90 protein-coding genes, 2 tRNA genes and 8 pseudogenes (2 of these 100 running past the window's edge) are annotated in these 115,343 nt (G+C 64.4%); 39 read left to right on the top strand and 61 right to left on the bottom strand.

From position 1 onward, the window contains the following. The 7 genes from BBSC_RS01765 to BBSC_RS01735 all read right to left on the bottom strand — a co-directional run. Positions 1-646: the 5' portion of a pyridoxal phosphate-dependent aminotransferase gene (locus BBSC_RS01765; RefSeq protein WP_171818110.1), read on the bottom strand. It extends 560 nt beyond the left edge of the window; 646 of the gene's 1,206 nt are visible here — the first part of the coding sequence; its start codon is at positions 644-646; the stop codon falls past the left edge of the window. A 130-nt stretch (positions 647-776) separates the two neighbouring features. Then, complete coding sequence (proB, locus tag BBSC_RS01760) at positions 777-1,907, bottom strand: glutamate 5-kinase (protein ID WP_033519481.1); 1,131 nt, start codon at positions 1,905-1,907, stop codon at positions 777-779. 143 nt (positions 1,908-2,050) lie between these two features. Then, the gene (gene obgE / locus BBSC_RS01755) at positions 2,051-3,721 is read right to left on the bottom strand and encodes a GTPase ObgE (protein WP_033519480.1); all 1,671 of its coding nucleotides are present in this window, start codon (positions 3,719-3,721) and stop codon (positions 2,051-2,053) included. A gap of 119 nt (positions 3,722-3,840) precedes the next feature. Beyond that, entirely contained in the window at positions 3,841-4,089 is a 249-nt protein-coding gene (gene rpmA, locus BBSC_RS01750) for a 50S ribosomal protein L27 (RefSeq protein ID WP_033519479.1), read from the bottom strand. Positions 4,090-4,119: 30 nt separating this feature from the next. Then, positions 4,120-4,428, bottom strand: coding sequence for a 50S ribosomal protein L21 (gene rplU, locus BBSC_RS01745; protein ID WP_033519478.1), 309 nt, complete (start codon positions 4,426-4,428; stop codon positions 4,120-4,122). A gap of 230 nt (positions 4,429-4,658) precedes the next feature. Continuing rightward, complete coding sequence (locus BBSC_RS01740; protein ID WP_046726111.1) at positions 4,659-7,496, bottom strand: Rne/Rng family ribonuclease; 2,838 nt, start codon at positions 7,494-7,496, stop codon at positions 4,659-4,661. 310 nt (positions 7,497-7,806) lie between these two features. Further along, positions 7,807-8,511, bottom strand: coding sequence for a FadR/GntR family transcriptional regulator (locus BBSC_RS01735; protein WP_033518023.1), 705 nt, complete (start codon positions 8,509-8,511; stop codon positions 7,807-7,809). 193 nt (positions 8,512-8,704) lie between these two features. Between BBSC_RS01735 and BBSC_RS01730 the strand changes: the two genes are divergently transcribed. The 4 genes from BBSC_RS01730 to BBSC_RS01715 all read left to right on the top strand — a co-directional run bounded on the left by BBSC_RS01730 (position 8,705) and on the right by BBSC_RS01715 (position 13,257). Next, positions 8,705-9,925 (top strand): aminotransferase class V-fold PLP-dependent enzyme, encoded by a 1,221-nt coding sequence (locus BBSC_RS01730; RefSeq protein WP_033518021.1) that lies wholly within the window; start codon positions 8,705-8,707, stop codon positions 9,923-9,925. Between the two features lie 58 nt (positions 9,926-9,983). After that, positions 9,984-11,288, top strand: a complete 1,305-nt coding sequence (locus BBSC_RS01725) for an ABC transporter substrate-binding protein (RefSeq protein WP_033518019.1) — start codon at positions 9,984-9,986, stop codon at positions 11,286-11,288. A gap of 116 nt (positions 11,289-11,404) precedes the next feature. Next, positions 11,405-12,421, top strand: coding sequence for a carbohydrate ABC transporter permease (locus BBSC_RS01720; protein WP_144414392.1), 1,017 nt, complete (start codon positions 11,405-11,407; stop codon positions 12,419-12,421). Positions 12,422-12,423: 2 nt separating this feature from the next. Continuing rightward, positions 12,424-13,257, top strand: a complete 834-nt coding sequence (locus BBSC_RS01715; RefSeq protein ID WP_033518052.1) for a carbohydrate ABC transporter permease — start codon at positions 12,424-12,426, stop codon at positions 13,255-13,257. 331 nt (positions 13,258-13,588) lie between these two features. On the opposite strand, the gene dapE is transcribed toward BBSC_RS01715, so the two are convergent. Further along, the gene (dapE, locus tag BBSC_RS01710; RefSeq protein ID WP_081893000.1) at positions 13,589-14,869 is read right to left on the bottom strand and encodes a succinyl-diaminopimelate desuccinylase; all 1,281 of its coding nucleotides are present in this window, start codon (positions 14,867-14,869) and stop codon (positions 13,589-13,591) included. 186 nt (positions 14,870-15,055) lie between these two features. Between dapE and BBSC_RS01705 the strand changes: the two genes are divergently transcribed. The 5 genes and pseudogenes from BBSC_RS01705 (at position 15,056) to BBSC_RS01685 (ending at position 20,613) form a co-directional block, all read left to right on the top strand. After that, positions 15,056-15,997, top strand: coding sequence for an AEC family transporter (locus BBSC_RS01705; RefSeq protein ID WP_033518017.1), 942 nt, complete (start codon positions 15,056-15,058; stop codon positions 15,995-15,997). 242 nt (positions 15,998-16,239) lie between these two features. After that, positions 16,240-16,926, top strand: a pseudogene (locus BBSC_RS01700) (ABC transporter permease); the annotation flags it as partial. A gap of 25 nt (positions 16,927-16,951) precedes the next feature. Further along, positions 16,952-17,950, top strand: a pseudogene (locus BBSC_RS01695) (ABC transporter permease). 161 nt (positions 17,951-18,111) lie between these two features. Next, a pseudogene (locus BBSC_RS01690) lies at positions 18,112-19,053 on the top strand (ABC transporter ATP-binding protein); the annotation flags it as partial. A 54-nt stretch (positions 19,054-19,107) separates the two neighbouring features. After that, complete coding sequence (locus BBSC_RS01685; RefSeq protein ID WP_033518014.1) at positions 19,108-20,613, top strand: ABC transporter family substrate-binding protein; 1,506 nt, start codon at positions 19,108-19,110, stop codon at positions 20,611-20,613. Between the two features lie 624 nt (positions 20,614-21,237). On the opposite strand, the gene BBSC_RS01680 is transcribed toward BBSC_RS01685, so the two are convergent. The 8 genes and pseudogenes from BBSC_RS01680 to BBSC_RS01655 form a co-directional block, all read right to left on the bottom strand. Further along, entirely contained in the window at positions 21,238-22,692 is a 1,455-nt protein-coding gene (locus tag BBSC_RS01680) for an FtsX-like permease family protein (RefSeq protein ID WP_033518012.1), read from the bottom strand. After that, positions 22,689-23,555 (bottom strand): ABC transporter ATP-binding protein, encoded by an 867-nt coding sequence (locus BBSC_RS01675; RefSeq protein ID WP_033518010.1) that lies wholly within the window; start codon positions 23,553-23,555, stop codon positions 22,689-22,691. The genes BBSC_RS01680 and BBSC_RS01675 overlap by 4 nt, the downstream gene beginning before the upstream one ends. A gap of 197 nt (positions 23,556-23,752) precedes the next feature. Next, complete coding sequence (locus BBSC_RS01670) at positions 23,753-24,550, bottom strand: SDR family NAD(P)-dependent oxidoreductase (RefSeq protein ID WP_033518008.1); 798 nt, start codon at positions 24,548-24,550, stop codon at positions 23,753-23,755. 340 nt (positions 24,551-24,890) lie between these two features. Further along, positions 24,891-25,997 (bottom strand): annotated as a pseudogene (locus BBSC_RS01665) (Maf family protein); the annotation flags it as partial. A gap of 59 nt (positions 25,998-26,056) precedes the next feature. Further along, positions 26,057-26,348, bottom strand: a pseudogene (locus tag BBSC_RS14450) (Maf family protein); the annotation flags it as partial. A 59-nt stretch (positions 26,349-26,407) separates the two neighbouring features. Further along, positions 26,408-26,560, bottom strand: a complete 153-nt coding sequence (locus tag BBSC_RS13855; protein ID WP_156102378.1) for a hypothetical protein — start codon at positions 26,558-26,560, stop codon at positions 26,408-26,410. A 209-nt stretch (positions 26,561-26,769) separates the two neighbouring features. Then, entirely contained in the window at positions 26,770-27,768 is a 999-nt protein-coding gene (gene thrB, locus BBSC_RS01660; protein ID WP_033518005.1) for a homoserine kinase, read from the bottom strand. Between the two features lie 37 nt (positions 27,769-27,805). Further along, entirely contained in the window at positions 27,806-29,125 is a 1,320-nt protein-coding gene (locus BBSC_RS01655; protein ID WP_306558653.1) for a homoserine dehydrogenase, read from the bottom strand. Positions 29,126-29,492: 367 nt separating this feature from the next. On the opposite strand from BBSC_RS01655, the gene nagE reads away from it, so the two are divergent. Both nagE and BBSC_RS01645 read left to right on the top strand, forming a co-directional pair. Then, positions 29,493-31,034, top strand: a complete 1,542-nt coding sequence (gene nagE / locus BBSC_RS01650) for an N-acetylglucosamine-specific PTS transporter subunit IIBC (protein WP_033518001.1) — start codon at positions 29,493-29,495, stop codon at positions 31,032-31,034. Beyond that, complete coding sequence (locus BBSC_RS01645) at positions 31,031-31,540, top strand: PTS sugar transporter subunit IIA (RefSeq protein WP_033517999.1); 510 nt, start codon at positions 31,031-31,033, stop codon at positions 31,538-31,540. The genes nagE and BBSC_RS01645 overlap by 4 nt, the downstream gene beginning before the upstream one ends. Before the next feature lie 624 nt (positions 31,541-32,164). On the opposite strand, the gene BBSC_RS01640 is transcribed toward BBSC_RS01645, so the two are convergent. The 5 genes from BBSC_RS01640 to BBSC_RS01620 all read right to left on the bottom strand — a co-directional run bounded on the left by BBSC_RS01640 (position 32,165) and on the right by BBSC_RS01620 (position 39,623). Continuing rightward, positions 32,165-33,835, bottom strand: coding sequence for a diaminopimelate decarboxylase family protein (locus BBSC_RS01640; protein ID WP_033517997.1), 1,671 nt, complete (start codon positions 33,833-33,835; stop codon positions 32,165-32,167). Between the two features lie 308 nt (positions 33,836-34,143). Beyond that, the gene (gene argS, locus BBSC_RS01635) at positions 34,144-35,940 is read right to left on the bottom strand and encodes an arginine--tRNA ligase (RefSeq protein ID WP_033517996.1); all 1,797 of its coding nucleotides are present in this window, start codon (positions 35,938-35,940) and stop codon (positions 34,144-34,146) included. An 83-nt stretch (positions 35,941-36,023) separates the two neighbouring features. Beyond that, a complete protein-coding gene (locus BBSC_RS01630; protein ID WP_051923226.1) occupies positions 36,024-37,052 on the bottom strand; it encodes a glycerophosphodiester phosphodiesterase family protein in 1,029 nt (342 codons plus the stop codon). 504 nt (positions 37,053-37,556) lie between these two features. Beyond that, positions 37,557-37,946: a Rid family detoxifying hydrolase gene (locus BBSC_RS01625; RefSeq protein ID WP_033517994.1), complete on the bottom strand. Its 390-nt coding sequence runs from the start codon at positions 37,944-37,946 to the stop codon at positions 37,557-37,559. Between the two features lie 171 nt (positions 37,947-38,117). Continuing rightward, a complete protein-coding gene (locus tag BBSC_RS01620) occupies positions 38,118-39,623 on the bottom strand; it encodes a Sapep family Mn(2+)-dependent dipeptidase (RefSeq protein ID WP_033517993.1) in 1,506 nt (501 codons plus the stop codon). Between the two features lie 183 nt (positions 39,624-39,806). On the opposite strand from BBSC_RS01620, the gene BBSC_RS01615 reads away from it, so the two are divergent. Continuing rightward, positions 39,807-41,441, top strand: coding sequence for a peptide ABC transporter substrate-binding protein (locus BBSC_RS01615; RefSeq protein WP_033517991.1), 1,635 nt, complete (start codon positions 39,807-39,809; stop codon positions 41,439-41,441). A gap of 336 nt (positions 41,442-41,777) precedes the next feature. Continuing rightward, the gene (locus tag BBSC_RS01610; protein WP_033517989.1) at positions 41,778-42,986 is read left to right on the top strand and encodes an aminotransferase class V-fold PLP-dependent enzyme; all 1,209 of its coding nucleotides are present in this window, start codon (positions 41,778-41,780) and stop codon (positions 42,984-42,986) included. Here the strand turns inward: BBSC_RS01610 and BBSC_RS01605 are convergent. The 3 genes from BBSC_RS01605 to BBSC_RS01595 all read right to left on the bottom strand — a co-directional run bounded on the left by BBSC_RS01605 (position 42,920) and on the right by BBSC_RS01595 (position 45,704). After that, a complete protein-coding gene (locus tag BBSC_RS01605) occupies positions 42,920-43,498 on the bottom strand; it encodes a hypothetical protein (RefSeq protein ID WP_051923227.1) in 579 nt (192 codons plus the stop codon). The genes BBSC_RS01610 and BBSC_RS01605 overlap by 67 nt on opposite strands. Positions 43,499-43,527: 29 nt before the next feature. Next, complete coding sequence (locus BBSC_RS01600; RefSeq protein ID WP_033517987.1) at positions 43,528-45,276, bottom strand: hypothetical protein; 1,749 nt, start codon at positions 45,274-45,276, stop codon at positions 43,528-43,530. Between the two features lie 355 nt (positions 45,277-45,631). After that, positions 45,632-45,704, bottom strand: a tRNA-Arg gene (locus tag BBSC_RS01595). A 117-nt stretch (positions 45,705-45,821) separates the two neighbouring features. Between BBSC_RS01595 and BBSC_RS01590 the strand changes: the two genes are divergently transcribed. Next, entirely contained in the window at positions 45,822-46,448 is a 627-nt protein-coding gene (locus BBSC_RS01590; RefSeq protein WP_033517985.1) for a hypothetical protein, read from the top strand. Between the two features lie 109 nt (positions 46,449-46,557). Here the strand turns inward: BBSC_RS01590 and BBSC_RS01585 are convergent, their stop codons facing one another. The 3 genes from BBSC_RS01585 to BBSC_RS01575 all read right to left on the bottom strand — a co-directional run bounded on the left by BBSC_RS01585 (position 46,558) and on the right by BBSC_RS01575 (position 49,992). After that, entirely contained in the window at positions 46,558-47,520 is a 963-nt protein-coding gene (locus BBSC_RS01585) for a tetratricopeptide repeat protein (RefSeq protein ID WP_033517983.1), read from the bottom strand. Between the two features lie 247 nt (positions 47,521-47,767). Further along, positions 47,768-48,775 (bottom strand): hypothetical protein, encoded by a 1,008-nt coding sequence (locus tag BBSC_RS01580; protein WP_033517982.1) that lies wholly within the window; start codon positions 48,773-48,775, stop codon positions 47,768-47,770. Further along, a complete protein-coding gene (locus BBSC_RS01575; protein WP_046726108.1) occupies positions 48,772-49,992 on the bottom strand; it encodes a hypothetical protein in 1,221 nt (406 codons plus the stop codon). Before BBSC_RS01575 ends, BBSC_RS01580 begins: the two co-directional genes overlap by 4 nt. A 78-nt stretch (positions 49,993-50,070) precedes the next feature. Here BBSC_RS01575 and BBSC_RS01570 point away from each other — a divergent pair, with 78 nt between their 5' ends. Continuing rightward, positions 50,071-51,072 carry an FKBP-type peptidyl-prolyl cis-trans isomerase gene (locus BBSC_RS01570; RefSeq protein ID WP_033517980.1) on the top strand — a complete coding sequence of 334 codons (1,002 nt, stop codon included), beginning with the start codon at positions 50,071-50,073 and terminating at the stop codon, positions 51,070-51,072. Positions 51,073-51,438: 366 nt separating this feature from the next. Here the strand turns inward: BBSC_RS01570 and nucS are convergent, their stop codons facing one another. From nucS to BBSC_RS01520, 10 genes are all read right to left on the bottom strand, one after another. Then, on the bottom strand, positions 51,439-52,212 hold the full coding sequence (nucS, locus tag BBSC_RS01565; RefSeq protein ID WP_033517978.1) for an endonuclease NucS: 774 nt from the start codon (positions 52,210-52,212) through the stop codon (positions 51,439-51,441). A gap of 524 nt (positions 52,213-52,736) precedes the next feature. Beyond that, entirely contained in the window at positions 52,737-53,039 is a 303-nt protein-coding gene (locus BBSC_RS01560; protein WP_033517976.1) for a F0F1 ATP synthase subunit epsilon, read from the bottom strand. Further along, the gene (gene atpD, locus BBSC_RS01555) at positions 53,039-54,523 is read right to left on the bottom strand and encodes a F0F1 ATP synthase subunit beta (protein ID WP_033517974.1); all 1,485 of its coding nucleotides are present in this window, start codon (positions 54,521-54,523) and stop codon (positions 53,039-53,041) included. Before atpD ends, BBSC_RS01560 begins: the two co-directional genes overlap by 1 nt. 8 nt (positions 54,524-54,531) lie before the next feature. After that, entirely contained in the window at positions 54,532-55,467 is a 936-nt protein-coding gene (locus BBSC_RS01550) for a F0F1 ATP synthase subunit gamma (protein ID WP_033517972.1), read from the bottom strand. A gap of 3 nt (positions 55,468-55,470) precedes the next feature. Next, a complete protein-coding gene (gene atpA / locus BBSC_RS01545) occupies positions 55,471-57,150 on the bottom strand; it encodes a F0F1 ATP synthase subunit alpha (protein ID WP_033517970.1) in 1,680 nt (559 codons plus the stop codon). A gap of 47 nt (positions 57,151-57,197) precedes the next feature. Then, on the bottom strand, positions 57,198-58,025 hold the full coding sequence (locus tag BBSC_RS01540) for a F0F1 ATP synthase subunit delta (protein WP_033517969.1): 828 nt from the start codon (positions 58,023-58,025) through the stop codon (positions 57,198-57,200). A gap of 29 nt (positions 58,026-58,054) precedes the next feature. Next, positions 58,055-58,579 (bottom strand): F0F1 ATP synthase subunit B, encoded by a 525-nt coding sequence (locus BBSC_RS01535; protein WP_033518041.1) that lies wholly within the window; start codon positions 58,577-58,579, stop codon positions 58,055-58,057. A gap of 56 nt (positions 58,580-58,635) precedes the next feature. Continuing rightward, the gene (gene atpE / locus BBSC_RS01530; protein ID WP_033517967.1) at positions 58,636-58,866 is read right to left on the bottom strand and encodes an ATP synthase F0 subunit C; all 231 of its coding nucleotides are present in this window, start codon (positions 58,864-58,866) and stop codon (positions 58,636-58,638) included. 184 nt (positions 58,867-59,050) lie between these two features. Then, positions 59,051-59,863, bottom strand: a complete 813-nt coding sequence (atpB, locus tag BBSC_RS01525; RefSeq protein WP_033517965.1) for a F0F1 ATP synthase subunit A — start codon at positions 59,861-59,863, stop codon at positions 59,051-59,053. 338 nt (positions 59,864-60,201) lie between these two features. Continuing rightward, positions 60,202-61,236: a homoserine O-succinyltransferase gene (locus BBSC_RS01520; protein ID WP_033517963.1), complete on the bottom strand. Its 1,035-nt coding sequence runs from the start codon at positions 61,234-61,236 to the stop codon at positions 60,202-60,204. 165 nt (positions 61,237-61,401) lie between these two features. Here BBSC_RS01520 and BBSC_RS01515 point away from each other — a divergent pair. Next, a tRNA-Met gene (locus BBSC_RS01515) sits at positions 61,402-61,475 on the top strand. Positions 61,476-61,610: 135 nt separating this feature from the next. Here the strand turns inward: BBSC_RS01515 and BBSC_RS01510 are convergent. Further along, the gene (locus BBSC_RS01510) at positions 61,611-62,684 is read right to left on the bottom strand and encodes a helix-turn-helix domain-containing protein (RefSeq protein ID WP_033517961.1); all 1,074 of its coding nucleotides are present in this window, start codon (positions 62,682-62,684) and stop codon (positions 61,611-61,613) included. 141 nt (positions 62,685-62,825) lie between these two features. On the opposite strand from BBSC_RS01510, the gene BBSC_RS01505 reads away from it, so the two are divergent. The 9 genes and pseudogenes from BBSC_RS01505 (at position 62,826) to BBSC_RS14030 (ending at position 67,963) form a co-directional block, all read left to right on the top strand. Beyond that, a complete protein-coding gene (locus BBSC_RS01505; RefSeq protein WP_231649071.1) occupies positions 62,826-62,993 on the top strand; it encodes a hypothetical protein in 168 nt (55 codons plus the stop codon). Between the two features lie 74 nt (positions 62,994-63,067). Further along, the gene (locus tag BBSC_RS01500; protein WP_051923228.1) at positions 63,068-63,457 is read left to right on the top strand and encodes a hypothetical protein; all 390 of its coding nucleotides are present in this window, start codon (positions 63,068-63,070) and stop codon (positions 63,455-63,457) included. Beyond that, on the top strand, positions 63,454-64,341 hold the full coding sequence (locus tag BBSC_RS01495; protein ID WP_046726107.1) for an AAA family ATPase: 888 nt from the start codon (positions 63,454-63,456) through the stop codon (positions 64,339-64,341). Before BBSC_RS01500 ends, BBSC_RS01495 begins: the two co-directional genes overlap by 4 nt. After that, the gene (locus BBSC_RS13130; RefSeq protein WP_033518036.1) at positions 64,334-64,945 is read left to right on the top strand and encodes a replication protein; all 612 of its coding nucleotides are present in this window, start codon (positions 64,334-64,336) and stop codon (positions 64,943-64,945) included. Before BBSC_RS01495 ends, BBSC_RS13130 begins: the two co-directional genes overlap by 8 nt. After that, complete coding sequence (locus tag BBSC_RS01485) at positions 64,938-65,165, top strand: hypothetical protein (protein WP_033517959.1); 228 nt, start codon at positions 64,938-64,940, stop codon at positions 65,163-65,165. The genes BBSC_RS13130 and BBSC_RS01485 overlap by 8 nt, the downstream gene beginning before the upstream one ends. 400 nt (positions 65,166-65,565) lie before the next feature. After that, positions 65,566-65,919: a XamI family restriction endonuclease gene (locus BBSC_RS14445; protein ID WP_051923229.1), complete on the top strand. Its 354-nt coding sequence runs from the start codon at positions 65,566-65,568 to the stop codon at positions 65,917-65,919. Between the two features lie 70 nt (positions 65,920-65,989). After that, positions 65,990-66,526, top strand: a pseudogene (locus BBSC_RS13120) (XamI family restriction endonuclease); the annotation flags it as partial. Then, on the top strand, positions 66,516-67,277 hold the full coding sequence (locus tag BBSC_RS14035; RefSeq protein WP_197074447.1) for an N-6 DNA methylase: 762 nt from the start codon (positions 66,516-66,518) through the stop codon (positions 67,275-67,277). The pseudogene BBSC_RS13120 and the gene BBSC_RS14035, both read left to right, overlap by 11 nt. Before the next feature lie 83 nt (positions 67,278-67,360). Continuing rightward, positions 67,361-67,963 (top strand): hypothetical protein, encoded by a 603-nt coding sequence (locus BBSC_RS14030; RefSeq protein WP_197074446.1) that lies wholly within the window; start codon positions 67,361-67,363, stop codon positions 67,961-67,963. A 60-nt stretch (positions 67,964-68,023) separates the two neighbouring features. On the opposite strand, the gene BBSC_RS01475 is transcribed toward BBSC_RS14030, so the two are convergent. Then, on the bottom strand, positions 68,024-69,244 hold the full coding sequence (locus tag BBSC_RS01475) for a tyrosine-type recombinase/integrase (protein WP_033517957.1): 1,221 nt from the start codon (positions 69,242-69,244) through the stop codon (positions 68,024-68,026). Positions 69,245-69,617: 373 nt separating this feature from the next. Next, the gene (locus BBSC_RS01470; RefSeq protein WP_161787647.1) at positions 69,618-71,894 is read right to left on the bottom strand and encodes an LPXTG cell wall anchor domain-containing protein; all 2,277 of its coding nucleotides are present in this window, start codon (positions 71,892-71,894) and stop codon (positions 69,618-69,620) included. Positions 71,895-72,151: 257 nt separating this feature from the next. On the opposite strand from BBSC_RS01470, the gene BBSC_RS01465 reads away from it, so the two are divergent. The 3 genes from BBSC_RS01465 to BBSC_RS01455 all read left to right on the top strand — a co-directional run bounded on the left by BBSC_RS01465 (position 72,152) and on the right by BBSC_RS01455 (position 75,915). Continuing rightward, positions 72,152-74,443 carry an alpha-1,4-glucan--maltose-1-phosphate maltosyltransferase gene (locus tag BBSC_RS01465; RefSeq protein ID WP_033518032.1) on the top strand — a complete coding sequence of 764 codons (2,292 nt, stop codon included), beginning with the start codon at positions 72,152-72,154 and terminating at the stop codon, positions 74,441-74,443. Between the two features lie 179 nt (positions 74,444-74,622). Then, complete coding sequence (locus BBSC_RS01460) at positions 74,623-75,117, top strand: inorganic diphosphatase (RefSeq protein ID WP_033517956.1); 495 nt, start codon at positions 74,623-74,625, stop codon at positions 75,115-75,117. A gap of 237 nt (positions 75,118-75,354) precedes the next feature. Next, positions 75,355-75,915: a manganese efflux pump MntP gene (locus BBSC_RS01455; RefSeq protein WP_033517953.1), complete on the top strand. Its 561-nt coding sequence runs from the start codon at positions 75,355-75,357 to the stop codon at positions 75,913-75,915. A 71-nt stretch (positions 75,916-75,986) separates the two neighbouring features. Here BBSC_RS01455 and BBSC_RS01450 read toward each other — a convergent pair whose 3' ends face one another. Next, positions 75,987-76,724, bottom strand: coding sequence for a hypothetical protein (locus BBSC_RS01450; RefSeq protein ID WP_051923231.1), 738 nt, complete (start codon positions 76,722-76,724; stop codon positions 75,987-75,989). A 227-nt stretch (positions 76,725-76,951) separates the two neighbouring features. Between BBSC_RS01450 and BBSC_RS01445 the strand changes: the two genes are divergently transcribed. From BBSC_RS01445 to valS, 4 genes are all read left to right on the top strand, one after another. Continuing rightward, positions 76,952-77,680, top strand: a complete 729-nt coding sequence (locus tag BBSC_RS01445) for a winged helix-turn-helix transcriptional regulator (protein ID WP_049185077.1) — start codon at positions 76,952-76,954, stop codon at positions 77,678-77,680. A 154-nt stretch (positions 77,681-77,834) separates the two neighbouring features. Continuing rightward, positions 77,835-78,458, top strand: coding sequence for an endonuclease III (gene nth / locus BBSC_RS01440; protein WP_033518026.1), 624 nt, complete (start codon positions 77,835-77,837; stop codon positions 78,456-78,458). 24 nt (positions 78,459-78,482) lie between these two features. Then, entirely contained in the window at positions 78,483-80,021 is a 1,539-nt protein-coding gene (locus BBSC_RS01435) for an ABC transporter substrate-binding protein (RefSeq protein WP_033517952.1), read from the top strand. A 91-nt stretch (positions 80,022-80,112) separates the two neighbouring features. After that, positions 80,113-82,890, top strand: a complete 2,778-nt coding sequence (valS, locus tag BBSC_RS01430; RefSeq protein WP_033517950.1) for a valine--tRNA ligase — start codon at positions 80,113-80,115, stop codon at positions 82,888-82,890. Positions 82,891-83,033: 143 nt separating this feature from the next. On the opposite strand, the gene BBSC_RS01425 is transcribed toward valS, so the two are convergent. The 3 genes from BBSC_RS01425 to BBSC_RS01415 all read right to left on the bottom strand — a co-directional run bounded on the left by BBSC_RS01425 (position 83,034) and on the right by BBSC_RS01415 (position 85,780). Continuing rightward, positions 83,034-84,521 carry a hypothetical protein gene (locus BBSC_RS01425; RefSeq protein WP_033517948.1) on the bottom strand — a complete coding sequence of 496 codons (1,488 nt, stop codon included), beginning with the start codon at positions 84,519-84,521 and terminating at the stop codon, positions 83,034-83,036. Positions 84,522-84,771: 250 nt separating this feature from the next. Beyond that, a complete protein-coding gene (locus BBSC_RS01420) occupies positions 84,772-85,227 on the bottom strand; it encodes a chorismate mutase (RefSeq protein ID WP_033517946.1) in 456 nt (151 codons plus the stop codon). A gap of 94 nt (positions 85,228-85,321) precedes the next feature. Further along, on the bottom strand, positions 85,322-85,780 hold the full coding sequence (locus BBSC_RS01415) for an Lrp/AsnC family transcriptional regulator (RefSeq protein WP_033518025.1): 459 nt from the start codon (positions 85,778-85,780) through the stop codon (positions 85,322-85,324). A 311-nt stretch (positions 85,781-86,091) separates the two neighbouring features. Between BBSC_RS01415 and BBSC_RS01410 the strand changes: the two genes are divergently transcribed. Next, the gene (locus BBSC_RS01410; protein ID WP_033517943.1) at positions 86,092-87,315 is read left to right on the top strand and encodes a pyridoxal phosphate-dependent aminotransferase; all 1,224 of its coding nucleotides are present in this window, start codon (positions 86,092-86,094) and stop codon (positions 87,313-87,315) included. Between the two features lie 370 nt (positions 87,316-87,685). On the opposite strand, the gene rho is transcribed toward BBSC_RS01410, so the two are convergent. The 7 genes from rho to gatC all read right to left on the bottom strand — a co-directional run bounded on the left by rho (position 87,686) and on the right by gatC (position 97,052). Next, positions 87,686-89,782, bottom strand: coding sequence for a transcription termination factor Rho (gene rho, locus BBSC_RS01405; protein WP_033517941.1), 2,097 nt, complete (start codon positions 89,780-89,782; stop codon positions 87,686-87,688). Between the two features lie 295 nt (positions 89,783-90,077). Then, positions 90,078-91,691 (bottom strand): NAD(P)/FAD-dependent oxidoreductase, encoded by a 1,614-nt coding sequence (locus BBSC_RS01400; RefSeq protein ID WP_033517939.1) that lies wholly within the window; start codon positions 91,689-91,691, stop codon positions 90,078-90,080. A 384-nt stretch (positions 91,692-92,075) separates the two neighbouring features. Further along, positions 92,076-92,390 (bottom strand): DUF2469 domain-containing protein, encoded by a 315-nt coding sequence (locus BBSC_RS01395; RefSeq protein WP_033517937.1) that lies wholly within the window; start codon positions 92,388-92,390, stop codon positions 92,076-92,078. Continuing rightward, the gene (locus BBSC_RS01390) at positions 92,390-93,502 is read right to left on the bottom strand and encodes a GNAT family N-acetyltransferase (RefSeq protein ID WP_033517936.1); all 1,113 of its coding nucleotides are present in this window, start codon (positions 93,500-93,502) and stop codon (positions 92,390-92,392) included. Before BBSC_RS01390 ends, BBSC_RS01395 begins: the two co-directional genes overlap by 1 nt. A gap of 186 nt (positions 93,503-93,688) precedes the next feature. Next, positions 93,689-95,188, bottom strand: a complete 1,500-nt coding sequence (gatB, locus tag BBSC_RS01385) for an Asp-tRNA(Asn)/Glu-tRNA(Gln) amidotransferase subunit GatB (protein WP_033517934.1) — start codon at positions 95,186-95,188, stop codon at positions 93,689-93,691. A gap of 27 nt (positions 95,189-95,215) precedes the next feature. Further along, the gene (gene gatA / locus BBSC_RS01380; RefSeq protein ID WP_033517931.1) at positions 95,216-96,748 is read right to left on the bottom strand and encodes an Asp-tRNA(Asn)/Glu-tRNA(Gln) amidotransferase subunit GatA; all 1,533 of its coding nucleotides are present in this window, start codon (positions 96,746-96,748) and stop codon (positions 95,216-95,218) included. Between the two features lie 4 nt (positions 96,749-96,752). After that, positions 96,753-97,052, bottom strand: coding sequence for an Asp-tRNA(Asn)/Glu-tRNA(Gln) amidotransferase subunit GatC (gene gatC / locus BBSC_RS01375; protein ID WP_033517929.1), 300 nt, complete (start codon positions 97,050-97,052; stop codon positions 96,753-96,755). Between the two features lie 1,254 nt (positions 97,053-98,306). Here gatC and BBSC_RS01370 point away from each other — a divergent pair. The 3 genes from BBSC_RS01370 (at position 98,307) to BBSC_RS01360 (ending at position 101,026) form a co-directional block, all read left to right on the top strand. Continuing rightward, entirely contained in the window at positions 98,307-99,257 is a 951-nt protein-coding gene (locus BBSC_RS01370) for a hypothetical protein (protein WP_033517926.1), read from the top strand. 399 nt (positions 99,258-99,656) lie between these two features. Continuing rightward, positions 99,657-100,172, top strand: coding sequence for a helix-turn-helix domain-containing protein (locus BBSC_RS01365; RefSeq protein ID WP_033520085.1), 516 nt, complete (start codon positions 99,657-99,659; stop codon positions 100,170-100,172). Further along, entirely contained in the window at positions 100,172-101,026 is an 855-nt protein-coding gene (locus BBSC_RS01360) for an IS3 family transposase (protein WP_081893131.1), read from the top strand. The genes BBSC_RS01365 and BBSC_RS01360 overlap by 1 nt, the downstream gene beginning before the upstream one ends. Positions 101,027-101,134: 108 nt before the next feature. Here BBSC_RS01360 and BBSC_RS14140 read toward each other — a convergent pair whose 3' ends face one another. From BBSC_RS14140 to BBSC_RS01320, 9 genes are all read right to left on the bottom strand, one after another. Further along, complete coding sequence (locus BBSC_RS14140) at positions 101,135-101,275, bottom strand: transposase (protein ID WP_197074459.1); 141 nt, start codon at positions 101,273-101,275, stop codon at positions 101,135-101,137. Continuing rightward, the gene (locus tag BBSC_RS14440) at positions 101,248-101,529 is read right to left on the bottom strand and encodes a hypothetical protein (RefSeq protein ID WP_231649358.1); all 282 of its coding nucleotides are present in this window, start codon (positions 101,527-101,529) and stop codon (positions 101,248-101,250) included. Before BBSC_RS14440 ends, BBSC_RS14140 begins: the two co-directional genes overlap by 28 nt. Before the next feature lie 32 nt (positions 101,530-101,561). Then, positions 101,562-101,882, bottom strand: coding sequence for an IS5/IS1182 family transposase (locus tag BBSC_RS01350; protein ID WP_048349651.1), 321 nt, complete (start codon positions 101,880-101,882; stop codon positions 101,562-101,564). A 1,207-nt stretch (positions 101,883-103,089) separates the two neighbouring features. Continuing rightward, positions 103,090-104,043, bottom strand: a complete 954-nt coding sequence (locus BBSC_RS01345; RefSeq protein ID WP_033519728.1) for an ABC transporter permease — start codon at positions 104,041-104,043, stop codon at positions 103,090-103,092. Between the two features lie 152 nt (positions 104,044-104,195). Beyond that, positions 104,196-105,203 (bottom strand): ATP-binding cassette domain-containing protein, encoded by a 1,008-nt coding sequence (locus BBSC_RS01340; protein ID WP_033519729.1) that lies wholly within the window; start codon positions 105,201-105,203, stop codon positions 104,196-104,198. Between the two features lie 42 nt (positions 105,204-105,245). Then, positions 105,246-106,055 (bottom strand): TrmH family RNA methyltransferase, encoded by an 810-nt coding sequence (locus tag BBSC_RS01335; protein WP_033519730.1) that lies wholly within the window; start codon positions 106,053-106,055, stop codon positions 105,246-105,248. A 103-nt stretch (positions 106,056-106,158) separates the two neighbouring features. Then, entirely contained in the window at positions 106,159-106,842 is a 684-nt protein-coding gene (locus tag BBSC_RS01330) for an orotate phosphoribosyltransferase (protein ID WP_033519731.1), read from the bottom strand. Between the two features lie 585 nt (positions 106,843-107,427). Then, positions 107,428-108,780, bottom strand: coding sequence for a DNA recombination protein RmuC (gene rmuC, locus BBSC_RS01325; RefSeq protein WP_033519732.1), 1,353 nt, complete (start codon positions 108,778-108,780; stop codon positions 107,428-107,430). 71 nt (positions 108,781-108,851) lie between these two features. Then, entirely contained in the window at positions 108,852-109,133 is a 282-nt protein-coding gene (locus tag BBSC_RS01320) for a metal-sensitive transcriptional regulator (RefSeq protein WP_033519733.1), read from the bottom strand. A 109-nt stretch (positions 109,134-109,242) separates the two neighbouring features. Here BBSC_RS01320 and BBSC_RS01315 point away from each other — a divergent pair. Together BBSC_RS01315 and BBSC_RS14435 are read left to right on the top strand one after the other, a co-directional pair. Beyond that, positions 109,243-111,556: pseudogene (locus BBSC_RS01315) on the top strand (HAD-IC family P-type ATPase); the annotation flags it as partial. A 191-nt stretch (positions 111,557-111,747) separates the two neighbouring features. After that, positions 111,748-111,966 (top strand): annotated as a pseudogene (locus BBSC_RS14435) (YHS domain-containing protein); the annotation flags it as partial. Positions 111,967-112,152: 186 nt separating this feature from the next. Here the strand turns inward: BBSC_RS14435 and clpB are convergent. Continuing rightward, the gene (clpB, locus tag BBSC_RS01310; protein WP_033519735.1) at positions 112,153-114,828 is read right to left on the bottom strand and encodes an ATP-dependent chaperone ClpB; all 2,676 of its coding nucleotides are present in this window, start codon (positions 114,826-114,828) and stop codon (positions 112,153-112,155) included. Between the two features lie 295 nt (positions 114,829-115,123). On the opposite strand from clpB, the gene BBSC_RS01305 reads away from it, so the two are divergent. Continuing rightward, positions 115,124-115,343: the 5' portion of an AEC family transporter gene (locus tag BBSC_RS01305; RefSeq protein WP_033519736.1), read on the top strand. Its footprint extends 710 nt past the window's final position; only the first 220 of its 930 coding nucleotides appear in the window; the start codon lies at positions 115,124-115,126; its stop codon lies beyond the right edge, outside the window.

The raw sequence follows: 115,343 nt of genomic DNA, 5'->3' as shown, positions 1-115,343 counted from the left end.
CGTAGTTCAGGTGCTCGTAGATCTCGTCGGAGATGATCCAGATATGGTGCTCGATGGCCCACTTGCCGATCGCCACGACCGTTTCGGGGCTCCACACGGCGCCGGTCGGGTTGTTCGGGGAATTGACGATGATCGCCTTGGTGCGGTCGGTGCGCGCCGCCTCCAGCGCGGCCAGATCGGGCTCGAAGTCGCGGTCGCCGCCGGCGAAGACCTCCACGGGCTTGCCGCCGGCCAGTTTCACGGCCTCGGGGTAGCTGGTCCAGTACGGGGTCGGGATGATGACCTCGTCGCCCTCGTCGAGCAGGATCTGGAAGGTCTCGTACACGGCCTGCTTGCCGCCGTTGGTCACCACCACCTGCTCCGGGGCCACCTCATAGCCGGAATCGCGCAGCGTCTTCTCGGCGATGGCCTTGCGCAGCTCGGGCAGGCCGGCGGTCGGCGTGTAACGATAGTTCTTCGGGTCCTGCACCGCCTCGGCCGCGGCCGCGACGATCGGGGCGGGCGTCGGGAAATTCGGCTCGCCGGCACCGAAACCGACTACATCGAGCCCGGCGGCCTTCATCGCCTTCGCCTTGGAATCGACGGCCAGAGTCGCGCTCGGAGCCACATTGTTGATACGGTCGGAAAGAGTCTGCCATTGAGCCATAGTCATGGCTCCCATGCTAAACCCAACACGCGAAATCCGGTAGACCGGATATGGCGCCGGCCGGGCGATTCGCGCGGCGAATGCCAACGCAAGCGTTCACGTCGGCATTCGCCCGGCGTGCGCCCCGCGTTCACACCAGTACAAGGTTGTCGCGATGCACGAGCGGATGCGCGTACTCGTCGCCGAGAAAACGCTTGAGCTGCACGGTGGTGCGGCCGAGCATCTGGGGGATCTCCTCGGAGTCGAACCCCGCGAGTCCGCGCGCCAGGTGCTCGCCCGATTCGTCGTCGATCCACACCGGGTCGCCGGCGGAGAATTCGCCGCGCACCTCGAGCACGCCGGCGGACAGCAGGCTGGCCCGCCCGCCGCGCACGGCACGGGACGCGCCCTCGTCGGCCACGAGCGTGCCGCGCGGGTTCGCCGCGAACCCGATCCACAGGCGCCGCGACGACCCGCGGTGCTTGACCGGCGCGAACGCGGTGCCGACCGGATCGCCCATCAGCGCCGGGCCGGCGTTCGAAGCGCAGGTGAGCACCGTCGGGATGCCGGACACGGCGGCCACGCGGGCCGCCTCCAGCTTGGTGACCATGCCGCCGGTGCCGACCCCGGAGGCCGATCCGCCGACGGTGACGTCGTCGAGAGCCGCGATCACGTCGGGCACATAGCCGATGCGGCGGGAGCCGGGCTGCGAGGGCGGCGCGGTGTACAGCGCGTCGACGTCGGTCAGCAGCACAAGCGCGTCGGCGCGCACGATATTGGCGACCAGCGCGGACAGGCGGTCGTTGTCGCCGAAGCGGATCTCGTTGCTGGCCAGCGAGTCGTTCTCGTTGACGATCGGCACCACGCCGAGCTCGAGCAGCCGTCCCAGCGTGCGCTGCACGTTGCGGTACTGCACGGCGCGGATCGTGTCCTCGGCCGTGATCAGGATCTGGCCGACGCGCACGCCGAACCGGCCGAACGCCATTTCGTACTGGGCCATGAGCAGCCCCTGGCCGACCGCCGCGGTGGCCTGCTGCGTGGCCACGTCGGTGGGCCTGGAGTCGAATCCGAGCGGGCCGAACCCAGCGGCGATGGCGCCGGAGGAGACCAGCACGACGCGCGCGCCCTGCCCCACGGCCGCCGACAGCGCGGCGGCCAGCGCGGACAGCTTGCCGACGTCCAGGTGCCCGGACGGCTGGGTGAGCGAACTCGATCCGACCTTGACGACCACGGTCCGCGCCGCGGCAACCGCCAGGCGCACCTCCGCCTCGGAAACGGGCATAACTTCCTCCCCTGTGCAACTCATACGATCAGGTCATACGATCAGGATCCCGGCTGGGGCCCGGCGACTCACGCGCCGCATACGGCCGCGTCCCGTGCATGGTACGCCACGCCCGGCACGCGGCTGGACCCCGTTCCCCGGGATCACTCCTCGCCGCGGCCGAACAGGCTTGTCTCGTCGTGGCGGTCGTCGTCGACGGACGGATCGGCCCAGTGCCCGGCGGCGCGTTCGGCCATCATCGCCTCGCGGACGGCGGCCTTCGCGTCCATCATCTCGTGGTACTGGCGGCGGCGCTCCGAGTTCGTACGGCGCCGGCCGCCCGGCTCCTCGCTCTCCAGGCGCAGATCCTTGCCTCGGGCGCCGAGCTGGGCGCCGTCGAGCATCTCCGCGCCGGCCGCGATGGTCGGATCCCAATCGAATTCGACGGCGCGGTCGCCGCGCCCGATGCGCACCTCGTCGCCCGGCTTCGCGCCCTTGCGGCGCAGCTCGTCCTCGACGCCCAGCTTGGCGAGGCGATCGGCCAGATAACCGACGGCCTCGTCGTTGTCGAAGTTGGTCTGCATGACCCAGCGCTCCGGCTTGGCGCCGCGCACCTCGTACCACACGTCGCCGTTGCCGTTCTCCTTGCGCTCGACGGTGAAGTCCAGCGCGGTGCCGCCCTCGTCGGCCACGCGGCGGCGACGGCTGGCAGACTGCTCCAGCGGCTTGATGACCACGCGGGCCTCCTCCTCGGCGGCCTCGCGCTTGGCGACCTCCTCGCGCATCTCGGCCACCAGGGAAGCCAGCGCATAGCCCAGCTCCTTGAGCCCCTCGTGGGAGGCGGTGGACACCTCGAACACCGGGAATCCGAGCTTCTCGAAGTCCGGGCGGACGAACTCGGCGAGCTCCTTGGCCTCGGGCACATCGACCTTGTTGAGGATGATGATGCGCGGACGCTCCGGGATCGGGATCGCGCCAAGCGGCAGCTCCAGCTTGTCGGCGTATTCGGCGAGCTCGTGCTCAAGCGCCTGATAGTCGCTCATCGGGTCGCGGTCGGGTTCGAGCGTCGCGCAGTCGATCACATGCGCGATGATCTCGGTGCGCTCGATGTGGCGCAGGAACTCCAGTCCGAGGCCCTTGCCCTGCGAGGCACCGGGGATCAGCCCCGGCACGTCGGCGATTGTGTAGCGCGAGTCGCCGGCCATGACCACGCCCAGATTCGGCACGAGCGTGGTGAACGGGTAATCGGCGATCTTCGGCTTGGCCGAGCTCATCGCGGCGATCAGGCTCGACTTGCCCGCCGAGGGGAAGCCGACCAGCGCCACGTCGGCGATCGACTTGAGCTCCAGGATCACGTCGCGTTCGTCGCCCGGCTCGCCGAGCAGCGCGAAGCCCGGCGCGCGGCGGGTGCGGTTCGCCAGCGCCGCGTTGCCGAGGCCTCCCGAGCCGCCGGCGGCGGCCACGAAGAGGTCGCCCTCATGTCGCAGATCGGCCAGCTGCTCGCCCGGATGCTTGGGGCTGCCCTGCGCGCCGCGCGCCTCGAAGATCACCGTGCCGACCGGCACCGGCAGGATCAGGTCCTCGCCCTTGGAGCCGTCCTTCGTGTCTCCCAGGCCCATCGTGCCGTTGCCGGCGGAACGGTGCGGGATGAAACGATAATCCAGCAGGCTGTTCGCATTGCGGTCGGCCACGAAGACGACGGAGCCGCCATCGCCGCCGTTGCCGCCGTTCGGCCCCGCCAGCGGCTTGTACTTCTCGCGCCGGATGCCGGCCGAGCCGTTGCCGCCATCGCCGCCCTTGACATGGACGGTCACTCGATCCACAAAATCACTCATAACACTCCACCTTACCGTGACCCCCGTCGCGGGGTCCCTCGCGCCGGCCCGCATGCGCCGGCGGCGCATAAAAAAAAAGACCGCATCGGCAACCGATGCGGTCTTTGTCATCAAAGATTTCACGCGATGACGTCGACGACCTTGCGGTCACGACGCACGCCGAACTTCACACTGCCGTCGGTCAGGGCGAACAGGGTGTGGTCCTTGCCCATGCCGACGTTCTGGCCCGGGTGGAAAGCGGTGCCGCGCTGGCGAACGATGATGTTGCCGGCCACGACGGCTTCGCCGCCGTACTTCTTGACGCCGAGGTACTGAGGCTTTGAATCGCGACCGTTGCGCGAGCTGGAAGCGCCCTTCTTATGTGCCATGATCTGTTCCTTTCGGTCCTAGTCCTGCAATCAGGCGATCGCCGTGATCTTGACGGCGGTCAGCGGCTGGCGGTGGCCCTTGCGGCGGGTCACGCCGGTCTTGTTCTTGTACTTCATGATGTTGATCTTCGGACCCTTGGCCTCGTCGTCAACAACTTCGCCCTTGACGGAAACTGCGGCGAGATCCTTGGCACCCAGGACAACCTTGGCGCCGTCCACAACCAGGGCCACCGGGAATTCCACGGCGTCGCCCTTCTTGGCATCGAGACGGTTGACGAGAATCACGTCACCGACCTCGACCTTTTCCTGATGGCCACCGGCCTTCACAATCGCGTACATGCTTCGTTCCTTGCTATGGTGTTATAAAGCTACTTGCCTGACACACGCAAGCCGCTGGTCAGACACCGACTATCAAACGTACACCGACCCTTGTACTAATGCAAGTCGAATTCCGGGCGTGTCAAATCTGACACGCCGATCGCCGTTTGATGTTCGGCATACCGGAATGGACGGAGTCGGACCCGATGCCGTCCATTCCGATATGTCCGATATGCCAAAAGGCTGGTCCGTCACTCGTCCCCGGTGTTCGCGGCGACGGCGGCCGCCGCGATCTGGGCGAGCTTGGCCTTGACGGCCGCGCTGGAGCCCTGCGGCACCTGCACGTCGGCGCCGCGGCCGTGCTTGTTCGTCTTGATGAACGGGTCGCCGCCCTTGAGCGCGTACGGATCGTCGTACTCGGCATTGACGGTCGGCTCGTCGTGCAGGATGAACCCGCGGCCCTTGCAGGTCGGGCACTCCTCGGAGAACGCCTCGACCAGGCCCTGGCCGATGCGCTTGCGGGTCATCTGCACCAGGCCGAGCGACGTGACCTCCGCCACCTGGTGCTTGGTGCGGTCGCGCGCCAGGCACTCGACCAGGCGGCGCAGCACCAGATCGCGGTTCGCGGGCATCACCATGTCGACGAAGTCGATCATCACCATGCCGCCGATGTCGCGCAGGCGCAGCTGGCGGGCGATCTCCTCGGCCGCCTCCAGGTTGCACCGCGTCACCGTCTCCTCGAGGCTCTTGCCCTTGCCGATGAAGCGGCCCGTGTTCACGTCGATGGTGGTCATGGCCTCGGTGCGGTCGATGACGATCGAGCCGCCGGACGGCAGGTACACCTGGCGTTCCATGCCCTTGCGCAGCTGGGAGTCGATCTGCCATCGGTCGAACACGTCCTTGCCCTCGTGCTCGGCCGGGTCCCACTTGACGAGCTTGTCGCGCAGGTCGGGGGCCATCGTCTCGAGGTACTCCTCGATGCGGTCGTAGACATTGTCCCCTTCGACGATCATCTGCTTGAAGTCGTCGTTGAAGATATCGCGCACCACGCGGATCGCCACATCGGGCTCGCCCTGCAGCAGCTTGGGCCGGCGGCCGTGCAGGAACTCCTCGCGCTTGGCCGTGATGCGCTCCCACTGGCGGATCAGGTTCTCCAGATCCTTGACGATCGCCTCCTCGGACGCGCCCTCGGCCGCGGTGCGGATGATCACGCCCATGTCCTTCGGCGCGATCTTCGAGACGATGCCCTTGAGCCGGCTGCGTTCGCGGTCGCTCAGCTTGCGGCTCACGCCGGTCATGCCGCCGGACGGCACGAGCACGAGAAAACGGCCGGCCAGCGTGACCTGCGAGGTCAGGCGGGCGCCCTTGTGCCCGATCGGGTCCTTGGTGACCTGCACCAGCACCGGGTCGCCCGACTTGAACGCGAGCTCGATGCGGCGCGGCTGGCCGTCGAGGCGGGCGGCGTCCCAGTTGACCTCACCGGCGTACAGCACGCCGTTGCGCGCCTGGCCGATGTCGACGAATGCGGCCTCCATGCTCGGCAGCACGTTCTGCACGCGGCCGAGATACACGTTGCCGACCGTCGCGACCTCCTGGATGTCGGAGACGTAGTGCTCGACGAGCACATTGTCCTCGATCACGGAGATCTGCGTATGGCGGCCGCGCTGGCGCACGACCATCAGGCGCTCGACGTTCTCGCGGCGGGCGAGGAAATCCTGCTCCATGAGCTGCGACTGACGGGAGCGCTCGCGGCGGTTGTCGCGGCGGCGCTGCTTCTTGGCCTCCAGTCGCGTGGAGCCCTCGATGTCGGTGATCTCGTCGATGTACTGCTGCTTGCGGGAGCGGCGCGGCGACTCCTCGGCGGAGTCGTCGCCCGACTTGGAACGGCGGCGGCGACGGCGGCGGGTCACCGTGGAATCCTCGTCCTCGCCCTCGTCACGGTGGCGGCGCGGCGACTCGTCGGAGGCGCCGGCATCGGACGATTCGCCGGAATCGCGGTCGTCCCGGTTCTCGCGCGAGGCGCGATCGGCGTCGCGGTCAGCGTCCTTGCCTCCCCTGCGGCGGCGACGACGGGAACGGGTCGGCCCTTCGGACAGATCCTCCTCGGTGATCGGCGCATAGGTGATGTCGTCGTATTCGAGGTCCTCCTCGATCTGCTCGACCTCGGCCGCGGCGCGGCGCTCCTGCGCGTTCAGGCGGCGGGAACGGCGGGAACGGCCGGACTCGGCCTCGTCGGCGTCGTCGCGGGAACCCCGAGAGTCGTGGTCGGACCGGGACTCGCGCTCATCCGCGTCGCCCGCGGGGACCGGCACGAGTTCGCCGCCGCCACGGCGGCGACGGGAGCGGCGGGATGGACGTTCGGCATCCGCATCGCGGTCGTCGCGATCCGCCGCGGCATCGCGGCCACGGTCGTCGAGATCGTCGCGGTCGTCGCGGGCCCGGCTGCCGATCGCCGGAAGCACCGGCTCCTGGAACAGCAGCGAGGTCATCGGGCGCGGGCCGCGCGCGGAACCATGGCCGGCCCCGCGGTCCTCCGGCAACGTGTCGATGGCGTCCAGCAGACGGTCGTCGCCGGATTCGTCACGCGACACGCTCCGGGTGCGGCGGGAGCGGCGCGGAGCCTCGTCGCCGCGCGCATCGTCATCGTCATTCTGGTCGCGCATCGGGGTGCGGCGGCGGGAACGGGTGCGGCGCACCGGCTCGTCGTCGCGGGCATCGCCGTCGCCGCGGGCCGGGGCCCCGCTCGCCGGCGTCTCCTCGGCTGCGTCGGCATCCGCATCCGCGTGCAACGGCCTGCGGCGATTCGATCCGCGGGACGGGCGCGAGGACGGGGCGTCGTCCCGCTCGGCATCGTGGTCGTCCAGCGAGGGAACCCGCGGTTCCTCGAACAGCGGCGCGGAATGGTCCTCGACGGTCAGCGCGACCGCGGCGCCCGCGGCGCCCGCCCCACGCACCACGCGGCGCCCGCCGCGGCGGCGGCGCGGGGCCGGGGTTGCGGACGATGCGCTCTGGGACAGCGACGACAGATCCGGTACAACGTTTTCAACGGCTTCGGCGTCGCCGAGGCCCTCCTGATTTACACTGGGCACAATGCTCCTCGCGACGCGCTGCAACCGCATCGCCTAGGTCAAGCCCCATACGGCTGTCACACCACGCTCTCACCGTGGTCGCGCATCAGATTGCGCCCGCATGAAGCAACGGTCAAAAAGTCCTTGCCGCGACGGCGGACACCGGCCCTGCGGAATGCACACGCAAGGGGATCGACGCCGTCGGATGCTCGGCGGCTTGCAGAACCGCCACCCCTAAGTATGACACAAAAATTGCCGGAGCGTGAACAGTGCGTCATTTTCCGGCGAAGTCTCTCGCATGCCGATATCCCGGCCATACCGGCACCGCAGACTAACGGCCGGAATCACTTTCCTTGATCTCGGCCTCGGGCTTCAACGCGGCCAGCCAGCCTCTCGTGGAATCGATATGGGCCGCCATGGCTCCTTTGGCCAACACCGGGTCACGGCGTCTCAACGCATTGATGATCTCGCGATGCCCGGCGTTATTCACGCGGAAGACTTCGATCGCCCGTTCGGTGCGGTACAGTCGATAATTGCTCGATCTTGACCGCATCACCCCGAGCAACGCGCGCGACGACGGGCTGTCGGCCACCCGCGCGATCAAATCATGAAACTCGTCATCGAGTTTCGACGTACCGTCCGGATGCACCGCGGCCTCGATCGACATCTGAATGCGCAGCAGCTCGTCGATCTGATCATCGGTGATGCGCGCCGCCGCGCGCTCCGTCAACGACGACTCGACGATCAGCCGCAGGTCATACATATCCAGCAACGACGACAGGGGCATCAGCCCCATCACCAAGGACAGGCTGGCGATCAGTTCCTCGGAGCCCAGGCTTTTGACGTACACGCCGGAGCCATGGCGGATATCCACTACGTTCAGCGCCTCGAGCATCCTCAAAGCCTCACGCACCGGGCTCCGGGACATGCCGAGCATCTCGCACAGGCGTCCCTCGGACGGCAGCTTGTCGCCGGGCTTGACCTTCCCGTCGGCAATGTAGTCGCGAATCGCGCCGAGAGCCTCATCCATCGCCATACCGCACGCACCTCTGCATTCCTGGGCATATAGACGCCAGTGTAAAAGATCATTAAGTCATATTATGAGTGCTTGATCACATGTAACACAATCCGCGATTTTCCTTAGATTTTACGTCGAAGAAACAGAGAAGTCATCAAAGTGTTCATATCACTTATATATTTGCTCGCAGCACACAACGAAGGGACAGGCAATGACCACCACAACGGCACCAACCCCCATGCTTGACGTCGACGGCGTTCCGGCGGCACGGCACTGGAAGCTCGAGCAGCCAACCCTGCACATCAACCACGGCCCCTACGGCGCCGTGCCAACCGACGTTCCGGAATACCAGTCCAAGTTGAAGGACCGCATGGAATCCTCACCGGTCAAGTGGTTCATCGCCGCGCCGGGCGCGCTCGGCGAAGCCCGCACACGAACGGCCGAGCTGCTTGGCACCGATCCGGCGGCGCTGGCGTTCGTCCCCGACGCCTCCGCCGGCGCCACCGTGGTAGTCAACAGCATCCGAATCAGCCCCGGCGAGGAGATTCTGGTGTCCGATCACGGCTACGGGGCCGTGGTGATGGGAGCCGAACGCATGGCCAGGAACCAGGGAGGCATACTCAGAACCGTCCACATCCCCATCGACGCGACGGATGACGATATCGTCGCCGCGTTCGACAAGGCGATGTCGCCGCGAACCCGTCTGGTGATCGCCGACGAAATCACGTCGCCGACCGCCATGACGTTCCCGGTCGCGCGAATCGCCGAAGCCGCGCACCGGCATGGGGCCAGAATCCTGGTGGACGGAGCGCACGCCCCGGGGCTCATCCCCGGTGACCCACTCGCCATCGGCGCCGATTACTGGATCGGCAACCTGCACAAATTCATCTGCAATCCACGCGGATGCGCCGTGCTGATATCGCGCCCGGAACTCGCGCAGAGCCTCCAGCCGCTCATCAACTCGTGGGGGCGCGATCTGCCGTATCCCGAGCGATTCGACCTGCAGGGCACGCTTGACCAGACCAGTTACCTGTGCGCCCCGCACACCATCCAATACATGGACCGCACCTTCGGCGGCTGGGACAGTATCCTCGCATACATACAGTCGCTTGCCGACTACGGGCAGGATCTCATCGCCAGCGCCTTCGAACGCCAGACTGGCGGCGACCACCATGTGGCGCTATCGAGCCCGGCTCCGGCCATGCGGCTGGTCCGCCTGCCCGAGGGTCTCGCCCCCGACCACGATTCGGCCGATCTGCTCCGCGACCGCGTATCCGATGCGTTCGACGTGGAGGCGGCCTTCACCAGTTTCGACGGCATCGGCTATCTGCGCCTGTCCGCATTCGTATACAACACCGCCGACGACTATCAGCGGTTCGCCGACCTGTGCGTGCCCGCCCTGTGCCAATGGGCGCGGGAGGCCTCACGCTAAGCACTTACCCCTCCAATACATCATCATCCGTATGCCACATACGGGAAGAAAAGGAACCATGAAACCCACAACCCTCACGCGGTGCCTCGCCGCCAGTGCAGCCATCAGCCTATTGGTGCCCTTGGCGGCCTGCGGCTCCTCATCCGCAGATGACGGCAAGACCAAGCTGACCATGGTCGAAAGCCTGACCACGCCGGTACGCACGAAAATCCTGAAGACTCTGCTGAAGGACTTCGAAGCGCAGAATCCCGACATCACCGTCGACCTGGTATCCCCGCCCACCGATTCCGCGGATCGGACCATCCAGCAGATGCTGCAATCCGGCGAAGGCATCGACGTGCTCGAGGTGCGCGACATCACCGTCGGCGGATTCTCGAAGAACGGTTGGCTGGACGATCTCTCCTCCGATATGGAGAACTGGGACGGGTGGGATAAGCTCACCGACAACGCCAAGAACAGCGCCAAGGGAGAATCCGGCAAGATCTGGTACATGCCCTACGGCTTCTACGGACTCTCGCTGTTCTACCGCACGGATCTGATCAAGCAGGCGGGATTCTCCGAAGCGCCGAAATCCTGGGATGATCTGCTCGAACAGGCCAGCGCCATCCAGAACACCGACAAAAAGCAGTACGGATATGCGTTCCGCGGCGGCTCCAATTCCGACTCCAACGCCGTGGCGATCATCGAAGCCTATGTGGCCGATGAGCTCGATACCTCCAACGCGTTCAAGCTCAAGAACGGAAAGACCATCTTCTCCGCACCCGAGGCGAAGGACGCCATGGACACCTACCTGAAGATCTTCAAGAAGGCTTCGCCGCCGTCGTCCGTCTCATGGGGATACCCCGAGATGGTCGAAGGATTCTCCAACGGATCCACCGCATTCCTGCTGCAGGACCCCGAAGTGATCTCCACGCTATCGAAGTCCACTTCCATCACCACGGACCAATGGGATACCGCACCGCTGCTCACCGGGCCGACCGGCAAGGCCGCACAGCCAATCGCCGCCGCCGGTTGGGGCATCGCAAAGAGCTCCGAGCACCAAGCCGCAGCCCTCAAGCTCATCAAGTACCTGGCCTCCGAGAAGCCGGCCACCACCTTCGCCGCGGAGAACAGCTTGGTGCCGATCGTGAAAAGCGCCATCAACAGCAGCCAGTACACCACCGGTAAGTGGAAGAGCTACGCGACGATGACCAACGACCCCAGCACCTACATCAACGTCACCCAGCCGCGTTCCGTGAGCTGGTGGACCGATTGGGGCCAGAAGTCCGATGCCGACATCCAGCAGTGGCTGCTCGGCAAGATCAGCACCACCGATCTGCTCAAGGGATGGGATCAGTACTGGACCGAAAAGTGGGCCCAGTAGCCGGCATCCTCACCCGCATGCCTTCCCGTCACGGACAGTCATGACCGTTTCGGGAGGGCATGCGCTCCTTTTCGTGCCATGCGCGCAGACCACAATCCAAGAAACGAGGCGACTCGATGACACATCAAACCGTTACGCCCGAGACCAAAGACGACAAGCCCGACAAGCCCGGCATTCCCAAAATCAGCAGCTATGACCCGGACAAGCCCTACTACCGCATCGACGCCGACAGCACCGTCGAAACGCAGCAACGGATCTTCCGGTGGCGCAATGCCCTGACCATCTTCCTGTTCCTGCTGCCGGCGATCGTGTTCGTCATCATATTCACCTACTACCCTGTGCTGTCCGGCGCCAATATGGCATTCCGTAACTGGAACCTCAATGACCTGACCGACACCTCGTGGGTGGGATGGCACAACTTCAAGGACATCGTGTCCGACCAGAACTTCGGTGCGATCGTGCGCAACAGCATCATCTGGGTGCTGGCGTCCATCACCCCCCAGCTCATACTCGGCTTTCTCCTCGCGCTGGCCTTGTGGAAGCGATTCCGCTTCCGCGGCGTGTATCAGGCCTTCGTGTTCTTTCCATGGGCGGTGTCCGGATTCCTGATCGGCATCCTGTTCCGCTGGATGTTCAACGCCGAATTCGGCGTGATCAATGATCTGCTGGAAAAGGCGCATCTTATCCACAGCCCGATCAACTGGCTCGCCGCCCCGAACACGGCGATGGCCGCGGCGATCATCGCCAACATCTGGTATGGGGTGACGTTCTTCGCCATCATGATCCTCGCCGCGCTGCAATCCGTGCCCCAGGACATACTCGAGGCCGCGGCTCTCGACGGCGCCGGACGCGTACGCACCGTATGGAGCATCGTCATCCCCTGCATCAGCCCGACGCTGACCACCACCATTCTGCTGCGCGTGATCTGGATCTTCAATTTCCCGGACATCATCTGGGCCATGACCGGCGGCGGCCCCGCGAACCAGACCCACATCCTGACCAGCTGGATGGTGCAGGTCAACGGCACCGGCGACTACGGGCACGGTTCGGCCATCGGATTCATCGTGGTGCTGATCCTCACCATGTTCGCCATGGTGTATCTTCCCCTACTCAATAAGAAAGTTGATGAGTGATCATGATCGGCAAGCGTTCCATTCCCCTGGCCATACTCAAAGTCCTCTATCTGGCGCTGTGGGGCGTCATCACCGCGTTTCCCCTGTATTGGATACTCATCACATCCTTCAAGGATCCCGGAGCGGTGTCGACATACCCGATCCGGTACTGGCCCTCGGTGTTTTCTCTGGAGAACTACCGGACGCTGTTCGACGACTCGGATTTCCTTGTCAACATCAGGAACAGCTTCATCACGGCGCTTGTGGCCGGACTCGTTTCCACGTTCATCGCCATGCTGTCGGGCTATGTGCTCTCGAAATTCGAGTTCAGGGGAAAGACCGCCCTGCTGCTGTGCTTCCTGGTGACCCAGATGATCCCCGCGTTCATCGCCCTCGGCCCGTTGTACATCATGATGACGCACTTGCACCAGGTCAACACGCTTTCCGGACTGGTGCTGGTGTACGTCGCCATGTGCATACCGTTCAGCGCCATCATGCTGAAGGGCTTCTTCGACAACATCCCCACGGAGATCGAAGAAGCCGCCATGGTGGATGGCTGCAACCGCATGCAATCACTGGTGCTGATCGTCGTGCCGGTGATGCGCCCGGGGCTCATCGCCTCCTTCGTGTTCAACTTCGTGAACTGCTGGAACGAACTCTTCATCTCCGTGACGCTGGCGCAAAAATCAAGCGTGAAAACCATCCCGGCGACGTTGAACGGCTTTATTTCAAGCTTCGACATCGATTGGGGCACCCTGTCGGCCGCGGCGGTACTCGCGATCATTCCCTCAATGGTCCTGTTCGCGTTCGCGTCCAAGCATATCGTCGCGGGACTCACCGCCGGCGCGGTGAAATAGCGTCCAGTCTGATTCGCCCCCCGCAACGCGGGCACAGCGCCATATACATAGGAGCGACGGCTCTCCTCCCGAGGCTGAACCGTGAAGCAAACGCCGGAGGCGTTTGCAGGCGAAGGCGAACGACAGTGAGCAGACAAGACTGCGGCCGTAAGGCCGTCCTTGATCGCGGACGAGCCGGCCGCGAAGCGGACTGAGGGGAGCATTCCCGCGAACGCCTGATATCAAGCCGATTCGCATGCGCTCCCCTCAGTCGGCTACGCCGACGGCTCCCCCTCATGGAGGGGAGCCGGATATGACAAACGAATTATTACCGGCGCAGTGAGCGCGGCCGTCAGCCGACCAGCCAGCGTTCGAGGATATCGGCCATCAGCGCGAGATTGCTTTCGGGCAGCTGCTCGTCGTGCTTGTGGGCGAGCAGCGGGCTGCCGGCGCCGAGGTTGACCGCGGGGATGCCGAGGATCGCGAAGCGCGCCACATCGGTCCAGCCGAGCTTGGCGAGCGGCTCACGACCGGTGCGTTCCTTGACCAGCCGCGCGAGGGAGGCGGCCAGCGGCGAATCCATGCCGGGGCGGGCGGATGGCGACTCGTCCTTCATCTCGATGCCGAAGCCCTCGAACATGCCGCCGGTGGCGACGTGCTCGCCGTTGCCCAGCTCGGCGCCGGCATCCGCGCCGATCATCAGCGCCTTCGCCTCGGCGAGCGTCTTGTCGGGCGCGAAACGGTAGTTGACGTGCACGCGGCACTCGTCGGGGATCACGTTCGTGCCCTTACCGCCGGAGATCAGCGTGGCGTTGACGCCCTCGCGGTAAACGAGCCCATCCACCGTCACGTCCTTCGGCTCGTATGCGGCAAGACGGCCGAGGATCTCGGCGGCCTTGTGGATCGCGTTGCTGCCCATCCATGCGCGCGCCGAGTGCGCGGCCACGCCGTGCGTGATCACGTCGAAGCGCATCGTGCCGTTGCACCCGCCCTCGATGCCGCAGTCGGTCGGCTCCCCGATGATCGCGAAATCGCCGGTGATCCAGTCCGGATGCGTCTCGACCACCTTGCGCAGGCCGTTCTTTTCGGCGGCGACCTCCTCGTGGTCGTAGAACACGTAGGTCAGATCGTAGTTCGGGTCGGCGTTCCGGCCGTCGAGCACGGCGGCCAGGTACAGCATCACCGCGTCGGACGCCTTCATGTCGGTCGCGCCGCGGCCCCACATCACGCGCTCGCCGGGATGCGCGGACGCCACGTCCCCGCGGATGCGCGCGTCGCCGGGTTCCAGCCATTCCGGCGGGAAGTTGTCGATCACCGGCACCACGTCGAGATGGCCGGCGAGGATCACCCGCTGCGCCTTGCCAAAATCGGTGGACGCCACCACCGTGTCCCCGTGGCGGCGGACCGCCAGATGCGGCTGCCGGCGCAGAAAGCGCTCGACCGCACCGGCGAGAGGCCCTTCACTGTCGCTCACCGAATAGGCGCCCATGATCTGCTCCAGCAGGGCGGCGAGCGCCTGATCGCGGGTCGCCCCCGCGGGGATGCCCAGTTCCGCCACCGTCCTGTTCGCAAGATCGTTCGGCTCGACCGTATTGCTTGCCGTATTGCCCGTTGTGTTCGTCGCGTTCGTCATAGTGCCAATCCTAACGGTCCGGCGAGCGTTTTCGGCGCGCCGCACCCGCAGGACTACGCTGAGCGGCAAAATCACCGCGGCGCAACAATCGCACGCCCCCGCCCGCCTACGTTATGAGACGGAACTTCGAAATCGAGCGGTATATGGCAGTATCAAGGTAGGTCCGCGAGGGAAAAGGAAGGCGATATGCCGGGTTTATTGAGTGCCATGGAAGGTTTTTGCGTCATCGGCATCGTGATCTTCGTCGGATACGTGGCCGCGCGCATGCGCATCGGCGGACCGAGCGCCCAGATGGTGCTCAACAGGTTCAGCTTCTTCGTGTCCAGCCCGTGCCTGATGTTCGCGATCCTCTCCAAGGAGCCGATCTTCGACATCTTCCACCCCTCGATCATCGTCGCGTTCTTCTCCGCGATGCTCGTCGGCGTGGTGTTCCTGATCCTCAACCGCATGTTCTTCCACATGGGCGCGGCCGACGCGACCATCGGCGCGCTGAACTCGCTGTACCTCAATTCGAACAACATCGGCCTGCCGATCGCCACGTACATCCTCGGCAACGGCGCGCTCGTGGCCCCGATCCTCGTCATGCAGCAGGCGCTGTTCACGCCGATCGGCCTGACCGCGCTCGACGTGACGACCAAGGGCAAGGTGTCGGCCAAGGAGATCGCGAAGCAGCCGCTGCACCAGCCGCTGCTCATCGGCTCGCTGCTGGGCATCGTGCTGTCCGCCGTGCACGCGAAGACCGGCTGGTTCATTCCGAACTTCCTCTATGACCCGATCAACATGATCGGCGAATCCGCGGTGCCCATGATCCTCATGGCGTTCGGCATGTCGCTGCACGGCACCAAGCCGCTGCAGCAGAAGGGCGACCGCCCCGCCATCTTCACCGTGGCCGTGCTCAAGAACATCGTGATGCCGGTCATCGCGTTCCTGCTCGCCTACTTCGTGATGGGATTCCGCGGCGCCGAACTGTACGCCTGCGTGGTGCTCGCCGCCCTGCCGACCGGCCAGAACGTCTACAACTACGCGGCCCGCTACAACGTGGGCCTCACCTTCGCGCGCGACGGCATCCTCATCAGCACCATGACCAGCCCCGTGTTCATTGCGGTCATCGCAGCGCTGCTGAGCTGACCGCGAGACGCTCCAGCCGCCTAACGCCGGCTCCCCTCTCTGAGGGGAGCTGTCGGCGTAGCCGACTGAGAGGAGCCAGCCATCGCAGCCGAATCGTAACGCGGGACACCAGCACCACAGCCATCCCCCGCATCAAATCGGGGGCATCCTCAACACACCCGAACGAACGGGTTCGATCCGACCTCATCCATCCGATACCGCATCAGCGAAGTTCGTCGCCACACACCACCACAGGCCACCACGCCTCGCCGCAGCTGGTGACGCTCGCCACCGTGCTCTCCATCATCTTCGGCGTGAGCATCGGCGTGTACACGGCCATCCGCCAGTACAAGTGGCAGGACCGCGTGCTCAACGCCACCGCGACGTTCTTCCTGGTGGTCCCGGCCGCCGTCATGGGCCTGATGGTGGTGCTGCTGGACATCAACTTCAACAACATCGTGGGCAACCGCGTGTTCTACGTGACTGGCCTGCACTCCTACCAAGGCTCCAACCCGGTGCTCTGGCTGCTCGACTACCTGCAGCACCTGATACTGCCCACCATCGTGATGACGATCCCCGGCATGGTCGGCTACCACCTCACCCAGCGCACGTACCTGCTCGACACGATGAACGCCGACTACGTGCGCACCGCCCGTGCCAAGGGCCTGACGCTCAACGCGGCCATCCGCCGCCACGCGCTGCGCACCTCGCTGATCCCGACCGCCGTGGACGTGGCCTTCTCCATCGCCGGCGTGTTCACCGGCGCGGTGATCACCGAAAACGTGTTCGCCATCAACGGCCTGGGCATGTATTTCACCCAGACCATCGCCAACAATGACATCAACGGCGCCGTGGCAGTGGCCGCGTTCGGCGGCGTGTGCACGCTGACCGGCGCGCTGCTGTCGGATATCTTCTCCGCGTGGCTCGACCCGCGCATCCGACTGAGCTGAGCCCCGCGCAAAAGGACGATCAAACATGATGAACGACAACGAGAACATGGTCTCCGACGCCGACGCCCAGGATATGGAACTCACCGATCCGCAGGGCAGCGAGCCGCAGTCCGCCGACGCCAGGAACGCCCAGGAGGCGTCCGGCAACGACGACTTCCACCGCACCGGCCGCATGCAGCTGTACGTGCGCCGCTTCATGCGCCGCCCCTCGGCCGTGGTCGGCCTGGTGGTGCTGATTCTGCTGATCCTCTTGGCGATTTTCGGCTCGAAACTCTCCCAATGGAGCTACGACTAACCCGACTTCGCCGCCCTCGCCTCGCCACCGTCCGCCGAGCACTGGCTGGGCACCACCGTCGGCGGCTCGGACATGTACGCGATGATCATCCGCGGCCTCGGCCGTTCGCTGACCATCGGTATCTTCAGCTCCTTCGGCACCACGATCATCGCCGCCCTGGTGGGCACGGCCGTGGCATTCTTCGAGGGCTGGTTCGAGCATGTGGGCATGTGGCTGCTGGATATGCTGCTGGTCGTGCCGTCCTTCCTGCTCATCGCCCTGATCGTCGGCATGGCCGCCGGCGGCAGCGACTGGCTGTGGCTGGCCATCGGCCTGACCGCCTTCGGCTGGATCGGCTACGCGCGTACGCTGCGCACTCTGACCCTGAGCCTGCGCGACCGCGAATACATCCGCGCGGCGAAGTTCATGGGCGTGCCGTCCTTCACCATCATCGTGCGCCACCTGGTGCCGAACCTCGGCTCGGTGCTGGTCATCAACACCGTGCTCGGCGTGATCGGCGCGGTCAACAGCGAGACCTCACTGAGCTTCCTGGGTCTGGGCATCAAGGCGCCCGACACCTCGCTCGGCACGCTGCTCAACGCCGGCCAGTCCGTGGTGCAGACCTCGCCGTGGGTGCTGATCTTCCCGTCCGTGGTGCTGATCGTCCTGACCTTCTCCGTGCAGCTGATCGGCGACGGCCTGCGCGACGCCATCGACCCGTACTCCCGTTCCGGCGGCAAGGCCGAATGAGAGACGAGGCGATCATCATGAGCGACGAACAGCGCAGCAAGAACGAACAGCGCAACGCAAGCAACGCGGCAAACGACATCACAACCAGCAACGACACCAACACAGGAGCGCACAACGTGGCACAGGAACCGGTGATTTCAGTACGCGACCTCACCGTCAGCTTCGCCTCCGAGGCCGGCACCGTGCACGCGGTGCGCGGCATGAACTTCGACCTGTACCCCGGCAAGACCCTCGGCATCGTCGGCGAATCCGGCTCCGGCAAGTCCACCACGCTCATGGAGATCATGGAATTCAAACAGCCGCAGGAAGGCGAGATCGAGATGTTCGGCACCAAGCTCGAACACAAGATCCCGCGCGAGAAGCGCCGCGAGCTGCGTTCGGCCGTGCAGTACGTCTTCCAGGACCCGATGAGCTCGCTCGACCCGCGCCTGCCGATCTACGACATCCTGGCCGAGCCGATGAAGGTCCAGCACTACTCCAAGGAGCGGATCCGCGAACGCATCGGCGAACTCATGCGCCTGGTGGAGCTGAACCCCGACCAGGTCGACCGCTTCCCCACGCAGTTCTCCGGCGGCCAGCGCCAGCGCATCGCCATCGCGCGTGCGCTGTCGGTCAACCCTAAGCTCGTGCTGCTCGACGAGCCGGTCTCCGCGCTGGACGTGTCCATCCAGGCCGGCGTGATCAACCTGCTTGAGGACCTGCAGAACAAGCTGGGCGTGGCCTACCTGTTCGTGGCCCACAACCTGTCGGTGGTGCGCCACATCTCCAGCCGCGTGGCGGTGATGTATCTGGGCCGCATCGTGGAATCCGGCGACACCGAGGACGTGTTCGAGCACCCGCTGCACCCGTACACCCAGGCGCTCATCAGCGCCGTGCCGGTGCCGGACCCGAAGGCGGAACGCACCCGCAAGCGCATCGTGCTCGAAGGTGAGGTGCCCAGCCCCACCGAGACGTTCGAAGGCTGCCCGTTCATGGGCCGCCGCCCGCTCAAGCCCAAGCTGAGCGCCGAACAACAGGCCCGCTGCCGCGGCGAACGCCCGGCGCTGCGCCCGCATGATACTTCCCGACCGAGCGGCCATCAGGTTGCATGCCACTTCGCATGACGGTCGGAACTCTATAAGAGGAGGAAACAACAATGATAAGAGGAGGAAACAACAATGAACAAGACACGTAAGCTGACCGCGCTCGCCGCGGCCACTGCGGCGCTTGCCATGCTGCTCGCCGGCTGCGGCTCGGGCAATGGCAACGGCAACGGCTCCAACGGCGCCTCGAGCGCCGCCGAACCGCCGGCAGGCATCGATGCGTCGTACACCGGCGATCTGCCCATGCCGAAGATCACCGAGCGCTACGACAACCACCAGAGCCGTGACAACGTCAAGGACGGCGGCACGCTGACCCTGTCCGCCATCGAGATCGGCCCGAACTGGAACTACATGTCTTCCGACGGCAACACCAGCTACATGTCCGAGTTCTGGAGCTGGTACCAGCCCAGCCTGCTCATGACCGACCAGGTCAGCGGCTCCCCGATCAAGGTGACCTACAAGACCCCATACTACCCGTGGCAGGAAGTCTTCGGCGCTCTGGTGAACCCGAAGGCCGCCGACCCGAAGACCTTCACTCGGGGCTGGGTGAAGAACCCGCACAACGAGTGGGCCGCCGGTCCGTACAAGGTCGACTCCTTCTCCGACTCCCAGGTCACCTTCGTGCCGAACGAGAAGTGGTGGGGCAACAAGCCGAAGCTGGACAAGATCGTCTACAAGCAGATGGCCGACACCGCCTCCCTCAACGCCTTCCAGAACGGCGAGATCGATGCCGTGGATGCCTCCACCAAGGACGACATCAAGGCCATCCGTTCCGTCAAGGACGCCCAGCTGCGCATCGGCTACAGCACCAAGACCCGCGTGCTGGAATACAACGGCAAGTCCAAGCCGCTTGACGACCTGCAGGTGCGCAAGGCCATCACCCAGGCCTTCGACGTGAACACCTACAACAACGTGCAGTTCCAGGGCCTGAACTGGAAGGCCGATCAGCCGGGCTCCGAGCTGCTGCTGCCGTTCCAGAAGGGCTACGAGAACAACCTGCCCTCCGAGGCCAAGTACAACGTGGACAACGCCAAGAAGACCCTTGAGGCCGACGGCTACAAGATGGGCAAGGACGGCTACTACGCCAAGGGCGGTAAGACCCTTGAGATCTCCTTCACCTTCTTCGGTGACGACGCCACCCAGCAGGCCCTCGCCAACGCCTACCAGGCGATGATGAAGAAGGCCGGCATCAAGGTCAAGGTCGTGAACGTGGCCGAGTCCAAGTTCTCCGACACCGTGACTTCCGGCAACTACCAGGTGCTGCCGATGGCTTGGCAGGCTCCGAGCGCCATGACCTTCGTGGTGTCCGCCCCGCAGCTGTACACCTCCGACGGCCCGTCCAACTTCTCCTACGTGGGCAACAAGACGATCGACGAGCTCGTCAAGAAGGCCGGCAACCTCTCCGACTATGACGAGCAGACCAAGGCCGTGAACGCCGCCGAGAAGGAAGCCTTCAAGCTGTATGGCACCATCCCGGTCTCCAACCCGGCTTCGTACCTCGGTGCAAAGAAGGGCCTGGCCAACTATGGCCCGTCCGGCTTCGCCGGCAGCCTGCCGCAGGACATCGGCTGGCAGAAGTGACGTCGTTCTCCGGGCCGGCGCTTCCCGACCGGACGCCGGCCTGATGAACGTCCGTCACGCGGCGACGGGTCGCCTGGCGGCCGTCGTTGATGATTCGACTGATGATTCGATCGATGATTTGACGGCGATGCCGGTGCGATTCGACGCCGATAACTGAATAGTCACCGTGCCGAAGGCGGCCGGCCGCACGCATCGACTGCATGGAGCTTTCGATGCCGGTCGCGGCCCGCGGCGGATCCCGGCGCGGTGCGACCGCGGCAACATATGCCCTTACTCCTTATTCTGCATATGATGCTGCGGTTGGGAAGCCTCCCGTGTGCCTCGCAGCGGCGCACGGGAGGCTTTTGCATATGCGCCGCCGGCTCCTTCCGGCTCCCCTCTCCCTAAGGAGAGGCCAGGAATCCCCAACGCCTCAACCGCACATGATCCGTAACCGCGAGTTGTCGGTGCGCGCCCGGCGAGACAAGCGCAAAAAACACCGGTTGTAACGCTATAAACAGCATTACAACCGGTTCCACTGCTCAACCCCGCACCGACAACTCGCGGTTACGCCGCAATTGCCGCCGATCCCATGACATCCGGCACCATCTAGCGCCACCCGGCGCCATCCGGCCGCCGCCACCGTCAGTCGTCGGCCCGGTAATCCATAAGATCCAGGCTCGCGGCCACCCGGTTCGAGGCGAACGCCCCGACCGCTACCAGCACGTAGCACAGCGTGAGCCCGCCGAAGAAGCTCAGCAGCGTGGCCGGCGCGGTCATCGCCTCGGCGAACAGCGGAAGCATGAGCAGCATCGCGCAGCCGCCGGAGACGAGCACCACCGTGTTGAGCGGGGTGAACACCTCCTCGAAACGGGCCTTGTTCAGCGTGGCCACGTCAGTGCCTTCAAGCACGAGCATGCGGTATTCCGCGGCCTGGTCATAGACGCTGCCGGCCTGCATCACGCCCGAGCTGACGGCGGCGAGCACCGCCGCGAACACCAGCGTCAGAATGCCGCCGGTGCCGATATCACGGGCGAAGATCATGCCGACATCGTTCGCGCCGGCGTCCCCGCTGCTGCTCGACACGGTGACGTATCCGGCGATCGACGTGATGCCCGCGATGAACACGGCCAGCGCGATGCCCGACACGTTGCGCCACGCGCGCTTCGGGTTGTCGAGGATACGGCGCATCGCGATCATGGTCGCCACGTTCCTCGGGCGGCGGGCACGCGCCTTGGCACGAGCGGTGACCACCCACGACCCGGCGAGGTTGATCAGCGCGAAGCACAGGAACATGAAGCCGAACACCATCGCATACAGCGCCACGTTGCCGAAGCCGCGCAGCAGTTCCGGATTCTTGAACATGAACATCGCGGCGGCCACCACCGCCACGAAGATCACGACGCGCCACGCGGACGGCAGCGGCTCGGACGCGCGCGAGGTGACGCCGAGCGGCGTGATCGCCACGCGCCGCAGCGTGATCAGAGACGAGACCAGCGCCAGCACGGTCACGCCGGCCAGCACCGCGACCAGCGTCAGCGAGCCGACCCACAGCTGCTCGAAGGTGAACCCCTGGTTCTGGAAGCGCAGCAGCATGATCAGCGGCATGATCAGGAAATAGCCGACAATGCCGATCAGCGCCCCGACCAGGGCCTGGCCGGCCGCATCGAGCGCGGTCAGCTTGACCACCTGGCTGTTGGTCGCCCCGGCCAGGCGCAGCGTGGCGAGACGGGCGTCGCGGCGGGAGGCGGCCAGGCGCGCGGCCGAGCCGGCGAGCGCCATGAACGGCACGATCAGCAGCACGCAGGCGAAGCAGGCGAGCAGCACGTAGCCGCCGGCGATCCCGGCCGGATCACTGGGGTCGGAGAGCCGCTTCAGCCATATGGCACGGGTGCCGGGGGCGCAGGCCGCATCGTTGAGCAGGCAGCCGACCGTGTGGTCGGGTGACGCGCGCCAGATGAAGCCGTGCACGCCGCCGAGCACGGTCAGGAAGATCGCGGTCGCCGCGGCGAACGCGACGATGGCGAGCACGGAGGTGTGACCGGCCGAGCCTCGCGACCCGGGGCGGTGAAACAGGCGCCACAGCGCGAAGGTGCTCATCGCGCGCCCCCGTTCCAGCCGTACTGCGCGGCCGCCTCGGCCGTATACAGCTGCCCGTCGCGCATGATCACGGTACGCCCGCAGAATGAGGCCACGTTCGGGTCGTGCGTGACGACCACCACGGCCGAACCGTTGGCCTGGGCGGCCTCCATAAGGATGCCCATGACCTCGCGTCCGGTGGCCTGATCGAGGGCGCCGGTCGGCTCGTCGGCGAAGACGACGGCCGGGCGCACGGCGAGCGCGCGGGCGATCGCGATGCGCTGCATCTGACCGCCGCTCATCTCGCCGGGACGGTGCGTGGCGAGCGCGCGCAGACCGAGCCGTTCGAGCCACAGCATGGCCGCATCGGTGGCCGAGCGATAATCCATGCCGCCCAGCATCATCGGCAGCGCGATGTTCTCCACGGCGGGCAGTTCGGGCAGCAGCTGCCCGGATTGGAAGACGAAGCCGAAGGCGCCGCGGCGCAGCTTGGTGCGGTCGGCGTCGCTCATCGCGGTCAGGTTGGCCCCGCGGAAGGCGACCGATCCGCCGGTCGGCTTGATGATGCCGGCCAGCGAGTGCAGCAGCGTCGACTTGCCGGAGCCCGACGGGCCCATGACCGCGACGCTTTCGCCTTCGACCAGCGCAAAGCTCACATGGTTCAGCGCCAGGGTGTGTATGCCCGGCACGGCGGCGGACGGCCCGGCGCCGACGCCGGTCGTGGCGCGGCCGGCCTGCGTGCGGGCCATGGCGGCGCTGTAGTCCATGACCAGATCGGTGGCGATCAGCACCGGCTGGGCGCCGGCCGGCACAGCGGGCTGCTGTCCGGCCCGAGGCTGCACGGGCTGCTGGAATTGCTGATATTGCGGTGTTGTTGTAGTCATATCACCGACAATACGAAGGTCACGCTCAGCCAACCATCAGGCAGCGGGATGAACTTGGCCGCGACGCACGGGCCGCCCTCATCCGTGAGGATTAGGGGGTATCACGCGGCGTTGCCGATCGCCGGCCATCGGCAAAGCCGCCTTGCCTGCTCCCGACGGCGGGCCGCAGACAAGACGGAAGGCAGGACGGCAGCGGATCAGAGCACCGAGCGGGTGTCGTTCTCGTAGGAGTTGCGTCCCTGACCGGTGGCCGCCGTGGTGCCGCCGTCGACGGGCACGACCAGACCGGTGAGATAGGCGGCATCGTCCGAGGCGAGGAACAGGGCGACTCCGGCGCAGTCCTCGGCGCGGCCGGTGCGCCCGAGCGCCACGCGGTCGAGATACGGCTTGACGCGCTCGGGATCGCTCCAGACCTCCTTGTTGATGTCGGTTTCGATGAAGCCCGGGGCGAAGGCGTTGACGCGCACGCCCTTGGCGCCGTAGTCGAGCGCCACGCAGCGCACGAACCCGTTCATCGCGTGCTTGGTGGAATTGTAGGCGGTCTGGCCCCAATCGCCGCGCAGGCCCGAGACGGAGGTGTCCACCACGATGTTGCCGTGGGATTCGATCAGGTACGGCAGCGCTTCCTTGGTCAGGTAGAACAGGCCGTCGAGGTTCACGGAGAACAGCTTGTGCCAGACGTCGTCGGACACGTTCTCGATCTCGCCGCCCTCGAAGATGCCGGCGTTGGACACCACCACGTCGAGGTGACCGAACCGGTCCACCACCGAGCGCACCAGCTCGGCGACCTGCTCGTGGTTGGACACGTCGGTGATGTGCGTATGCCCGCGCTCGTATCCGGCCACGGTCTCGTCGAGCGGCTCCTGCCTGCGGCCTACGGCCACGACGGTGGCGCCGTTGTCGAGAAACGCCCGCGTGACCGCGCGCCCGATGCCGGTGCCCCCGCCGGTGACGATAACGACTTTGTCTTCGAAATGATAGGTGTTGCTGGTCATGGCATCTCCTTTGCCTTGCCGCTGCGGAATCCTATACCTAATTCGCCGCAGGCGTCGCAACATCCCACATAGAGAACACGATCCCGCGATGCGGGCGCATGAGCCGGAGCCGGAGCCCGGCCCCCCATCATAAGTTCGTCGAACTATATCCGGCTCCCCTCCATGAGGGGAGCTGTCGGCATAGCCGACTGAGGGGAGAGCATGCGAATCGGCTTGATTCAGGTGTTCGCGGGAATGCTCCCCTCAGACCGCTTCGCTGCCAGCTCCCCTCAGAGAGGGGAGCCAAAATTACTACGGATTAACGACGCAGGATATCGACGGAACGCCTCCGGCTCTCCGGCTACTCGCCGCGCCGCTCGGCGGCGAGGGCGCGCAGACGCGCGGCGAAACGGGGCCAGTCGGCCTTCATCGCGGTCAGCAGCTTGCGGTCGGGCACCTCGTCGATCGGCACCCACTCGATCTCCATGCTTTCGTCGTCGTTGGCGCGCGGGGTCACCTTGTGCCCCGGCTTCTCGAACGCGAAGACGGTGGTGTACGCCCACGGGCCGTGGTCCTCGCGGTAGGTGCCCACCACCTCGATGTCCTCCGGCGTGATGTTCGCCTCTTCATAGGACTCGCGCAGCGCGCCCTCGATGGGGCTTTCGCCGTCCGCGCTGGCGCCGCCGGGGATGCCCCAGGTGCCGCCCTCGGCACTCCACACGGCCCGGTGCTGCATGACCACATGCGTCACCTCGCCGCTTGCCGGGTCGCGCCGGGCCAGCAGCACGCCGGACGCCCCGTTGATGCCCCAATGCTTGCGGCCGCACGCACAGTCGATCCAGCCGTCGCCGGGCTGGTGCACGTTCTCCTCGGGAGGCACGATGCCGGCCGGGCCGGTTTTGCCGTCCGGTTCGGATTCGCCGCGCAGCATGTTCCACAGGTCCGGCCACTGCACGCCAAGACGTGCCGTCAGCCGGCGCAGCAGCGGCAGGCTGATGCCGATGATGCCGTGCGGATCGCCTTCGATGCCGTCGATGAACGCGCCGCCGAAGCCCTCAAGGGTGAACGATCCGGCCACCTCCAACGGTTCGCCCGTGGCGATGTACCGCTCGATGTCCCGGTCGGAGTAGTCGCAGAAATGGATCGTGGCGCGGCTCGCCCCGCGCTCCACGCGCCCGGTCGCGAAATCGATCACGCAGTGGCCGGTCCACAGCTCGCCGCTGTTGCCGCGCATGCGCCGCAGCCGCTCGCGCGCCACCTCGGCGCTGTGCGGCTTGCCGTAGCACTCGCCGTCCATGAGGAACATGGAGTCGCAGCCGACGATCAGCGGGCCGACCTCGGACCTTGTCAGGCCCGGCTGCATGGCGACCACGTTGGAGATCGGCTCGGTGACGGTCGGTATGTCCACGCCGGAGAAGTCCCGGGTTGTGGCGATGGTGGCCTTTGAATAGTCGATCGGCGCCGAGGCCGTGACGGCCGGCGAGGGCGCCGCCCCGTCATCGGCGCCAGCGGATTCGGATTCGGCGAATTCCGCGGCACGCAGCGGATAGGCGATCACCCGCTCGCCTGTCGCCGCCAAGGCGGCGTCGGCCACGTCACGGTACGCCTGATGCACGGCCTGGGCCTTGGCCTCGGCGAGGATCATCACCCGCTGCTCGATGCTCAGGTCATCGACGCCGACGCCCGCCTCGGCGGCGGCGCGCTCGAGCGCGGCCGGCTCGTCGACGTGCGAGACGCGGATGGTCGGGCAGATGCCGGCCGCGTACAGCACGTCGCGGCGTGGTTTCGATTTGGACGCAAGAATCAGCGGAATGGACATTATTGGCCTCACTTTGCTCTGGCTGCCCCCACTCGGCACGCTACAGCCATGCTACCGCATCACGGTGCGAACGCCATGGCCGAATCCCCGCCGATACCGCCAGCAATAATCCCTCCGCATTGCAGCGTTTTGGCGATCTGAGGGGCAAAATACGCCTTCTGCAGACGTCTTTCGGCGATCTGAGGGGCAACCGCCAAGCCTGCCACGACCATGCTCGAGGCCTCACTGCAAGGGATTGCTGTTATTGCGGCTCGGTATGGCGATGATACTGCCCCTCAGATCGCCGAAAGACGTCTGCAACCAGCCCATTTCGCCCCTCAGATCGCCAATCAGGCACACCGCAACTCACACCGCGACTGCCGGAGACGCCCCACATACGGCGACAGCCTCCCGAAGGAGGCTGTCGGAAAAAAACGGGACGCTACTTGCGCTCGATCTGCACGCCCTGCGTGTCGACCGGCAGGTGCAGCACCTTCCAGTGGCCGGAGGCGAGCTGCTCGGAGACCACCTGCTCGATGGACGTCGCCGCGTCGCCGTAGTGCAGCACCAGCACGCACGGGCCGGCGCCGGAAACGGCCGCCGCGTAGCCGCGGGAGCGCAGCGCCTGGATCAGGTCCCACGACGGATGCATGAGGTTCTTGCGGTACGGCTGGTGCAGCTTGTCCTGCGTGGCGGTGAACAGCAGCGCGTTCGGGTCGGACGCGGAGGCGAGCGCGCCGGGGTTCATCGCGGCGGCCATCAGCGCCACGCGCGACACGTTGAACACCGCGTCGCGGTAGGTGACGGCCCCGGGCAGCGCCTCGCGCGCCTCCTCCGTGGACAGCTCATAGTCGGGCACGAACACGGAGGCGTGGATCTGCGGGTCGACCCGGTACTTGACGGTGTGGAAGCCGCTGTGCAGCGGCTCGCCGCCCGGAATCGGGATCGAGCCGACGCCTTCGGCCGTGTCGAGGTTCCACGAGGCGGTCATGCCGCCGTAGACGGCCGGCGCCACATTGTCGGGATGCCCCTCGATCGCGGCGGCGAGCTCGAACACCGGATCGCGGTCGAGCTCGTCGTCGTGGGCGAACGCGGCGGCGGCCGCGATGCCGGCGACGATCGCCTCAGCGGACGACCCCATGCCGCGGGCCTGCGGGATGTTGTTGCGCGCCTCAAGAATGAACCCGAAACGCCCCAAACCGAAGGTCTGGCAGGCGCGGCGGAAGGTCGAGACCACCAGATGCGTCTCGTCGCGGGGCAGCGTGTCCTCGCCCTCGCCGTGGATCAGCACCTGCGCGGCCCGGTTCGACGGATCGGCGCACATCGTGAAGGTGAGCTCATCGTGATAGTCGAGCGCAAGGCCCACCGTGTCGAAACCCGAGCCCAGATTGGCGCTGGTGGCCGGCACGCGTACTTTGACCTGCTTGCAGATCGGTTCCATCTTGTATTACCTCGGTCCCGTATTGCCTCAGTTTGCCTCAGTCCATCACGCGCAGGATCGACGGCTCGCCGGTCACGCAGTCGAGCTGGCAGACGGCGTGCACGGTCTCGCGCAGCGTCACCTCGTCGGTCAGGTGGGTGACCAGGCGCAGCTGCTGGATCTCGCCGTCGTAGCCCGGGTCGCTGAGCGTGGGCTTCAGATCCTGGTTCACGCCGTTGATGGAGACGCCGTGATCGGCGAATTCCTTGGCGATCGCGGCCAGCACGCCCGGCTTGTCATGGATCAGGAAGCGCACCGCGAACGCGGCCTTGCTCGCGTTGATCGGCGCCTTCGGCAGGTCCTTGTACATCGGGATGGTCGGGCCGGTGCAGCCGCGCGCGATGTGGCGGGCCTCGGCGACCACGTCGCCGACGACGGCGGAGGCGGTCGGGGCGCCGCCGGCGCCGCGGCCGTAGAACATGAGATCGTCGGCGGCCTCGGCCTTGACGAACACGGCGTTGAACGAGCCGTGCACGGAGGCGAGCGGATGCGTGTTGCTGATCAGCGCCGGGTAGACGCGCGCGGACACGCCGGCCTCGCCGTTCTCGACGACGGCCAGCAGCTTGATGACCTTGTTCTCCGCGGTGGCGGCGGCGATGTCGTCGGCGGTGATGCGCGTGATGCCCTCGACGCTCACGTCGTCGATCGTCACGTTGGTGTGGAAGCCGAGCGTGGCCATGATCGCAGCCTTGTTCGCGGCGTCGTAGCCCTCGATGTCGCCGGTCGGGTCGGCCTCGGCGTAGCCCTTGGCCTGGGCGTCCTTGAGCACGTCGTCGAACTGCAGGCCCTTGGTGGTCATCTCGTCGAGGATGTAGTTGGTGGTGCCGTTGACGATGCCGAGCATGCTCGTCACCTTGTCGCCGGCCAGCGACTCGCGCAGCGGCAGCAGGAACGGGATCGCGCCGCCGACCGCGGCCTCGAAGTAGATGTCGACGCCCTTGGTGTCGGCCGCGGCGTAGATCTCAGGGCCGTACTTGGCCAGCAGCGCCTTGTTCGCGGTGACGACGGACGCGCCGGATTCGATCGCGGCCATGACGAAGGTGCGGGCCACGGTGGTGCCGCCGATCAGCTCGACGACGATGTCGGCGTTGGTCGCGACGGACATCGTGTCGGTGGTCAGCAGCGACTTGTCGATCCACGGGAAGTTCACCTCATCCGGATCGAGGCAGGCCACGCCGGCCAGCTCGATCGGACGGCCGATGCGGGCCGCGAGTTCGTCCTTCTGCTCCACCAGCAGGCGTGCGGTCTGCGATCCGACGGTTCCCGCGCCCAGCAGTCCGACGCGGATGGGCTCTTGGTTCAACTGTGCCACAAGCATCCTTTCATTGGGTGTCACCGCCGGTCGGCGGCGATCACAAGTCCTTCACCATCCTACGGAATGAATCCGACACGCCGCGGCGAAAGTTCCATAACGAATTTGCGCGCCCCCGGGCCGCGGCGCCGAAGGCCCCAACCCCGTAGCGCTAAGCGCCGCAAGCATGCATGTGGCGCACGGCATCCATGTAAAGATACTTAACGAAATATTTGCCGCGCGCGTCGAAGCTGAAGTATGGTGTGTTCTGAAGCGGCGTTGTGCTGACAAGTTGTGTGATTCCGGTGCCAATGGCGGAAGCTGTGTCACATATATCAACAAGAAAGCAACGTAGTAGTTTTTGACGTCGCCTTTTCCTCAGAGGGAGGTTGGAATGAAAGCATATATCCAGCGCCTTGGCCGCGCTCTTATGCTGCCCGTTGCGTGCTTGCCTGCCGCGGCACTGTTTCTGGGCTTTGGTTACTGGATCGATCCGAGTGCCTGGGGCGGTAACAACGTAGTTTCCGCGTATCTGGTCAAAACCGGCTCGGCGATCCTCGACAATCTGGGTCTGCTGTTCGCCGTCGGCGTCGCCATCGGCATGGCCCGCGACAAGGACGGCGCCTCCGCGCTGTCCGGCCTGGTCGGCTTCCTGACCATCACCACGATCATGGGCTCCGCATCCATGTTCCTCGGCTTCGACGCCGAAAAGATCGCCACCGAGCACCCGGCGTTCGCGCCCGGCGCCATCGGCAACAAGAACGTGTTCTTCGGCATCTTGGTCGGCTGCATCGCCGGCGCGCTCTACAACAAGTTCGGTAAAACCAAACTGCCGGACTTCCTGGCGTTCTTCTCCGGACGCCGTTGCGTGCCGATCCTGACGGCCGCGATCATGTCGCTCGTCTCGCTGCTCCTGCTGTTCATCTGGCCGGCCGTCTACGGCGCGCTGGTCTGGTTCGGCGAGTCCATCATGGGCCTCGGCGCCGTCGGCGCGGGCATCTACGCGTTCTTCAACCGCCTGCTCATCCCGACCGGTCTGCACCACGCGCTGAACAACGTGTTCTGGTTCAACCTCGCCGGCATCGACGACATCACCAAGTTCTGGTCCGGACAAGGCGCCGTGCAGGCAACCGGCGGCTTCCACCCGTTCGGCACCTACGTCACCGGCATCTACCAGGCCGGCTTCTTCCCGATCATGATGTTCGGCCTGCCGGCCGGCGCGTTCGCGATTTACCGCAACGCCAAGCCCGAGAACCGCAAGACGGTCGGCTCCCTGATGCTGGCCGGCGGCCTCGCCGCCTTCCTCACCGGCGTGACCGAGCCGCTGGAGTTCTCCTTCATGTTCGCCGCCTTCCCGCTGTACGTCGTGCACGCGGTGCTCACCGCCATCTCGGTGTTCATCGCCGCGGCGTTCCAATGGATCGCCGGATTCAACTTCTCCGCAGGCTTCATCGACTGGTTCCTGTCGCTGAAGGTGCCGCAGGCGCATATGCCATGGATGCTGCTTGTGCAAGGCGTGGTCTTCGCGGTCATCTACTACTTCGTGTTCGACTTCATGATCAAGAAGTTCAACCTGAAGACCCCGGGCCGCGGCGACAGCACCGATGAGGACGCCTCCTCCGCCGCGACCGACACCGCCACCACCGCCTCCGGCGACAAGTACGTCGACATGGCCTCGGCGCTGTACGCGGCGCTCGGCGGCAAGTCCAACGTCACCGAGATCGAGAACTGCATCACCCGTCTGCGCATGGGTGTCGTCGACTCCTCGAAGGTTGACGTCGAGGCGATCAAGCGCACCGGCGTGCCGGGCGTCAAGGTGCTCGACAAGAAAAACGTCCAGGTCATCGTCGGCACGCAGGTGCAGGCCGTGGCCGACGCGATGAACGACATCGCGTCCGGGGCGGTCGCCGGAGGTGGTGCGGCCCCAAAAGCGTGACGGCAGCTCCCGCTGCCGCTCCCACGCCGGCTCCGGCCGCCCCCGCCGCGACCGAGACGATCCTCGCGCCAGCCGATGGCGCGATCAAGGCGATCGCCGAGGTTCCCGATGAGACCGTCGCCGCGAAGATCCTCGGCGACGGCTTCGCCGTGGTTCCCTCCTCGGCGCGCATCGTCTCGCCGGTCGCCGGCAAGGTGACCACCGTGGCCCAGGCCAAGCATGCGGTCGGCATCACCACCGCCGCCGGCATCGAGGTGCTGGTGCACATCGGCGTCGACACCGTGCAGCTGAAGGGCGAGCCCTTCACGATGCAGGTGGCCGAAGGCCAGTCCATCGCCGCGGGCGCCCCGCTCGTCGACGTGGATTGGGCGGCCATCAAGGCGGCCGGCAAGCCGACCGACGTGATCGTGGTCTTCACCAACCCCACGGCGATCAGCGATCTGCGCATCACCGCCACGGGCGCCGTCACCACCGGAGCACCGGTCGGTACGGTCACCGCCAAGTAAGCGCCGCGTCGTAAGCGATCGTCGGCGATCGTCGACGATCGCATGCGCCACCGATCTCCCGCCTTCGGGCGGGAGATTTTTTATTGCCGCTACGCCTTGGCTATATCGCGCGCAAGAGCTTCCAGAGGAGTGCAACGCCTACACCATAGAAAAACAACCACACGCACGGTTTCAAAGAGGAGCACCGCTTCTACCCACTCACCGCTCCGCTTCGCCAAGACCGTGCTCAGCGGGGCGACACACCTACACCGCAGAAGAACAACCACGCACAAAACCTCCAAAGAAGCACAGCGCCTAGCCTCTCGCGCTAGCACCCCACCCACACCCTGCCCAGCGGGGCGACGCACCTACACCATAGAAGAACAACCACGCACAAAACCTCCAAAGAAGCACAGCGCCTAGCCTCTCGCGCTAGCACCCCACCCACACCCTGCTCAGCGGGGCGACGCACCTACACCGTAGAAGAAACAACCACGCGCGCGGTTCCGAAGCGCAGCATCGCTTCTACCCACTCATGGCATCGCCCCACGCAAGCATCCCCAGCGGGGCAATACACCCCGCCTATAGAAAAACGACCCCGCTCAAAGCGGGGCCGCATAACGAAGCGCAAAGCGATCCGCCCGATCAGCCGAGATCCAGATCGAGCAGGTCGTCGATGGTCTGGCGCCGCAGCATGACGTGCGCGCCGGACTCGGACACGGCCACCACGGCGGGGATCAGCGCCTGGTTGTAGTTGCTCGCCATCGTGCGCCCATAGGCGCCGGTCACCGGCACGGCCAGGATGTCGCCGCGTCGAAGATCGGCGGGCAGCCGGTCCTCATGCACGATGATGTCGCCGGACTCGCAGTGCATGCCGACCACGCGCACCAGCATCGTGCCGTCGCTGCCATGGCGGTTGGCGAGGCGCACCGTGTAATCCGCGCCATAGAGCGCCGGGCGGATGTTGTCGCTCATGCCGCCGTCGACGGACACATAGACGCGCTCGCTGATCGGGTTGCCGGTCTTGTCGGTCGCGGCATGGTCGCCGCCGCTCAGGTGCACGGGCTTGATCGTGCCGACGCGGTACAGCGTCACGCCGGCCGGAGCCACGATCCAGCGCCCCGGTTCGAAGGAGATCGCCGGCGCAGGCATGCCGAGGGCGCGGTTGATGCCGGTGACCGCATCGGCCAGGCGGCGCAGCTCGACGTCGATGTCCATCGAATCCTCGCCGTCCGTGTACGCCACGGAATATCCTCCGCCAAGATCGACCTCGGGCAGCGTGTAGGCGTCGGTCGCGTAGAAGGTCTTGCGCAGCAGCATCATGCGGCGGGCGGCTTGGATGAATGCATCCGCATCATGGATGTTCGATCCGATATGCGAGTGGACGCCGACGAGTTCGAGCACGTCCTGGCGCGCGTAGATGTCCTTGAGCACGGCGAGCGCCGGACCGTCCGCCACAGCCTCCATCGCCGCGGCGAGCGCGCGGTCGGTTTCGGAGACCTCGGAGCGGTCGAGATCGTAGGGATAACGCACATTGTGGTGCAGTTCGCGCCCCTCATGCAGATTCGCCGCGGCGCCGGACGACTCCGCAGCCGCATCATCCGAGGCCGCACCCGCCGCAGCCACCGCAACCGCAGACGCCGCAGCCACCGCACCGACACCGGCAGCGGCCACGCGCGCATTCGCCCCGGCAGGGGTCACGCCGGCCAAATCGGCGAGCACGTCCAGCACCGCGGCATCGGCGCCGGCCGGCAGCAGCGGCACGCCGAACTTCTGATCCTCATGCGCGGTGGAAACGTACTCGTGCCCGCCCGCGTGGATGCCGGAGGTCACGCGCAGCATCACCCTGGCGCGCTTGCCGAGCCGCTGCGCGATCGCGGCGATGCGCGCCGGCTCGTCGGGAGAATCGACCACGATCTTGGCGAAGCCCTGCTCGATCGCCAGCGCGATCTCCTCGTCGGACTTGTTGTTGCCGTGCAGTACGAGACGGCGCCCGGGAACGCCGGCCGCCAGCGCGATGCGGATCTCCCCCATCGAGCAGGTGTCGACCAGCATGCCGGCGCCGGTGACGATCCGCACGATTTCCTTGGACAGGAACGCCTTGCCCGCGAAACTCACATGCGTGGTCGAATTGCTGAACGCCTCGGCCGCCGCCCGCACGAAATGACGGGCGCGCCCCGCCACCTCGTCGGTGTCGATCACATACAGCGGCGAACCGAACTCGTCGAGCAGCGACGCCGCCGTGCGCCCGTGGAAGGTGAGCTCGCCGTTCTCGTCGATGCCCGTGGCTTCGGGCCAGATGGGGGTAATGGCCATAATCGTATCCTTAATCCTTGGTTCCCTCCGGCCGCCAGCAGCGGCCAAGAAGGGAGCCTCACAACCTACAACCGCGATCCGTCAACCGCGATTTGCCGGCACCCTGCGCCATCGATTCGTCCGCCATGTCCGGCTCCCCTCGTTGAGGGGAGCTGTCGGCGCAGACGACTGAGGGGGAGAACATGCGAACCGGCTTGACACCAAGCACCCGCGGCGATGCTCCCCTCAGACCGCTTCGCGGCCAGTGCCCCTCAGCGAGGGGAGCCGGACATTGTCGGCGAATCGATGACGCGGAATACCGCGATCCGTCACATCTTGTCCGGCGCGGTCACGCCGAGCAGATCCAGTCCGGACTCGATCACCGTGCGGACCGCGTCGTTGAGCTTCAGTCGCGCCGCGGCACGGGCCGGCTCCGGATTCTTGGCGATGCGCACGGCCTCGCGCGCGGCATCGTCCAGCCGTTCCTCGGGCTCGGTCAGGGCCATCGGAACCACGCGCTCCACGTTGTACCACTTGTGGTACGCGGCGGCGAGATCCTCCAGATAATGCGCCACGCGATGCGGCGCCCGCTGGTCGCCGGCCAGGGTCAGCGTCGCCGGCCACTGGGCCAGCGCGGCGAGCACCTCGCCGTCGGCCTCGGTGTCGAGCAGGCTCGCGTCGGCGCCCTCGTAGGTCACGCCGGCCGCCTGAGCGTTGCGGTCCACGTTGCAGGAACGCGCGTGCGCGTACTGCACGTAGTACACCGGGTTCTCGTTGGAGTGCGAGGCGAGCAGGTTCAGATCGATGTCGACCGGCGAGTTGTAGTCGGTGCGGGCCAGCGAGTAGCGGGCCGCGTCCACGCCGATGGCCTCGGTCAGGTCGTCGATGGTCACGACGTTGCCGGCGCGCTTGGACATGCGCACGGCCTTGCCGTCCTTCATCACGTTGACCATCTGGCCGATGAGGATCTGCATGTTCACGCCCGGCTCGTCGCCGAACGCGGCGCACATGGCCATCATGCGGCCGATATAGCCGTGGTGGTCGGCGCCGAGCATGTAGATCGCCACGTCGGCCGGGTCGGCCTCGCGGTGGCGCTTGTTCCAGTAGTAGGCGATGTCGGCGGCGAAATAGGCGAATTCGCCGTTCGACTTGATGATGACGCGGTCCTTGTCGTCGCCATGCTTGGTCGATTCGAACCAGGTGGCGCCGTCCTTCTCGTAGATGTCGCCGCGGGAGCGCAGCTCCTCGATCGCCTTGGCGACCTCGCCGTCCTGATACAGGCTGTTCTCGTGGAACCACACGTCGAAGCGGACGCGGAAGTCCTTCATCGACTTCTGGATCTCGTCGAACATCATCGGCACGGCGCGCTTGCGGAATTCCTCGCGCTGCTCGGAATCGCCCTCGCCGAGCGGGTTGCCGTCCTTGTCGAGCCCGCCGTCGACGCGCGGCATCGCCAGCACGTCCACGCCGTCGGCCTCGGCCTCGGCGATCACGCGGTCGGCGATCTCATTGATGTACTTGCCCTTGTATCCGTCGATCGGCGTCTCCTCGCCGTGCGCGGCGGCGACCAGCGACTTGGCGAAGCGGTTGATCTGCTCGCCATGGTCGTTGAAGTAGTATTCGCGCACGACCTTGGCGCCGTTCGCCTCGAGCACGCGGGCCATCGAATCGCCGACGGCCGCCCAGCGCGTGCCGCCGATGTGGATCGGGCCGGTCGGATTGGCGGAGACGAACTCCAGGTTCAGGGTCTTGCCACCCAGATGATCGTTCTTGCCGAACGCGGTGCCCCCTTCGAGCACCTGGTCGATCACGGCGGCGGCCGACGCGGAATCGAGCGTGATGTTGATGAACCCGGGGCCGGCCACCTCCACCGACTTGACGCCTTCGGCGCCGGCGAGCGCCGCGGCGAACAGCTCGGCGAGGTCGTGGGGCTTCATACCGGCCTTCTTGGCCAGCTGCATGGCGATATTCGAGGCCCAGTCGCCGTGCGCGCGATCCTTCGGGCGCATCACGGTCAGCTTCTCGACGGGCGGGATCAGATCATCGGTCAGGTTGCCGGCCTTTCCGGCTGCAACCAGTTCATGTGCAATTTGCGAAATCAGTTCGCTCAGGGCTTCAGGACTCATTCTTCCAAGTCTACCGGGCGCGCCGACAGCCACGGCCCGCGCGCTCCCCGCGATCGCGATACGATCGCCGGCCGGTCAGCCGATCAGCCGACCACCGCGGATCGCTCGTCGTAATCGTAGTCGGCGATCGCCTCGCGCAGCCGCGCAGTGGCGTTGCCCAGAAAACCGCTGACGCCGTGGCGCAGCAGCTCGGATGCGGTCCGATAATCGTTCACCGCACCCGCATACACGGGAACGCCGCGCGCATGGGCCACCTTCAGAAAGCCGTTCGTGATCTCCTTGCCGCGCAGCACGACGAAATCCATCGCCAGATCCGGCCGACCATTATCATCGCCGTTCGCGCCTCCGGCCCCGCCACCATGGGCGGTTACGCCGGAGTCCAATCGCCCGTTTCGATGCCGTTCCGGCGCAAGGCGACGCTTGCCGGCACCGCCGCCGGGCATCTTGCCGAAACCCCAGCCGATCAGCGAGGGACGCCCGCTGGCGCACAGCCCGACCTGCCAGTGCGGCCGGCGCTGCTTGAAGATGCGTACGGCACGCCTGCTCAGCGACATCACCATCAGGAGGTGGTCGTACGGCGCGCGGTCGATCACCCGGATCACCGCGCCGGCCACCGTATCGGCATGGCGGTCGTCGGTCTTGATGTCGAGCAGCAGCCCGAGCCCGTTGTCGCTGCGATTCGCCTCGGCCAACGCCTGGTGCAATGTCGGCACGCGGAACTCGACGCCGCGCTGGCGCATAGGCATGGACCGCAGCCGTTCCAGCGTCAGCTTCGACACCTTGAGATTGCGGCCCGCGGCGGAAAGACGGCCGGTGTACCGGTCATGAAAGACGACGGGGACCCCGTCCGAGGTCAGCCTCACGTCGATTTCGGCGTAATCGGCATGGTGGAACCCGGCGTCGCGAATGGCCCGCAGGGAATTCTCCGGGGCGTCCGCGTCGCCGCGATGGGCGATGACGATCGGCGCGTGCAGCGGCGGAACCGACCGCATCCCGGATACCGCGCGCTGGGCGACGGCGGCCAGATTGCAGACGATGACGGCGCACACGACCGCGATGACCACCGCGAGCACCGGCGCTCCGCGCCTCGGCCCCCATGCATGGACGCGCATTGCGCACCTCCGTTCCCTGCGGTTCCGACGGCCCCCCTGGATCCACGACTCCATGGCACGGAGCAGGCGACGCCAACGGCCGATACCCGTCATGCCACGCCCCCAACTATGCCACGGAATACCGGTCGTGCGCGATACATGTAGCCATATATGCACATGTGCCGGAGCCCGGTCGATTCACCGAGCGCCGGCACATGACAAAAGCACCCCAAGCCAATCCGGCTTCCCTTCCTGAGGGGAGAACATGCGGATCAGCTCTGGTTTCCCGCTAAAAGGGGAATCTCGTAGCATGTCCGTACACGACTAACTGATTGACCCTCCCGCTGGCGGGAGGTGGCGCGCAGCGCCGGAGGGTGGTCGAATGCTTAGCTCTGCGCTGTTTTCGACCACCCCCAGTCGGCTCGCGCCGACAGCCCCCGCCAGCGGGGGCGTGAACCACTTTGTTATGTACGCGACACACCACTGACTGCGCTAGCTACCTCAACGCCGCCGCGGCGGCGGCCGTCACAGCGCCGCGATGGCGTCGATCTCGACCAGCGCGCCCTTGGGGATGTCGTTGCCGCCGAAGGCCACGCGGGCGGGCTTGACGGAGCCGATGAACACCTCGGCGTAGCGGGCGTCGACCTCCTTGAAGTCCTCGACGTTCTTCATGTAGATGGTGGCGCGCACGACGTGCTCGATGCCGGTGCCGGCCGCGTCAAGAATCTGCTTGATGTTCTTCAGCGCCTGCGCGGCCTGCTCGCCAGCGGTCTCGCCGGCCAGCTCGCCGGTGGCCGGGTCGATGCCCAGCTGGCCGGACACGAACACGAAACCGTTCGCCTTCACGGCCTGGCTGTAAGCGCCCAGTGCCGCGGGAGCCTGCGACGTTGCGACTTCTTCCATTTTCTCGCTCATAGCTTGTCCTCCTGAAGACCTGCCTATGTTCGCATATGCGTACCCGCATATGCCGTTCGGCGCGACCTGCACCGCTCTCGCGCCCGCTTTCCAATAGTAGTCTCGGCCGGCCGCTCACCCCGCGCGCATCCCAACAGAAGAACACCGCGCCCGATGCGCGCCGACCGCCGTCTACTCGCGCTCGGCCAGCGCGGCGTCGTAGCGCAGCAGCCCGATGACGAAGATCGGGAACGCGTTGCGGAAGTCCTTGACCGACATGCACTCGTTCGCCCCGTGCGCCCCGCCGTTCTTGACGAAGGTCGGCTGCGGCGCGATCACGCCGGCCTCTCTCAGCGCGGCGATCGAGGCGGGATCCTCCGGGAATCCCGGGCCGAAGTTGATCGAATTGGGCACCACGCGCGCGTGCGTGCCGCCGCCGGTGGAGAACGGCTCGGCGGGGATGCCGGTCACGTCGTCGTACGCCTCGGTCAGCACCGTCACCTCCCAGCTGTCCTTGGGTACGTAGTACGGCGCGTCGACGGTGTGGTCCAGCATGCGCCCGCCGGCGGCGGCCACCGTGCGCTCGATGACGCCCATGATGTCGTCCGCGTTCTGGGTGACGGCGTAGCGGATGTCGAAGGTCAGCCGCAGCTCGCCGTCCTCGGTGGACGCGATGCCGAGATTGCTGGTCGTCTTGCCGGTGTCCTCGTCCTCGAAGGCGAAGCCGAAACCGTTACCGAAGGGCGGCACGATCCAGCCGTCGAGTCCGGCGAAGAACGCCCGCGTCTCGTCGTCCACCACACCGGCAGCGGCGTCGGAGCCGAGCGTCGACGCCAGTACGTGCAGGGCGCTCAGCGCGAGCTGCGGCACCGCGCCGTGCCCCGAGCGGCCGATCGCCTTGATGCGCGCGCGGCCGCCACTCAACGGCTCGACCTCGAAGGACCCGCCCTCGTCGGTGCCGGACGCCAGCAGGCCAGCGACCGCCTGCGCATCGCCATGCCAGACCATGAACGCCTCGCCGGGCACCGCGTTCGGCGCCACGCCGGCGCTGATCGACTCGATGGAGGCGGGCAGCGGCAGCGCGCAGTCGAAGCCGATCTCGCCCTTCTGCGCGTAGTTGACCGGGAACCCGCAGTCGGTGACGAGCGTGCGATACGGCGCGCCATGGGCGTCGACGTAATGCTCCATATCGTGCAGGCCGGTCTCCTCCGCGCCGCCGTACATGAGCCGCAACGCATGGTTCAGGCAGATGCCCTGGTCGCGCAGGAACCGCATGACGAACACGGCGAGCACGCACATCGCCTTGTCGTCGTGCACGCCGCGGCCGACGATGTAGCCGTCGCGCTCGTACGGCTCGAACGGGTCGGACAGCCAGCCCGGACCGGCCGGCACCACGTCGGCGTGGGACAGGATGGCGATGTCGCGGTCGGACCGCTTGTCGTCCTCGGTCGCGTACACCGACATCGCGTAGCCCTCGTGGTTGGTCGAGACGAAGCCGTACCCGGCGGCGGTGGCGGCGATCTCCTCGAACATATCGGCGACGCCCTTGCCGTACGGGGCTCCCGGCACGCCGGCGGAGTCGTCGGACACGGACGGGATGGACACCCATCGCATGAGATCGCGCTTGTACTCCCCCTCGTGCGCGTCGAACCAGTCAAGGGCCGTTTCCTTGAGCCGTTGCTCGTCATTGTTCAACATGTGAGACTCCTTGGTTCAGCATGTGTGCTTCCACATTTCCTTGTCAGAATCCAGCCTAGCGGCCACCATCCATCGCGCGTACACACAGCCGAAACACGGCATTTACACGATCATGGCGATCCTGACCCTACCATTCGATCAACCGCCTCGGCGGGGAACCAAGAAGATAGGGGGGGACAACCCATGAAAAGCAGGCTATTGGCATCGGCGGCTGCCGCCGTCGCCGTCATCACGCTGGTCTCCGGCTGCGGGGCCGGCTCAGGCACCGCCACCACGGGCGGCACCGACAGCAACGTCATCACCTTCGGCATCGGCGAGCCGCAGAACCCGCTGGTTCCCGGCAACACCAACGAATCGAACGGCTCCATGGTGGTCAACGGCATGCTGTTCACCGGCCTGGTCGCCACCAAGCCGGACGGCACGCTGATCAACGAGGTCGCCAAGGAGATCAAGGCGAACGCGGACAGCACCGTGTTCGACATCACGCTGCAGGACGGCTGGAAGTTCTCGGACGGCACGCCCGTGACCTCGGAGAGCTTCACCAAGGCGTGGAGCTACACCGCCAACGCGAAGAACGCGCAGAAGAACGCCACCTTCATGTCGGTGATCGCCGGATACGACGACCTGCAGAAGGACGGGCTCAAGGGCGACGAGCAGCTCTCCGGCCTGAAGGTCACGGACGACACGCACTTCACCGTCACGCTCAACGCGCCGTATTCGGTCTTCCCGACCATGCTCGCCTATATGGGCTTCGACCCGCTGCCCGAGGGCTTCTACAAGGACCCGAAGGGCTACGGCGAGAAGCCGGTGGGCAACGGCCCGTACAAGTTCAAGTCGTGGAGCCACAACCAGAGCATCGAAGTGGTGCCGAACCCCTACTACAAGGGCTATTACAAGGCCAAGAACGACGGCGTGACCTACAAGATCTACACCGACCCGAAGGCGCAGTACGCCGACGTGCAGGGCGGCAACCTCGACGTCACCAACACCGTCCCGGCCACCGCGCTGAAGAACCTGCTGACCGACAAGACCGTCAATGCCTACAGCAAGGCCGGCCCGAACCGCATCGCGCTCGGCATCCCCACGGATCTGAAGCACTTCTCCGGCGAGGAGGGCACGCTGCGCCGCAAGGCCATCTCCATGGCGATCGACCGCGAGACGCTGTGCAAGAAGATCATGAACGGCTTGGCCAGCCCCTCGCAGGAGTTCTCCTCGCCCACCATCAACGGCTTCTCCGACTCGCTCAAGGGCAGCGACGTGCTCAAGCACAACGCCGAGGAGGCGAAGAAGCTGTGGGCCGAGGCCGACAAGATCTCCCCGTGGGACGGTGACTTCACCATCACCTACAACGCCGACGGCGCCAGCCTCAAGGAAACCTACGAGGCGGTGGCCAACCAGCTCAAGAACACGCTGGGCATCGATGCGAAGGCGAGCGGCATGCCCACCAAGCAGGAGTACCTGACCGCGCTGAGCGACGGCACGCTCAACACCGCGTACAACGACAACTGGGGCCCGGACTACCCGTCGCTGGAGAACTACCTCAAGCCGATCTACTCGTCCTCGGCCGCCGACAGCGGATCGAACTTCGACAAGTACCGCAGCACGGAATTCGACTCGCTGCTGGACAAGGCGGCCGCCGCGTCCTCCACGGACGAGGCGAACTCGATCTACCAGCAAGCCGAAGAGGTGCTGCTGCGCGACCTGCCGTCGATCCCGATCTACAACGTGAACGCCCTGGGCGTCACGACCAAGGACCTCAAGGGCGTCGAGTTCAACTGGGGCGGCAACCCGGTGCTCTCCTTCATCACCAAGCAGTGACGCCCCGGCCTCCGGGCATAGCGCTCCATAGCGAAGCGGCATCCTCCGACACGAGGGTGCCGCTTCGCTATGCGCCGCCGGGCACGATCTACTGGTCCGTTCCGTAAATGATCAAGTGCCTGCCCCGCTGGCGGGGGCTGTCGGCAAAGCCGACTGAGGGTGGTCGAAACGCTGCAACGCTAGACATCCGACCACCCTCCGGCGCTACGCGCCACCTCCCGCCAGCGGGAGGATCAACCAATCAACCATGTACGGCACTGGCCACTACGATGCGTATCATATAGGCTCAGCTCACCCGCTCATCATCATCCACTCACCACCAACGGAAAGGCAACAATGACCACCCCTGCTCCACTGCTCACCGTCACCGGCACCCCGGCGTGCAACCTCTGGTCGCTCACCGAGGGCATGCCGCATATCAACCACGGATCGTACGGCGCGGTTCCCGCCGCCGTGCTCGACCACCAGCAGCGGCTGCGCACCCGCATGGAACAGGCGCCCTGCCAGTGGTTCCAGGAGCTGCCCGACATGCTGCGCCAGGCGCGCCTCGACACCGCCGATCTGCTGGGCATCGACCGCGACGCCATGGCGTTCGTGCCGAATGCGTCCGCCGGCGCGACCGTCGTGTGCGACTCGCTGCGCCTGCAGCCCGGCGATGAGATCCTCGTGTCCGACATGGGCTACGGCGCGGTGGTCATGGGCGCGGAACGCCATGTGCTGCGCAACGGCGGCACGCTGCACCGCGTGCACATCCCCATCGACGCGGACGACGACACGATCGTCAACGCCTTCACGGCGGGCATGAACGAGCGCACGAAGCTGGTCATCGTCGACGAGATCACCTCCGCCACCGCCATGCTCTTCCCGGTCGCCCGCATGGTAAAGGCCGCACGCGACCGCGGCATCCGCACGCTGGTGGACGGCGCGCACGCCCCCGGCCTGATCCCCGGCGATCCGATGGCGCTCGGCGCGGACTACTGGACCGGCAATCTGCACAAATTCGTCTGCAACCCGCGTGCGACCGCCGTACTGGCCGCCGCTCCCGAACACGCCGACGAGCTGTACCCGCTCATCGACTCGTGGGGCCGCAACCTGCCCTACCCGGACCGCTTCGACGAGCAGGGAACCGGTGACTACACGGCATGGCTGTGCGCCCCGTACACGCTCTCCTATCTGGACCGTGAGCTGGGCTGGGACCGCATCCGCGCGTACGCCAACACGCTCGCCGACTGGGCGCAGGAGCAGATCGCGCAGGCTTTCGCCGAGGTCGACGGCAAGGACCACGTCGAGCACCTCGCCCACCCGGCGCCGGCGATGCGCCTGGTGCGCCTGCCCGACGGCGTGGTGCGCAACGACGACGATGCGGCGCGCGTGCGCCGGTTCGTCATCGAGCAGCTGGGATTCGAAGCCACCTTCACCAGCTTCGAGGGCGTCGGCTACCTGCGCCTGTCGGCGTACCTCTACAACACCGCCGACGACTACCTGCGCTTCATCGACCGGGTCGTCCCCGCGCTGGTAGAGCTGGCCGGCAAGTCGGCCGCCTGATCCGGGGCGGCGGTGCTCGGCGCCGTATTGCGGCGAGCGCTGATGGCGACCCTGAGGGCGTCGACCTGCTGCTCGAGCTCGGCGATGCGCCGGATCTGCTGGACGATGAGGATGTCGCGCACGTCGAAACCGGGCGTCATCCTCCCCGTGAGAGCATCCGAAACGGCATCCGCATTCCAGCTCGCCGCTTCGGGCGCCATCGCAGCCGGGTCCGCTCCCCCGAACGGAGCGGCGGACGCATCCGACCTACTTCCGCTCGCATGCGCCTGCCGGCGGATGCGTTCCTCGCTGCCGCGCCACCGGCTGATCGCGCGCTCGATGCGCTTGTACCCCACCAGTTCAGGTGGCAAGCCCGCCGCGCGGAACACCTTGGTCACGGATTCGCCGGCGCGCCATTGCCGCAGGCATTCGTCCTTGAATCGGTCCGAGTATACGATCCGCGACTCCGTCGCGTTCTCCACGGCCGGCAGCCCCTTGAGATACCGGATCTCCTGCTCGCTGAACCTACGCACCTAGCACCCCCACACGCACAACCAAGTCATCACGCGACATCCGCGCACCCCGCCCTCATCACCGGAAGCACGTACAACCAACAATCAACCCATCCTCCAGTGGCATAATCCGGAACCACGTCGGTGAGTGTCATGTTGCCGAACTGATACCCGGTGAACTCGTAGTCACCATCACCCAGCAGCGTGTCCTCCAACGACACCAAGTCGTCGACCAGATTCGACGTATACGAATGATCCGCATAATTCTGATCATTACGGTACGGAGATGCATAGGAACCAACCGCATACGACTGGATGCCAGTATCCTTGCCATTCTTCAACCGGTCGAAATCGCCGGAACCGGAAGGGTTACCACCCTTGCGCAAGCTGTACATATCTCCTGCGGGGGCTTGCCAAACGGGCTTGCGATAAGGAAATTCCTTGGAATCCGGCTTGGTTTGCGGCTCTTCGCCCGTGGGTGTCAAAATCGCGGTCATGTTGTTATGGAACGTCTTCTCGTTCTCCGTCGGAACGGGATAAGCGACGACGATGCATTCATAAAGATTGGCGTCTTGCAGATCAGCCTCGGAGACATTCAGGCTGCTATTCCCCGGATACATGTATGAACTACACTCACTGTCGCTGACAAATGTTTTTTGAAATACTCCGCTCGCAGCCACGATCTTGCCGTCATTCTGCGGCGTGTCAGTGAATGTAAAATCAAACGGATGGCCATTCGTCTTATACGTAGAACTTAGCAGCCATGTGGTGTGGAACCATTCGCCGTCCTTGACATCAGCCGGCTGGGTTCCCCATGCCGGATTCCATGTGCCGGTATTATCTTTGTACGCCTTCTCGCCGGATTGCAATGTGACCGACGTGTTCCACTTGGCCGACGCGGTATTGCCCTCGACCTTGCTCGTCTGACCGTCACGCACGATCTCCAAGGTAGGCGTGAGCGATGGGGTTGAGCCGTTTGGAATCGACCAGTAGTCCGTCCTGCCAGTGTACGAGTAGTCCACGTTGATCGTGTATTTGCCGTTGCTCTTACTCGTGTCCAAGGTCTGCGGGTTCGTCACGATCCAGCTCTTGGAATCGTCGGGATCATCCTGCTTGCACAGGCCCGTGCTCTGTTGGGGAGTCGGGCAATCCGGAATCGGGATGCTGGTCGTACCGATCTGCTTACCGTCGTGCTGGTAGCCGAACAGGTACTTCGGAATCCTGATCTTGACCGAACCGGCAGGATACCCCTCCTGCACCGTCGGCACGGTGACCGCATACGCCGACGATACGGTCGTCTTGTCATTCGCCAGTTGACTCATCCTGTCGTATTGCGTCGGCGTGATCTGGTTTACGCCCTTGTCGTCCAGCTGCTGGGTGGTGCCGTCCTTCGCGCTCGTCCACGATACCGTGATCGAGCCCTTGTCGCCCGCAGCGGCAGCATCGGCAGCCGGGGCGTTATCAGCTTGTTCTCCGGAACCGGTTCCACTGCCGGTCTCGCTTCCCTGTGCCTGTGACGCGGCGTCGTTCTGCGCAGGAGTCGACGGCGACGGCGCCGCCGAATCCGCGGATTCCGAGCCGGCCTTGACCTGCTCGGAATTACCCGATCCCTTCGGAGCCTCAGTCTCGACGGTCGTTGCGGCGGACGTTCCACCGGCAGTGCTCTCCTCGGCATACGCCGGCACGGACGGCCCCGCGAACATCAACGGAACCAGCAGACCGATGCTCGCCAAGGCGGCGGTCACCGCAACGAAGCGATAAGCGATACCCCCCCCCCGGAGCGGTTTTACGCGAACCATGCAACATCATCGCACCCCAGCCTCTCCGGCCCCGCCATCGATGAACGGGACCATCTCGCTTTCAATCCTTGAACCACAACGTAGCCGCATCCATTCGACAACATACCCCCGAAGCAAGGGTGTTTTCACCGACCCCACCATGCCAGGAACCGCATGTTTGCCGAGAAACACCACTCCCCTGTCAATCTCGCATCGCACAACCGAATAGCCCCGAAAACACCCCTCAAAACAATCCGACGCCTGCGGCGATGCTTCCTCAGCGAGGAGAGCCGGCATTCATCGAGGCCACTGCCACACCAGTGCCGGAAAAAACAAAAATGAGGCGGGATTCCAAGGAATCCCGCCTCATTACCTGTGGGCTCGAAGGGATTCGAACCCTCGACCTTTCGCTCCGGAGGCGAACGCTCTATCCGCTGAGCTACGAACCCGAGCCACGCCACTACTTTACACGCCCGTATGACATACGCGTGCATCGACACCATATAGTGGCGCACATCATGTCCAAAACCGGGCACAACACGCCTTGGCGCGTCTAGACTGGTGTTATGGGCGAGAATATGAACGATTTCGAGTACGAACGCCGATTCTTCTGCCGGGCCATGCCACAGGAGCTCGACGACGGCGACGCGCCGACGCTGATCGTGCAAAGCTACTATGTGCATGCCGACAACTACGCCCTTCGCATACGGCTGCAGGCCCATAAGATCCGCTTGGAGATGACCGGCGACACCGACCCGATCGAGGTGCTTGACCGCCATCTGGAACGCTTTACCGAAGCCTTCGTCACGGTCAAGGGGCCTTCCGTCGGCGGCACGCGGTACGAGGCCGAACGCGAGATCGACCCGCATATCGCTACGGAACTCGTCAGGCGAGGCGGGTCATCGATCGTCAAGAACCGCTTCTCCGTATGGCTGAACGAAGACGGATGGAGCATCGACGTCTTCGGCGGCAAGAACGCGCCGCTGGTCGTGGCCGAGGCGGAGCGTTCCGGCCCGGTCACCAACCTGTCGATCCCGTCGTTCTGCGTGACCGAGATCACCGATCAGGCGCGGTTCAGCAACGACGGCCTTGCCGCAACGCCCTTCAGCGCATGGCGGGACGAATTCGAGCGGGAACTGGCCGCGGAAGGCCCCCGCTTCCAGCAGTATTTCGGCCGCAACCGCATGGCCTAAGCCCCGCATTTCTTAGGCACATAAACACGCATATTCGCACACTGGGCGGGCAGTCCCGAAGAACCGCCCGCCCAGTGGAAGGAACAATCGATCCGATATTCACCGATTATCAGTACATCAGCGTGGCGAGGCGGCGGCGGGCGCGCTTGAGGCGCTCATCGCTCGGCTCGGGAATCGCGAAGTACTCCAGCAGGCGCTTGCGCACCGGCTCCAGATCGGCGCGATGGCCAGCGGAGAGATAATCAAGCAGGCGGTCGAACGCATCGGCGATCTGCCCGCCGATCATATCGACATCAGCGACGGCCAGCTGCGCCTCAACGTCGTCGGGATGAGCCGCGGCTGCGGCGCGCACCTCACGCACATCCGCGGTGGCGGAGCGGGCCAGCAGCAGCGCCTTGGCCCGTTCACGGGCCGCCAACGCATCGTTCGGATCGGATTCCAGCACCTTGCCGTACGCCACGGCGGCACCGGCGTAGTCGCCGGCCTGGGCCAGCTGATGGGCCTCCATGTGCTCGGGCGGAACCTGCGATTCCGGCTGGGCCTTCGCCCCATCGTCGCCGGCGGCATCGGGATCGCCGGAATACGGCGCCGTGCCGGTCACACCGGCCTGCTGCGCCATGGTGATGAGCTTGGGAACGACCGTATCCGTGATCTGCTGCAGCTCGTCGTCGGACGGCAGCCCCTGCAGGATCGGCATCGGGCGCCCGCCGATCAGCGCGAACAGCGCCGGCGCGCCCTGCACCTGGAACGCCTGCGCGATGGAGGGGTTCTCGGCGATGTCGATGCGGGCCAGCTGAATCTGGCCGTTGAGCTTGTTGACCGCATCGCCGAGCGCGCGTGCCATGGCGAACAGCCGGTCATCGGTGGGCACCCACAGCAGCAAGACGATCGGGAACGTGGCCGAGGTGGTGACCATCGCCTGGAAGGTGTTCTCGGTGACGTCGATCACGTAGCCGCCGGCGGCCGGGGCGCCGCCCGTCTGACCGGGTTCGGCCTTCACCTGATGCTTCAACGCCTCCAGGTCGACCGCGCCCGCCAGCGAAACTCCCGGATGGAACTGCTGATCCGCCATATTGCCCTCCATGACATGCCATGCGCGGCGCGCCCGGCGCCATGCGCAACAAAAACCGGTACCGGGACACCACTATAGTCCGGCACCGGTTCAGCTGAGAAGCGAATCGGAACGTCACGCCCTCAGGCGGTTGGTATCACTCGTTTCCTGCGTCTGGCTCCCCTCAGGCCGCTTCGCATGCTCTCTCCTCAGTCGGCTCCGCCGACAGCTCCCCTCATGGAGGGGAGCCAATTAATGACACGGGATACTAGATCGCCTCGACCTTGACCACTTCGCGGTCGGCGCCGACCGCGGTGACCTGCTGGCCGGAATCCTTCGGCGGCACGTACATGGCCACCACGAAGGTGTACGTGGCCTTCAGGCCGCTGGTCGCCGTGGTATCGCCGAACAGCGCGTTCTCGTTGTCGGAGGCCGGCAGCGAGGTGCGGCCTTCGCCCGCCTGCCTGGTCCATTCCGAATTGATCTGCGCGACCACCAGGTCGCCGCCATCCGTGGACCGCATGACCTGGATCGCGCCGTCGACCGGGGTGAAGGTCTGCTGCTGCGTGCCCTTGTTGCGCTCCACGCCGGTCTGCACGTTCTGCGTCTGCTCGGCGATGGTCTGGCGCAGATTGTCATCGGCGAAATTGGCCGCGTACTGGCTGTTCGCGCCGTTGGTCAGCACATCGGCATACTGCGTGACCGCCTCCTGCGGGGTCATGGTCAGCCCGGTGTCCTTCGCGGTTCCCATCTGCGACCCGATCTTCGGCACGGCGAAGTTCGGCAGCTTCGCGCCCTGGAACAGCCTTGCCACGCCCCACAGCTTGTAGTTCTGGCGCGCGGAGTCCTGCGTCAGCACCAGCAGGCGCTTCGACTGCTGGTCCTCGGTGGTAGTGGTGATGGTGAACACGCTGCGCGGCCACCCGGAATCGGTGGGGATCACGGTCTGCGCGATGTCCTCGGGGATCGTCGCGAACTTGGACACCGATCCCGTCTTCTGCGCGATGGCGATGCGCGCGGTGTGGATCTCGAGCTGGGGCCCGGTCAGGCGCGCGGCCAGACCGTCCGTGTTCTTGGCGTCGTTCGCGGCGGACAGGGTTGCGAGGATCTGTTTGCGCAGCCGCTTCTCCTGCGCCTCGGTGAGGTCCGGCGTGGTCTTGGAGGCCGACGCGCCATCGGTTGCGGGCTTGGGGATCTGCCCCTCGCACCCGGCCAGCGACAGCGATACGGTCAGGGCCAGTGCGGCTGCGGCGATTTTGGCGATGCGCGTGGTCACTGCTGGTCTCCTTCCTGATTCGTATCCGTGTTCGTAATGGCGCTCGTCTCGCCCGTATCATCCGTTGGCGTATCGGACTGCGACTCTTGGGCGAGACGCGCGAAGTACGCCTGCAGCTCGTCCGGAGTAATCACCGACGTGGCATCGTCGCGGCCTGCATCGCCCTGGTCGGCGTCGCTCGGCGACGGCTCGGCGGGCGCCCCCGGTTCCGGCGACAATGCGCCGATCGTTCCGGCCGATGTCTGCGTGGCATTGGCCAGCGCCTGATCGGCGACCAGATTGCGCGACCCGGGATCGACGATGGTCGGCTGCTCCGGCTCGGCCACGGTCGAAGTCGTATTGGCCGTGCCCTGCGCCCGGTGCGATGCATGGCGGCGACGGCCGCGCTTCGATTTGCGGCTTGGAGCGGGCTTGAACACGGCCAGGCTGCCGGCCAGCGCCTCGCTGACGGTGACCTCCTCGGCCACCGGCTCGGAGACGACCATCCGCTTGCGGCGCTTGTGCGGCGGCATCGCGAACACGGATGCGGTCAGGATGGCCATGACCACCAGCAGACCGCCCGCGAAGTAGAACGGCATCGCGAAGTCAGGAACCGTCTGGCGGTCCCACCGAATGGCGATGTCGGCGGTCGGGGAATCCGATCCCAGGTCGATGATCGTCATCGTCTCGGTGTTCTTGACCTTGCTGTTCAGCGTGACCTTGCCGGTGCCGCATTCGACGGTCGTCCACATGTCGGAGTCCTTGAACGCGACCTCGTCGGGCTGGGCGGCGTTCGGATCGGACTGGTCAGGCTGCTGCTCGGCCTTCTTGGCCGCGGTCTTTTGGGTGTCCAGCGTCGACCAGTCGGACAGGCCGACGATGCGCGTATACGCATCATCGCCGACCCAGCCGTTCACGTCCTTGCCCGAGCCGAGCGCGATGCACACCTCCGCGTTGCCATCGGACGACGTGACGGTCGTCTTCGCCTGCTCGTCCACCAGAGGCAGCACTCCCGGATCGGTGACGACATATCGGGTCCCCTTCACCCGCGCGTCGGCCGTGATCTGTGTACTGGGCTTCCACACCGTTGCGTTCATGATGCCCAAAGCGATGCTGGCCACGGCCAGCAGCCCCATCAAAGGCGTCACCAGGCCGCGCATGATCCACGCGCGGCGGGACGGTTTTGCGCGCGTCTCGTCGTCGGTGTTGTTCCGGGGTTCCTTGTTCTGCACATTCATAACCCACCTATTCTAACAAGACAAGCTTGGGCTGTCTGTGAAGGCGCAAAATCAGGGTTGGGCGGTAAGGTGTGACCCATGCATACCAAGACATTCACGAAGCATATTCCGCAGTTTTTCGCCGCGGTGTGCGCGCTGGCCCTGACCGTCTCGCTCGGCGCGTGCGGCTCGTCCGACAGCTCCAAGGGCTCCGGCTCCGATTCCTCGTCCAACTCGTCGTCCGACTCCTCCTCCGACTCCTCCGAGGCGCTCAAGGGATTCACCCAGATCGCGGGCGTCACCGCCACCGGCGACCTCGGTTCCAAGCCGAAGGTCACCTTCCAGACGCCGACGACCTTCAAGGACAACTCCTACGCCGTGCTGCAGAAGGGCGACGGCGCCGTGATCGAGGACACCGACCGCGTGTGCACGCAGGTCGTGTTCCTCAACGGCAAGGACGGCTCCGAACTGGGCAACACCTGGGACAAGAACACGCCCGACTGCTCGCTCGACCTGACCAGCAGCAGCATCAGCTCCGCGTACAAGGAACTGATCGTGGGCCAGAAGCTCAACACGACGATCGCCATCGGCGTCAGCGACTCGAACTCCTCCGGCACCTCGTACCTCACCGTGCTCACGCTGGTCTCCAAGTCGAAGGACTACGACAAGGCCACCGGCACCGAGGTCACCGACATCCCGTCCGATCTACCGAAGGTCACCCGCGGCAAGGACGGCAAGCCGTCGATCGACATGAACGGCTATCAGGGCAGCGACAAGCTGGTCGCGCAGACGCTGGTCAAGGGCAGCGGTGCCGAGGTGACGAACAAGAACACCGTCAAGGTGAAGTACACCGGCTGGCTGCTCGACGGCACGCAGTTCGACTCCTCGTGGGACAAGAACACCACGCTTGACGCGGACACCTTCAGCGGCGGCCAGCACACCGTGATCGAAGGCTGGCAGCAGGGCATGGTCGGCCAGACCGTCGGTTCGCAGGTGCTGCTGGTGATCCCGCCCGATCTCGCCTACGGCGACAAGAAGACCGGCTCGATCCCGGCCAACTCGACGCTCGTGTTCGTGGTCGACATCCTCGCGGCGTACTGATTCGTCCGGCTGCCGCCGGCGCGATGTGCGTTGCCGGTAGCGCTCATCGCGCGCCGCCGGTGCGCATTGTGCCTTTCCGGCGCACATCACCTCATGGCCCCTTCGGGGGCCATTGTCATATCCGGGCATCCTTGCTGACTTACAGCCTGCCGCAAGCACAGCAACGGCCGTATGCCAGCACGCGATTCATCACCGAGCACCTCCCAAGCTGACATACGGCCTGCAGCGGGCCCGGCAGGGACCGTATGCCAGTAGGGGCACAATCGCCAGGTATGCGGCTTCGGGCCAAATGAGAACGGCCCGGGCCGGATGACGTGGCCCGGGCCGACTCTGAATGGCATGGATCGAGCAGGCCGGATAACGCGGTCAGAACAGGCGCAGGGAGTCGTCCTCCACGCCGCGCATCTCGTCGTAGTCGAGGATAAGGCACTCGAAGCCGCGGTCCTGCGCGAGCACACGGGCCTGCGGGGTAATGGTCTGCGCGGCGAAGATGCCGCGCACCGGGGCGAGCAGCGGATCGCGGTTGAGCAGCTCGCAGTAGCGGGTCAGCTGCTCGACGCCGTCGATGCCGCCGTGGCGCTTGATCTCGATGGCCACATGCGTGCCGTCCGCATCGGTGGCCATGATGTCGACCGGTCCGATCGCGGTCGGGTATTCGCGGCGGATCAGCTTGGCGCCCTCGCCGATGCGGTGGATCTGCGCGGCAAGATACCGCTGCAGGTGGTCCTCGACGCCGTCCTTGATCAGGCCCGGGTCCTCGCCAAGGTCGTACGATTCGTCGGAATAGATGTAGTACAGGCTCACCTCGAGGATGTCGCTGGACTTGTCGGCGGCCACACGCAGCACCTTCTCGGGTACCGGATCGGTGCCATCCGGGCTGGCGTCGTCCGGGCTGGTGCCATCCGGATTGACGTCGTCCGCAGCGTCATCCGCCATATCATCCGCCGTCTCCCGATCACCGGCGATCTCCTTGATCGTGCACGGCGCCGCCATCCAATTGAGCGGCTTGTACGATCCGAGTTCGGAGAAGATCAGCAGGCTGTTGTCGGCCTTGATCAGCAGCACGCGCTTGGCCGGGGGCAACGAGGCGGTCAGACGGCCGGAATATTCCGCGGAGCAATCAGCAACAATAATTCGCACAGGTCACCACTGTACCGCATGCCTCGCCGGCCGCCGCCCCGCTATGACGCAAGCCGCCGACGCCTCAAACCCCGCCAGCGCCTCAACCCCTACAGACGCTCCCCATACCGGACCGCCGCCGAGCGTAGAAAGTGTCCGAGAACCAAAAGTTACCCAACCTCTCGCAACGCAAAAACGCCCATCAGCGTATCAAAAAGCTGGGTAACACCACGGTTCTCGGACACTTTCTACGCCAAACAACCATTCCGCGTAGAAAACGTCCGAGAACCAAAAAGTTACCCAGCCTTTCTCTACGCAAAACCGCCCTCATGCGTAAAAAACGTCCGAGAACCACAACGTTACCCAACCTCCCACTACGCCAAAACGCCCTCACGCGTAGAAAGTGTCCGAGAACCACCTGTTACCCAAACAAACGGCACGCCGCCAAATCCACCGCCCGTCGACAAACGCAAAAGGCCTCCCCACGGATGGGGAGGCCAGAATGCCGGTCAGGCGTCTAGCGCGCCGGACCTATGCTCACATGCTCACTGCGCGTCGTCCGCACTCGAGGTGCGAACCACGTCGCGGCCGCGCTCGACGGCGATGGTGAGCCTGTTGGTATCGAAGGAGATGAATCCATCGGTAACCTCGAACGAGTGCCGCGCGCCTTGCGGATCCACGACCGTGACCGTGCCATTCTTGATGACCGTCAGCACCGGCTCGTGGTTGGGCAGGATGCCCATTTCGCCTTCGGACGCGGGAATCGTGACGGACTGCGCCGTGCCGTGCCATACGGGGTGGTCGGCTGCGACGATGTTCACCTGCAGGGTCTTGGACGATTCGGCCATCACGCACCCAGTTCCTTCTGCATGTCATGCCACTTCGACTCGAGGTCGTCGATGCCGCCGATGCCGGAGAACGCCTGCTCCGGGACGTCGTCGTACACGCCGTCGCAGATGCGGGTGAAGGCCTCGATGGTCTCGTCGGCCGGCACGTAGGAACCCGGGCGACCGGTGAACTTCTCGGCCACGTAGAAGTTCTGGCCGAGGAACTGCTCGATCTTGCGGGCGCGGTTCACGGTGGTCTTGTCCTCTTCGCCGAGCTCGTCGATACCGATCAGAGCGATGATGTCCTGCAGCTCCTTGTTACGCTGCAGAATCGCCTTGACGCGGTTCGCGCAGTCGTAGTGAGCCTGGCCCACATAACGCGGATCAAGGATTCGCGAGGTGGAGGCCAGCGGGTCGACGGCCGGGTAGATGCCCTTCGACGCGATGTCGCGGGACAGCTCGGTGGTCGCGTCGAGGTGGGCGAAGGTCGTGGCCGGGGCCGGGTCGGTGTAATCGTCGGCGGGCACGTAGATGGCCTGCAACGAGGTGATCGAGTGGCCACGGGTCGAGGTGATGCGCTCCTGCAGCGAACCCATCTCATCGGCCAGGTTCGGCTGGTAGCCCACGGCGGAAGGCATGCGGCCCAGCAGCGTGGAGACCTCGGAACCGGCCTGCGTGAAGCGGAAGATGTTGTCGATGAACAGCAGCACGTCCTGGTTCTGCACGTCGCGGAAGTACTCGGCCATGGTCAGTGCGGTCAGCGGCACGCGCAGACGGGTTCCCGGCTGCTCATCCATCTGGCCGAAGACCAGTGCGGTCTTCTCCAGCACGCCGGCCTCGCCCATCTCGCCGATCAGATCGTTGCCCTCACGGGTACGCTCGCCGACGCCGGCGAAGACGGACACGCCGCCGTGGTTCTGCGCCACGCGCTGGATCATTTCCTGGATCAGCACGGTCTTGCCGACGCCGGCGCCGCCGAACAGGCCGATCTTGCCGCCCTGCACGTACGGGGTCAGCAGATCGATGACCTTGATGCCGGTCTCGAACATCTGGGTCTTGGACTCCAGCTGGTCGAATGCCGGCGGCTTGCGGTGGATGGGCCAGCGCTCGGTGACGGTGATGGTCTCATCGGCCTTCTTGTTGAGGACATGACCGGTCACGTCGAAGACGTGGCCCAGCGTCACATCGCCGACGGGCACGGAGATCGAGCTGCCGGTGTCGTGGACGGAAGCGCCGCGGACCAGGCCGTCGGTGGGCTTGAGCGCCACGGCGCGCACGGTGGAATCGCCCAGGTGCTGTTCGACCTCAAGCGTGATCGTGTGCGCGGTCTCGCCTTCCTCGTGGGCACCGGTGTTGGTCAGTTCCACAGTGAGGGCGTTGTAGATATCGGGCAGGTGGCCCACCGGGAATTCGACGTCGATAACCGAACCCTGGATACGCGTCACACGTCCATTGATCGGCTCTGCAGCCGTCTCGGGAGCCGCTGTGGTCTGATTCTCAGCCATATGCGTTCCTACTCTTCCTTTGTGTTCAGCGCGTCGGCGCTGCCGATGATTTCGGTAAGTTCCTGGGTGATCGATGCCTGGCGCGAGGCGTTGAGCTTGCGGGTCAGCGAGTCGATCAGGTTGCGTGCGTTGTCCGTAGCCGTGTGCATGGCGTTCTGGCGGCTCGCCGTCTCGGACGCCGCCGCCTCCAGCAGGCACTCGTGGATGCGCGACTGGATGTACTTCGGCAGGATGGCGTCCAGCACTTTATCCAGGCTCGGCTCGAAGCGGTACAGCGGGCGAACCGTGGTATCCGGCTCGCCGGCCTCGCTTTCGCGCGACATGTCCGGACCGGACTCGACCTTGGCCTCGACGACCTCCACGGGGAGCATGCGCAGCACGCGCACCTTCTGCACCACCATGTTGATGAACTCGGTGTAGACGATGTAGAGTTCGGAAACCCCACCCTCGCTGGCCGGCTTCATGTAGGCGTCCATCAGAGCCTTGGAAATGGCCTCGGCGACTTCGACGCCAGGCTTGTCGGTATCACCCTCCCATGTGCTGGCGATCGCGCGGTTGCGGTACTTGTAGTACGTTACGCCGCGGCGGCCATACACGTAGAGCTGCGGCTGCTTGCCGGCGTTGTCAAGACGGGCGAGCAGTTCCTCGGTCTCACGGATGATCGACGAGGTGTACGCGCCGGCCATGCCACGATCCGCCGTCAGGGCGAGGACGGCAACCCGGGGGTTGTCCTCCTCCTTCCTGACGATCGGATGCGTGATGCGCGAGTGGGATACCACAGCCTGAACGGCATCGAAAATCGCATCGGCATAGGGCTTCGCATTCAGGGCCACGTCACGTGCCTTAGCGATATGCGAAGACGCGATCATCTCCTGGGCGTTGAAAATCTTCTCCAGCGATCCCGTAGAGGCGATCCTGCTCTTCAATGCGAGTTGCGATCCCATGGGCTACTTCTTTTCTCCGGCCATCGGGTGCTTGTTCGGATCATGCTCGGGCTTGTCGGCCTTGGCGACGATCCTCTCCTGCTCCACCGGCGTGGGCTTCGCGGGCGCGGCCTGCTTCTCGACCAGCGGCTTGCCGGTCTTGGTCACGTAGGTCGCACGGAACGCATCAACGGCCTTGTCCAGCGCGGCCTCGGTGTCGGCCGTGAAGTTCTCGGTGTCGCGGATGGTCGTGAGGATGTCGGTGTTGTGGTCGAGGTAATCCAGCAGACCCTTCTCGAAGGGCAGCACGTCGGCGATCTCGAGATCGTCGAACTTGCCGTGGGTGCCGGCCCACACGGACACGACCTCCTGCTCCATCGAATACGGCGAGAACTGCGGCTGCTTCAGGAGCTCGGTCAGACGGGCGCCACGGTTCAGCTGGGCCTTGGACGCCGCATCCAGATCGGACGCGAACATGGCGAAGGATTCCAGCGAGCGGTACTGCGCCAGGGAGATCTTCAGCGTGCCGGAGACCTTCTTCAGAGCCTTGGTCTGCGCGGCGCCACCGACTCGGGAGACCGAGATGCCGACGTCCACGGCAGGACGCTGGTTGGCGTTGAACAGATCGGACTGCAGGAAGATCTGGCCGTCGGTGATGGAGATCACGTTGGTCGGGATGTAGGCGGACACGTCGTTCGCCTTGGTCTCGACGATCGGCAGACCCGTCATCGAGCCGCCGCCCAGGTCGTCGGAGACCTTCGCGCAGCGCTCGAGCAGACGGGAGTGCAGGTAGAACACATCACCCGGGTAGGCCTCGCGCCCCGGCGGGCGGCGCAGCAGCAGCGAGATCGAGCGGTAGGCCTCGGCCTGCTTCGACAGATCGTCGAAGACGATGAGCACGTGCTTGCCGTTGTACATCCAGTGCTGGCCGATGGCCGAGCCGGTGTACGGGGCGATGTACTTGAAGCCAGCGGAATCGGACGCCGGGGAGGCCACGATGGTGGTGTACTCCATGGCGCCGGCCTCTTCGAGGCTCTGCTTGACCGATGCGATGGTCGAGCCCTTCTGGCCGATGGCCACGTAGATGCAGCGCACCTGCTTCTTCGGGTCGCCGGAGGCCCAGTTCGCCTTCTGGTTGATGATCGTGTCGATCGCGATGGCGGTCTTGCCCGTCTGGCGGTCGCCGATGATCAGCTGGCGCTGGCCACGGCCGATCGGCGTCATCGCGTCGATGGCCTTGAGGCCGGTGGACATAGGCTCGTCGACCGGGTGGCGGTGCATCACGTCCGGGGCCTGAGCCTCGAGAATGCGGCGCCCTTCGACGCCCTTGATCTCCCCCAGACCGTCGATCGGGTTGCCCAGCGGGTCCACGGTGCGGCCGAGATAGCCGTCGCCGACGGGCACGGAGAGCACTTCGCCGGTGCGTCGGACCTCCTGACCTTCCTCGATGCCTGCGAAATCGCCGAGGATAACCACGCCGATCTCACGGGCGTCAAGGTTGAACGCCAGGCCGAGCGTGCCGTCCTCGAAGGTCAGCAGCTCGTTGGCCATGCAACCAGGCAGTCCCGTCACATGCGCAATGCCGTCGCCAGCCGTGGCCACATAGCCCACCTCCTGGGTGGGAGTGTCCGACGGCGTGTACGACTCGACGAACTCATCGAGCGCCTTGCGTATCGTGGTGGGATCAATGGTAAGTTCTGCCATGATCACTCCTTGTTGTGTTTTGTTTTGACTGGTAAGTCTTGTCAGTCTCAGGCCTGCGCCTTGACTGTGCGCTGCAGCTTCTGCAGCTGCGCGACCACTGTGTTGTCGGTGACCTCGTCGCCGACCTGGATGCGCATGCCGCCGATGACGCTCGCGTCGACCACCGAGTTGATGTGCACCCTGCGCCCGACCTTGGCCGAGTAGATGTCGATCAGCTTGTGGATTTGCTCGTCGGTCAGCGGCGTCGCCGTGGTGACGGTGATCATCGATTCGCCCATATGGCGCGAATACTTGTTGATGAGCCACTGGATCGTCGACAGGTACCGACGACCGCGCAGATTGCAGGTGGCGTGCTCCGCCAGACGCTTGGTCACCTTGTTGAGGCCGCTGTCCTCAAGCACGCTGTCGAGCAGCTTGACTCGGGCTTCGGCCGGCACGGTGGCGTCGTAGAGCTTGGAGCGCAGGACCGGCAGCGTCAGCAGGGCCGAGTGCAGCTTGGCCAGCTCGACCGAGACCTTGAGCGTGGTGTCGGTGGCGTCGCTGTAGTACATCATCGCGTCCACACCGAAGTCCTCGACGGCGTTCGCGATGTCCCTGGCGCGGCTCCACTTGCGATCGACCAGATCGGTCATGATCTCCATGGTCATCGGATGGGCGACGTCACCGAGCAGCGCCTTGAGCACCGTGACCTTGTCGGCCACGGGCCTGGACGGATCGGTGAGCGCGCGTTCAAGCCGGACATTGTGGTCGAGCACGTTGGTGATCGAGAACAGTTCGTTGCCGATGCGCCATGCATCCTCGCCCGTGTCACGCAGCCTGGGCGCCAGCGAGTCGCGCGATACGCGATCGGCGATGCGCGATGCTTCTCCTCGCATTGGTCACCTCCCTTTCTTACTGCTTGACGTCACTTCTTGTCGCTGCCCATGCCGTCGATCAACTGGTCGATCATCGACGACTGGACCTTCTCGTCCTCAAGCTTGGCACCGAGGATCTTGCCCGCCAGAGCGGTGGCCAGCGCGCCGACCTCGCCCTTCAGGCTGACCATCGCCTGCTGGTGCTGCGACTCGATGGAGCGCTGCGCGTTGGCGGTGATCTGAGCCGCATCGGACTCGGCACGAGAACGGGCGTCGGCGATGATGTGCGAAGCCTCGGCACGGGCGTCATCACGGATCTTGGACGCCTCGACGCGCGCGTTGCTTAGCTGGGACTCGTACTTCTGCTTCGCGGCGTCCGCATCCTTCTTGGCCTGCTCGGCCTTGGCGATGTTGCCTTCGATCTTCGCCGCCCGCTCATCGAAGATGGCGTTGAATTTCGGCATGAAGAACTTGTAGAAGAACAGCGCGACGATGACAAGGATGATCAGGGACCACACGATGTCGTAGACCTGCGGAATGAACAGCTTGAGGCCGTCACTTGCGGCTATTGTCATCATGAAGCCCTCCTTTCAATGTCGAATGGAAAACGGGTGAATCGTCGCTTGTCGTCTCACGCAACGATCAGCGCGGCCACGAAGCCGAGCAGGCCCAGCACCTCGACCAGGGCGAGGCCGATGAACATGATCATCTGGATCTTGCCGCTCACTTCGGGCTGACGAGCGGTGGACTCCATCGCCTTGCCGAACAGGATGCCCAGACCGAGGCCAGGGCCGAGGGTCGCGAGGCCGTAGCCGATGACGGAGAGGCTGCCGGAGACCTGAGCGAGAGTAATGATGTCCATTTCTGTTTCCTTTCTAACGTAACCGTTAAAAAAACTTGTTCTGTTGTTCCGGTTCGTTGGTTCGCCCGGGGCAACTGTTGGATTGGTGTTCTTCAGTTATCGGATGCACGTCAGTGCAAGTGTTCATGTCGCGGGCGCGCTGTCTGCGCGGGCCGCGAAGGTGGGGAGGGACGCGGGCGGCGCCTCACTCCTCCGGGTAGCTCATGCTGATGTACACCGTCGAAAGGATGGCGAACACATAGGCTTGCAGGAAGGCGACGAACGCCTCGAAGAGGGTGAGCACCAGGCCGAAGATGAACCACAGCATGCCGACGGGGATGCCCGCGAGCTTGTTGGATGCGTCGATGACCCAGAACTGCGCGAACGCCAGACAGGACGCCACGAGCAGGTGCCCGGAGATCATGTTGGCGAACAGACGGATGGTCAGCGAGGCGGGGCGGATCAGCACCAGCTCGCACAGCTGGATCGGAGCCAGCAGGATGTACACCGGCCACGGCACGCCCTTGGGGAAGCACTCGTCGCGGATGTAGCTCCACAGGCCCTTCTCACGGGCCGCGGTGACCCAGTACTGGACCAGCACCCACACGGCGAACAGCAGCGGCATGACCACCGTGGCGGTGGCCGCCATGTTCATGCCGGGGATGATGCCGCACAGGTTGAACACGAAGATCGTGAAGAACAGGGTCGAGATCATCGGCACGAAACGCTTGCCGCGCACCTCGCCCATGACCTGGTACACCACGCTGTCGCGCACGAAGTCGATGCCCATCTCGACGACGCCCTGCCAACGCCCGGGAATGAGCTTGGCCCGCTGCGCCGTGATGCCGAGCACCACCAGCAGCACGATGGTCGCCACGATGCGGATCAGGATGATGCGGTTGATCGCGAACGGGGTCCCCTGAAACAGGATCTCTGGAGGAAGAAAATCATTGACTGTTGGCAGCTCAGGGCTTTTTTCGGCAGCTAACAGCATGCCCATACCGACTGCATCTACCATTTCACGCCTCCTGCTTCTTGTGTCAGGTGTCAGTTTAGCCCAACGGGCGGGACGAATGTGACGCAACAGTTACTTTCGTCGGGCCGTTCTCGAAGTCCCCATGGCGGGGCACGGAGCCGCTGCCAGGCATTCGACTCCGAATGGCTGAGATAGGATTATTAGCCCGCGTCTAGACAACCCCAATGAAGCCTTATTTTCCAACAGTTCCACCGGCGTGTCGCAACCGCTTCGGCCACTAGGCACGGCGGGTGTCGAATGACGCATTTCATGGCGCCGAGGACGGTCAGGAAAACGCTTTCCACTTTCGGCGCAAACGTCCACATGGTGAATCCCGGCGGTCAGCGCGTGATCACGCCGTACCCGTCACGCTCGAACGGAGCGAAGCCGTCGGACCGGGGGCTTCCCGGCTCATGGCGGAGCGAACGATCGGTGCCGAGCCGCTTTTCGGCGCGCAGCTGCGGCACCTCGGTCAGGTCGTACGGCGTGGTCTGGTAAATCCAGTTCAGCCAGTTGCGCCACAGCAGGTTCGCGTGCGCGCGCCAGGCGAACAGCGGCTCCAGCGACGGATCGTCATGCGGGAAGTAGTTCTCCGGGAACGGCACGTTGGTCATGCCCTTGGCCATGTCCCGCTCGTACTCCTCGGCAAGCGTGTACTTGCCGTACTCCCAGTGGCCCAGCGCAAACACCTCGGAGAAATCCCGGGTGGCGATCAGGCCGGGGCCCGAGCGCGGCCCCCAGGTGAGCACCTGCAGGTTCGCGTTGGCGGCGACGTCGTCCTCGCTCACTCCGGCGAGCCGCGAGTGCGGCTGCAGGATGATCTCGTCGAAGCCGTTGGTCAGGAAGCAGTACTCGTCCTGCAGGTACTGGGGGAAGACCCCGAAGATCTTTTCGGGCAGGTCGACCTTGCGCACGCCATATCGGTAATTGAGTGCCCCCATCGCCCCCCAGCACAGATACATGGTGGAGAACACATGCGTCGAGGCCCAGTCGAGAATCGTCTTGAACTCGTCCCAGTAGTCGACCTGCTCGAAGGGCATATGCTCCACGGGCGCGCCGGTGACGACGAAGCCGTCGTAATAGTTGTCCTTGAACGCGGCGAGCGTCTCGTAGAACTTGACCAGATGATCGGCGCTCACATGCGTGGCCTCGTGCGTGGAGGTCTTCATGAAATCGATCTCCACCTGCAGCGGCGACTTGGAGATCAGGCGCAGCAGCTGCGTTTCCGTCTCGATCTTCTTGGGCATGAGGTTCAGAATCACCAGCTTGAGCGGGCGCACGCGCTGGCGCTCCGCTTCGGGCTTCTCGAGCGCGAAGATGCGTTCCGAGTCGAGGATGGCACGGGCCGGTAGGCCGCTGGCGATTTTGATAGGCATATTTCCAATTATGAACGGTCCTTGGATATTGCGGCATGTTGCCGCCGACGGCGAATCGACAGCTGTGGGAGGAGCGCGGAAGGGGCAACCTTCGTCACGACACGCCGATTTGACATATATCAATCCGCACCTATTGTAGATAGAGCTGTCACAAAGACAAGCCGACGCGGGGTGGAGCAGCTCGGTAGCTCGCTGGGCTCATAACCCAGAGGTCCATGGTTCAAATCCATGCCCCGCTACTAGTTAAGGCTAGGAATCGCAATGATTCCTAGCCTTTTTGTTTTCCGACCGACTCGGCGCAGCTGCCGGTTCTGGACAAAATCTGGACAAACTCGCCAAACACGACCACCATCGACCAGCCCGAATCAAACACTTCACCGACTTTTCTGAAGTGCGTTGTACCGCTTCCAGTCATCAACCGTAGGGCTCGTTAGACGTCCCGCCCTGTCGTTCACAGCGAGGATTGGGTCAATCAATGCGGAATATCGATACCGCTTACCGTCCTCGGACATAATCTGAAGATATTGTCGTTCGACTGACTCCTCGATTTCAACGTCGGATTCCACGAGGTCATGGTGAATCGCGCACATCTCAAGAACCGCAGCCTCAAGGTACTCGAACTTATCTCTGTAGAGATCAGCAGGGGAGAAACCATATTCATCAGTCCGATCAGAAAGAGAATAACGCGACCAATTTTCAACTACGTCTTCGATGATATTGATAAATTTTGATAGCTCTTTTGCTCTATCAATCTCTATAGAGCCAATACTCCTATCAGTAACCACTCGCAGAAATCCTGAATCCAAATCGAAGCCATTATCCGGATTTATGATGTAGCTCCTTAGCGTTTCCTCACAATAAGCATTTGATTCCGGCTCACTTTTGCCACCATTTATTTTCTCCCAATAAGCACAGGCCGTATTCATTCCTTTGTTGTAAGCAATCCACCCTATACGCTTCATAGCTTTGACCGCAGTAAGGAAATCCGGTGCTACAGGACTGAAGACAACCGTTTCTCCGTCAATGGCGGCGGAGCATATCCATCCTGTTTGCAGCATCCACCAACGTTTATCGCTCATTACGTCCCGAGCCATTTCAGTCGACGATTTGCGCACATTTGTTTGCATCAGTGACGACTGAATCCGTCTTGGAAACATCAGTGCGCTCTCATTGATCGCATCCATTATCTGAGATTCTTTTTCAACATCAGCAAGATCTCTGCGCAGACGCCAATATGGCATGTACTTTTTCAGCTTCGGCAAAGAGTATTGCGGATTACTTAGAATCCTCAGCACATCATCACCGCTAAGTTTGGTGCGGCCGGTGAATATGTTCTTCGCACGGTCCTTACTGAAACCTAGTTGCTTGCCCAGCTCCTCTTGCGTCATACTTCGATCTTCCCCGGCCTTTTTTAGCGCCTGCATCAAGAGCTTGCTGTCAATCTCCATTTTTCTGAAATCCTTCTAAATGGCTTATTAACAAGGAAACCACACCTTTTAAGTGTAAATACTACACCATCTTTGGAGACGTATAGCCACTCTTGCGGTTGCATGGAATCACAGCGAAATAAAACGAAAGGAGGTGATCAGGTGGACAGTGACAACACACCGCTCTTGCACGCGGATATCCTGCGCGCAGTCAGCAAAGAAGGTCGTCCCTATGAGTGCGTCGAGGTGAAACTCGGCGACACACCCGTGGGCCGTATCTTCCCCCGTCCGCTCGAAATGGCGGCAATCAAACAGGCTCTCGGATGCTGAGAGCTGACTAAGCGCCGGGGGTGCCTCTAACACCCCCGGCTGTATTCACCAGAACCCTCCCGAAAGGACTCATTATGAATACCCTCATGATGGTACTCGTTTACATGCGAGAACATCCAGCCGCCGCCCTCCTGTTGGCGGTATTCATTGGCATCGGCATCGCAGCCTTGATGTCGTTCACCCGCAACGCCAAGAAGGTTGATGCAGTAACCGCCAAGCCTCTGGCCCTGACCATCGAACAGGCAAGACAGGTCACGATGCAGCACCGGTTCCATCCAACCCGATTCGTGTTCATCATCCCTGCTACATTTGCGACAGATGACACTATCAATGAGTGGGCAACCACAATCGCACCACGACTTGGCACCGGTTTCCAACCGGTCGAGGTAACCATTATTCCTCAGAAGCTGTGGATTCCCGCTCGGTATAGGGTTACGTTTGCGAGGCTGGAGGCTCTGCGATGATCTGGCCCCGGCATAAACACATTGAGCCGGGTAGTCGTTATGTGTTGGGCTCGGAGATTGCCAACCCTAAGATTGACATCTCCGTGCCCCGCACGGCGCATCTGGCTATCATCGGCGAAAGCAACAGTGGCAAATCCAGCGTGCTGGCAAACCTCATTTCGCAGGAAGTCGCCGCCGGCGGCGAAGTCTGGTTCATCGATCTCAAGACCGGCATGGAAGCTGAAAACTACGCACAAGTACTGAACCGTAAAGCATACGACCTTGACGAAGCCGAGGCCCTGCTTACTGATTTCAACGCCGGCGTGGATACCCGAGCCGAACAATGGCGAGGGAAACTGCGCTCCCTAAACGATGCTCAGGCACCTCACCGATTGCTCGTCATCGACGAAGCAGCCGACATGATTCGCTCCGGTGCAAACAAGAAGAAGTCAGACGCCTGTGTGGAACTGGTACGATCGGCACTCTCACGCTCTCGCGCGTTGAACTGTACCGTGGTCGTCGCCACACAGAATCCACGCGTAAGCACTAGCTTGCCGTACCGGAGTCTGCTGCTCACCACACTGGCACTGCGTCTGAACTCCAAGAGCGAGGCCGTGATGGCGATGGGCGAAGACGCGGTACGACGCGGTGCCCGTCCATGGCAAATCCCGTTCAATCGCCCGGGAGACGGTTATCTGTGGGATGCCGAGACCAATTCCGTCCGCTTCATTCACGTGCCATTCGTCACCGATGATGAGATTCACGCTCTCCGCCGAGTAGGCGGGGACGGTGACGGGCGTAGCGATAGCGATAGCCCGGTACCGGCCACGCCGCCAACCTCTGACAACAGGGGGCTACTACGACGCCCCCTGTTGAGATGTGAGATGAGGGACGAAAATGTCTGACAGGAAGAACGATCCGAACGAGAAAGGCCGGTACTGGGCTGGTCTGATTTACCCCGGTGATAGCTGTCCGGATAACTGGCAAGAGCTTATGCAGTTGTCTGGGTTACAAATCCTCGCATCCCCTCTACACGATCAGGACATAGCCAACGTCAAGACCGGTGAATTGAAGAAGCCTCACCGCCATGTGATCGCGATGTGGATGAACACCACCACGCGCCGGAACGCTCAACGGTTCTTCCAGCAGTTCAACGGTCCTGAGACCATCATCCGGCTGGAAAACCCGCGCGGCATGGCGCGCTATCTTATCCACCTCGACAATCCCGAGAAGGCACAGTACTCGCCCGATGATGTAATGGCCTTCAACGGTGCTGACTGGCAGAAGATAGCTATCCCCGACGACGACAAGCAAGAGGCCATGTCTGTGGTGAACCTCGTCGCCGAAAATAGCATCCGAGGCTATTACGACTTGCTCAAGCTCTGCGAACAGGAACACCCGGACTTGCTGGACTTCTCCGCCCGGCAAACGGTGTTCTGCCGTGAGGTGATATGGAGCTACTGGCACGCAAGCAACGACAAACCCAAGAAGGAGACTGACCATGATTGAGAGACGCGCAGACGCCAATATCGCCGACCGTCCTCAGTTTTTGGACGTGTCCGACCTTCAAGCCTTGTTCGGTGTCGGCCGTTCCAAAGCTCGCCTAATGATGGATGCCCTACCTTCAATCCGCATCGGCAGCAAGGACTACATCACCGCCACAGCTCTGAGTACCTTTATCGTCGAAAACGATGGCATCCCAATCAAATGGCCCAAACGCAAGCGTTAACCAGTTGGACACCGCATCGAGAAGGCCCCGCATAACGCGGGGCCTTCCACGCGCAGAGTCACTTCCTCTTCCGCGAACCCTTCGGAGCCGCCTGAGAAAGGACTGACGCCGCTAACGATTTCGTTCGAGCGCTCGAACGTTTATCACGAAGTGCATCCGACGCAGCCGACGCAATCTTCTTCGACGTCTTCCTTGAACTAAGCGATTTTCCCATCGCACCCCTCCTTTCCGTGCGTGATGAAGCACAGAATGAATACTACTCAATCTATCGAACAAATGTTCGATTTTCGCGGTGAGCGCATAAACCCGCATTGACCCCTAGACAAGACCGCCCGATATCATGAGTAGGTGACGTCCTACACGACCACTTCATCTACGAAATCCAATCCGGGAGGCACTTGTGATTAACGCGGACAAGCCCAACCGCTGGAACGAGGACACGCAAGCATCAATCTTGCAATATAACGATTGGTTCTTCAACTACGCTCCGAGCACTTACCAGTCCGCACGCGGTGAATGCATTGAAGGCGTCCAGCGCCTTCTAGACGGCACCAACTACCTCCGCTCTCTCGATGAGCAGTACCTTTGGAACAACCCCGAAGATCTTGCCATAGCCCGCATGTTTTGTGCCCCGCCCATCGCCCGAGAAAGGCTTGCCGGTCTTGCCCAAGTCAGCAAAACCATTGTGCAGTCCATGGAGAAAAGGCAATGTCCCTCGAGGGCGTTCCCGTGCACAGCGACAAGAAGCCATTAGCCGTATTATTCCAGTCCTTAAGCACCTGACCGACACCCAGCTTTGTGCATGACTCAAGGAAGGTGCACATCCTTCTGATCGAGAGATCGAAATCGCTTCATGCGTCGCCGGAGACCGTTTGTGCGGTTCTTTGACCGATCCTCTAATTCGAAATGAGCAGGAACGCCGACAACTGTCCAAGCTCGACGCATATCTGGACGCTCGGGGTTATCGACGAGTCGAAAACCCCGCTATACAAGCTTTCGATATGCTGCCCGGCACGTACAGCCATCACAAAAATGTCAGCATGTACAAAAACGCCATGGACTCATCGGATGGTATGGTTAACACCCCCGTCGACATGGCAATCATGCCGTTCAATTCCGACCGCCCGTTGCTGATTGAATGCAAATGTGCCGGAGATGCGACTAACACCAACAAGCGCAGGAAGGAAGAAGACACAAAAGTCTCTCAGCTCCGCGGAACCTATGGCGACGTCACCCTTTATCTATTCCTTTGTGGGTACTTTGAAGCCACATATTTAGGATACGAGGCGGCCAACCATATGGATTGGATCTGGGAACATCGCATCGAAGACTTTGATGAGCTGGTGCCCCGTGCAGAATAAGAATGAAATTACGAGACAAAGAAAGCAAGAACTTTTCGATTCCTCTCACTCTCAAGAAGAACGTAATGAGCATGGCCAGTTTGCTACACCGTACCCTCTGGCCTCTGTAATCGCCAAAGATTTATTCTCTCGCACGGGAAAAGATATTTCCGTACTGGAACCTTCATGTGGCACTGGCGCATTTATTTCTGCGCTTCTGTCAATGTCTGATCGGGTCAAAATAACTGGAGTGGAAAAGGACTCCTCGTTATGCAAGACAGCACAACAACTGTGGTCAAGTGACACTTGCCGAATCATTAATGATGATTTCTTTGACTATGCATCAGTGGAATCACAGCAATTTGATGCGATTATTTCCAACCCCCCCTACTCACGTCATCACCATTTATCACAGTCCGAAAAACGGTTCTATTCCCAGCTCACCACAACTTTTTCGGGCGTTTGTCTCTCCGGACTCGCTGGATTGCACGCATATTTTCTGTTGACTGGAACAGGTATGCTCAAAGAGGATGGCGTGGGTTCGTGGCTCATCCCATCCGAACTCTTCTCCGTCAATTACGGTGCTCCCATTCGCAGATTTCTGACTCAATCCGTGTCACTCGAACGAATTCATTTCTTTGATCCAGAAAATCTTCAATTCGACGACGCGCTAGTTACCTCCTGTGTCGCAATTATCCGAAAGAAAAACCAGATAGTAAATCAAGTGCTATTTTCACATATGGCGATTTCCAGTTCCCTCGAAAAACAGTAGAGATTTCTCTAGCAGATTTATCGAAACTAAATAAATGGCAGCACCTTGAAGACTATTCAGGCCAAACCGAGTTTGGAGGTCGGGTGCTAGGCGACTACTTCAAGGCCAAGCGCGGTATTGCCACCGGCGGAAACTCTTTCTTCATTCGCTCCCGTAGCGAATGGCATCAGGAAGGCATATCGGACGAATGGCTATCCCCCATTCTGCCGTCGCCGAGAAATTTCCACTTATCTGAGGTCACTTCAGACGAATCCGGCTGGCCTCAGGAATCGGATACCGCGCTGCTGAACATACCTAAGTCGTCCAACTATGCGAGTCTTCCTTCCTCTGTGCAGAATTATCTCAATACCTGTCCAGAAAAAATCAGGAACGGATACATTCTCAAACATCGAACTCCGTGGTATTCTATTGGGGCTACGGCTTCAGCTCCTATTATTTGCACTTATATGAGCCGTTCTGAAGAAGCGCCCTTTAGGTTTATCAGGAATCGGTCAAACGCGACAATGACCAATACGTATCTGGGCTTATATCCTCAGACATCAATGTCTGAAACTGAATTAGACAATATGTGTGCCGCACTAAATGAAATCCCTGCCGAGGTGTTAATTAATGGAGGACGTGAATACGGCGGTGGATTAAAAAAGCTAGAACCGCAAGAACTCATGTTTTTGCCAATTTCTTTTTAAGAAAGTCCGATGGGGTATCAACCTATGATTGATACCCCATCATCTACATCTGCCCCTTCATTACTCAAGTAGTTTGCCCATAAAGTTAGCTGCTTTGCGATCGTTTTCACCAACTTCTTCGGCGTAGATGTTCAAAGTAGTGTTCAAGCTTTCATGTCCTAGTCGCGCTTGCACAGTTTTCGGGTCTACGCCACCAGCGACCAGCAATGTGGCTTGAGCTCGTCGAAGAGCATGAAAGTTGGGGCCAACATAACCGGATTGCTTTACTCGCTCGATTCCGCGTTTATCGATGTACTTGGTTTCGTTGGCGTAGTGCGCAAGTCCTTCTTTCACATAGAACTTCCTGCGCCAACGGCTGAAGTTGTCTGGATCAAGAAAGTCGCACAGCTCGTTGCTACACACCGGCGAGCTGGATTGTTGTCTGATTCCAGCAGCCTCGAATATAGCCCGTTGCTTCGCCTTCCATTGCTTCAGGAACTCAATGGTCTGTCCATCAATGGAGATCGTACGGCGCGATCTGGCTGTTTTGGGGTCTTTGAGCACCTTCTCCTTGCCATACTGCTTGCGGATACGCAGACGCGCTCCGTCAAAATCAACATCGTCCCAGATCAACGCCAATGCCTCACCTCGACGCAGACCAGTGGCAATGCCCAACCAAACCGCCACAATTCGGCCATCCTGCGGCTCCTGCCTGATTTTGTGGACAAACGCCAAGGCCTGTTCTTTGGTAATTCGCGTTTCCTTGCGCTTTTGTTGGCTCACTTTCGGACGCTTAATGCCCTCCACGGCATCACATGGGTTACGATCTATCAGCTCATCCAAGAAGGCTTTGCGCATGATTTGAGACAGCTTCATATGCACCTTATGGATGGCATCCGGCGAGACTCCATCCTGTTCAGCCATGTGCAGATAGGCGTTCTCAATCTTCTGCGAATCAAGGTCAACCACTCGTGTTGTCCCAAGGAACTTCACGATACGGTCGATCTCATGCTGGTCACGCTCAATCGTAAGATTCGACACCTTCCCCAGCGCCTTGCGGTTTGCTTGGAACGCTTCTGTGTACTCCCCTACGGTCACGTTCTTGCCGGAACGCTCGTCTTCGAGTTCCTGCTTGTACGCCACCAAAGCAGCCGTCGCCTCAGCCTTGTTGCCGTTGACCTTGCGCGACTTCGACCAATGCCACGACTGGTGGGTTTCATCCGGTGCAAGACGTACGCGGATAGAATACCTGCGGCCGCGCTCCAACTCGGTGATCTGTCCAGACGTTTCCCGCTTCGCCATCCCGGCACCTCCTTTGTAGATGCTTTAATCCTATCAGATTTGGACAAATCTGGACAAAGATTTTCTGGACAAAAGTTGGACAAACACGCCAATCAAGACCAACTCAAATCACTCAACACGCCGCATTTCAAGCTATTATCTCAATGTATACTAGACAATACCAATCCAGAACAACTTAAGAAAACGTGGGCTCATAACCCAGAGGTCCATGGTTCAAATCCATGCCCCGCTACCAACAAAAGGCTAGGAATCACATGATTCCTAGCCTTTTCTCGTCTTTGCCGCCGGAGTGCGGAACGCGGCGCACAGTACGCAGCAGCCCAAGCACGCACGGGTGGCGGCATGCACGGGCCGCACACAGGCGCAAATCGCGTCAGCGGTTCCGCCCGCGGCGGCGGATCGCCAGCAGCATGGCCGTGCCGGCGGCCAGTGCCGCCACGCCGATGGCGGCGACGGTGCTGACGTTCGCCCCGGTGACCGGCAGGCTCGACGCCGGCGGCGCTCCCTCGCCATGCGGCGGTTCGCTGACAGTCACGACCTCGCCTTCGGCGCCGAGTTCGTGGGTGGCGAGCACATCGCCCTGTTCGGAGAACAACGTGGCCCGCCAATATACCAGCCCGGCCTTCGGCGAGCGCGTTTCGGGGCTGTGCACGGTCTGGTCCGTCTTGTCAGGGTCCGCATCGACCCTCGCCTCGTCGATCAGCTTGCCGTTCGTGCCGGGATCGACGCCGTCCGGCACCGCCTCATAGGCGCTGAATGTCACGTACGCGCCTTCGGGCACCTCGCCGACGATGCGGGCGGTATCGCGGAACGGCTCGTCGACGCGCACCGCACCGGGCTCGGCCTGCGTGGTCAGTTCGGGAACCGGCCGCTCGGCCTCCTCGACGCGCACGCGTTCCCGGGCGTCATCGTAGGCGCTGGCGGCGGGGGCGACACGATCGTCGCCGTCGAACGCCCATATGAACACGTACCAGCCATGCGTCCGCGCGGTGATGAACACCGGGGTCCCGTGCGCGTCGACGGCGCCGCCTCCCACACGGACGCGGCCGTTGCCGGCCGGATAGTCCCATGTTCCGATCAATCGATGGTTCGCATCCTCCTGCGGCGCTTCGGCGCCGGACGGCCGGTACCGACCGTCGTTCGCCGCGTCGTCCGGATCCCCGGTCCACCAGACGCTCACCCGCGCATAGGGCTCGTCGGCGCCGATGCCGAGCGCGTCGTCACCGGGGAATGTGCCGTGATCCTGCGGGAAGCCCCGGACGACGATCGTGTCGCTCAGCTCGGCGCCGACCACGGCCGCATGCGAGTCGACGGTGGACTCCACCTCGACCCTGGCGCGGTTGACGTTGCTCTCGCTCGTCTCCAGAAATGGGCTGACGGCGTCCTTGAGCACGTATTCGCGCGCTTTCTCGCTCTGCAGGTCGCGCTCGAACGCCCACACCCAGGTCCCCAGCGAGCCGTCCCCGACCGCCTCATACGGCTCGGACCCGCCCTGTTCGCGCATCGCCTGCGCCCGAACGGTCTGGTCCGGGCCGGTGAAGGTCGCCTGCCCGTACGCGGATGGCGCATACCCCAGCCCCTCGAGCCGCTTCAGGAACGCCGAGGCGGTCTCGCCTGGATCGGGCTCGACGGTCCGCTGCGTCACATCGATGCCGTCGAAGTACCATCCGGTCGCCGTAAGCGGCAGATCGGTCACCCATACGCTGCCGCCGCCGCTCACCCCGGACGTCACTTCATCGACGATCCGGCCGCCGGATTCCACCACCGTGGACTCGACGGCCGTGGCCACCGACGGCGTGAAATCCCTGCGCACCGAAAAGGTCGCCACGGTGCCGGTACGTTCCGAGACTCCCCCGTAACGGACGAGATCCTGCGAGCTGCCCATCCGCTCGAGCGCGGCCGCGTCGTAATGCACCGACGCCGTCACCGGTCCGGATCCCGCGGCCTTCCACGCATGGCTGATCGGGCCGTCGCCGGAACGCCCGCTGACGGCCCGCCGCCCGTCCTCGAACACGGCCGGCCCCTCCAGCACCACCGTGTAGGGAATGCCGGAGATCGAACCCCCTTCCCCGTTTTCCACGTTCACGTCCACAACACCCTCGCGTAATCCCTGCCTATAGGTTGAGACGACGGTCGCATCCACCGGCGCGTTGGCCGCCGCCTCCGCCCACAGGCGCTCGGACAGCGGGCCTATGTCGGGATACCGCGCAAGCGCCGCCTTCTTATAGTCCTGCCACGTCGTGTCCTTGCGCAGATCGAAATGCTCGTGAACCAGAAAACCGATCGCGGCCTGCAGATTCTCGTCCGCACGGCCGCGGTACCGGTCGATCAGCCATGCGATGCGCCGGGCTTCGTCGCTGTCTCGGACCATGGTCACCGGGCCACGGTCCAGCCCGGAAGAGGTATCCGACTCGATGCAGTAATAAGGACTGCCGTTCTCGTCGACCACACCGACGCCAAGGGTGGTGACGCCGCCGTCATAGGGGAATTCCAGATAGGTCCCCGGATCGGGGTGGCGCAGCTCCACGGCGCGAGCCGATGAGGCCACCGACGCCAGCACCGCGGCGACCGACAGTGCCAGGCAAATCGCGACCATGACCAATTTGTGAGACAGACCCGATGTGCGGGGCAGATGTGTCATGCGTGTCATGTCATTCCTTTCCTCATGGGGTGGGTGCCGCGCCTCAGCGCGGTTCCACGAGCATGGCAGGAAAAGGGCGGCTTTCGGCCGGTTTCGAGGGTCATGTGGTCGAAGGCCCGGCATCCGGGCGTGTTGTGGATAACTTGTCCACAACGGGCGGCGAATTATCCACATGCAACCGGTGTACCGTCGTTTCGATACGTATTATTCACGAGTTGTCCACCAAGAAACGCGCAGAATGCCGCCACCGCTCTACAATGTTCTCTATGGCAACATCAAAGAACAGCGCATCCAAGCGCACAAGCAGTGCCCCCTCTGAGATTTCCGACGCCATGCCAGCGGCAACCGCCAAGTCCGGCAAGTCCGCTGCCTCCACCGCCACGGCCACTCGCACCCGCAAGAAGTCCACGGCGAAGACCACCCGCAAGACCACAACCCGCAAGGCGCCGGCCAAGCAGCCCTTCACGGTCGCCCTGGTCGGCGAGACGCCGGCCCCCTCGATTCCGGTGACCGAACCCGGCCAGTTCGGCCGCGTCAACATCCTGGACATCACCCCGAACGAGGAGCGCGGCACGTACCCGGGCCGCGTCGAGCTCGGCGAACCGTTCACGATGACCGCCCAGGTGTTCATCGAAGGCCGCACCAAAGTCGGTGCAACCGCCGTGGTGCGCAACCATCGCGGCAAGGAGATGGCCCGTGTGCCGATGACGTGCACGAACCCGGGCCTCGACCGCTGGCAGGTCACGCTCGCATGCGGCGAGCGCTCCAACGTCAAGCCGTGGGATCCCGAATTCGCCGCCGTCAAGCGCCAGCTCGGCGAGTGGACCGTCACCATCGAAGGCTGGGAGGACACCTACGCCTCGTGGCTGCGCGACGCCCGCATCAAGGTCGACGTGCATGACGACGTCGAGAACGCGCTGGATTCCGGCGCCGAGCTGCTGGCCCGCTGGGCCGCGACCGCCGACGCGAAGCTGAACGCCACCGAGCGCAAGACGCTGCAGGCCGCCGCCAAGGCCGCAGCCGACCGCACGCTCACGCCGGCCGAGCGCCTCGCCGCCGCCGACAACGAGACCATCGCCGCGCTGCACGAGTCCAACCCGCTGCGCGACGGCGTGTCCCCGAGCGAGCCGCAGCGCTTCCGCGTGGAGCGCCCCGGTTCGTCCTTCGCCGCCTGGTACCAGTTCTTCCCGCGTTCCGAAGGCGCCTACGTCGACCCCGACACCCACAAGATCGTGCAGGGCACGCTCAAGACCGCGCTGAGCGGCCTGGAACGCGCCAAGGCCGAGGGCTTCGACATCGTCTACCTGCCGCCGATCTTCCCGATCGGCGTGACCAACCGCAAGGGACGCAACAACGCGCTGGCGGCCGGGCCGGACGACCCGGGCTCGCCGTTCGGCATCGGATCCGAGCTGGGCGGCCACGATACGGTCGATCCGCTGCTCGGCACCATGGATGATTTCAAGGCGCTCACCGCGCGCGCCCACGAGCTCGGCCTCGAGATCGCGCTCGACTTCGCGCTGCAGTGCTCGCCCGACCACCCGTGGGTCAAGGCGCATCCGAACTGGTTCCGCACCAAGCCGGACGGCACGATCGCCTTCGCCGAGAACCCGCCGAAGAAGTACCAGGACATCTACCCGATCGACTTCAACGCCGACATGGCCGGCATCGAGCGCGAGGTCGAGCGGATCATGAACCTGTGGATCGAGGCGGGCGTGACGATCTTCCGCGTCGACAACCCGCACACCAAACCGGTGCGCTTCTGGCAGGACGTGATCGCGGCCGTCACCAAGAAGCACCCGGAGGTCCTGTTCCTGGCCGAGGCCTTCACTCGCCCGGGCATGATGCGCGCGCTGAGCTATGTCGGCTTCACGCAGTCGCACTGCTACTTCCCGTGGCGCAACACCAAGGAGGAGCTCGAGGAGTACCTCGGCACCACCAACGGTGATGACGGCTACTACCAACACAACACGTTCTGGCCGACCACGCCGGACATCCTCACCGCCTACGTGCGCGACAACGGCATCGCCGGCCACGCGGTGCGCGCGGTGCTCGCCGCGATGGGTTCGCCGTCGTGGGGCATCTACAACGGCTACGAGCTGATCGAGAACAAGCAGCGCCCGGGATTCGAGGAGCAGATCGACAACGAGAAGTACGAGGTCAAGGTACGCGACTGGTCCGAGACGTCCAAGTACGGCATCGCCGAGCTGCTCACCTCGCTCAACGCGATCCGCCGCAACCACAAGGCCGCGTTCAGCTACCACAACGTGACCGTGCTGCCGACCAGCGACCCGAGCATCCTCTCCTTCGCCCGCCACACGCCGGCCGAGCTGACCGGCACCGGCAAGGCCGAGACGCTGATCGCCGTGGTCAACCTCGACGGCCATGACGCGCATCAGGCGACCGTGCACTTCGAGATGCCCGACTTCGACGTGGACCCGGATCAGGGCGCGCACCTGCGCGATGAGCTGACCGGCCGCGAGTTCGACTGGGGCTGGGACAACTTCGTCTCCCTCGCCCCGTGGGCCGACGTGGCGCACATCTTCACCGTGGTGCGCTAGTCCGCTCTTCAAGGCCGCGTCGTTCGGCGCCGCCGGCATCGCTCCCCTTGGGAACCCAAAGGGAGCGATTTTTTTCGCATCGCAACGCATACCCGCGCGGCGGGGCAAATACAGGGTATTGTGGTGTGCGGTACGTGCGGTTCCACCCGCAATGTCATTTCACCAATGAGGAGGCCAATATGGCAGAAACCTTCAACGTCGTCGTGGAGATCCCGCGCGGTTCGAAGAACAAGTACGAAGTCGACCACGAGACCGGCCGCGTGTTCTTGGACCGCACCCTGTTCACGGCCATGGGCTACCCGGACGACTACGGCTACATCGACGGCACCCTGGGCGAGGACGGCGATCCGCTCGACGCGCTCGTCATGATCCCGAACTCGGTGTTCCCGGGCTGCGTGGTCAAGTGCCGCGCCGTTGGCCTGTACCACATGGTCGACGAGGCCGGCGGCGACGACAAGGTGCTGTGCGTGCCCGCCGACGTGCGCTTCGACGACATCAAGGACATCAGCGACGTCAACGAGTACCACAAGGCCGAAATCAAGCACTTCTTCGAGCAGTACAAGGCCCTGGAGCCGGGCAAGGAAGTCCTCCCCGGCGACTACTGGACCGGCGCTGCCGAGGCCGAGAAGGAAATCGTCGCCGCGCGCGAGCGTCTCGCGAACGCAGGCGAGTGATTCCGCCGGTCAGCTTTCGCTGACATGAAAAAACGCAGGCCGTTCCCCCGTTCGGGAACGGCCTTTGCTATACTATTGTCTTTGTAATAGCGGCATGCGAACAGTATTCGCTTGGATTCAAAGCCCGGCTGGCTGGCCCGGCAGTTCTCAATGTCGGTGCCCCTAGGCGTAGGCGGGTCACCCCCGTCGAGGCCCATCCTGTGGTGAACCGACGGGATGAACCTATATTGACCAGCTATGTTGCAAATTCTACTTATCGCCATTTCCGTATCCATGGACGCTTTCGCCGTGTCGATCGGCAAGGGATTGACCGTGCGCAAGCTGCGCGGCCTGGACGCCTTCAAGACGGGCCTGTGGTTCGGCGGTTTCCAGGCGCTGTTCCCCCTGCTCGGCTACTTCGCCGCATCCACGTTCAGCAAATACGTCACCGCGGTCGACCACTGGATCATCTTCGCGCTGCTCGCCTTCATCGGCGGCAACATGGTGCGCGAGGCCTTCGACGAGGATGAGGAGAACGCCAAGGAGAACGCCGAATTCGACTGGCGGCACATGCTGCCGCTCGCCGTGGCGTGCAGCATCGACGCCTTCGCCGTCGGCGTGAGCTTCGCGTTCATGCGTGTGAACGTATGGACCTCGGTGATCATCATCGGCGTGACCACCGGCGCGTTCTCGGCGGTCGGCCTGTACATCGGCCGCATCTTCGGCTCGCGTTGGCAGAAGCCGGCGCAGATCGCCGGCGGCATCGTGCTGATTCTCATCGGCCTTGAGGTGCTGCTCGAGCACCTCGGCGTGCTCTGATCCTCCAACAATCAAGGCTCCCCTCATAGAGGGGAGCCAGCAAAAGAGACGATCCAGCAGCACAACGCGCGTCACAGCAGCGCCGCGATCAGGGACAGCATGGGGACCAGCGTCCCGGCGAGCATCACCGGCAGCACCACGATGCCGATCCACGGGCGGTTGGCCCGCTCGTCCGGGTCCATCTCGTTCAGCCACCATACGGACGCCACGGCCAGCGCCACGGCGAAGACCACCAGCACCACGATCGACGCGATCCACGCCACGCGGTTGATGGAGACGAGCGTGCCGAACAGGTACTGCGGCAGCAGACACCACCCGGTGGCGGCGAGCATCGCGATGCCGTCGATCACGGTGTGCGACAGGCCACGGATCAGATGCGAGCGCTCCGCACGGGCCATCTGCCGGATGAACGACACGATGATCAGCGCCACCAGTAGCCCGCCGATCCCGGCGAACCAGGCCTCGGGCGCGTACCGGGCCATATCGCGCATGCCGTACGATCCACCGGCCTTGACATGGGGGAACAGCACCGGCCCAAGCGGCGCAAGCGCCATAAGCACCAGCGCAACGGCCCCGATAAGTCCCGCGATCACGCGCCCGGCGGTGCCGTCGCGCAGCGGCGAGCACACCAGGAACGTCACGCCGAGCGCCAGCACGCCGAGCGTCATCAACGGCTCGAACTGCACGGCGGTCATCGACGGATTCAGCACGATTCTGATCAGCGCCAACACCACGAGCACCGCATATGCCCCGATCTGCACCGCCAGCATCGTCTTCACCGGCCTGTCAACCCGCGTTTCGCTGCCCATATTCATTCTCCCGACATTATTACCAGCGCCATTCCGGAACCTCACCGGTACATCGGCACGGCTCCGTCACATTCTTCCGTCAATCCTACGTCCTGAGCACCCCGTAAATGGACACTACACGGCAAAAGCTGAATTTGTGTCCATAATGTGCGCGTACAATAAACGCAAATCGCGGATCTCGTTACGATGGCGGGTACCCGTGCAGACCAGCCAAGATAGGGGGCAGCGTGACGGATCTTACGTTGATGACGTTCGCGGCGGATCCCGCTACCGTACTGCCATCCCTTGCGCTGCTGTCCCACCGCGTCCGCGTGCTACCGATGGATGCGGCCAGTCTGGTCAAGATGCCCGAAAACACGATTCTGTTCCTCGACGCGCGCGACGATCTGGCCTCCGCGAAGACGCTGTGCCGCCTGATCCACGCGTCCGGGCTGTCCACTCCAATCGTGCTCGTGCTCACCGAGGGGGGCTTCACCGTCGTCAACTCGCAGTGGGGCATCGCCGACGTGGTGGTCTCCTCCGCATCCCCGGCCGAGGTCGAGGGGCGGCTGCGGCTCGTGTCGGAACGGGGCAACGCCCCGCTGGGCACCAGCGCGCCGGCCAGCGCCGAAACCGGCCCGGTGACCGCGGACGGGCAGATCCGGTCCGGCGATCTGGTGGTGGACACGAACGGCTACACCGCGTCGCTGCACGGGCGCCCGATCGATCTGGCCTACAAGGAATTCGAACTGCTCAAGTACCTGGTGCAGCATCCCGGCCGTGTGTTCACGCGCGCCCAGCTGCTGCAGGAGGTGTGGGGCTACGACTACTACGGCGGCACCCGTACCGTCGACGTGCACATCCGTCGCCTGCGCGCCAAGCTGGGCGGCGAATACGAGCATCTCATCGGCACCGTGCGCAATGTCGGCTATCGTTTCGACCCGCCCGAGGACGAGGCCGGCGACGGTGACCACTGACGGCGGGCGCGTCGGGCGCGATGCGGACGATTCGCGCGGCACCGGCCGCGTCCGTGCGGCAACCGGCGCGGCAACCGGCATGACGACCGGTACGGCACCGCGCGCAACGCCGCGCACAACCGGCCGCGAGTCGAAACGCGCGCGCATCGAGCGCATGCATGCCGAATACGCCCTGCTGTGCCAGGCCTTCCCCGCGCCGCGGTGCGCGCTGGACTTCACCACGCCGCTGCAACTGCTCATCGCCACGGTGCTGAGCGCGCAGACCACCGACAAGCGCGTGAACACGGTGACGCCGACCCTGTTCGCCGAGTATCCCGACGCCGCCGCACTGGCCGCGGCCGATCCGGAGCGCGTCGAGGACATCATCCACCCGGTCGGGTTCTACCATGCCAAGGCCAAGCACCTGCTGGGGCTGGCCAGCGCCTTGGAGACCCGCTTCGGCGGCGAGGTGCCGCGCACGATGGACGAGCTGACCAGCCTGCCGGGCGTCGGCCGCAAAACCGCGAACGTGGTGCTGGGCAACGCCTTTGGCGTGCCGGGCTTCCCCGTCGACACGCATGTGATGCGCGTGACCGGCCGCCTGCGCTGGCGCAGCGACTGGCGCATCGCCAAATCCGACCCGGTCAAGGTCGAGCACGAGATCTGCTCGTATTTCGATCCGGCGGACTGGACCGACCTGTCCCACCGCCTGATCCTGCACGGCCGCGCCACCTGCCATGCGCGCAAACCGGACTGCGCCAACTGCCCGCTGAACGCCACCTGCCCAAGCGCCGTGTGACGCCCACCGATTAGACTTGGCCCCATGCAGCATAGGCGGAGCAACACATCCTTACGGTCATGGCTTATTTTCGCGGCCACGGCGCTGGCGCTGGCGGCCATAGGCTGGGTCGTCTGGTCGCTGGCTACCAACCACGACGTGCTGCCGCACATCGACTCCGCGCATTCCGACACCTCCATCACCGTCGGGCTGACCGACGCCCCGCAATCGCTCGACATCCGCACCGACGGCGGCACGGCCGTGGAGCGCGCACTGATCGGCAACGTCTACGAGACGCTGGTCACGCGCGACAACGACAACACACTGCAGCCCGGGCTGGCGAAGAGCTGGAAGGTCTCGGACGACGGCCTGACCTACACGTTCACGATGCGCTCGGGGCTGCGCTTCTCGAACGGGCACGCGCTCGACGCCGACGACGTGGTGTGGTCGCTGCAGCAGACCGTCAAGAACCAATACCAGGGCGCCGGCGATCTGGCCGCGCTCAAAAGCGTCGAAAGCCGCGACTCGCGCACCGTCGCCATCACGCTCGCCAAACCCGACCCGACACTGCCGCGCGCGCTGGCCGGGCGGGCCGGCATCGTCTACGACTCCACGGCGAAGGTCTCCTACGCCAGCGAAGCGCTCGGCTCGGGTCCGTTCACCGTCGCCCGGTTCGACAAACGCGGCACGATCACCTTGGAACGCAACGACGACTACTGGGGCGCCGAGGCCGGCGTCGCGCGCGTCACTCTGCATTATTACGCCGACGACAACGCACTGGCCGAAGCGGTGCGCGGCAACGTCGTCGATCTGGCGCTGCCGGGCGACGCGGCCACGGCGAATGCGCTGGCCGGCGACACGGCGCTGACCATCACCCACGGCACGTCCACGTCGAAGGTGATGCTCGCTCTGAACAACGGCACCGACTCGATCTTCTCCGACCAGCAGGCGCGCAAGGCGATCCGCCATGCCGTCGACGCCGGGTCCATCGCGGCGTCGCGGCCCGACTCCGCGGGGGCGCTCGGCGGGCCGATCGGCCGGCTCGAACCCGGATACGAGGATCTGACCGGGCTGTTCCCCTACGATCCGGGCACGGCGAGCGCGCTGATCAACAACTTCATCGCCGGCGCCAGCTACTTCGGCGTCATCGATCTGGTCGTGCCGCAGCAGTACGAGGACATAGGCAACACGGTCGCCACCCAGCTGCAGGCCGTCGGGCTGAGCGTGCGGACCGACGTCGTCGACGGGGCGACCGCGGAGCAGCGCATCGCCGACGGGCAGTACACCATCGCGGTGACGGCGACGAGCGGCGATGACGACGCCGCGGCGTTCGGCACCTCCGACAACGTGTTCCGCTACACCAGCGGCACCGCGCAGGAGGCCTACGGCAACGCGACCGGCGCGACCAACGACAAGGACTACCAGGAGCGCATGCGCGCGTTCGCGAAGACGGTGAGCCAGGACGCGGCGGCCGACTGGCTGTACCAACGCAACACCACCGTCGTGGCGCGCGACCATGCCAGCGGGTATCCGACGAACATGACCGACCGCTATCTGCCGCTCGCCGGCATCGTCAAGAAGTAGCGCGCCGCCCGCGAGGCGCCCGGCGCCGCCTCCCCGCGAGCGCACGTAGCCGCATGGGCGCTTGTCACATAATCCGCATAAAATCGCGCGTATGAGCGAAAGCACCATCATCAACGCAAATCTGACCCCATTGCCCGACAAGGTGGGCGTGGACGGCCTCGAAGACAAGTGGCGCGCCGAGTGGGACGAATCCGGCGTCTACAAGTTCCGGAACACCCGCGACCGCAAGGCCGTGTACTCGATCGACACCCCGCCGCCCACCGTGTCCGGCTCCCTGCACGTCGGCCACGTCTTCAGCTACACCCACACCGACGTGATCGCACGCTACAAGCGCATGCGCGGCTACGACGTGTTCTACCCGATGGGCTGGGACGACAACGGCCTGCCGACCGAGCGCCGCGTGCAGAACTACTACGGCGTGCGCGTGGACGTCTCGCTGCCGTATGACCCGGATTTCAAGCCGCCGTTCGAGGGCACCGACGGCAAGAAGATCGACGCCAAGGACCAGGTGCCGATCTCGCGCAAGAACTTCATCGAGCTGTGCGAGCGCCTGACCGCCCAGGACGAGAAGCTGTTCGAGGCCCTGTGGCGCAAGCTGGGCCTGTCGATCGACTGGTCGCAGACCTACCACACCATCGGCCAGCACCCGCAGCGCGTGGCCCAGAAGGCCTTCCTGCGCAACCTCGCCCGCGGCGAGGCCTACCAGCAGGACGCCCCCGGCCTGTGGGACGTGACCTTCCAGACCGCCGTGGCCCAGGCCGAGCTCGAGTCGCGCGAATACCCCGGCTTCTACCACAAGGTCGCCTTCCGCTTCGAGGACGGCACGCCGATCTACATCGAGACGACCCGCCCCGAACTGCTCGCGGCCTGCACCTCGCTGATCGCCCACCCGGACGACGAGCGCTACAAGAAGTACTTCGGCCAGACCGTCTACTCCCCGCTGTTCAAGGTGAAGGTGCCGATCCTCGCGCACCCGGCCGCCGAAATGGACAAGGGCGCCGGCATCGCCATGTGCTGCACCTTCGGCGACGTGACCGACGTCGAGTGGTGGCGCGACCTCAAGCTGCCGACCCGCCCGATCATCCAGCGCAACGGCCGCATCGTGATGGATACCCCGGACTGGATCACCGATCCGGCGGGCCGCGAGGTCTTCGCCGAAACCGCCGGCAAGACCACCTTCTCCGCCCGCAAGATCATCGTCGACAAGCTGCGCGAGTCCGGCGACCTGGACGGCGAGCCGACGCCGACCAAGCGTATGACGAACTTCTACGAGAAGGGCGACAAGCCGCTCGAGATCGTCACCTCCCGCCAGTGGTACCTCAAGAACGGCGGCACCGACGCCAAGCTGAACGCCGAACTCATCGAGCGCGGCAAGGAGCTCGAGTTCCACCCCGACTTCATGCGCGTGCGCTACGAGAACTGGGTGCACGGCCTCAACGGCGACTGGCTGATCTCCCGCCAGCGCTTCTTCGGCGTGCCGTTCCCGCTGTGGTACCCGGTGAAGACTGACGGCGAACCGGATTACGATCACCCGATCGCCCCGAGCGAGGATCGTCTGCCGATCGATCCGACCATCGACGTGCCGGAAGGCTACGACGAGTCCCAGCGTGACGTGCCCGGCGGCTTCACCGCCGAAAAGGACATCATGGACACCTGGGCCACCTCCTCGCTGACCCCGCAGATCGTGACCCACTGGGCCGAGCCGGACGAGGCCTCCAAGGCCCTGTTCGCCTCCACCTTCCCGATGGATCTGCGCCCGCAGGGCCAGGACATCATCCGCACCTGGCTGTTCAGCACCGTGGACCGCGCGCATTTGGAGAACAAGTGCCTGCCGTGGGCCCACGCCACCCTGTCCGGCTGGATCCTGGACCCCGACCACAAGAAGATGTCGAAGTCCAAGGGCAACGTCGTGGTGCCGAACGAGCCGATCGAGAAGTTCGGCGCGGACGCCGTGCGCTACTGGGCCGCCGCCGCGCGCCTCGGCCTCGACGCCACGTACGACATCGGCCAGATGAAGATCGGCCGCCGTCTCGCGATCAAGCTGCTCAACGCCACCAAGTTCGCACTGGCGATCGGCCGCGAGGACGAGAACCACCACGTCGGCGCCCCCGCGGCCGCCTCGTGGGATCCGGCCGACGTGACCGAGCCGCTCGACCGCGCCGCCATGGCCAAGATGGCGCTGGTTGTGCGCCAGGCCACCGAGGCGCTGGAGGCGTACGAGCACTCCAAGGCGCTGGAGGTCATCGAGGGCTACTTCTGGCAATTCTGCGACGACTACATCGAGCTGGTGAAGAACCGCGCGTACGGCACGGCGGACGCCACCGGCCATGTGCCGAGCGAAGCGGCCGTGAAGTCCGCGCGCACCACGCTGGGGCTTGGCCTCGACGCGTTCGCCCGCCTGCTGGCGCCGTACCTGCCGTACGCCGCCGAAGAGGTGTGGAGCTGGATGCATGAGGGCGAGGGCTCCGTGCACCGCGCCGCATGGCCGACCGCCGACGTGTACGAGCAGGCCGCGTTCAAGGTGCCGCCGGAGCTGCTGGCCCACGCCGGCGAGGCGCTGGCCGCGCTGCGCGGCATCAAGTCGAAGGCCAAGGTCTCGATGAAGACGCCGATCCTGTCGGTGCGTCTGGGCGTGGCCGACGACGTGCGCGCGTCGCTGGAAAGCGCGATGAACGATATCGCCGCGGCCGGCCGCGTGGTCGGCCGCATCTCCTTCGTGAGCGCCGCAGCCGCGGTCAAGGCCGTCCACCAGACCGCCGTCGCCGCCGCCGATGCGGCCGCCGCGGCCAAGTCCGAGGCCGAAGCCGCCATCGACGTGATCGTCGAGGATAGCGAACTCGGCGAGCCGCCGGCGAAGAAGGCCAAGTAGCCTTCTTCTAGGCGGCCCTCGCGGCTGCCCACAGCGCAGCCGCTCACCGAACCTACGGGGAGCCACAGGACTCCCCGTGTAACGGTTCAGCCGGCGAAGAAGGCCAAGTCGGTTTTCTGGCTCCCCTCTCTGAGGGGAGCCATTTATATTTCCGGGACGACCATGAGCAGCCGGACGTGCCTGGTGTTGCGGTTGAGCGCGGATACGACGTCGTAGCTGGGCTCGTCCGCATTGCCCGAATCCGCGTCCTCACGCTCCGCCTTGGCCACGGCGGCGAGGCGCTTGGTCTCCGCTTGGCCGGCGATCGTACCGCTCAGTCCGTCCCGCAGCCCATTCAGCAGATCCGTCGTCTTCACCGCGGTGCCGCCGGAACCACCGGATTCCGCGCCGCCGCCGTTCCCACCGCCGTTCCCGGCGCCGCCATCGCCCGAGCCCAGCTCGTCGGCGAACTGGACGCTGATCTGCCGCAGCGCGTTCGCCCGACCGGTATGCTCCGATGCGGCCGCCAGCGCACTCATCGCGGCATCCACCTTCCGAGTATCGTCCGCATGGGCGGGATTCGCACCGAAGTCACGGTTCGTCTCCGCGATGGCCTGCTGCTGGTATCCGGACGCGCCGACCGACGTGCCGCCGGTCAGCGCGCTCAGTTTGGCGGTGTACGCATCCGTGTAGGCCATCGAATAGGGGATCATCGCATTGGACAGCTGCGTCTGCCCGGCGGCGTACCCCTTGGATCCCACGACGCTTTCCTCGCCGATCCGCGTGCCGATCTCATTGATCAGCCCCTCGGTGCCCCGCTGGCGGATGCGCCGGATCAGATCGTCGATCGCGTCGACGGCTCCGGTGTGCTGGTGCGCGGCGCTGACCGCGTTCACCGCGTTCGCCAGATCGACCACGGCCTGTGCGAGCGGCGTATCGCCGGACAGTTCGCCTGCGGTGCCGATCAGCGCCTGCATCTGCGTCTTGCTGCCGATCGACCCCGACAGGTGCGTAGTGTAGGAGCCGACATACGCGGCCATATACGCATCGAACGCACGCTGGTGGGCGGCGCTCTTATCGGCGATCTCCCGCTCCGCGGCGGCCTGCTCCTGATTCCGCATGGCGGTGAGCTTGTCGATGAGGTCCCGGTCCGCGGCCGAGTTCGTGGTGACGATCGTGTTGACCAGGGACCGCGCCTCGCCCGCCAACGCGGTCATATCCGACGAGAATCCGGCGGCGGCGATGGCCTGACCGGTCGTTTCCGGCCCGTCAAGGCTGTAGACCACATGCACCGACCACGGCAGGGCGGTTTGGCCCGATCCGATGCGCTGCCACCTGTCCACCGTGCTATCGGCCGGGATGTCGCCGGAGTCTCCGGCACCGTCATCACGCACGGTCACGGCTCGGCCGCTGGCCTCGTGATCGACGACCGTGCCGGCTTTGCCGACTGCAAAATGGTCGGCGACATACAGCCGCCCGGGTTCCCCGGCCGCGACCGTGCCGCCGGCATCGGACACCGTCAGCACATCCTGCGTCTTCACGTACTGCGCGCTGCCACCGCCCAGCATCATGGCGCCCGGCGCGGCGACGGCGCCGGACGCCTCCGATGCCACGGCCAGCGCCAGAACCGCGATGGACGCGCAGCCACGCATGGCTAAGCTGGCCCAACGGCTCATGGCGCCCCCGAAATATCATGCGGTCCCGATATGACGACGCGCCCCACCGGCATGCCGGCGCGGACGCTCCTGTCATATAACCACACCCGCGGCGGAACCGCCATCTTTTTAGACAAGTCGACGCAAGGTATACGAAAGCATGCGAGACGCTACGGGGGATTGCATTCCCTCCATGCGAACCGGGCCGGCGTTCGGCCCCGCCCGTGCAATCGGACGGTCGGATCGCTCAGGCGAACACGTCGAGCACGCCCGGGTCTCCCCCGGCGTCGGCGATGCGCTGATGGCGCTTCTTGGCTTCGGTCACCACGAACTCGCGGTACATTTCCGCGATGTCCGGGTCGAGCCCCGCATCCACCGCGATGCGGTGCAGACGTTCGATCTGGTAGTCCTCGCGTTTGTAGTCGGCCGGAGCGAAGCCGGCACGCGCCTTGAGCACGCCGACCTGCGACGTGTACTTGAACCGCTCGGCCAGCAGGGAGACGATGGCCGTGTCCACATTGTCGATGGACTGGCGCAGCGCCTTGATCTTCGCCACGGTTTCGGCGACTTCCGGATGCTCGGCCGCCGCGGCCGCATCGATCACCGTTTCGGATTCGGCACCCTGATGGGCATCATGCTGTGATTCGTCGACAGGCCGAAGCCAGTCGCCTTCGGCCTGCGTCTCGGTGTGCGTTTCGCTCATGTCTGCAAGCCTATCACCACATCGGACCCATACGCCGTAGCGGCCCGAGGCCGCCCGGACGGACCGGCGCACGACCTATCAGACACACGACCCGTCAGAAATAGGTTTTGAGGATGACCGTGCTCTCGGTGCTCACCGGCACCGTGCGGTGGATCAGGTTCAGCAGCTCCTCGAGCTTGCTCGGCGAGGCGACGCGCACCAACAGCACGAAACTCGGCGCGCCGGCCACGGAATAGCAGGACACCACGCCGTCGACGTCCTTCAGCTTGCGCGGAATATCCGATTCCTTGTCGTAATCCAGCGGCGTGACGGACACGAACGCGCTGATGGGCAGCCCCCGCTGCTCATGGTCGATGACCGCGCCATACCCTTTGATGATGCCACGCTTCTCCAGCTTCTGCACGCGGGATTGGGCCGCCGAGACCGACAGGCCCGTCGCCTTCGACAGCTGTGACAGGGTGGCGCGGCCATCCTCCTCCAGCATGTCCAGAATCGTCGCGTCCTTCGCGTCGATGCCGGCGGCGTCCGCTCGGGGATCCTGCCTGACATCCATATCATCCTGCGACTTCGGATCGGTCATTGCGTCTCCTCCAACGGCTGGGCCCTGCGCCGGGCGGAATCGGCCCGGCTTCTCCCTCTTATTCTAGCGGCCCGCGGCCGCAAGGCCATTTACTATCCGGCTCTCCTTTTGGAGGGGAGCCGGAATGCGGGACTGTTGTACACAGACATGCAACTCAGATGTTTTTATTCCATTTTGACTTATTCTCGTAATATTTACTGAATAGTATGCTAATTATTGAACTTTTTACATCCCACCGTGTATGCTCATGCATATACCACCCATGCAGAAAGGCCGTACCAATCATGCCAACGATCTCGCAGCACGCACACGCCATCCCCCGTTCCGGCATCCGCGACGTTTTCGATCGCGTCGAACGTGTGCCCGACGCGATTTCGCTGTGCGTGGGGGAGCCCAGCTCCACCGCGGCGCCGCATATCGTCGAGGCGGCGTGCCGGTCCATCCGCAACGGGCGGACCAAGTACACCAACGTGCTGGGCATCGAGGCGTTCCGCCGGGCCGCCGCCGACTACTCCCGCGACGTGAAGGGGATCGTCTACGACCCCGAATGCGAGATCCAGGCCATCGACGGCGCGACCATCGGCCTGTTCCTTGCGCTCAAGGCCATGCTCGACCCCGGCGATGAGGTGATCATCCCCTCGCCGTTCTTCACCTCGTACGACGCCGAAGTGATGATGTGCGGCGGCGTTCCCGTCACCGTGGCCCTGAAGCCGGAGCACCAGATGCAGCTCAACGCCGACGACATCGAAGCGGCGATCACCCCGCGCACCAAGGCCGTGCTGCTCAACTCCCCCGGCAATCCGACCGGCGCGGTGACCCCCGCCAGCGAGCTCGCCCGCATCGCCGAGGTGTGCAAGCGGCATGACCTGTGGGCCATCTCCGACGAGGTGTATCACCCGTTCGTGTTCGCGGAGGGCATCGACGCGGCACCGTCCATCGCGGCCGTCGAGGGCATGCACGAGCGCACCGTCGTGGTGGAGAGCCTGTCGAAAACCTTCGCCATGACGGGGTGGCGCATCGGATACCTGCTGGGCCCGGCCGCCCTGATCGAGCAGACCAGCAAGATCGCCGAGCTCATGCATTCCTCCGTGAATTCGACCGCGCAGTACGCCGGAGTCGCGGCGCTGAGCGGGCCGCGCACGCCCATCCAGGCCATGCGCGAGGAATACCGCGCCAAGCGGCAGATCGTGCTCGACGGGCTGGCCGACTGCACGGCCCTGCGCCTGATCGAGCCGCAGGGCGCGTTCTATGCGTTCGTCGATATCCGCGCCACGCGCATGGATTCCGATACGTTCAGCCGCCGACTGCTCGAGGAGGAGAAGACCGCCGTGGTTCCCGGCGAGGCCTTCGGGCGCGAAGGCGAAGGGTTCGTCAGGCTGTCCTACGCCGGTGACGCCGATGAGCTGCGCGAGGGCGTCCGCCGCCTGCGCGCGTTCGCCGAGCGCCACGGCGACCCGTTGCTGGGCCGCCACACCCCGGCCTACCACCACCTCGAAATCATGGCGTAACGGAGCGTTCTCAGCTCCCTTGAGGTTGAGTCGCAAAGTACACAACCCGCTACGCCTGGCTCCCCTCCGTGAGGGGAGCTGGCCACGAAGTGGCCTGAGGGGGAGCGTTACCGCTACGCCTGATATCAAGCCATCGTGTCCTGCTCCCCTCAGTCGGCTGTGCCGACATCTCGTCCGCAATCAAGGACGGCCTTACGGCCGCAGCCTTATCTGCTCACTGTCGTTCGCCTTCGCCTACAAACGCCTCCGGCGTTTGCTTAACGGCTCAGCCTCAGAGAGGGGAGCCGGAACATACAGCGATACAACGCAAACCGGGGCTTCCCTCACTGAAGGAAGCCCCGGTTTTATCTATTCAGACGAATCGGCCGGATCAGTTGCCGTTGACGGCGTTGCTGTTGGCCTGCTGGCTGATGGCGGCGAGGAAGTCGCGGTTGGTCGGCGCCTTCTTGAGGCGCGGCACCAGCGTCTGGTACGCCTGCTCGGGCTCCAGACCGCCGAGCAGACGGCGCAGGCGGTAGACGACCGGAAGCTCGGCCGGCGCGGTGATGAGCTCCTCGCGGCGGGTGCCGGAGGCGTTGATGTCGATGGCCGGGAACAGGCGCTTGTCCGCCAGCTCACGGCTCAGGCGCAGCTCCATGTTGCCGGTGCCCTTGAACTCCTCGAAGATCACCTCGTCCATCTTCGAGCCGGTTTCCACCAGCGCGGACGAAATAATCGTCAGCGAGCCGCCGTTCTCGATGTTGCGGGCCGCACCGAAGAACTTCTTCGGCGGGTACAGCGCCTGCGCGTCGACGCCGCCGGACAGGATACGGCCGGAGGCCGGAGCGGCGATGTTGTACGCGCGGGCCAGACGGGTCATCGAGTCGAGCAGCACCACCACGTCCTGGCCGAGCTCCACAAGGCGCTTCGCGCGCTCGATGGCCAGCTCCGCGACGGTGGTGTGGTCGGAGGCCGGGCGGTCGAAGGTCGAGGAGATGACCTCGCCCTGCACGGTGCGCTCCATATCGGTGACCTCTTCGGGACGCTCGTCCACCAGCACAACCATCAGATGCACCTCGGGGTTGTTGGTCGCGATCGCGTTGGCGATGTTCTGCAACGTGATCGTCTTGCCGGCCTTCGGCGGAGAGACGATCAGACCGCGCTGGCCCTTGCCGATCGGCGACACGATGTCCATGATGCGGCCGGTGAGCTTGTTCGGCGTGGTCTCCTGCTTCAGGCGCTCCTGCGGATACAGCGGGGTGAGCTTGGCGAACTGCGGGCGGTTGGCCGCATCCTCGACGCTCATGCCGTTGATCGAGTCGATGGACTGCAGCGGCACGAACTTCTGGCGCTGGTTGCGGCGGTCGCCCTCGCGCGGCGCGCGGATCGAACCGTGCACGGCGTCGCCCTTGCGCAGACCGTACTTCTTGACCTGGCCCATGGACACGTACACGTCGTTCGGACCGGGCAGGTAGCCGGAGGTGCGCACGAACGCATAGGAGTCGAGCACGTCGACGATGCCGGCGACCGGGACAAGGTCCTCCTGCGGCTCCTCGCGGCGGTTGTCGCGCACGTCGCGGGTCTCGCGCTCGTCGCGATCCTCGTAATCGCGGTCGCGCCCGCGCAGGCGGCGCTGACGGCGGTCATTGCGATCATTGCGGTCGCCACGGTCGTTACGGTCGTTGCCGCGATCGGAACGGTTGCGGCTGCGGCGGGTGAACTCGCGCTCCGGCTGAGCGTCATCGTCGCGATCGGCGCGATTGGCGTCGTGCTGCGACGGCAGGGTCGCGAGAATATCGTCCAGATCGCGCACGGTGTCCTCGGCCGGGGCATCCGGCTCGGCCATACGGCGGCGGCGACGCGGCTGATCCTCGTCCGCGGCCATATCGCGGCGGCGGCGCGGCACGGATTCCTCCTTGTCGACCTTGCGGCGGCGGCCGTTATCGGCGTCCAAGCCCAGATCGTCGAGCAGCGCGGCACCGGCATCGCTTTCGTGGCGGCGCTTGCGCGTGTTGGCGGGGCGGGATTCCTTGACCTCGGGCAGATCGATGGAAGGCTGCTCGGCGGCGGCCTTCGCCGGGGCGTCGGACCGTTCGGCGGCGGAATGACGCGCCGCCGGCTGGCCTGCCGGGCGCTCCGCCTTGCGGGACGGCTTGCGCTTCGCGGACGGTTCCTGGGCCGGTTCGCTCGCCGGCGATTCCGCGGCGGGCTCGGCGGCCTTTGCCGGAGCCGGGGCGGAGGGAGCCGCTTCCGCGGCCGGAGATTCGGTGTTGGCCGGGGCCGCTTCCTGCGCGGAAGCCGCCTTGGCGTCCGTACGGGGCGCGCGCACGCTGACGCCGGCCGGCGCCTCGCCACCGGAACGGGCGGCCTGTAGCGTGGCGAGCAGATCGGGCTTGCGCATCGTCGAGGTGCCGCGAAGTCCCATCTGCTTGGCGAGCTCCTTGAGCTCGGGTAGCTTCATATCCTCAAGATTCTGGCTGGTTGCCACTCGTTTTGCCTTTCCTTGGCTCGTACACACTCCATGGCGCAGAGCTTGTCGAAAAAGATGGCGGATTGAACCGCGTAATGAATGTTCGGCGCTATCGCAAGCAAGCCGAACTGTCGAATACCTTACAACCGCGGCGAGACGAATGCAAAACGCCCGCCACTCGCGTGGCGGGCGTTGGAGTATGAGCTCTACTTTTCGTAAGAAAAGTAAATAACGCGTGTGTCAGCAAGGCGCACCGAAGGAAGCGGTACAAAGGTACCGCGACTGAGGGGCAACGCGGCTGACACTCCGTTATTTACTTTTCTTCGTGGTAGGACTTTTCGGTGTTGACAGACCACACGTTCTTCTTGGAGGTTTTGCCGGTTTTGATGTTGCCGACGGCCTCGATGGCGGTGGCCATGGAGTGGTCCATGTTGTTGTAGTGGTGCTGGCCGTTGCGGCCGACGCAGTAGAGGTTGCCGAAGGAGTCGAGGTATTCGACGAGCTCGTCCATGTGCGCGTAGGTGTCGAAGTAGGCGGGATAGGCCTTCTTGACCTTCTCGCGGTGGGTGTCGAGCACGTCGGCCGGGCTGGAGATGATCTTCATGCGCACCATCTCGTTGATGGCGAACTTGACGCATTCCTCCTCGCTCATGTTCCAGAACGCATCGCCCTCGCTGCAGAAGTACTCCAAACCGATCCACACGGTGTTGTCGACGTCCTTGACCAGGTACGGGCTCCAGTTGTTGAACACCTGAATGCGGCCGACGGTGTAGCCCGGGTCCTGCACGTAGATCCAGCAGTCGGGCACGATTGGCGGGTTGCCGAGCGTCGGGATGGTGGTCGTGTTCTTGAGACGCAGGCGCTTGACCAGCAGGCCGACCGTGACGAAATCGCGGTACGGCAGTCCGTTGGCGATGACGGTCATGTCCTTCGGCGCGGGCTTGGAATCAGCGGCCTGCGGATCGGCGCCGGCGGCGTCGACCGCATTGACCAGATCCTTGATCGGCATCGTGGAGATGAACTGATCGGCGGCGACCTCGGTGCGGTTGCCTTCGGAATCCTCGTAGACGACCGAGGAGATGGCGCCGTTGGCCTGGCGGACCTCGACCACGTTCGCGTCGGTGATCACCGTCGCGCCGTTCGCCTCGCACCGCTTTTCCACGGTCTCCCACAGCTGGCCGGGACCGTACTTCGGGTACCAGAACTCCTCGATCAGCGAGGTCTCCACCTCCTTGGAGCTGCGCTTCTTCGGCAGCAGCTTGGAGAACGCGTTCGCCAGCACGCCGAGCACGCTCAGCCCCTTGACGCGCTGCGCGCCCCAGTCGGCGGAGATCTGCGAGGGATGGCGCCCCCACAGCTTTTCGGTGTAGCCCTCGAAGAACATCGAGTACAGCTTGCGGCCGAAGCGATTGATGTAGAAGTTCTCCAGATTGTCTTCCGGCAGCTTGTGGAACATCGACTTGAGGTAGCTGAAGCCGGCCTGCATGGTCATCACGAAGCCCATCGCCTTGAAGGTCGCGGGCTTGAGGGAGATCGGATAGTCGAAGAAGCGGCCGCCGTAGAAGATGCGGGAGACGCGGTGCCGCTTGAGCATCACCTCGTCGGTCTGCTCGGGGTCCGGGCCGCCCGGTTCGAGGTCGTGATGGCGGCCGAGCTTCTTGTCGTCGTAGCTCGGTGCGCCCTGCAGCGGCAGAACGGCCTTCCACCAGTCCATGATGCGCTCGTCCTTGGAGAAGAAACGGTGACCGCCGATATCCATGCGGTTGCCGTTGTGCCGGACGGTGCGCGAAATGCCGCCGAATTCGCGGCTGGCCTCCAGCACGGTCACGTCGTATGCCTCAGAGCCGCCGTTCTTGACGAGCTCCCATGCGGCGGTCAGGCCAGCGGGGCCTCCACCGATAATCACCACGGATTGTTTCTGCGTCACTTCTGTCTCCTTAAAACAAATCAGCGACAGCTTACCCTAAGCCAAGGAGCCGCACGCCTGACTTGTGCATTTCCTCACGAATATTGCATAGGCCGCGCCGTTAATTCGTTGAGTAATTCTGGCTCCCCTCTCCGAGGGGAGCTGTCGGCGTAGCCGACTGAGGGGAGAGCACGCGAATCAGCTTGATTCAGGCGTTCGTGGTAATGCTCCCCTCAGGCCGCTTCGCGGCCAGCTCGTCCTGCAATCACGGACGGCCTTACGGCCGCAGCCTTGTCTGCTCGGCTGTCGCCTCGCCTTCGCCTGCAAACAGCTCCGCTGTTTGCTTCACGGCTCAGCCTCCACGAGGGGAGCCAGACATAGTACACGAACTTACGGCGCGGGATATTAGTGGATGTCGTCGGGGATGTCGATGTCGCTCTTCTGCACTTCCTCGACGTTCACGTCCTTGAACGTCACGATGCGCACGTTCTTGACGAAACGGCTGGGCCGGTACACGTCCCACACCCACGCATCGGTCAGCTGCACGTCGAAATACACATCCTGCCCGGCGGATCGCACATTGAAATCCACCTTGTTCGCCAGATAGAACCGTCGCTCGGTCTCCACCACGTAGGTGAACAGCTTGATGACGTCGCGGTACTCCTTATACAGGGCGAGTTCCGCGTCGGTTTCATAATCGTCGAGATCTTCAGCGCTCATTATTCGCTTTCCGTGTCACGCTTGCGTCCACGCCCAAGATTGCGCCACCACGCATCCTTGGACGGCTTTCGTTCGTTCTGCCCATACGGCCAGTTGGCCGGGCCGTCGTCCGTATCGGACTGCACCCCCTTCGCGGCCTTGGCTCCGCCCTTCGCGGCCCGGTCCGTCCGGGCCATGGCATCGTCCGACTCCGCCCTCGCGGCTCCCGGATCGACTCCGATACGCGCGAACGCATCGCGGCGCGCCTCCTCGGACGACGGCCCGGACTGCACGGCCCGGGACCCATCCGAGGACGCATCGGCATCCTCGGCGCGGCGCTTCTGCCGGATGGCCACCGAATGCTCGCGCGCGCTCAGCGCCTCCTGCACGCCCGGATTGTCCTCGATCACATGCATGCCGAAGGCATCGAGCGAACGGATCGGATCGTACTCGTCGACCAGCGTGTCCATGACGATGAGATCCTGGTACTTGCCGTTCTCCGCATCCCACAGGGCGTCGCGCGAGGTGCCGGACGGCATGAACCCGAGCGACTGGTAGACGGACAGCGAGCGCGTGTTCTTCTCGGGCACGGCGACCCAGATGCGGTGCATGCCGAGCCCGGCGGGCTCGGGGGCGAACCCGTAGGTCATCACGCGGGGCATCGCATCGCGCGAATAGCCGCGGCCGCGGTAGTCCTTGCCGAGTAGCACCTGGATGCGGGCGGATCGCGCCCAGCCGTCAACGTCGATCAGGAACACCATGCCGATGACGTTGTCCGTGGCCGGGGCGTCGGTGGCGCCGTCGGCGTCATGGTCGGCGTCCGTAAGCATGGCCCATGCGATCGTGCGCCGGGATTCGGGGTCCCCGACCCCGGATTCGGACGCGGCCTGGCCATGGGACCATGCGACGGAACGACGCACCCATGCATGGACGACGGCCCGCTCGGCCTGCCTGTCCTTGCCCGTGATGCCCGATGCGTTGTAATACGCATCCAACTCGTCCAGCCGGGGAAGGTCCTCGATGGTCGCCGGGCGCAGGTGCACCATCTCTCCCTTGATGGGGGGAATGGTGATCCGCGAAGGCAGTTCACGCGAGACATCCTGATCAAGCGGCGGTTCGGCGTTTTCAGACATTCGTTCGTTCCCTTAAAAGACACTGATAAGAGTCGGTACAGAAGATATCCTACCCGACTGACCGTTCGCTGGGAACGTACCGGGCCGGTATCCACCATTCCCGCCGAAACGCCGGGGCGTTTAACGACAAAAAATGCTCCCCCACGCATGGGGGAGCATTGGTTCGATGCGCTGCCGCGCCGGGGATCAGCCCTTGAGCTTGGCCATGACGACCTTGGTGACGGCCTTCGCATCGGCCTGGCCGCGCGTGGCCTTCATCACGGCACCGATGATCACGCCCATCGGCTTCATGTTGCCGCCCTTGAGCTTCTCGACCACATCCGGGTTGGCCTCGAACGCCGCGTCCACGGCGGATTCGATCGCGCCGGAGTCCTCGACGATCTTGTAGCCGTGCTTCTTGACGACCTCATCCGGAGTGCCTTCGCCCTTGAGCACGCCCTCGACGGTCTGCTTGGCGAGCTTGTCGTTGAGCTTGCCGTCGGCGATGAGCTTCTCGACCTCGGCCACGTCGGCCGGGGTGATCGGCAGCTCTTCCAGGGAGACGCCCTTGGCGTTGGCTTCGCGGGACAGCTCGCCCAGCCACCACTTACGGGCACCGGCGGCCTTGGCGCCGGCCTTGACGGTCTCCTCGATCAAGTCGAGCGCGTCGGCGTTGAGGATGTCGCGCATCTGCAGGTCGCTCAGGCCCCACTCGGACTTGAGGCGGTTGCGGCGCTCACGCGGCATCTCCGGCATCTGGGCCTTCATCTCCTCGATGTGCTCCTTGGTGATGTGCAGCATCACCAGGTCGGGATCGGGAAAGTAGCGGTAGTCGTCGGCGTCGGACTTCAGGCGGCCGCCGGCGGTGGTCTGCGAGGCCTCGTCCCAGTGGCGGGTCTCCTGCAGGATCTCCTTGCCCTCGTCGAGGCGGGCGGACTGGCGGCGGATCTCGTACTGGATCGTCTTCTCGATGCCGCGGAACGAGTTCACGTTCTTGGTCTCCGAACGGGTGCCGTACGGCGCGTCCGGGCTCGGGCGCAGCGAGACGTTGACGTCGGCGCGCATGTTGCCCTGCTCCATGCGGGCGTGGGAGATGTTCAGCGCGCGCACGATGTCGCGGATCGCGCGCATGTAGGCGCCGGCGATCTCCGGCGCGCGGTCGCCCGCGCCCTCGATCGGCTTGGTGACGATCTCGATCAGCGGCACGCCGGCGCGGTTGTAGTCGACCAGCGAGTGGTCGGCGCCCTCGATGCGGCCGTCGGCGCCGCCGACGTGCGTGTTCTTGCCGGCGTCGTCCTCGATGTGCGCGCGCTCGATCGGCACGCGGAACACGGTACCGTCCTCCAGCTCGACGTCGAGGTAGCCGTTGCCGTTGGTCGGCTTGTCGTACTGCGAGATCTGGTAGTCACGCGGCATGTCCGGGTAGAAGTAGTTCTTGCGGGCGAACTGGCTCCACTCGGCGATCTCGCAGTGCAGGGCCAGACCCAGCTTGATCGCGTAGTCGACGGCGGTCTTGTTGATCACCGGCAGGGAGCCGGGCAGACCAAGGCTCACCGGGGTGAGCTGCGTGTTCGGCTCGCCGCCGAAATGCACTTCGGCCGGGCAGAACAGCTTGGTGCGCGTGCTCAGCTCGACGTGGGTTTCCAGACCGAGCACCACATCGTACTTCTTGGTGGCATCGGCGTATTTCATCAGTTTTTCAGCCATGATGTGTTTCTTTCCTCCGACGCTTTCCTACTTGCCCAGCCACGGGGTCTTGAGGGACTGCCAGATCGGGCCGCCCCAGCTTTCCTCAAGCGCGGCCTCAAGCGCGGCCGCGGGCTTGTACATGACCTCGTCGCGCTGCTGCGGCGCGATGAATTGGAAGCCGACCGGCAGACCGTCGTCCGACAGGCCGGCGGGGATGCTCATCGCGGGCACGCCGGCGAGGTTCGCCGGGATCGTGGCGATGTCGTTCATGTACATGGCCAGCGGGTCGTCCATCTTCTCGCCGAACTTGAACGCGGTGGACGGGCTGGTCGGGGAAACGAGCACGTCGACCTGCTCGAACGCCTTCTTGAAGTCGTCGATGATGAGCGTGCGCACCTTCTGCGCGGAGCCGTACCAGGCGTCGTAGTAGCCGGCCGACAGGGCGTAGGTGCCGAGGATGATGCGGCGCTTGACCTCGTCGCCGAAGCCGGCCTCGCGGGTGTAGGCCATCATGTTGGCGGCGGTCTGCGGCACGCCGGTCGGCGGCATCACGCGCAGGCCGTAGCGCATGCCGTCGTAGCGGGCCAGGTTGGAGCTGACCTCGGACGGCATGATGATGTAGTACGCGCCCAGCGAGTAACCGATGTGCGGGCAGGACACCTCGACGACCTCGGCGCCCATCTCCTTGAGCTTGTCGACTGCCTCGTTGAAACGGGCCTCGACGCCGGGCTGGAAGCCGTCGCCGCCGAGCTCCTTGACCAGGCCGACCTTCATGCCCTTGAGGTCGCGCTTGGCGCCTTCGCGGGCGGCGGCGACCATCGGGCGCGGGCCCTCGGGGATTGACGTGGAATCGCGGCGATCATGGCCGCCGATGATCTCCTGCAGCAGGGCGGAGTCGAGCACGGTGCGGGAGACCGGGCCGATCTGGTCGAGCGAGGAGGCCATGGCGATCGCGCCGAAACGGCTCACGCCGCCGTAGGTGGGCTTGACGCCGACCGTGCCGGTCAGGGCGCCGGGCTGGCGGATCGAGCCACCGGTGTCGGTGCCGAGGGCGATCGGGGCCTCGAACGCGGCGACCGCGGAGGCGGAGCCACCGCCGGAGCCACCGGGCACGCGCTCGGTGTCCCACGGGTTGTGGGTGGTCTGGTAGGCGGAGTGCTCGGTGGACGAGCCCTGCGCGAATTCGTCGAGGTTGGTCTTGCCGAGGATCGGCATGCCGGCGGCCTTGAGCTTTTCGATCACGGTGGCGTCGTACGGCGGGATCCAGCCTTCGAGGATCTTCGAGGCCGCGGTGGTCTCGATGCCCTTGGTGACGATCATGTCCTTGATGGCGATCGGCACGCCGGCCAGCTCGGGCAGGGCGGCCTTGTCCTCGGCGGACTTGGCGTCGAAGGTGTCGGCCTGCTCGCGGGCCTGATCGGCGGAGACCTTCAGGAACGCCTTGATGGACGGTTCGGCGGATGCGATCACGTCGAGGTGGGCGTCCACCAGCTCGCGGCTGGAGACCTCGCCGGATTTGATCTTGGCGGCCATCTCGGCCGCGGACAGCTTGACGAGCTCGTTGGTTGCTGCGCTCATATCGTCACTCCTCGCTTCCCAGGATTCGCGGTGCCAGGAACATGCCGTCCGCGGTCTTCGGGCCGCCGGCGAGCGCCTCCGCCTGCGTGAGCGGGGTCTCGGGCACGTCGGGGCGCAGGTAGGCCTCGAGCGGGATCGGGTTGGCGGTGGGCGGAACGTCGTCGGAGGCGACTTCCTGCACCTTGTTGATGGAGTCGGCGATGACGTTCAGCTCGCCCTGCAGGCGGGTGATTTCCTCATCGGTGAGCGCGATTCGGGCCAGATCGCCCAAGTGCTCGATTTCTTCGCGTGTGAATGTAGGCATGGCCTTTACTATACGAGCGGTTTGTGACACGCGCGATACCTCTTCCGAGAGATTTCCGCCACTGCGTGGCAGAGTCCGCTCGGAGCCTGCTCGGAACCCACTCGGAGCCCACTCGCCAAGCACCATCCCCGCAAGAGATACCCGCCACCAACCGGCGAAGCCGTCTCCCGGATCACCCCTCTGGCGAGAGGTTTCCGCCACCAACCGGCAGCTTCATCCCAACACCACCGCCTTGCGAGATGCACCCGCCACCGCATGACGGATTCATTCCATCAAATGCCATCCACGCAAGAGACCCACGCCACCAACCGGCAGAACCATCCCATCGCTACCACACCGGCAAGAGCTTCCCACCATCAACAGGTACAACCATCTCACGGATCACTCATCCAGCAAGAGGTTCCCGCCAATAACGGGCAAGTCCATCCCGACACCGCACCATTCGCAAGAGCTTTCCACCACCGCATGGCAAACTCCGCTCACCAAGCATCATCCCCACAAGAGTCTCTCACCACCAACCGGCTGTCTTATCCCGACACCACCTCACTGGCGATATGCATCTGCCACCACGAGACATATTTATCCCGCAGAGCACCAGATCAGCGAGAGATTCGCGCCATCAATCGGCAAACCCATCCCAGCACCACCACACCATCGAGCGATAACCGTCACAGGTCGGCGATCGCATCTCGCCTGGATTGTGCCTAGCGAGACATATCCGCCATCACACGGCGAATATGTCTCATTAAGACCGCCTGGCAAGAGTTTTTTGCCATCAACTGGTCGCAAGCTCCCGATAGCGCCTGCTCAGCAAGACCTCCCGTCACAAACTGGCAATTCTCTCTCGCCACCAACTCATCAACGAGAGATCCACACCCCCAACCGGCAACTCTCTCTCGCCTCCGCCTCACCAGCGAGAGATCTACACCCCCAACCGGCAACTCTCTCTCGCCTCCGCCTCACCAGCGAGAGATCCATGCTGCTACATGGCAAACTCCACTCACTGAGCACTACTCCAGCAAACGATAACCGCCATCATCAGGCAGACATATCTCATCAAGGAGCCTCAGCAAGCGATCCTCTCCACCAGCCGGCGGAAAACCTCCACTGGTCAGGGGCTCAGGAAGCAGTACTCTCCAGCTCGTAGCAGAAACCGCTCGGAACAGATAGAACAACACGCCGAACGCCAAAACCTTCGACCACATACCCCGTTCGCGGTATACAGGAACGAACTCGCACGTATATCCTCACGGTATGAAACGCCATGCAGTAGTCGAAGCCCTCTTGGATACCGCGCAGAACAGCCGCCAATGCGCCTTCGGAGCGACGCATGCGCAGCGACAGGCTTTGGGCCGGCGCGCGACCGCTCTGGAATTGCGCCGCGTGTTCCCGAACATGTATGCGCGCAATGACTACTGGGAGGAACTCGCCCCTCCGGAACAGACAATGCATATCGCCCGCACCCTCCACGTCAAGCACCCCGATTGGATATTCGCAGGCCTCACCGCCGCCGCGATCCATGGATTCGAGCACCAATGGCGGCTCCACGGAGGCACCGTTACCGTAGTCGCCTCCCAACGAGGGTCAAACGCCGACAATCCCCGCATCAATCGAATCCATATTCCGCATCCCGCAACCGAGACCATTGACGGCATAACGGTGACGGACAAAGCAAGAACGGTTGTGGACTGCGGAATCGCCCTGAATTTCCGAGATGCGCTGCCCATCGTCGATTCGGCATTCGGCAAGGGCGTCACGATCCCCGATATCCTGTCGGTTTGTTCGTCGCTGCGGCAGAACTATTCTTCGCTGTTCCGCTTGCTGCACTACGCGAACGCCGCCAGCGAAAACGGAGGGGAATCGTTGGCTCGGGGCACCATCATCGAGCAATCCTTCATGCTACCGGAGATCCAATCGCCGTTCGTCGATCCGCAAACCGGCAAAGTCTACCGCGGCGATTTTGTGTGGAGGCTCGCTGACGGAAGAATCGTCGTTGGGGAACTAGATGGCACGGAAAAGTACGTGAATCCGGACATGACCGGCCGCAAAAGCATCCAAGGGGTCGTATTCGCCGAGCGGGAGCGCGAAGAAGCGCTCGAACGCGCCGGCGTCACTTCCATCGTCCGTTTCTCGTTTGACGACGTCATTGCCCGACGGCCGTTGGTCGACAAGCTCGTCGCGGCCGGTATTCCACGCGGCCAGTGATGAATGAGGCACTCGCCGCGTCACCGGGGACCACGACAATCGAGACATGGTCGGCAATACGGTGTCATCCCGCACGTATGCCGATTCGCATTCACGCATGCATACCATTCGGCATAAGCGTGAGATGCGAGAGATAACTACCACAGACTGGTGGCGGTCTCTCGCTTAGACCGCTCCTAGTATCCTGCGTCGTAAGTTCATGTACTATGTCTGGCTCCCCTCTTGGAGGGGAGCTGGCCGCGAAGCGGCCTGAGAGGAGCATTACCGCGAACACCTGAATCAAGCCGATTCGCATGCCCCCCCTCAGTCGGCTATGCCGACAGCTCCCCTCCAAGTGAACTGCACCCTGATTGTTGGACTGGAGTAATTCATGTTTGATGATTGGAGGTGTGGTTTTCTGTGTGTGCAGATCGCAGGCGTCGGTATGATGATGCTTTCAGGTGTTCGGTGGCCGCCCTGTTTGGTGAGGGGTTGGGTTACAAGGCCGCGGCGCGTCGGGTTGGCATGCCGGTGATGACCGCGAAGAAATGGTCGCTGGCGTATCGGGTCGGCGGACGGGAGGCGCTTATGGCGAAACGCGGGGGCAACAGGAGCTATGACTGGGACACGAAGGTCGCGGCCGCGCGCGATCACGTGGACCGGGGAGTGGCGAAGTCCGTGGTGATGGAGCGGTACGCGATCGCGTGCGTCACGACGTTGGAGGCCTGGTGTCGTGCGTACCGGGCCGGCGGGGCCGAGGCGCTCAGACCGGGACGCAGGGGCAGGCCCAGGGGATCGGGGCCGAGGCCGGAGCCGGATCCGACGCCCGAGGGGGCGTTGCGGGAGGAGAACGAGTTCTTGCGGGCGAGGGTCGCATACCTGGAAAAAGCATTGGCCCTGCCGGCCTCGAGATCACCAACCGGGAGAAAACGGTGATCGTTTCGGCGCTGGCGGGGCTTGGCCATCCGCTTCCGCTCCTGCTGAGGGCCGCGGGACTGGCGAGGAGCACGTACTACTACCACCGGTCCCATCCCGAGCGGGTCACCAGGCCCGACATCGAGCCGTTGGTCGATGAGGTGTTCCACCGCACGCCCAACGGGTGCGGGCACCGGCAGGTGCGCATGTGCCTCGTGAACGAGTTCGGCGTGACGGTGAGCTCCAAGAGCGTGCTCAAGGTCATGCGCCGCATGGGCCTGGAGTGCGTCATACGCCGGCCGAACCCCCACCGCGGGTACAGCTCCTATCGGGGCGAGGCGGGCGCGAAGCCGCCGAACCTGCTGGAACGCGACTTCGCGGCCGACGCCCCGTGGGTGAAGCTGGGCACGGACGTCACCGAGTTCAGGGTCGCCGGCGGCAAGGCGTACCTCGCGCCCGTGTACGACATGGGCTCGAAGGAGATCGTCGCCTGGGACGTGAGCCGTCATCCCGATCTGGCCCAGCAGAAGCGCATGCTGGCCATGCTCGAGACCCGTCTTCCCGAAGGCGTGTCCCCGATCCTGCACTCGGACATGGGCTGGCAGTACCAGCACTCCTGGTGGCGGGCCCGCCTGGAGGAACTGGGCATCCGCCAGTCGATGAGCCGCAAGGGCAACTGCCTGGACAACGCCGCGACCGAGCAGGTGTTCGGCCACCTCAAGGACGAGTTCTGCATCGGGCGCGAGTTCGCCTCCTTCGAGGAATTCAGGACCGGGCTGGACGCGTACATCGTCCACTGGAACACCAAACGACGCCAGGCGAGACTCGAGGGACGCACCCCGGAGGAATTCCGCAACACGTTCCCCACCGCTTGACCGGGTACCCTATAAATAAACCACGTCCAACAAATGGGGCACAGTTCAAAGAGGGGAGCCAAAATTACTAAACGAATTAACGACGCAGGATACTAGGGTGTGTTTACACTAGTTGGTTTTGCTGGTGTTTTTGAGTTGGATGGCGATGAGGGCGAGTTGGAGGTTGGCGAGGAAGGTGGCGTCGAGCCTGTCGTAGCGGGTGGCGGCCTTGCGGTAGTGCTTCATGCGGTTGAAGACGCGCTCGACCATGTTCCTGCCCTTGTACGCCCGCCTGTCGTAGTCCCATGGGTCCGTGCGGTTCCTCTGGGCGGCACGACCGGCGTCAGGCCGAACGACTCCGCCAGCAGACGGGTGGAATCCCCTTCGTAGGCGCGGTCCATGAGCAGCCTGGCTCCCATGAACGCGCCGAGCGCGGCCATGGAGCGGCGCCCGTGGGCCGCGTCGCGCTCGTTGCCCGGGCTCAAATGGATTTCGACGAGCGTCGACTCGCTGTCGGATACCACGTGAACTTTGGCGTTCCTGCCTCCCCGGGAGATCACGACGGACTGCGGCCCCCTTTTTCCGGGGCGCCCGTGGCGTGCTGGTGGACCTTCACGCTCGTGGAGTCCAACGCGGGCACCCGGACCTCGACGGCGATGATCCGCTCCTCCTGCAGGGCGGTGAACAGGCGCTCGATCGCGCCGTTCCCGGACCAGCGGTTGAACCGCTGATAGACGGTGATCCACTTGCCGTAGCATTCCGGCAGGTCCCTCCACGGGGCCCCGGTGCGGCACATCCACAGCAGCGCGTTGACGAACGTGTAGTTGTCGACCGCCACGTTGCCCCGCTGACGCGGCAACAGATGCGCGACCCTCATGAACTGGTCAAGCGTGATGCCATACCTCGGCGTACACACACCCCAATTATCACACAAAACCAATATAGTGTAAACACACCCTAGCGAGAGACAATCGCCGCCATATGGCGGATACCGCTCATTGAGACAGCTCGGTGAGAGATTCCCGCCACCACACGGATACGACCTCCTATTAGCATCAATTCAGCAAGAGAACCTCGCCAGCAACCGGCAACGCCATCCCGGCACCACCACGCCGAAGAGATATTCCCACCACCGCACGGCAACTCCATGACAAATGCATCCCAGTAAGAGGCTTCCGCCACCGTATGGCAGGCTCCACCCGCTGGATCCCGCTCCGACGAGAGATCACCGCCACTGACAGGCCAATCTACCCCGGTATTATCCATCGGCAAGAGATTCCCACCAGTACACGGCAGATTCATCCCGCCAAGCGCTACGCCAGCGGAAGAGACTTACCATCAACTGGCCGAAATCTCCCGCTAGAGTCAGTTCAACAAGAGATTCCAACCAGCACACGGCTATAACCTCCCACTAGCATCAGCTCAGCGAGAGAATCTCGCCAGCAACCGACAACGCCATCCCGGCACCACCACGCCGAAGAGATATTCCCACCACCGCATGGCAGATTCCATCCTGACAAGTGCATCCCAGTAAGAGATTCTTGCCAGCACACGGCAGATCGTTCTCATTAAGCGTTACACCTACAAGAGAACCTCGCCAGTAACCAGTGACTCCCTCCCGGCATCACCACGCCGACGAGCTATCCCCGCCGCCACACGGCAGCTCCCTCCCGCCAAGCGCTACGCCAGCGAGAGATCCCCACCAACAACTGGCGTCAATCGCATGCGACAATGCATTGCGGGACCAATGGCTGGCAGCCTCACGATGGACGGGTAGTCCGACAGACAGTTCATGGCAGTCCCTAGTAGTTCATAGGGCCATAGCAGTCCACAGAGCCGCAAGCAGTACATGGGACCATTCCGCTCAGCCACATCATTTCCGACCGATCGCGCCAGTCGCCCGGACATGCCGGCCACCCAGCCAAGCCGGTTTCCCGCCCAGCCGTGTCAGATTCACACGCAACCACGTCAGCCGCTCACCCTCATCAAACCGAGCCTCATCAAACCAAGCCGTCCCCAAACCGCGCCGCACACCCGCCTCAACCAGCCGCGTCAGCCGCCCAACCGCCCAGCCGGCCGGCCCGCTACTTGATGTCGGACCGCTTGACGACCAGCGTGCCGATGGCGTAGATCACCACGACCCAGGCCAGCAGAATCAGGCCGGATTGCCACCAAGTCGGATCGAAGACCCCATCGGAGGCAGCAGAGGCCGCAGAAGCCGCAGAAGCACCGGACACCGCGGAGCCACCCGCCGACATCGAGACGTTTCCGCCCTCCAATCCGGCATTGACGCCGCCGGTCAGGAAGTTCGTGACGGCCCGGTCCGGCAGGCAGCGGGAGATCGACTGCACCCACCTGAACCGATCACCGCCGAACGAGGCAAGCGACAGAATCGACGGCGCGATCATCAGTATGCCGATCATCGAGAAGATGCCGCCGACCGTGGACCGGCACACACCGCCGCATCCCACGGCCATCACCGCCGTCAGCGTCAGCACGGCCGATCCGCCGAGCAGCGTCATCCACGGCAACACGCGCTCGGACTCCGCGAGCGCCTTGACGCCGATATCGGCGAGCATCAGGTGCACCGCCAGCCATGACAGCATCAATCCCGCCAGCGACGACAGGAAGGTCAGCACCGCGGTCACCAGCGTCTTCGCGTTGAGGAACAGCACGCGCCGCGGATTGGCGACCAGCGTGGACTGCACGGACGAGGTCACGTATTCGGTGGTGATGGCCATCACGCCGAAAATGGCGACCACGATCATGCAGGTCGACACGAAACCGCCGACCGCCGACCACATCAGGCTCGCCGGCAACGGTTCGGGATGCGCCATCATCTTCCCGGTCCGCGGGTCGACGGTCGACATGAACCGATACGCCCATGCCAAAATCGCGGCGCCGCCCGGCAACAGCAGCGCATTGAGCGCCATCAGGATCATGGTGGACCTGAGACTCAGCGCCTTCGTCAGCTCGCTGCGAATCGCGCCGATCACGGTCAGCCGGCTCTGCGGATGCGCCTGCGATCCGGCCGGCATCCGGTTGGGGCCATGCGACGCCGTTGCGCCCCGCTTGCCGGGAAACCCACCGGAAACCCCGCCGGCAACCCCGCCCGAAGCCCTCGTCCCGGGCCCCGGCCGCGACTGCGAACCGCCGGATCTGCGAGCGTGAGCGGCATGCGATCCCCTGCTCATCGGGCCACCTCCCTGTCGTTGACGTTGGCGCCTGCCATGGGGCCGGCTTCGACCGGACCCGGCTGCCCGGGAAACCCATGGGATCGGTATTCGGCGCTGGCGTGGGTGAGCGCCATGTACGCCTCCTCCAGCGACGCGTGCTCCTCGATCATCTGGTATGTGATCAGCTGCGCCCGGGCGAACACTTCCGCGGTCAGTTTCAGATCGGCCCCGATGATGCGGAACGGCATACCCTCCGGAGGATCGTTGGGATCGCGCTGAGCCGGCGAGACCGTCACGCTCGGCGCGTTCGCGAAAATCGCGCGCAGCCGGTCCGGCTGAGGCGTGACCACGCGGATCGAATGGGTGGAATGCTCGGCGACGAACGCGCCGACCGTCGTGGTCTCGAGGATGTGGCCCTGCCCGATGATCACCAGATTGTCGGCGGTGAGCGCCACCTCGCTCATCAGGTGCGAGCTCAGCAGCACGGCGCGCCCCTGGCCCGCATAGTACCGGCATAGCTCGCGCACCCATTTGACGCCTTCAGGATCAAGGCCGTTGATCGGCTCGTCGAGCACGAGATTGCGCGGATCGCCGAGCAGCGCGGCGGCGATGGACAGCCTCTGGCTCATGCCCAGTGAGAACGTGCCGGCCTTTCTCTTGGCGACGCTCGCGATGCCGGTGAAGTCGATGACCTCGTCGACGCGGCTCTTGGGGATGCCGTTGGAAAGCGCCAGCGCGCGCAGATGCGCGTAGGCGGAACGGCCCTTGTGCGCCGATTTCGCGTCGAGCACGGCGCCGACCGACGCCATAGGCGAAGGCAGGTCGGCGAACCGCGCCCCGTCGATGAGCGCGCGCCCGCCATCCGGGCGGATCAGCCCGAGCGCGGCGCGCATGGTGGTGGATTTCCCGGCGCCGTTCGGGCCGAGAAAGCCGGTGACCTTGCCGTCTTCGGCGATGAAGCTGACCCCGGATAGCGCGGCCTTGGATCCGAACCGCTTGCTCAGACCTTCGATCTCAATCATGGTTCCGAGCTTAACGGTTTTCCGCCGGAACACACGTGGCTGTCAACGCATGGGGACGACGGCATGCTGGGCGATCCAGCAGTGCATGGCCACCGCGGCCGCGGCGCCCGCATTGATCGACCGCACCGAACCGAACTGCGAGATGTACACCACGTCATCGGCAAGGTCGAGCGCCTTGCGCGACAGCCCCGGCCCCTCCGCACCGAACAGCAGCAGGCAACGCTCGGGGAACCGGTATCTTTCGATCGGCACCGCGCCGGGAATGATGTCGAGCGCGATCACGCGCGCCGATTCGAGGTCGCGCGCACGCGCGTCCGCGGCGGCGACCGCGGCATAGTCGTTGCGCAGCGCGGCGACGCCGGCCTGCGAGCGGGCCTCCGCGATCTCGCCGGCGATCCGGTACCGCCAGCAGGTCACCAGCTCGCTGATCGAGGGATGATGCTCGACGTGCTGGTACAGCTCGGTCATCAGCGCGCCCTTGCGATTCCACTTGTGCGGCCCGACGATATGCACGCGACGGGCCTGGAATGCGTTGGCGGTCCGAACCATCGAGCCGATGTTGAAATCGTGCGTCCAATTTTCGACGGCCACTTCGAACATGTGGCGGCCCCGGGCGTCAAGGTCGGCCTTGATGGCGTTCACCGTCCAGTACCGGTACCGGTCGAGCACGTTGCGCCGGTCGCCCTCGTCGAGCAACACGGTATCGAACCGGGCGTCGAACGACGGCGAAGCCGGGTCGTCGGGCCGGGGCTCGCCCGGGTGGGTTTCGGCCCACGGGGCCACGCCGACTTCACGGAATTCGGGTTCCCCCGACATCTTCGCGGCCAGGGAAACAGGGTTGGGCGTATGCATGTTCGTTCTCTCCGCATCTCCATCAGTGGGCGTGCCGCAGCGGGCATTCCGCCGGAGGTCCGCCGGCGAGTCTCCTGCGGGCCGGCCGTTCGCGGCGTGCCGCCTACCGCAGCTCGGACTCTCGGTACACCTCCACGAACGGCAGCTCGTGCGCCGCGCCGTCGACCGGGTTGATCACCCGAATGGTCGGCTTGGTCATGTCGACGCCGCCGATCAACGATGCGACGGCCTCCACGGTGGCGCCCTCATGCTCGACGACGCTGAAGTCCAGGCTCAGTTCGTTGCCGTTGCGCAGCGTGACCAGCGACGAGGTCTGCACATAGGATTTCTCGGACAGCCACGAGTCGAGCAGGATCACACGCTTGCCCTTGATGGAAGGCCCCTTGATGGAGGGATACACGAAGTCCATCACGAAGCCGTCAAGGTCCTCTCCGCGCGAGGCTGCGGCCTGGATCATGGCGCTCACCAGCGGCACGGCCGCGGCGGTCAGCGCGCCGACCGCGTCGAAGTCATCGACCGAATAGCCCTGTTCCTCCAAGGTGTCGAGCAGGATATGCCCGACGATCGACGCCCCGCGGTGGTCGAAGGTCACGCCCGCGAGTTCGCAGAACGGCTTGTCCCCCATGGTCTCGACCAACAGGCGCTTGAGCTGTTCGCGCGGCTCCAGCATCTCGAACGGGGTCGCCGGCGCGGCGGAGGCGGCGGAAGGTGCGGAAGCGGCGGGAGCTTCGGCCTTGGACGAGGCTGGAGTGGTGCCGGTTTTGCGGAAAGCTTTCTCTTCGGTCATGCTTCCAGCCTATCGTTTCGGCTCGTCAAGCAGCGCTTTCGCATGCGTTTGGGGTGCGAGGCCGGTGCACGGCCGGCACGCGGCCGGCGCACGGTCCGGTATTGGCCTCGTTCGAGGCGTTCAACAGGCCCGTGTGCGGGCTCATTGATGCGTACATGCGAGTTGTCGGTGCATGAGATTTGAAACAAGACCGAATATGGCCAATTGGAACCATCCAATTGGCAAGACAACCGGTTTCACTACTCGCCCACGCACCGACAACTCGACACTAGAGCGCAATCGGCATATGTCGTCATCACTTTTTCGTCGTACATCCGCTCAGGATCCTCCAAGAGGGGGAAAGCGGCCGCAAAACGATTGGCACTGGGGTTGGCTCCCCTCTATGAGGGGAGCTGGCCGCGCAGCGGACTGAGGGGAGAAAAAGGACTGGAACAATGAGGGAGTGAGAAGAGCGGGTGGGATCAGACGCCTGCGGGAATGCTCCCCTCAGTCGCTCTGCGACAGCTCCCCTCATAGAGGGGAGCCAGAGCCGGACCAACCACTCCGTGGCAACTCCCTCTCGCTGAGGGGCAGCAGCCGACCCCCTCAGGCCTCGTTGGCTTCGGGCTGGGTCTCGGGTGCGGTGATCTCGCGGATATCGGCCTTGCCCGGCTCGATGATCTCCACCGGCTCGATGATCTTCGTGCCGTCGATCTTCTGGAGCTTGCGCGCGGTGACCAGCACGCGGGATTCCAGCGACGTGGCGAACTGATTGTAGGCTCCCACCGTTCTGGTGATGGCCGCGCCGAGCTTGGTGGCGCGGTCACCCAGCACCGCAAACCGCTCATACAGCTCGCGGGACAGGTCGAACAGCTGCTTCGCGTCGTCGGTCAGGCTCTGCTGCTGCCACGCGTAGGCCACGGACTTGAGCACCGCCCACAGCGTGACCGGCGAGGTCAGCGCCACCTTGCGCGCGAACGCATCGTCCATCAGCGTCGGGTCGGCCTCCAGCGCGGCCTGCAGCAGCGCCTCGTTGGGAATGAACGCGACCACGAAGTCGGGCGCGATGTCGAAGGCGTTCCAGTATTCCTTGTCGCCCAGCGTCTTCACGTGCTCGCGCAGCGCCCGGGCGTGCGCCCGCAGCAGATCCGCGCGGCGGTCGAGCTCCTCGGGTGAGGCGGTGTCCGGAATCTCGCAGGCGCGCTGGTAATCCGCGTACGGCACCTTCGCGTCGATCGGAATCGTCTTGCCGCCGGGCAGGTGCACGATCATATCCGGCCGCTGGATACGGCCGTCGGCGCCGGTGACCACCACCTGCGTGTCGAAGTCGACGTGCTCCAGCAGGCCCGCGGATTCGACGATGTTCTTCAGCTGCGCCTCGCCCCAAGCGCCGCGCACCTTGTTGTTGCGCAGCGCAGCGGACAGCGAGCTCGTCTCCTTGTCCAAGCGCGCCTGCTGCTCCCCCAGGCCCTTGAGCTGCTCGCCGAGCGCGCCCATCTCGCGCTTGCGCCCCTCCTCGATCTGCGAGACCTTGCTCTGCAGCGCGTCGAGATTCTTCTGCACAGGGGCGAGCGCCGAAAGCACCTTACTCTGCTCGTTCAGCGCCTTGGCCTGCTCCTCGTGGCGGCGTTCCGCCTCGGCCGCGGCCTTGTCGCGCTCATGCTGGATGCGGATCTGCTCGGCCTGCTGCGACTGGGCGAGCTGCGACTTCGCGAAGGACAGCTGCTGCGTCAGCCCCTCGACCTGCGCCCGGTATTCGGCGGACTGCGCGTTCAGCCGCGCGATCTGCCGCTGCGCCTCGTCTCTGGCTTCCTTCGCCGCTTCCAATTCCTCGGATTTGGCCGTCCGAGCCAGTTCCTGACCGCGCGACTTGCCCAGCTGGAATCCTGCCGCAACCCCCAACGCCGCGGCGACCACCATCACCGCGACCAGCGCGGCCACTGTCATTACATCGAACATATGTTCAGTGAAGCGCACGGCGTGGACGCGTTGCGAGGCCCGTTTTTCAGGACCCTCTACGACCTGACCCTCTACGACTTGACCAGCCGCGCGATCGCCGCGCTGGCCTCGGCGAGCTTCTCGTCGGCGACCTCCCCGCCTTCGACGGAGGCCTGCCGCACGCAATGGTTCAGATGGTCGTCCAGCAGGATCAGCGCCACCGATTTGAGCGCCGAGTTCGACGCGGAAATCTGCGTGAGCACATCGATGCAGTACTTGTCGTCCTCCACCATCTGCGTGATGGCGTGCACCTGCCCCTCGATGCGCCGCAACCGCGCGATGACCTTGGCCTTGTCGTGACCGTACCCGTGCATGGCGCTCCTTCCGATTGCCTTTCAGCTGAATATGACCATTATATACCCCTGTAGGGGTATAGGGTATAGAATGCTTATGGATATAGAATTGGAGCATCAAGGAGTGGTTATGGACAACATCTTTCTTACCGCAGCGGCGCTGATCATCGCGGCGGCGCTGACGTGGCTGATTCTCCGATTCTTCTTCTTGCCGCAGCGCGGCACCGCCGGCACCATGGGCGACGGTGTGCAGACCGCGACGATCACGGTCAAGGGCGGCTACTCCCCCGCCGTGGTCGAGATGAAAGCCGGCACGCCGATCACGCTGACCTTCGACCGGCAGGAGACCGGCGAGTGCACCTCGCACGTCGTGTTCGGCGACCTGGGGCTCAATGCGATGCTGCCGGGCAACGAACGCACCGACGTCGCGCTGCCGGCCCTGCCCGCAGGCGAGTACCCGTTCGCCTGCGGCATGAACATGGTGCACGGCCTGCTGCGCGTCACGGGAGAGAGCGACGAAACCGCAGCTCCCGCGGCGCCCCTCGCCGCCACGCACACGCCCACATCCAGTCCCGCGACCGACGCCCTCGCCGCGGAACGCCGGGAGAGCGAGGAGCGTACCAAGGAGATCAGGCATCTGACCAAGCTCGTGGCCGTCGGCACCATACTGACGCTGCCGGTGTTCGTGCCGATGATGGTGGCGCTCGTCAACCACGATCTGGTGCCGATGTGGCTGATGAACCCGTGGCTGCAAGCCGTGCTCATCACGCCCGTCATGTTCTACTGCGGGGCGCCGATCCACCGCGTCGGCTGGCCGGCGCTGATCCACCGCGCCCCGGATATGAACTCCCTGGTGTCGCTCGGCACTACCGCGGCCTACCTGTACAGCCTCGCGCTGTGCGTGGCCTCGTCCGCGTTCCCCGAGGGGTCGCGCGAACCGTACTTCGAGTCGGTCGGCGTGGTGATCACGCTCGTGCTGGTCGGCCGTCTGCTGGAGACGAAGGCGCGCGAAGGCACCGGCAAGGCCGTGCAATCGCTGATCAAGCTGCGCCCGCGCATCGCGCATATGCTCGCACCCCATGCCGATCCGACCCTCGGAACCAGCCCGGATTCGGATCCCGCCAACGCCGGCGGCGCGCCCGCCTGGCTCGACCCGGCCAACTCGCATGACGTCGACATCGACAAGGTGGCCGTCGGCGATCTGCTGGTGGTCCGCGCCGGCGAGCGCATCCCCGTTGACGGCATGGTGGTCGCCGGCGAGGCGACGGTCGACGAGTCGATGATCACCGGCGAATCCAAGCCCGTCGTGCGGTCGGCCGCAGGTTCCGGCAAGAGCGCGGCCGGAACCGCGGCCGCCGTGCCCGTCACCGGCGCGACCGTGCTGCTCAAGGGCAATATCGTGATCCGCGCCACGCAGGTCGGCGGCGACACGGTGCTCGCGCAGATCGTGGCGATGGTGGCGCGCGCCCAGGCGACCAAGGCGCCGATGCAGAAGCTCGCGGACCGGATCGCCCGCATCTTCGTGCCGGCCGTGTTCATCGTCGCGGTGTGGACCTTCGCGATCTGGCTGTCGTTCGGCCCCGCGCCGCAGCTGGCGCACGCCCTGGTCACCGCGGTGAGCGTATTGATCATCGCCTGCCCGTGCGCGCTCGGCCTGGCCACGCCGCTGTCGGTGACCGCCGCCACCGGACTCGGCGCGACGAACGGCGTGCTGGTCACCTCCGCAAAGGCGTTGGAGCAGGCCCGCGAGATCCGCACGGTCGTGTTCGACAAGACCGGCACGATCACGCGCGGCGTGGTCGACGCGGACGCGAGCTTCGACAAGCCGAGCTACGAATCCGACCCGATCAAGGACGGGTCGCGCGAGGCGGTCGCCGCGTTGCGCGCCGCGGGCATCCGCACGGTGATGCTCTCCGGAGACCGCGCCGAGGTCGCCGGCCGCGTGGCCGGCGAGGTCGGCATCGACACGGTGATCGCACAGGTCAAGCCGGACGGCAAGGCGTATTGGATCCAGCAATTGCAGGCGTCGCGGGACGGCAAGACGGCGAACGGCACTTCGTCCGGCACGACGATCAGCGATGTGCCGGACGGTCTGATCGCCATGGTCGGAGACGGCATCAACGACGCCCCGGCGCTCGCGCAGGCCGATCTGGGCATCGCCATCGGCACGGGAACGGACGTGGCGATGCAGTCGGCCGACGTGACGCTGATGAACGGCGATCTGCGCGGCGTGCTGAAAACCATCAACCTGTCGAACGCGATGATGCGCAACGTGCGCGAGAACCTGGCGTGGGCCTTCGGGTACAACCTCATCGGCATCCCGGTGGCTGCCGGCCTGCTGTACCCATTCACTGGCTGGCTGCTCAGCCCGATGATCGCCGGACTGGCGATGGCGCTGAGCTCCGTATGCCTGGTGCTTAACGCGAACCGCCTGCATCGCGTGAAGATCGGTGACGATGCGATCACCGGCTCGGCGTCCGCGCATGGAACGCACGAGTCACGCGAACCGCAGGTCATCATCGACGAGCGCACCGAACTCACCCACTTGGAATCCGGGTCCACCCCCGTCGGCGGGCCGCACGATTCCGACGACCATACCCACCAAGGAGCCGCCGACCACGGCGGAACCCGCCATGATAAGGAGAATCATATGGATATGCACAACGCGCATCACATGATGCACACCGCCGACGCCAACGCCGGCGCAACCGCCACCGATCCGGTCTGCGGCATGACCGTCTCGGTCAACAACGAGGCCATCACCCGCGAATACGAGGGCAAGACCTACTACTTCTGCAGCGAGCGCTGCGCCGCCAACTTCGCCAAGGCCCCGCAGATCTTCCTGGAGCAGTAGGCGCATTTTTAGTGCGGGTAACGAATGTGGGGGCATGGAAAATTCCATGCCCCCACATTCGTTTTCGTTGCGGCTGTTGCCCCCGACGGAGGGAGCATCAGTCGGACACTATGCAAATCTGGCTCCCCTCGGGGAGGGGAGCCAGTGCAGTGGCTGCCCGCCACGCGACGGACCACCGTCAACGCATCAGTCCGTGGTCACGCTGTCGACGTGGACGTCGCCATCGGAGCCATCGGAACCGTCGGAGCCGGCCAGCGGATCCTCGGGCATCACGCTCAGGGCGAGGTGCTCGCCGCCGGTCTGGTCGACCAGCACCGTGTCGCCGTCGTGCACCTGGCCGGCCAACAGCATGCGGGCCAGCTGGTCGCCGACCTCGGTCTGCACCAAGCGGCGCAGCGGACGGGCGCCGTACGCCGGATCGTAGCCGGTGTTGGCCAGCCACTCGCGGGCCGTGTCGGTCACGTCGAGCGAGATACGGCGATCGGTCAGGCGCGAGGCGACCTGCTTGACCTGGATGTCCACGATGCCGCCCAGCTCCTCACGGGTGAGCGGGTGGAAGATGACCAGCTCGTCCAGGCGGTTGATGAACTCCGGCTTGAACTGCATGTGCACGGCGTCCATCACGGCCTTCTTCTTGGCGTCCGCGTCCAGATCCGGGTTGACCAGGAACTGCGAACCCAGGTTCGAGGTCATGATCAGGATCGTGTTCTTGAAGTCCACGGTCCGGCCCTGACCATCGGTCAGGCGCCCGTCGTCAAGCACCTGCAGCAGCACGTCGAAGACTTCCGGGTTGGCCTTCTCGACCTCGTCGAACAGCACCACCGAATACGGGCGGCGACGCACGGCCTCGGTCAGCTGGCCGCCCTCCTCGTAGCCGACGTAGCCCGGCGCGGCGCCGATCAGGCGGGACACGGAGGCCTTCTCCATGTACTCGCTCATATCGATGCGCACCATGGCCTTCTCGTCGTCGAACAGGAAGTCGGCGAGCGCCTTGGCAAGCTCGGTCTTGCCCACGCCGGTCGGGCCGAGGAACAGGAACGAACCGGTCGGGCGGTTCGGATCCGAGATGCCGGCGCGCGAACGACGCACCGCGTCGGACACGGCCTGGATGGCTTCCTTCTGGCCGATCACGCGCTTGCCGAGGTAGCTCTCCATGGTGAGCAGCTTCTCGTTTTCGCCCTGCATCAGGCGGCCGACGGGGATGCCGGTCCATTCGGCGACGATACCCGCCACCGAGTCGGCGTCCACATGGTCGGGGACCATCGGCTCGCTCTTCGCGGCGTTCTCGCCTTCCTCGTCGGCGGCGCGCTCGGCCGCGTCCAGTTGCTTCTGGATGGCCGGGATCTCGCCGTACAGGATACGGCTCGCCTCGGCGAGGTTGCCCTCGCGGGTGAACTTGTCCGCCTCGACGCGCTTGGCGTCGAGCTGGGCGCGCAGGTCGCCGACCTTGTTGTGGCCGGCCTTCTCCGCATCCCAACGGGCCTTCAGGCCGCTCAGCTTCTCGCGCGCGTTCGCCAGCTCGTTCTGCAGCTTCTCCAGCCGCTCCTTGGAGGCCGGGTCCTCGGCCTTCTTGAGCTGCATCTCCTCCATCTCGTACCGCGTGACCCTGCGCTGCAGCTCGTCGATCTCCTCCGGGGAGGAGTCGAGCTCCATACGCAGGTGGGCTGCTGCCTCATCGACCAGATCGATGGCCTTATCAGGCAGCTGACGGCCGGAGATGTACCGGTTGGACAGCGTGGCGGCCGCGACCAGCGCATCGTCGCCGATCGTCACCTTGTGGTGAGCCTCGTAGCGCTGCTTCAGGCCGCGCAGGATGGCGATCGTGTCCTCGACGGACGGCTCGCCCACGAACACCTGCTGGAAACGACGCTCAAGGGCCGGGTCCTTCTCGATGTTCTCGCGGTATTCGTCCAGCGTGGTCGCGCCGATCAGGCGCAGCTCGCCGCGGGCCAGCATCGGCTTGAGCATGTTGCCGGCGTCCATCGAGCCTTCGGCAGCACCGGCGCCGACGATCGTGTGGATCTCGTCGATGAAGGTGATGATCTGGCCGTCCGCGTTCTTGATCTCGTTGAGCACCGCCTTGAGGCGTTCCTCGAACTCGCCACGATACTTGGATCCGGCCACCATCGACCCCAGATCGAGGCTGATGAGCTTCTTGTTCTGCAGCGTGGTCGGCACGTCGCCCGCGACGATACGCTGCGCCAGCCCCTCCACGACGGCGGTCTTGCCGACGCCGGGCTCGCCGATCAGCACCGGGTTGTTCTTGGTGCGGCGGCTCAGGATCTGGATGACGCGGCGGATCTCCTGGTCACGGCCGATCACCGGGTCGAGCTTGCCTTCCTTCGCGGCCGCGGTCAGATCGGTCGAATACTTCTCCAGCGCCTTGTAGGAGCCTTCCGCATCCGGGCTGGTGACCTTCGCGCCGCCGCGCACGGACGGCACGGCCTTGCGCAGCGCCTCGGGCGTGACGCCGTTGGCCTTCAGGATGTCGGCCGACTGGTTCGGTGCGGACGCGGCGATGCCGATGAGCAGATGCTCGGTGGATACGTATTCGTCGCCCATCTGCTGCATTTCCTTTTCGGCCTGCGCGAGCGCCGCGGTCAGCTGGCGGCTGGCCTGCGGCTGCGAGGTGGTCGACCCGCTCGCGCTCGGCAGCGCGACCAGCGCGTTGCGCACCGCGGCGCCGATCGCCTGCGGATTGCCGCCAGCGGCCTGGATCAGCCCCTGGATAACCCCGTTTTCCTGACGCAGCAGTGCATCCATCACATGCAGCGTCTCAACCTGCGCATTGCCGGCGGCGGCAGCGCTCTGAATCGCGTCGCCGACGACTTCCTGCGCCATGGTGGTGAACTTCTGTTCCATATCAACCTCCGTGTAGTCATGCGCCTCGCCGCGCGGCCCGAGCGCGATCGTTCGGGCATGGCGGCAGGCGCGTACGTCTGTGTCTGATATGCTCAACCAGCTTGCCACCCATTCTATTCCCAAAACTTGAGTGATAGTGACTCAAGTTTTGAAATCGTGCGTTGCTGCGTGTCCACACTGTGCCCCTTGTTGCCCGCATGCGCCTTTTTGGCTCCTATACTCGCGTTCAGTCGCATGCGGCGACCGCCGATCCGCCCCATTACGCGGCAAAGCGCGCAGGAATACGAGGAACACCATGATCTTTCAGTCCGGATCACTGCTTCTGGTCATCGTCGGAGCGTACGCGCTCAAGCATCTCGGCATTTTCGGGGAGCGCGACTACCGCGTGGCCCAAGGGTTGGTGTTCAACCTGACGCTGCCGTGCGCGATCATCCTGTCGTTCGCCACGAACAAGCACGACATGCGCATGCTCTGGATCGTGCTGTTCGGGTTCTTCGCCTGCCTGATCCCGCTGT

The organism is Bifidobacterium scardovii JCM 12489 = DSM 13734 (assembly GCF_001042635.1).
GTDB classification, from domain to species: domain Bacteria; phylum Actinomycetota; class Actinomycetes; order Actinomycetales; family Bifidobacteriaceae; genus Bifidobacterium; species Bifidobacterium scardovii.
Note: the sequence above shows the minus strand (reverse complement) of the source record. Positions and strands in the feature narration are given on the sequence as shown.

Coding starts and splice junctions, on each gene's coding strand:
- proB (WP_033519481.1), bottom strand. CDS start 1,907: ATGCCCGTTTCCGAGGCGGAGGTGCGCCTGGCGGTTGCCGCGGCGCGG.
- obgE (WP_033519480.1), bottom strand. CDS start 3,721: ATGAGTGATTTTGTGGATCGAGTGACCGTCCATGTCAAGGGCGGCGAT.
- rpmA (WP_033519479.1), bottom strand. CDS start 4,089: ATGGCACATAAGAAGGGCGCTTCCAGCTCGCGCAACGGTCGCGATTCA.
- rplU (WP_033519478.1), bottom strand. CDS start 4,428: ATGTACGCGATTGTGAAGGCCGGTGGCCATCAGGAAAAGGTCGAGGTC.
- BBSC_RS01735 (WP_033518023.1), bottom strand. CDS start 8,511: ATGGCGATGGATGAGGCTCTCGGCGCGATTCGCGACTACATTGCCGAC.
- BBSC_RS01730 (WP_033518021.1), top strand. CDS start 8,705: ATGACCACCACAACGGCACCAACCCCCATGCTTGACGTCGACGGCGTT.
- BBSC_RS01725 (WP_033518019.1), top strand. CDS start 9,984: ATGAAACCCACAACCCTCACGCGGTGCCTCGCCGCCAGTGCAGCCATC.
- BBSC_RS01720 (WP_144414392.1), top strand. CDS start 11,405: ATGACACATCAAACCGTTACGCCCGAGACCAAAGACGACAAGCCCGAC.
- BBSC_RS01715 (WP_033518052.1), top strand. CDS start 12,424: ATGATCGGCAAGCGTTCCATTCCCCTGGCCATACTCAAAGTCCTCTAT.
- dapE (WP_081893000.1), bottom strand. CDS start 14,869: ATGACGAACGCGACGAACACAACGGGCAATACGGCAAGCAATACGGTC.
- BBSC_RS01705 (WP_033518017.1), top strand. CDS start 15,056: ATGCCGGGTTTATTGAGTGCCATGGAAGGTTTTTGCGTCATCGGCATC.
- BBSC_RS01685 (WP_033518014.1), top strand. CDS start 19,108: ATGAACAAGACACGTAAGCTGACCGCGCTCGCCGCGGCCACTGCGGCG.
- BBSC_RS01680 (WP_033518012.1), bottom strand. CDS start 22,692: ATGAGCACCTTCGCGCTGTGGCGCCTGTTTCACCGCCCCGGGTCGCGA.
- BBSC_RS01675 (WP_033518010.1), bottom strand. CDS start 23,555: ATGACTACAACAACACCGCAATATCAGCAATTCCAGCAGCCCGTGCAG.
- BBSC_RS01670 (WP_033518008.1), bottom strand. CDS start 24,550: ATGACCAGCAACACCTATCATTTCGAAGACAAAGTCGTTATCGTCACC.
- BBSC_RS13855 (WP_156102378.1), bottom strand. CDS start 26,560: ATGGTCGTGGCAGGCTTGGCGGTTGCCCCTCAGATCGCCGAAAGACGT.
- thrB (WP_033518005.1), bottom strand. CDS start 27,768: ATGGAACCGATCTGCAAGCAGGTCAAAGTACGCGTGCCGGCCACCAGC.
- BBSC_RS01655 (WP_306558653.1), bottom strand. CDS start 29,125: ATGCTTGTGGCACAGTTGAACCAAGAGCCCATCCGCGTCGGACTGCTG.
- nagE (WP_033518001.1), top strand. CDS start 29,493: ATGAAAGCATATATCCAGCGCCTTGGCCGCGCTCTTATGCTGCCCGTT.
- BBSC_RS01640 (WP_033517997.1), bottom strand. CDS start 33,835: ATGGCCATTACCCCCATCTGGCCCGAAGCCACGGGCATCGACGAGAAC.
- argS (WP_033517996.1), bottom strand. CDS start 35,940: ATGAGTCCTGAAGCCCTGAGCGAACTGATTTCGCAAATTGCACATGAA.
- BBSC_RS01630 (WP_051923226.1), bottom strand. CDS start 37,052: ATGCGCGTCCATGCATGGGGGCCGAGGCGCGGAGCGCCGGTGCTCGCG.
- BBSC_RS01625 (WP_033517994.1), bottom strand. CDS start 37,946: ATGAGCGAGAAAATGGAAGAAGTCGCAACGTCGCAGGCTCCCGCGGCA.
- BBSC_RS01620 (WP_033517993.1), bottom strand. CDS start 39,623: ATGTTGAACAATGACGAGCAACGGCTCAAGGAAACGGCCCTTGACTGG.
- BBSC_RS01615 (WP_033517991.1), top strand. CDS start 39,807: ATGAAAAGCAGGCTATTGGCATCGGCGGCTGCCGCCGTCGCCGTCATC.
- BBSC_RS01610 (WP_033517989.1), top strand. CDS start 41,778: ATGACCACCCCTGCTCCACTGCTCACCGTCACCGGCACCCCGGCGTGC.
- BBSC_RS01600 (WP_033517987.1), bottom strand. CDS start 45,276: ATGGTTCGCGTAAAACCGCTCCGGGGGGGGGGTATCGCTTATCGCTTC.
- BBSC_RS01590 (WP_033517985.1), top strand. CDS start 45,822: ATGGGCGAGAATATGAACGATTTCGAGTACGAACGCCGATTCTTCTGC.
- BBSC_RS01585 (WP_033517983.1), bottom strand. CDS start 47,520: ATGGCGGATCAGCAGTTCCATCCGGGAGTTTCGCTGGCGGGCGCGGTC.
- BBSC_RS01575 (WP_046726108.1), bottom strand. CDS start 49,992: ATGAATGTGCAGAACAAGGAACCCCGGAACAACACCGACGACGAGACG.
- BBSC_RS01570 (WP_033517980.1), top strand. CDS start 50,071: ATGCATACCAAGACATTCACGAAGCATATTCCGCAGTTTTTCGCCGCG.
- BBSC_RS01560 (WP_033517976.1), bottom strand. CDS start 53,039: ATGGCCGAATCGTCCAAGACCCTGCAGGTGAACATCGTCGCAGCCGAC.
- atpD (WP_033517974.1), bottom strand. CDS start 54,523: ATGGCTGAGAATCAGACCACAGCGGCTCCCGAGACGGCTGCAGAGCCG.
- BBSC_RS01550 (WP_033517972.1), bottom strand. CDS start 55,467: ATGGGATCGCAACTCGCATTGAAGAGCAGGATCGCCTCTACGGGATCG.
- atpA (WP_033517970.1), bottom strand. CDS start 57,150: ATGGCAGAACTTACCATTGATCCCACCACGATACGCAAGGCGCTCGAT.
- BBSC_RS01540 (WP_033517969.1), bottom strand. CDS start 58,025: ATGCGAGGAGAAGCATCGCGCATCGCCGATCGCGTATCGCGCGACTCG.
- BBSC_RS01535 (WP_033518041.1), bottom strand. CDS start 58,579: ATGACAATAGCCGCAAGTGACGGCCTCAAGCTGTTCATTCCGCAGGTC.
- atpE (WP_033517967.1), bottom strand. CDS start 58,866: ATGGACATCATTACTCTCGCTCAGGTCTCCGGCAGCCTCTCCGTCATC.
- atpB (WP_033517965.1), bottom strand. CDS start 59,863: ATGGTAGATGCAGTCGGTATGGGCATGCTGTTAGCTGCCGAAAAAAGC.
- BBSC_RS01520 (WP_033517963.1), bottom strand. CDS start 61,236: ATGCCTATCAAAATCGCCAGCGGCCTACCGGCCCGTGCCATCCTCGAC.
- BBSC_RS01510 (WP_033517961.1), bottom strand. CDS start 62,684: ATGGAGATTGACAGCAAGCTCTTGATGCAGGCGCTAAAAAAGGCCGGG.
- BBSC_RS01500 (WP_051923228.1), top strand. CDS start 63,068: ATGAATACCCTCATGATGGTACTCGTTTACATGCGAGAACATCCAGCC.
- BBSC_RS01495 (WP_046726107.1), top strand. CDS start 63,454: ATGATCTGGCCCCGGCATAAACACATTGAGCCGGGTAGTCGTTATGTG.
- BBSC_RS13130 (WP_033518036.1), top strand. CDS start 64,334: ATGTCTGACAGGAAGAACGATCCGAACGAGAAAGGCCGGTACTGGGCT.
- BBSC_RS01485 (WP_033517959.1), top strand. CDS start 64,938: ATGATTGAGAGACGCGCAGACGCCAATATCGCCGACCGTCCTCAGTTT.
- BBSC_RS01475 (WP_033517957.1), bottom strand. CDS start 69,244: ATGGCGAAGCGGGAAACGTCTGGACAGATCACCGAGTTGGAGCGCGGC.
- BBSC_RS01470 (WP_161787647.1), bottom strand. CDS start 71,894: ATGACACGCATGACACATCTGCCCCGCACATCGGGTCTGTCTCACAAA.
- BBSC_RS01465 (WP_033518032.1), top strand. CDS start 72,152: ATGGCAACATCAAAGAACAGCGCATCCAAGCGCACAAGCAGTGCCCCC.
- BBSC_RS01460 (WP_033517956.1), top strand. CDS start 74,623: ATGGCAGAAACCTTCAACGTCGTCGTGGAGATCCCGCGCGGTTCGAAG.
- BBSC_RS01455 (WP_033517953.1), top strand. CDS start 75,355: ATGTTGCAAATTCTACTTATCGCCATTTCCGTATCCATGGACGCTTTC.
- BBSC_RS01450 (WP_051923231.1), bottom strand. CDS start 76,724: ATGGGCAGCGAAACGCGGGTTGACAGGCCGGTGAAGACGATGCTGGCG.
- nth (WP_033518026.1), top strand. CDS start 77,835: ATGCATGCCGAATACGCCCTGCTGTGCCAGGCCTTCCCCGCGCCGCGG.
- BBSC_RS01435 (WP_033517952.1), top strand. CDS start 78,483: ATGCAGCATAGGCGGAGCAACACATCCTTACGGTCATGGCTTATTTTC.
- valS (WP_033517950.1), top strand. CDS start 80,113: ATGAGCGAAAGCACCATCATCAACGCAAATCTGACCCCATTGCCCGAC.
- BBSC_RS01425 (WP_033517948.1), bottom strand. CDS start 84,521: ATGCGTGGCTGCGCGTCCATCGCGGTTCTGGCGCTGGCCGTGGCATCG.
- BBSC_RS01420 (WP_033517946.1), bottom strand. CDS start 85,227: ATGAGCGAAACGCACACCGAGACGCAGGCCGAAGGCGACTGGCTTCGG.
- BBSC_RS01415 (WP_033518025.1), bottom strand. CDS start 85,780: ATGGATGTCAGGCAGGATCCCCGAGCGGACGCCGCCGGCATCGACGCG.
- BBSC_RS01410 (WP_033517943.1), top strand. CDS start 86,092: ATGCCAACGATCTCGCAGCACGCACACGCCATCCCCCGTTCCGGCATC.
- BBSC_RS01395 (WP_033517937.1), bottom strand. CDS start 92,390: ATGAGCGCTGAAGATCTCGACGATTATGAAACCGACGCGGAACTCGCC.
- BBSC_RS01390 (WP_033517936.1), bottom strand. CDS start 93,502: ATGTCTGAAAACGCCGAACCGCCGCTTGATCAGGATGTCTCGCGTGAA.
- gatB (WP_033517934.1), bottom strand. CDS start 95,188: ATGGCTGAAAAACTGATGAAATACGCCGATGCCACCAAGAAGTACGAT.
- gatA (WP_033517931.1), bottom strand. CDS start 96,748: ATGAGCGCAGCAACCAACGAGCTCGTCAAGCTGTCCGCGGCCGAGATG.
- gatC (WP_033517929.1), bottom strand. CDS start 97,052: ATGCCTACATTCACACGCGAAGAAATCGAGCACTTGGGCGATCTGGCC.
- BBSC_RS01370 (WP_033517926.1), top strand. CDS start 98,307: ATGAAACGCCATGCAGTAGTCGAAGCCCTCTTGGATACCGCGCAGAAC.
- BBSC_RS14140 (WP_197074459.1), bottom strand. CDS start 101,275: ATGGTCGAGCGCGTCTTCAACCGCATGAAGCACTACCGCAAGGCCGCC.
- BBSC_RS01350 (WP_048349651.1), bottom strand. CDS start 101,882: ATGAGGGTCGCGCATCTGTTGCCGCGTCAGCGGGGCAACGTGGCGGTC.
- BBSC_RS01345 (WP_033519728.1), bottom strand. CDS start 104,043: ATGCCGGCCGGATCGCAGGCGCATCCGCAGAGCCGGCTGACCGTGATC.
- BBSC_RS01340 (WP_033519729.1), bottom strand. CDS start 105,203: ATGATTGAGATCGAAGGTCTGAGCAAGCGGTTCGGATCCAAGGCCGCG.
- BBSC_RS01335 (WP_033519730.1), bottom strand. CDS start 106,055: ATGCATACGCCCAACCCTGTTTCCCTGGCCGCGAAGATGTCGGGGGAA.
- BBSC_RS01330 (WP_033519731.1), bottom strand. CDS start 106,842: ATGACCGAAGAGAAAGCTTTCCGCAAAACCGGCACCACTCCAGCCTCG.
- rmuC (WP_033519732.1), bottom strand. CDS start 108,780: ATGTTCGATGTAATGACAGTGGCCGCGCTGGTCGCGGTGATGGTGGTC.
- BBSC_RS01320 (WP_033519733.1), bottom strand. CDS start 109,133: ATGCACGGGTACGGTCACGACAAGGCCAAGGTCATCGCGCGGTTGCGG.
- clpB (WP_033519735.1), bottom strand. CDS start 114,828: ATGGAACAGAAGTTCACCACCATGGCGCAGGAAGTCGTCGGCGACGCG.